This window comes from Streptomyces sp. NBC_01384, from assembly GCF_045040035.1.
Taxonomy (GTDB): domain Bacteria; phylum Actinomycetota; class Actinomycetes; order Streptomycetales; family Streptomycetaceae; genus Streptomyces.
The window spans coordinates 2231960-2347302 of the sequence record NZ_CP109559.1 but is presented as its reverse complement, the minus strand read 5'-3'; the positions used below and the strand labels follow the sequence as shown (position 1 = coordinate 2347302).

108 protein-coding genes, 1 tRNA gene and 4 pseudogenes (2 of these 113 running past the window's edge) are annotated in these 115343 nt (G+C 69.9%); 72 read left to right on the top strand and 41 right to left on the bottom strand.

Translation table 11 applies throughout. From position 1 onward, the window contains the following. Positions 1–930: the end of an excinuclease ABC subunit UvrA gene (gene uvrA / locus OG747_RS10560; protein WP_405879035.1), read on the top strand. Its footprint begins 2112 nt before the window's first position; only the last 930 of its 3042 coding nucleotides appear in the window; its start codon lies off the left edge, out of view; the stop codon is at positions 928–930. Between the two features lie 85 nt (positions 931–1015). Here the strand turns inward: uvrA and OG747_RS10555 are convergent, their stop codons facing one another. After that, positions 1016–1591, bottom strand: a complete 576-nt coding sequence (locus OG747_RS10555; protein WP_405879034.1) for a YceI family protein — start codon at positions 1589–1591, stop codon at positions 1016–1018. Between the two features lie 100 nt (positions 1592–1691). On the opposite strand from OG747_RS10555, the gene OG747_RS10550 reads away from it, so the two are divergent. Continuing rightward, on the top strand, positions 1692–2546 hold the full coding sequence (locus tag OG747_RS10550) for a helix-turn-helix domain-containing protein (RefSeq protein WP_405879032.1): 855 nt from the start codon (positions 1692–1694) through the stop codon (positions 2544–2546). Between the two features lie 56 nt (positions 2547–2602). On the opposite strand, the gene OG747_RS10545 is transcribed toward OG747_RS10550, so the two are convergent. Then, entirely contained in the window at positions 2603–3514 is a 912-nt protein-coding gene (locus OG747_RS10545) for a carbohydrate kinase (protein ID WP_405879031.1), read from the bottom strand. Then, a complete protein-coding gene (locus OG747_RS10540) occupies positions 3511–4578 on the bottom strand; it encodes a LacI family DNA-binding transcriptional regulator (protein WP_405879030.1) in 1068 nt (355 codons plus the stop codon). The genes OG747_RS10545 and OG747_RS10540 overlap by 4 nt, the downstream gene beginning before the upstream one ends. A 226-nt stretch (positions 4579–4804) precedes the next feature. On the opposite strand from OG747_RS10540, the gene OG747_RS10535 reads away from it, so the two are divergent. Beyond that, on the top strand, positions 4805–5209 hold the full coding sequence (locus OG747_RS10535; protein ID WP_405879029.1) for a Rieske (2Fe-2S) protein: 405 nt from the start codon (positions 4805–4807) through the stop codon (positions 5207–5209). 10 nt (positions 5210–5219) lie between these two features. Here OG747_RS10535 and OG747_RS10530 read toward each other — a convergent pair whose 3' ends face one another. Continuing rightward, complete coding sequence (locus OG747_RS10530; protein ID WP_405879028.1) at positions 5220–6167, bottom strand: hypothetical protein; 948 nt, start codon at positions 6165–6167, stop codon at positions 5220–5222. A gap of 345 nt (positions 6168–6512) precedes the next feature. Here OG747_RS10530 and uvrC point away from each other — a divergent pair, with 345 nt between their 5' ends. From uvrC to OG747_RS10465, 13 genes are all read left to right on the top strand, one after another. After that, positions 6513–8693 (top strand): excinuclease ABC subunit UvrC, encoded by a 2181-nt coding sequence (uvrC, locus tag OG747_RS10525; RefSeq protein ID WP_405879027.1) that lies wholly within the window; start codon positions 6513–6515, stop codon positions 8691–8693. Beyond that, positions 8690–9661: an RNase adapter RapZ gene (gene rapZ / locus OG747_RS10520; RefSeq protein WP_405879026.1), complete on the top strand. Its 972-nt coding sequence runs from the start codon at positions 8690–8692 to the stop codon at positions 9659–9661. Before uvrC ends, rapZ begins: the two co-directional genes overlap by 4 nt. Further along, positions 9658–10728 (top strand): uridine diphosphate-N-acetylglucosamine-binding protein YvcK, encoded by a 1071-nt coding sequence (gene yvcK, locus OG747_RS10515; protein ID WP_405879025.1) that lies wholly within the window; start codon positions 9658–9660, stop codon positions 10726–10728. Before rapZ ends, yvcK begins: the two co-directional genes overlap by 4 nt. Next, on the top strand, positions 10719–11708 hold the full coding sequence (whiA, locus tag OG747_RS10510; RefSeq protein WP_345655399.1) for a DNA-binding protein WhiA: 990 nt from the start codon (positions 10719–10721) through the stop codon (positions 11706–11708). The genes yvcK and whiA overlap by 10 nt, the downstream gene beginning before the upstream one ends. Before the next feature lie 163 nt (positions 11709–11871). Further along, the gene (locus tag OG747_RS10505) at positions 11872–14829 is read left to right on the top strand and encodes a M14 family zinc carboxypeptidase (RefSeq protein WP_405879024.1); all 2958 of its coding nucleotides are present in this window, start codon (positions 11872–11874) and stop codon (positions 14827–14829) included. 189 nt (positions 14830–15018) lie between these two features. Next, positions 15019–16029 (top strand): type I glyceraldehyde-3-phosphate dehydrogenase, encoded by a 1011-nt coding sequence (gap, locus tag OG747_RS10500; protein ID WP_405879023.1) that lies wholly within the window; start codon positions 15019–15021, stop codon positions 16027–16029. Positions 16030–16157: 128 nt separating this feature from the next. Continuing rightward, on the top strand, positions 16158–17369 hold the full coding sequence (locus tag OG747_RS10495) for a phosphoglycerate kinase (RefSeq protein ID WP_405879022.1): 1212 nt from the start codon (positions 16158–16160) through the stop codon (positions 17367–17369). A 6-nt stretch (positions 17370–17375) separates the two neighbouring features. Continuing rightward, on the top strand, positions 17376–18152 hold the full coding sequence (tpiA, locus tag OG747_RS10490) for a triose-phosphate isomerase (RefSeq protein WP_405879021.1): 777 nt from the start codon (positions 17376–17378) through the stop codon (positions 18150–18152). Positions 18153–18277: 125 nt separating this feature from the next. Continuing rightward, positions 18278–18514, top strand: coding sequence for a preprotein translocase subunit SecG (gene secG / locus OG747_RS10485; RefSeq protein ID WP_094052663.1), 237 nt, complete (start codon positions 18278–18280; stop codon positions 18512–18514). Positions 18515–18750: 236 nt separating this feature from the next. After that, positions 18751–19086 carry an RNA polymerase-binding protein RbpA gene (locus OG747_RS10480; RefSeq protein ID WP_078615979.1) on the top strand — a complete coding sequence of 112 codons (336 nt, stop codon included), beginning with the start codon at positions 18751–18753 and terminating at the stop codon, positions 19084–19086. A gap of 191 nt (positions 19087–19277) precedes the next feature. Further along, a complete protein-coding gene (locus OG747_RS10475) occupies positions 19278–20546 on the top strand; it encodes an MFS transporter (RefSeq protein WP_405879020.1) in 1269 nt (422 codons plus the stop codon). A 72-nt stretch (positions 20547–20618) separates the two neighbouring features. Further along, positions 20619–22271: a glucose-6-phosphate isomerase gene (gene pgi / locus OG747_RS10470; RefSeq protein WP_405879019.1), complete on the top strand. Its 1653-nt coding sequence runs from the start codon at positions 20619–20621 to the stop codon at positions 22269–22271. A 183-nt stretch (positions 22272–22454) separates the two neighbouring features. Continuing rightward, on the top strand, positions 22455–23228 hold the full coding sequence (locus OG747_RS10465) for a hypothetical protein (protein ID WP_405879018.1): 774 nt from the start codon (positions 22455–22457) through the stop codon (positions 23226–23228). A gap of 220 nt (positions 23229–23448) precedes the next feature. Here the strand turns inward: OG747_RS10465 and pgl are convergent, their stop codons facing one another. From pgl to tkt, 5 genes are read right to left on the bottom strand one after another with little or no spacing between them, the layout of a single operon-like run. Next, the gene (gene pgl / locus OG747_RS10460) at positions 23449–24231 is read right to left on the bottom strand and encodes a 6-phosphogluconolactonase (protein WP_405879017.1); all 783 of its coding nucleotides are present in this window, start codon (positions 24229–24231) and stop codon (positions 23449–23451) included. Next, a complete protein-coding gene (gene opcA, locus OG747_RS10455; RefSeq protein WP_405879016.1) occupies positions 24228–25295 on the bottom strand; it encodes a glucose-6-phosphate dehydrogenase assembly protein OpcA in 1068 nt (355 codons plus the stop codon). Before opcA ends, pgl begins: the two co-directional genes overlap by 4 nt. Then, positions 25292–26815: a glucose-6-phosphate dehydrogenase gene (gene zwf / locus OG747_RS10450; protein WP_405879015.1), complete on the bottom strand. Its 1524-nt coding sequence runs from the start codon at positions 26813–26815 to the stop codon at positions 25292–25294. Before zwf ends, opcA begins: the two co-directional genes overlap by 4 nt. Before the next feature lie 4 nt (positions 26816–26819). Beyond that, complete coding sequence (gene tal / locus OG747_RS10445) at positions 26820–27938, bottom strand: transaldolase (protein ID WP_405879014.1); 1119 nt, start codon at positions 27936–27938, stop codon at positions 26820–26822. Positions 27939–27972: 34 nt separating this feature from the next. Further along, positions 27973–30060 carry a transketolase gene (tkt, locus tag OG747_RS10440; protein WP_405879013.1) on the bottom strand — a complete coding sequence of 696 codons (2088 nt, stop codon included), beginning with the start codon at positions 30058–30060 and terminating at the stop codon, positions 27973–27975. A gap of 389 nt (positions 30061–30449) precedes the next feature. Here tkt and OG747_RS10435 point away from each other — a divergent pair, with 389 nt between their 5' ends. The 3 genes from OG747_RS10435 (at position 30450) to OG747_RS10425 (ending at position 33149) form a co-directional block, all read left to right on the top strand. Then, complete coding sequence (locus OG747_RS10435) at positions 30450–31403, top strand: heme o synthase (RefSeq protein WP_405885500.1); 954 nt, start codon at positions 30450–30452, stop codon at positions 31401–31403. A gap of 102 nt (positions 31404–31505) precedes the next feature. Then, positions 31506–31862: a hypothetical protein gene (locus tag OG747_RS10430; RefSeq protein ID WP_405879012.1), complete on the top strand. Its 357-nt coding sequence runs from the start codon at positions 31506–31508 to the stop codon at positions 31860–31862. A gap of 180 nt (positions 31863–32042) precedes the next feature. Beyond that, positions 32043–33149 carry an amidohydrolase family protein gene (locus OG747_RS10425; protein ID WP_405879011.1) on the top strand — a complete coding sequence of 369 codons (1107 nt, stop codon included), beginning with the start codon at positions 32043–32045 and terminating at the stop codon, positions 33147–33149. A gap of 108 nt (positions 33150–33257) precedes the next feature. Here OG747_RS10425 and OG747_RS10420 read toward each other — a convergent pair whose 3' ends face one another. From OG747_RS10420 to OG747_RS10405, 4 genes are all read right to left on the bottom strand, one after another. Then, complete coding sequence (locus OG747_RS10420) at positions 33258–34265, bottom strand: COX15/CtaA family protein (RefSeq protein WP_405879010.1); 1008 nt, start codon at positions 34263–34265, stop codon at positions 33258–33260. A gap of 90 nt (positions 34266–34355) precedes the next feature. Further along, positions 34356–35072: an ABC transporter permease gene (locus tag OG747_RS10415; protein ID WP_405885499.1), complete on the bottom strand. Its 717-nt coding sequence runs from the start codon at positions 35070–35072 to the stop codon at positions 34356–34358. A 50-nt stretch (positions 35073–35122) separates the two neighbouring features. Further along, positions 35123–36046 carry an ABC transporter ATP-binding protein gene (locus OG747_RS10410; RefSeq protein ID WP_405879009.1) on the bottom strand — a complete coding sequence of 308 codons (924 nt, stop codon included), beginning with the start codon at positions 36044–36046 and terminating at the stop codon, positions 35123–35125. Positions 36047–36057: 11 nt separating this feature from the next. Then, a complete protein-coding gene (locus OG747_RS10405) occupies positions 36058–36909 on the bottom strand; it encodes an aminoglycoside N(3)-acetyltransferase (protein WP_405879007.1) in 852 nt (283 codons plus the stop codon). A 206-nt stretch (positions 36910–37115) separates the two neighbouring features. Here OG747_RS10405 and OG747_RS10400 point away from each other — a divergent pair, with 206 nt between their 5' ends. From OG747_RS10400 to OG747_RS10365, 8 genes are all read left to right on the top strand, one after another. After that, positions 37116–37868 (top strand): helix-turn-helix transcriptional regulator, encoded by a 753-nt coding sequence (locus OG747_RS10400; RefSeq protein ID WP_405879006.1) that lies wholly within the window; start codon positions 37116–37118, stop codon positions 37866–37868. Next, positions 37865–39289, top strand: coding sequence for a Fe-S cluster assembly protein SufB (gene sufB, locus OG747_RS10395; RefSeq protein WP_405879005.1), 1425 nt, complete (start codon positions 37865–37867; stop codon positions 39287–39289). Before OG747_RS10400 ends, sufB begins: the two co-directional genes overlap by 4 nt. A 90-nt stretch (positions 39290–39379) precedes the next feature. Next, complete coding sequence (gene sufD / locus OG747_RS10390) at positions 39380–40561, top strand: Fe-S cluster assembly protein SufD (RefSeq protein WP_405879004.1); 1182 nt, start codon at positions 39380–39382, stop codon at positions 40559–40561. After that, on the top strand, positions 40561–40899 hold the full coding sequence (locus tag OG747_RS10385) for a bifunctional 3-phenylpropionate/cinnamic acid dioxygenase ferredoxin subunit (protein WP_405879003.1): 339 nt from the start codon (positions 40561–40563) through the stop codon (positions 40897–40899). The genes sufD and OG747_RS10385 overlap by 1 nt, the downstream gene beginning before the upstream one ends. Positions 40900–40906: 7 nt before the next feature. Beyond that, entirely contained in the window at positions 40907–41671 is a 765-nt protein-coding gene (gene sufC, locus OG747_RS10380) for a Fe-S cluster assembly ATPase SufC (RefSeq protein ID WP_405879002.1), read from the top strand. After that, the gene (locus OG747_RS10375) at positions 41668–42924 is read left to right on the top strand and encodes a cysteine desulfurase (protein WP_405879001.1); all 1257 of its coding nucleotides are present in this window, start codon (positions 41668–41670) and stop codon (positions 42922–42924) included. Before sufC ends, OG747_RS10375 begins: the two co-directional genes overlap by 4 nt. A gap of 15 nt (positions 42925–42939) precedes the next feature. After that, positions 42940–43404 carry a Fe-S cluster assembly sulfur transfer protein SufU gene (sufU, locus tag OG747_RS10370; protein WP_405879000.1) on the top strand — a complete coding sequence of 155 codons (465 nt, stop codon included), beginning with the start codon at positions 42940–42942 and terminating at the stop codon, positions 43402–43404. Then, positions 43401–43754 carry a metal-sulfur cluster assembly factor gene (locus OG747_RS10365; protein WP_405878999.1) on the top strand — a complete coding sequence of 118 codons (354 nt, stop codon included), beginning with the start codon at positions 43401–43403 and terminating at the stop codon, positions 43752–43754. The genes sufU and OG747_RS10365 overlap by 4 nt, the downstream gene beginning before the upstream one ends. 87 nt (positions 43755–43841) lie before the next feature. Here OG747_RS10365 and OG747_RS10360 read toward each other — a convergent pair whose 3' ends face one another. Continuing rightward, entirely contained in the window at positions 43842–44816 is a 975-nt protein-coding gene (locus tag OG747_RS10360) for an AbfB domain-containing protein (protein ID WP_405878998.1), read from the bottom strand. A 418-nt stretch (positions 44817–45234) separates the two neighbouring features. On the opposite strand from OG747_RS10360, the pseudogene OG747_RS10355 reads away from it, so the two are divergent. From OG747_RS10355 to dapD, 4 genes and pseudogenes are all read left to right on the top strand, one after another. After that, positions 45235–45345: pseudogene (locus tag OG747_RS10355) on the top strand (VOC family protein); the annotation flags it as partial. Between the two features lie 68 nt (positions 45346–45413). Then, the gene (locus tag OG747_RS10350; RefSeq protein ID WP_405878997.1) at positions 45414–45734 is read left to right on the top strand and encodes a DMT family transporter; all 321 of its coding nucleotides are present in this window, start codon (positions 45414–45416) and stop codon (positions 45732–45734) included. Continuing rightward, positions 45734–46273 (top strand): TetR/AcrR family transcriptional regulator, encoded by a 540-nt coding sequence (locus tag OG747_RS10345; RefSeq protein WP_405878996.1) that lies wholly within the window; start codon positions 45734–45736, stop codon positions 46271–46273. The genes OG747_RS10350 and OG747_RS10345 overlap by 1 nt, the downstream gene beginning before the upstream one ends. A 354-nt stretch (positions 46274–46627) precedes the next feature. Beyond that, positions 46628–47617 (top strand): 2,3,4,5-tetrahydropyridine-2,6-dicarboxylate N-succinyltransferase, encoded by a 990-nt coding sequence (dapD, locus tag OG747_RS10340; protein ID WP_405878995.1) that lies wholly within the window; start codon positions 46628–46630, stop codon positions 47615–47617. A gap of 99 nt (positions 47618–47716) precedes the next feature. On the opposite strand, the gene OG747_RS10335 is transcribed toward dapD, so the two are convergent. Both OG747_RS10335 and dapA read right to left on the bottom strand, forming a co-directional pair. Beyond that, positions 47717–48223, bottom strand: a complete 507-nt coding sequence (locus tag OG747_RS10335; RefSeq protein ID WP_405878994.1) for a hypothetical protein — start codon at positions 48221–48223, stop codon at positions 47717–47719. Positions 48224–48461: 238 nt separating this feature from the next. Next, on the bottom strand, positions 48462–49388 hold the full coding sequence (dapA, locus tag OG747_RS10330) for a 4-hydroxy-tetrahydrodipicolinate synthase (RefSeq protein WP_405878993.1): 927 nt from the start codon (positions 49386–49388) through the stop codon (positions 48462–48464). A gap of 167 nt (positions 49389–49555) precedes the next feature. Here dapA and OG747_RS10325 point away from each other — a divergent pair, with 167 nt between their 5' ends. From OG747_RS10325 to OG747_RS10310, 4 genes are all read left to right on the top strand, one after another. Then, positions 49556–49690: a hypothetical protein gene (locus OG747_RS10325; RefSeq protein WP_405878992.1), complete on the top strand. Its 135-nt coding sequence runs from the start codon at positions 49556–49558 to the stop codon at positions 49688–49690. Continuing rightward, complete coding sequence (locus OG747_RS10320; protein WP_405878991.1) at positions 49687–50355, top strand: hypothetical protein; 669 nt, start codon at positions 49687–49689, stop codon at positions 50353–50355. The genes OG747_RS10325 and OG747_RS10320 overlap by 4 nt, the downstream gene beginning before the upstream one ends. Positions 50356–50469: 114 nt before the next feature. Continuing rightward, positions 50470–51150: an ArsR/SmtB family transcription factor gene (locus OG747_RS10315; protein WP_405878990.1), complete on the top strand. Its 681-nt coding sequence runs from the start codon at positions 50470–50472 to the stop codon at positions 51148–51150. 20 nt (positions 51151–51170) lie between these two features. Then, positions 51171–51905, top strand: coding sequence for an SRPBCC domain-containing protein (locus tag OG747_RS10310; protein WP_405878989.1), 735 nt, complete (start codon positions 51171–51173; stop codon positions 51903–51905). A gap of 164 nt (positions 51906–52069) precedes the next feature. On the opposite strand, the gene OG747_RS10305 is transcribed toward OG747_RS10310, so the two are convergent. Beyond that, entirely contained in the window at positions 52070–53896 is a 1827-nt protein-coding gene (locus OG747_RS10305) for an endonuclease/exonuclease/phosphatase family protein (RefSeq protein ID WP_405878988.1), read from the bottom strand. A 580-nt stretch (positions 53897–54476) separates the two neighbouring features. Here OG747_RS10305 and OG747_RS10300 point away from each other — a divergent pair. From OG747_RS10300 to OG747_RS10285, 4 genes are all read left to right on the top strand, one after another. After that, entirely contained in the window at positions 54477–55904 is a 1428-nt protein-coding gene (locus OG747_RS10300) for a hypothetical protein (RefSeq protein ID WP_405878987.1), read from the top strand. A gap of 208 nt (positions 55905–56112) precedes the next feature. Further along, positions 56113–57570 carry an alkaline phosphatase PhoX gene (locus OG747_RS10295; RefSeq protein ID WP_405878986.1) on the top strand — a complete coding sequence of 486 codons (1458 nt, stop codon included), beginning with the start codon at positions 56113–56115 and terminating at the stop codon, positions 57568–57570. A 45-nt stretch (positions 57571–57615) separates the two neighbouring features. Beyond that, positions 57616–57685 (top strand) — tRNA-Met (locus tag OG747_RS10290). A gap of 380 nt (positions 57686–58065) precedes the next feature. Then, positions 58066–59649: a TROVE domain-containing protein gene (locus OG747_RS10285; RefSeq protein ID WP_405878985.1), complete on the top strand. Its 1584-nt coding sequence runs from the start codon at positions 58066–58068 to the stop codon at positions 59647–59649. A gap of 225 nt (positions 59650–59874) precedes the next feature. Here the strand turns inward: OG747_RS10285 and OG747_RS10280 are convergent, their stop codons facing one another. Continuing rightward, complete coding sequence (locus OG747_RS10280; RefSeq protein WP_405878984.1) at positions 59875–61341, bottom strand: MFS transporter; 1467 nt, start codon at positions 61339–61341, stop codon at positions 59875–59877. Between the two features lie 136 nt (positions 61342–61477). Here OG747_RS10280 and OG747_RS10275 point away from each other — a divergent pair, with 136 nt between their 5' ends. Then, positions 61478–62044: a TetR/AcrR family transcriptional regulator gene (locus OG747_RS10275; protein WP_405878983.1), complete on the top strand. Its 567-nt coding sequence runs from the start codon at positions 61478–61480 to the stop codon at positions 62042–62044. Positions 62045–62238: 194 nt separating this feature from the next. Here the strand turns inward: OG747_RS10275 and OG747_RS10270 are convergent, their stop codons facing one another. The 7 genes from OG747_RS10270 to OG747_RS10240 all read right to left on the bottom strand — a co-directional run bounded on the left by OG747_RS10270 (position 62239) and on the right by OG747_RS10240 (position 69752). Further along, the gene (locus tag OG747_RS10270) at positions 62239–63411 is read right to left on the bottom strand and encodes a TerD family protein (RefSeq protein WP_405878982.1); all 1173 of its coding nucleotides are present in this window, start codon (positions 63409–63411) and stop codon (positions 62239–62241) included. Between the two features lie 239 nt (positions 63412–63650). Then, the gene (locus OG747_RS10265) at positions 63651–64640 is read right to left on the bottom strand and encodes a zinc-dependent alcohol dehydrogenase family protein (protein ID WP_405878981.1); all 990 of its coding nucleotides are present in this window, start codon (positions 64638–64640) and stop codon (positions 63651–63653) included. Further along, positions 64637–65488 carry a carbohydrate ABC transporter permease gene (locus OG747_RS10260; protein WP_405878980.1) on the bottom strand — a complete coding sequence of 284 codons (852 nt, stop codon included), beginning with the start codon at positions 65486–65488 and terminating at the stop codon, positions 64637–64639. The genes OG747_RS10265 and OG747_RS10260 overlap by 4 nt, the downstream gene beginning before the upstream one ends. Continuing rightward, positions 65488–66423 (bottom strand): carbohydrate ABC transporter permease, encoded by a 936-nt coding sequence (locus OG747_RS10255; protein WP_405878979.1) that lies wholly within the window; start codon positions 66421–66423, stop codon positions 65488–65490. Before OG747_RS10255 ends, OG747_RS10260 begins: the two co-directional genes overlap by 1 nt. Next, entirely contained in the window at positions 66420–67787 is a 1368-nt protein-coding gene (locus OG747_RS10250; RefSeq protein ID WP_405878978.1) for an ABC transporter substrate-binding protein, read from the bottom strand. Before OG747_RS10250 ends, OG747_RS10255 begins: the two co-directional genes overlap by 4 nt. Positions 67788–67875: 88 nt before the next feature. Next, a complete protein-coding gene (locus OG747_RS10245) occupies positions 67876–68637 on the bottom strand; it encodes a DeoR/GlpR family DNA-binding transcription regulator (protein WP_405878977.1) in 762 nt (253 codons plus the stop codon). A 290-nt stretch (positions 68638–68927) separates the two neighbouring features. Next, entirely contained in the window at positions 68928–69752 is an 825-nt protein-coding gene (locus tag OG747_RS10240; protein ID WP_405878976.1) for an NAD-dependent epimerase/dehydratase family protein, read from the bottom strand. Between the two features lie 252 nt (positions 69753–70004). On the opposite strand from OG747_RS10240, the gene OG747_RS10235 reads away from it, so the two are divergent. Together OG747_RS10235 and OG747_RS10230 are read left to right on the top strand one after the other, a co-directional pair. Further along, positions 70005–70982 (top strand): 5-dehydro-4-deoxyglucarate dehydratase, encoded by a 978-nt coding sequence (locus OG747_RS10235; RefSeq protein ID WP_405878975.1) that lies wholly within the window; start codon positions 70005–70007, stop codon positions 70980–70982. Then, a complete protein-coding gene (locus tag OG747_RS10230; protein ID WP_405878974.1) occupies positions 70979–72145 on the top strand; it encodes a hypothetical protein in 1167 nt (388 codons plus the stop codon). The genes OG747_RS10235 and OG747_RS10230 overlap by 4 nt, the downstream gene beginning before the upstream one ends. Here OG747_RS10230 and OG747_RS10225 read toward each other — a convergent pair. Further along, the gene (locus tag OG747_RS10225; RefSeq protein ID WP_405878973.1) at positions 72082–73305 is read right to left on the bottom strand and encodes an MFS transporter; all 1224 of its coding nucleotides are present in this window, start codon (positions 73303–73305) and stop codon (positions 72082–72084) included. The genes OG747_RS10230 and OG747_RS10225 overlap by 64 nt on opposite strands. Before the next feature lie 162 nt (positions 73306–73467). Here OG747_RS10225 and OG747_RS10220 point away from each other — a divergent pair, with 162 nt between their 5' ends. From OG747_RS10220 to OG747_RS10150, 15 genes are all read left to right on the top strand, one after another. Next, positions 73468–74055 carry a TIGR03086 family metal-binding protein gene (locus tag OG747_RS10220; protein WP_405878972.1) on the top strand — a complete coding sequence of 196 codons (588 nt, stop codon included), beginning with the start codon at positions 73468–73470 and terminating at the stop codon, positions 74053–74055. A gap of 119 nt (positions 74056–74174) precedes the next feature. Continuing rightward, entirely contained in the window at positions 74175–74927 is a 753-nt protein-coding gene (locus tag OG747_RS10215) for an MBL fold metallo-hydrolase (protein ID WP_405878971.1), read from the top strand. 166 nt (positions 74928–75093) lie between these two features. Beyond that, the gene (locus OG747_RS10210; RefSeq protein ID WP_405878970.1) at positions 75094–75768 is read left to right on the top strand and encodes a GntR family transcriptional regulator; all 675 of its coding nucleotides are present in this window, start codon (positions 75094–75096) and stop codon (positions 75766–75768) included. Beyond that, a complete protein-coding gene (locus tag OG747_RS10205) occupies positions 75765–76673 on the top strand; it encodes a dihydrodipicolinate synthase family protein (protein ID WP_405878969.1) in 909 nt (302 codons plus the stop codon). The genes OG747_RS10210 and OG747_RS10205 overlap by 4 nt, the downstream gene beginning before the upstream one ends. Continuing rightward, entirely contained in the window at positions 76670–78430 is a 1761-nt protein-coding gene (araD, locus tag OG747_RS10200) for an L-arabinonate dehydratase (RefSeq protein WP_405878968.1), read from the top strand. The genes OG747_RS10205 and araD overlap by 4 nt, the downstream gene beginning before the upstream one ends. 119 nt (positions 78431–78549) lie before the next feature. Continuing rightward, complete coding sequence (locus OG747_RS10195) at positions 78550–79485, top strand: carbohydrate ABC transporter permease (protein ID WP_405878967.1); 936 nt, start codon at positions 78550–78552, stop codon at positions 79483–79485. Beyond that, a complete protein-coding gene (locus OG747_RS10190; protein ID WP_405878966.1) occupies positions 79482–80384 on the top strand; it encodes an ABC transporter permease subunit in 903 nt (300 codons plus the stop codon). The genes OG747_RS10195 and OG747_RS10190 overlap by 4 nt, the downstream gene beginning before the upstream one ends. A 41-nt stretch (positions 80385–80425) precedes the next feature. Then, complete coding sequence (locus OG747_RS10185) at positions 80426–81631, top strand: Gfo/Idh/MocA family protein (protein WP_405878965.1); 1206 nt, start codon at positions 80426–80428, stop codon at positions 81629–81631. Beyond that, positions 81628–82575, top strand: coding sequence for a DUF6807 family protein (locus OG747_RS10180; protein WP_405878964.1), 948 nt, complete (start codon positions 81628–81630; stop codon positions 82573–82575). Before OG747_RS10185 ends, OG747_RS10180 begins: the two co-directional genes overlap by 4 nt. Before the next feature lie 160 nt (positions 82576–82735). Next, on the top strand, positions 82736–84070 hold the full coding sequence (locus OG747_RS10175; RefSeq protein ID WP_405878963.1) for an ABC transporter substrate-binding protein: 1335 nt from the start codon (positions 82736–82738) through the stop codon (positions 84068–84070). 211 nt (positions 84071–84281) lie between these two features. Further along, the gene (locus OG747_RS10170; RefSeq protein WP_405878962.1) at positions 84282–85085 is read left to right on the top strand and encodes a rhamnogalacturonan acetylesterase; all 804 of its coding nucleotides are present in this window, start codon (positions 84282–84284) and stop codon (positions 85083–85085) included. Between the two features lie 65 nt (positions 85086–85150). After that, positions 85151–86482 (top strand): polysaccharide lyase family 1 protein, encoded by a 1332-nt coding sequence (locus OG747_RS10165; protein ID WP_405878961.1) that lies wholly within the window; start codon positions 85151–85153, stop codon positions 86480–86482. Between the two features lie 2 nt (positions 86483–86484). Beyond that, positions 86485–87597, top strand: coding sequence for a pectinesterase family protein (locus OG747_RS10160; RefSeq protein ID WP_405878960.1), 1113 nt, complete (start codon positions 86485–86487; stop codon positions 87595–87597). 1 nt (position 87598) lies between these two features. Next, complete coding sequence (locus OG747_RS10155) at positions 87599–88615, top strand: pectinesterase family protein (RefSeq protein ID WP_405878959.1); 1017 nt, start codon at positions 87599–87601, stop codon at positions 88613–88615. Between the two features lie 83 nt (positions 88616–88698). After that, positions 88699–89811, top strand: coding sequence for a right-handed parallel beta-helix repeat-containing protein (locus OG747_RS10150; protein WP_405878958.1), 1113 nt, complete (start codon positions 88699–88701; stop codon positions 89809–89811). 135 nt (positions 89812–89946) lie between these two features. Here the strand turns inward: OG747_RS10150 and OG747_RS10145 are convergent, their stop codons facing one another. Further along, a complete protein-coding gene (locus tag OG747_RS10145; protein WP_405878957.1) occupies positions 89947–90165 on the bottom strand; it encodes a DUF397 domain-containing protein in 219 nt (72 codons plus the stop codon). A 77-nt stretch (positions 90166–90242) separates the two neighbouring features. On the opposite strand from OG747_RS10145, the gene OG747_RS10140 reads away from it, so the two are divergent. Next, positions 90243–90587 (top strand): ATP-binding protein, encoded by a 345-nt coding sequence (locus tag OG747_RS10140; RefSeq protein WP_405878956.1) that lies wholly within the window; start codon positions 90243–90245, stop codon positions 90585–90587. Between the two features lie 262 nt (positions 90588–90849). On the opposite strand, the gene OG747_RS10135 is transcribed toward OG747_RS10140, so the two are convergent. From OG747_RS10135 to OG747_RS10125, 3 genes are all read right to left on the bottom strand, one after another. Further along, a complete protein-coding gene (locus OG747_RS10135) occupies positions 90850–91161 on the bottom strand; it encodes a hypothetical protein (RefSeq protein WP_405878955.1) in 312 nt (103 codons plus the stop codon). A 72-nt stretch (positions 91162–91233) separates the two neighbouring features. After that, a complete protein-coding gene (locus tag OG747_RS10130) occupies positions 91234–91515 on the bottom strand; it encodes a colicin immunity domain-containing protein (RefSeq protein WP_405878954.1) in 282 nt (93 codons plus the stop codon). Between the two features lie 146 nt (positions 91516–91661). Further along, positions 91662–91901 carry a hypothetical protein gene (locus tag OG747_RS10125; RefSeq protein ID WP_405878953.1) on the bottom strand — a complete coding sequence of 80 codons (240 nt, stop codon included), beginning with the start codon at positions 91899–91901 and terminating at the stop codon, positions 91662–91664. A 454-nt stretch (positions 91902–92355) separates the two neighbouring features. On the opposite strand from OG747_RS10125, the gene OG747_RS10120 reads away from it, so the two are divergent. Continuing rightward, complete coding sequence (locus tag OG747_RS10120; protein ID WP_405878952.1) at positions 92356–93150, top strand: HAD family acid phosphatase; 795 nt, start codon at positions 92356–92358, stop codon at positions 93148–93150. Here OG747_RS10120 and OG747_RS10115 read toward each other — a convergent pair. Continuing rightward, positions 93147–95372: a family 43 glycosylhydrolase gene (locus OG747_RS10115; protein WP_405878951.1), complete on the bottom strand. Its 2226-nt coding sequence runs from the start codon at positions 95370–95372 to the stop codon at positions 93147–93149. The genes OG747_RS10120 and OG747_RS10115 overlap by 4 nt on opposite strands. A gap of 237 nt (positions 95373–95609) precedes the next feature. Between OG747_RS10115 and OG747_RS10110 the strand changes: the two genes are divergently transcribed. Next, on the top strand, positions 95610–96767 hold the full coding sequence (locus OG747_RS10110; RefSeq protein WP_405878950.1) for a right-handed parallel beta-helix repeat-containing protein: 1158 nt from the start codon (positions 95610–95612) through the stop codon (positions 96765–96767). An 88-nt stretch (positions 96768–96855) separates the two neighbouring features. On the opposite strand, the pseudogene OG747_RS10105 reads toward OG747_RS10110, so the two are convergent. The 3 genes and pseudogenes from OG747_RS10105 to OG747_RS10095 form a co-directional block, all read right to left on the bottom strand. After that, positions 96856–97065, bottom strand: a pseudogene (locus tag OG747_RS10105) (polysaccharide lyase family protein); the annotation flags it as partial. Between the two features lie 98 nt (positions 97066–97163). After that, positions 97164–98015, bottom strand: a complete 852-nt coding sequence (locus OG747_RS10100) for a hypothetical protein (protein ID WP_405878949.1) — start codon at positions 98013–98015, stop codon at positions 97164–97166. After that, positions 98012–98578 (bottom strand): SigE family RNA polymerase sigma factor, encoded by a 567-nt coding sequence (locus OG747_RS10095; RefSeq protein ID WP_405878948.1) that lies wholly within the window; start codon positions 98576–98578, stop codon positions 98012–98014. The genes OG747_RS10100 and OG747_RS10095 overlap by 4 nt, the downstream gene beginning before the upstream one ends. 261 nt (positions 98579–98839) lie before the next feature. On the opposite strand from OG747_RS10095, the gene OG747_RS10090 reads away from it, so the two are divergent. Beyond that, on the top strand, positions 98840–100291 hold the full coding sequence (locus OG747_RS10090; RefSeq protein WP_405878947.1) for an NCS2 family permease: 1452 nt from the start codon (positions 98840–98842) through the stop codon (positions 100289–100291). An 80-nt stretch (positions 100292–100371) separates the two neighbouring features. Here the strand turns inward: OG747_RS10090 and OG747_RS10085 are convergent, their stop codons facing one another. From OG747_RS10085 to OG747_RS10075, 3 genes are all read right to left on the bottom strand, one after another. Then, positions 100372–101823, bottom strand: a complete 1452-nt coding sequence (locus tag OG747_RS10085; protein WP_405878946.1) for a peptidoglycan D,D-transpeptidase FtsI family protein — start codon at positions 101821–101823, stop codon at positions 100372–100374. Positions 101824–101921: 98 nt separating this feature from the next. Further along, complete coding sequence (locus OG747_RS10080; protein ID WP_405878945.1) at positions 101922–102413, bottom strand: GNAT family N-acetyltransferase; 492 nt, start codon at positions 102411–102413, stop codon at positions 101922–101924. A gap of 1 nt (position 102414) precedes the next feature. Further along, positions 102415–103188, bottom strand: a complete 774-nt coding sequence (locus OG747_RS10075; protein ID WP_405878944.1) for an IclR family transcriptional regulator — start codon at positions 103186–103188, stop codon at positions 102415–102417. Between the two features lie 131 nt (positions 103189–103319). Here OG747_RS10075 and OG747_RS10070 point away from each other — a divergent pair, with 131 nt between their 5' ends. From OG747_RS10070 to OG747_RS10040, 7 genes and pseudogenes are all read left to right on the top strand, one after another. Further along, positions 103320–104849 carry an aldehyde dehydrogenase (NADP(+)) gene (locus OG747_RS10070; protein WP_405878943.1) on the top strand — a complete coding sequence of 510 codons (1530 nt, stop codon included), beginning with the start codon at positions 103320–103322 and terminating at the stop codon, positions 104847–104849. A 146-nt stretch (positions 104850–104995) separates the two neighbouring features. Beyond that, complete coding sequence (locus tag OG747_RS10065) at positions 104996–105604, top strand: DUF1349 domain-containing protein (protein WP_405878942.1); 609 nt, start codon at positions 104996–104998, stop codon at positions 105602–105604. Positions 105605–105669: 65 nt separating this feature from the next. After that, a complete protein-coding gene (locus OG747_RS10060; protein WP_405885498.1) occupies positions 105670–106173 on the top strand; it encodes a GNAT family N-acetyltransferase in 504 nt (167 codons plus the stop codon). A gap of 60 nt (positions 106174–106233) precedes the next feature. Further along, positions 106234–106953 carry a DsbA family oxidoreductase gene (locus tag OG747_RS10055; RefSeq protein WP_405878940.1) on the top strand — a complete coding sequence of 240 codons (720 nt, stop codon included), beginning with the start codon at positions 106234–106236 and terminating at the stop codon, positions 106951–106953. Positions 106954–107068: 115 nt separating this feature from the next. Continuing rightward, positions 107069–108118, top strand: a complete 1050-nt coding sequence (locus tag OG747_RS10050; protein ID WP_405878939.1) for an aminotransferase class V-fold PLP-dependent enzyme — start codon at positions 107069–107071, stop codon at positions 108116–108118. A gap of 45 nt (positions 108119–108163) precedes the next feature. Next, a pseudogene (locus OG747_RS10045) lies at positions 108164–108319 on the top strand (RNA polymerase subunit sigma); the annotation flags it as partial. Between the two features lie 32 nt (positions 108320–108351). Further along, a complete protein-coding gene (locus OG747_RS10040; RefSeq protein ID WP_405886087.1) occupies positions 108352–108747 on the top strand; it encodes a hypothetical protein in 396 nt (131 codons plus the stop codon). A gap of 78 nt (positions 108748–108825) precedes the next feature. Here the strand turns inward: OG747_RS10040 and OG747_RS10035 are convergent, their stop codons facing one another. Then, positions 108826–109341, bottom strand: a complete 516-nt coding sequence (locus OG747_RS10035; RefSeq protein WP_405878938.1) for a DinB family protein — start codon at positions 109339–109341, stop codon at positions 108826–108828. 123 nt (positions 109342–109464) lie between these two features. Further along, positions 109465–109590 (bottom strand): annotated as a pseudogene (locus tag OG747_RS10030) (alanine--glyoxylate aminotransferase family protein); the annotation flags it as partial. Positions 109591–109957: 367 nt separating this feature from the next. On the opposite strand from OG747_RS10030, the gene OG747_RS10025 reads away from it, so the two are divergent. The 4 genes from OG747_RS10025 to OG747_RS10010 are packed head-to-tail and all read left to right on the top strand — an operon-like array spanning position 109958 to position 113545. Then, positions 109958–110809, top strand: a complete 852-nt coding sequence (locus tag OG747_RS10025; protein ID WP_405878937.1) for a transporter substrate-binding domain-containing protein — start codon at positions 109958–109960, stop codon at positions 110807–110809. Beyond that, complete coding sequence (locus OG747_RS10020) at positions 110806–111639, top strand: amino acid ABC transporter permease (RefSeq protein ID WP_405878936.1); 834 nt, start codon at positions 110806–110808, stop codon at positions 111637–111639. Before OG747_RS10025 ends, OG747_RS10020 begins: the two co-directional genes overlap by 4 nt. Next, entirely contained in the window at positions 111636–112418 is a 783-nt protein-coding gene (locus OG747_RS10015; RefSeq protein ID WP_405878935.1) for an amino acid ABC transporter ATP-binding protein, read from the top strand. The genes OG747_RS10020 and OG747_RS10015 overlap by 4 nt, the downstream gene beginning before the upstream one ends. Before the next feature lie 35 nt (positions 112419–112453). After that, positions 112454–113545: an amidohydrolase family protein gene (locus OG747_RS10010; RefSeq protein ID WP_405878934.1), complete on the top strand. Its 1092-nt coding sequence runs from the start codon at positions 112454–112456 to the stop codon at positions 113543–113545. 164 nt (positions 113546–113709) lie between these two features. Here the strand turns inward: OG747_RS10010 and cobC are convergent, their stop codons facing one another. Both cobC and OG747_RS10000 read right to left on the bottom strand, forming a co-directional pair. Then, positions 113710–114789 (bottom strand): Rv2231c family pyridoxal phosphate-dependent protein CobC, encoded by a 1080-nt coding sequence (gene cobC / locus OG747_RS10005; RefSeq protein WP_405885497.1) that lies wholly within the window; start codon positions 114787–114789, stop codon positions 113710–113712. After that, positions 114779–115343 carry the 3' portion of a sirohydrochlorin chelatase gene (locus tag OG747_RS10000; RefSeq protein WP_405878933.1) on the bottom strand. The gene runs 365 nt beyond the window's last position, so the window shows 565 of its 930 coding nt (coding positions 366–930); its start codon lies beyond the right edge, outside the window; its stop codon occupies positions 114779–114781. The genes cobC and OG747_RS10000 overlap by 11 nt, the downstream gene beginning before the upstream one ends.

Below are 115343 nucleotides of genomic sequence, written 5' to 3'. Positions count from 1 at the left end.
CCGGCGACGTACACCGGAGTCTTCGACCACGTGCGCAAGCTGTTCGCGGAGACGACCGAGGCGAAGGTGCGGGGCTATCTGCCCGGCCGCTTCTCCTTCAACGTCAAGGGCGGCCGCTGCGAGAACTGCTCCGGCGACGGCACCATCAAGATCGAGATGAACTTCCTGCCGGACGTGTACGTCCCCTGCGAGGTCTGCCACGGGGCGCGCTACAATCGGGAGACCCTGGAGGTCCACTACAAGGGCAAGTCCATCTCCGAGGTCCTCGACATGCCGATCGAGGAGGCCCTCGGCTTCTTCGAGGCCGTCCCCGCGATCGCCCGCCACCTGCGGACGCTCAACGACGTCGGTCTCGGCTACGTCCGGCTCGGCCAGTCCGCGCCGACGCTGTCCGGCGGTGAGGCCCAGCGCGTCAAGCTCGCGAGCGAGCTGCAGAAGCGCTCCACGGGCCGCACGGTGTATGTGCTGGACGAGCCGACCACGGGTCTGCACTTCGAGGACATCAGCAAGCTCATTACGGTGCTCTCCGGCCTGGTCGACAAGGGCAACACGGTCATCGTCATCGAGCACAACCTCGACGTCATCAAGACCGCCGACTGGGTCGTCGACATGGGCCCGGAGGGCGGCAACGGCGGTGGTCTCGTCGTCGCCGAGGGCACGCCCGAGCAGGTCGCCGGGGTTCCGGCCAGCCACACGGGCAAGTTCCTGCGCGAGGTCCTGGGCGCGGACCGGGTCAGCGACGCCGCCTCCGTGCCGGCCCCCCGCAGGACGGCGGACAAGAAGGCGGTTGCGGCCAAGTCGACGGCCAAGAAGACGACCACGAAGGCCGTCAACAACACGGCCACGAAGAAGGCCGCCGCGGCCACCAAGACGACGGCCACGAAGAAGGCGGCTCCCGCGAAGAAGACCACGCGGGCCCGCAAGGCCTGAGCCAACCAGCCGGTCAAGGCCTGACAAGTCGCAAGAAATACGGCGCCCCACGGGAACTCCCCGTGGGGCGCCGCACGTTGCACAGTCAGCCGCCCTGCTTCTGCCCCTGTGGCTCGACGAACTGCATGTCCAACTGCACCTTGACAACATCACCGAGGAGCCCGGTCCCGAAGTCCAGACCGAAGTCGCTGCGCCGGATCTCGCCCGTCGCCTCGAACCCTGCGTGCCGGCGACCGTCGACGGGGGAGTCCACCACCCCGCCGAACTCGACGGCGAAGGTGACCGGACGGGTCACGTCCCCGATGGCCAAGTCACCTTCCATCGACCAGTCCTCGCCGTCGCCGGACACCCGCGTCGCGCGGAAGGTCATCGTCGGACGCTTCTCCACATCGAGCAGTTCGGGCGAGCGCGTGTGCGCGTCGCGGTCGGGGTTCCCGGTGTCGACAGAGGCAAGAGCGATCTCGGCGCTCACCCTGACATCGTCGGCCGTCTCACCGACGTACAGTCCGGCCTTCACCTCACTGAAGCGGCCGCGTACCTTGGCGATCCCGAGGTGGCGAATGGTGAAGTTGACGGCCGAGTGGAGGGGATCGAGCTCCCAGTCACCGGGAGCGAGCGGCAGGGAAGCGGCATACGTGGTCGGGGAGTTGTCGTAAGTCATGGCTCCACCCTGCGCGGCCGTACGGCTCGGAGGGAGGCCGGGCCGAGAATGGTAGTGAGAGGGCCACGATCCGACGGCGCCCGCGTTGTACGTTCGATGCGTGAGCGACAACGAGTTCGGCACCTTCCTGCGCTCCCGCCGTGAAGCGATCACACCTGCCGAGGTGGGACTGCCCACCGGCCCGCGCCGTCGCACTCCGGGGCTGCGCCGATCCGAGCTTGCCACGCTCGCGGGTATCAGTGTCGAGTACCTCACCCGGCTTGAGCAGGGCCGCGACCGCAACCCGTCACCACAGGTCCTGGGCGTGCTCGCCGACGCGCTGCACCTGCCCGTGACGGAGCGGATCCTGCTGCGCCGGCTCGTCAAGGCAGCGGGTGCCGACGCAGTGTTCTGCCCCTCCGCGGTGGAGCCCACCCGCACCGTGCGCCCGACCCTGCAGGCGATGCTGGACCGGCTGGAGCCCACCCCCGCCGTGCTGATGAACTGGATCGGCGACATCCTCGCCTGCACCACCGGCTATCGACGGTTCGCAGGACCGCTGGGTGTGCTCGACGGCAAGCAGCCCAACATGTGCCGCTATGTGTTCACCGACGAGCGGGCGCGAGCCGCCTACACCGACTGGGAGAGGGCGGCCGACGAACAGGTCGCCCACCTGAGGAACGAGGCCTTGCCCCACGACCCGTACGTCACCGCCCTGGCAGACGAGTTGACGGTCACCGCGGGTGCCCGCTTCACGGACCGGCTCGCGGCGGTGCCCGCCATCCCCCGACGCACCGGGATCGAGCACATCGCCCACCCCGTGGCCGGCCCGCTGCGCCTGGCGTACGAGATGCTCACCCTGCCGGACGACGGCTACCGCATGGTCGTACATGTTCCCGCCGACGACGTGACGGCGAGTGCGCTGGACCGGCTCAACGGGCGGCAGCCCGGGGCGCTGCGGGCCGTCAGAGGGTGATCCAACTGATCCCGGGGCCAAGCCGGTCCAACGAGGTCCAACGAGGTCCAACGGCCTCAGGGGGCGCCGAGTTCATCGGCGTACGGGGGTTCCGCGCCCGCTCGTGAGCAGGTGATGGCCGCCGCGCGGGCCGCGAACCGCAGCAGCTCGCTCCAGCCGTCGGCACCCAGCTCGGCCAGCGCCGCCGGGGACAGCGCGTCCCGCACGGCCAGGCCGTGCAGCAGGGCCGCGTTCACCGTGTCACCGGCGCCGATGGTGTCCACGACCTCGACCCGCTCCCCGGGGACGGAGTGGACGGAGCCGTCCTGGGTGAACACCGTCAGACCGTCGCCGCCCTGGGTGATCACGACGGCCGCGGGACCGGACGCCAGCCACTCGCGTGGCGTGCCGCCCAGCCACAGCGCGTCCTCCTCCGAGAGCTTGAGGAGGGACACCGACGGCAGCCAGCTCTTGAAGCGGGCCCGATAGGCGTCCGCGTCAGGGATGAGACCGGCCCGGATGTTCGGGTCGAGCGCGGTGAACACGCCACGTGCGGCGGCGGTCCGCATCAGCTCCTCGTAGGCGCTCGCGCCCGGCTCCAGGACGAGCGAGCAGGTGCCGAAGGACATCGCCCTTGTCGCGTCCGGGAGTCGGTCAGGCGTGGCGAACAGACGATCCGCCGTGCCCTCGACGTAGAAGGAGTACGCGGCCGAGCCGTTCGCGTCGAGGGAGGCGACCGCGAGGGTCGTCGGCTCCGTACCGCGCTGCACGGAGGACACATCGACGCCCGCGTCGCGCAGCCCGCCCAGGAGCGCCTCGCCGAAGGCGTCGTACGAGACCCGGGAGTAGAAGGCGGTGGGGGAGCCGAGGCGGCCCAGCGCCACGGCCGTGTTGTAGGGGCCGCCGCCGCGGGCGGGCCGCAGGTTCACGAGCGCGCCCGCGCCCTGCGGTACCAGGTCGATCAGGGCCTCACCGGCGACGACGATCACGACAGGGATCCTTTCGCGGGGCTCTCGGGACGCCGAGTGCTCTTGGGGGGCTCGGCACAGCCGCACGACGTGCGGTGGACGAAGGCGCAGGGGAGCCGCAGGGTGCGGGCGGGGTGGTCCGGCGCGGCAAGCCGTTCCAGGAGCAGCCGGACGGCCTGCGCCCCGATTTCCCTGCTGGGCTGCGAGATCGCGGTCAGCCGGGGCGCGAACAGGTCCGCCCAGGCGAAGTCGTCGAAGCAGCACAGCGCGAGGTCGTCCGGGACCGACAGACCGCGCTCACGCAGAGCGCGCAGGGTACCGATGGTCATCGCGTTGTTTCCGGTGACCAGCGCGGTCGGGGGTGCCGCGAGGGAGAGCAGCGCGTCGGTGGCGCGCTCGGCGGCAGCCGCCTCGGAGTCGCCGTGTGCCACGAGCCGCTCGTCGTAGGGGAGCCCGGCACCCGCGAGGCCGCGACGGTAGCCGGAGATACGTTCTGTCGTGGTGCTGAGCCCGGGCAGGCCCGCGACGAGTCCGATGCGCTTGTGGCCCCGTTCGGCGAGATGCGTGACCAGCTGGGCCATGGGTTCGGCGTTCTCGGTGCAGACCTGGTCGAAGCGGAAGGGGTGGTCGGCCGGGGCCTCGACCAGGCGGTCCAGGAACACGGTCGGCACGCCGTGCTGCCCCAGGTAGCGCAGGAGCGTGTCGGGAACCGCCGAGGGAGCGACGATCAGGCCGTCGACGCGGCGCTCGTGCAGCAGTTGGACGACCTTGCGCTCGTGCCGTGGGTCGTCGTGGGGATCGGCGAGGAGCAGTCCGTAGCCGTGCTCCAGAGCGCCGGCCTCGACGCCCTGGAGGATTTCCGTGAAGTACGGGTTGCTGATCGCCGACACCGCGAGCCCGATGGACCGGGTGCGCGCGGTCACCAGCGAACGGGCCAGGGTGTTGGGCGTGTAGCCGAGCGCGTCGATGGCGTCCAGCACGGCCTGGCGGGTATGGGGCAGCACGGGACGCGTGTCGTTGAGCACGTGGGAGACGGTCGCCACGGACACCCCCGCGTGCGTTGCCACGTCGACCATCGTTGCCATCGCGTCGCCCCTCCCGGTCGTCCCTCCCGGCCGTCCCTTTCAGGCCGTGGTCGGCTGTCCTCGGGCGGGAAAGTATCGCATTCGACGGTGGACGTAAACGCTTGCGCAAACGTTTACGTCCTGTCACCGTCACCTGCTCCGCGGCCGCTCGGCACCCGCTCAAGACGGAATGATCCGTACCGGTATCGTCGACATGCGCCACTCAGCCCCGACCCGTGGAGACACCATGCCTGCCCGCCGTACCGTCCTGCGAGGAGCGGCGCTCACGCCGGTCGCCGGGATCGTCCTCACCGCGTGCTCCGGCGGCAGCGGCGGCGGGACTCCGGCGAGGCCGACCGCGCCCGTCGAGCTGGGTGCGGAGAGCGAGGTCGCCAAGGGGGCCGCCAAGCTGTACCGGGACGAGAACGTCGTGGTCAGCCGGGCCGAGGACGGTTCCCTCAAGGCGTTCAGCACGATCTGCACGCACGCCGGGTGCGCCATCAACAAGCTTCAGGGCACGACGCTGATCTGCCCGTGCCACGGCAGCGAATTCGACGCGGCGACGGGCAAGGTGCTGCAGGCGCCGGCCACCGTGCCGCTGAAGGAGCTGTCCGTGGAGGCGAAGGGCGGGAAGATCGTCGCGGGTCCGTGACCGGACGGGGTCACTCCCAGTCCCAGCCGATCCCCACGATCCCCGACCGCACCCGCGGCTCGACGAGATGCACCGAGTGATGGCGCCCGCTCAGCCTCAGCTCCTGGCGGCCGCTGCGCGGGGCCGCCGCAGAGTGCTGGGTGAACCGGTGGCAGCGCACGGGCAGCGCCTCCTGGGCGAACCGCACCTGGAGGGCGTACTGCCCGCCCGCGAAGCCGAACCCGCGCACGTACTCGCTGGACGCTCCGGCCGTGCCGTCCTCGAAGCCGTAGCGGAAGAGGAACGTATCGCCTGCACGCAGCCGCGTGTCGAAGAGCAGTTCGGCCACCAGCACCCCGGTGTCGTGGTGCCAACGCACCCGTCCCGTGCGGCAGTTCTCCAGGGCGTGGACCGCCGCACGCGCCGGGGCGCATCCCGGGTCGCCGTGGTGGATGGCCACGAAGCGGTCCACACCGTTCTTGTGAGCGCGCACGATGTGGTGGGACTCGCGCGCCAGCAGCTCACGGTGTGCCCCGATCCGGACCCGCTCGTGGTGACAGAGTGTGTGCAGTCCGCCGTCGAGCGGTGCGTCCAGCTCGGCCAGGAGCTGTTCCAGGACACCGGAGGCTTCCACGAGGGAGCGGTAGGAGCGGCCCCCGGGGCGCTGCGGGTCGGAGCGTTCGTCGGCCTTGGCGAGGAGCCGGATCAGTGACTCGTCCGGGAGCTGGAGTATCTCCTCGAGGGCGCGTACGGCCCGCAGTGACTCGGGGCGCTGCGGGCGCCGCGCGCCCTGCTGCCAGTAACTCAGGCTCGTCACCCCGACCTTGACCCCGTACCGCGACAGATGGTGCTGGACGCGCTGCAGCGGCAGGCCGCGTGCGGCGATCGCGGCGCGCAGCGCGACATGGAAGGGACCGCCCGCCAGGGCCGCCTCCAGTTCCGCCGTGGCGACGTCAGCGTGCTGTGTGCCGTGCCGCATGGAGGGGCCTTTCTGTGAATGTTCACAACGGCTGGTCAGACCGTCGGTTGTGGGTCCCCGGGGCGCCCGGTCGGCGCGCGGGGCTTGTTCACACGCGCCTGTCGCCGTCCACGACCCCGAGTTCCCCCGCATTGAAGCGTGTTGACCAAGTCCCGACAACACCTGATGCGGAACCTGCTCAACCTGTCGTACCGCCTCCCCGCCCTCGCCTCGGCCGTCCCGAACCGCGTCACCGAGCGTCACCGCTCCTGAGATGAACAGCCGGCGCCGGGCCGGGGACGAAGAGGAGGGCCGGGCGGGCCGGGAGGCCGTCGCGGTGTCAGCCCTCGCCAGTAGGGTGGTGACATGGCCGACCCCTCCAGCTACCGCCCCAAGCCGGGACAGATCCCGGACTCTCCCGGGGTGTACAAATTCCGCGACGAGCACCGCCGGGTGATCTACGTCGGAAAGGCGAAAAGCCTGCGCCAGCGCCTGGCGAGCTACTTCCAGGATCTGGCGAACCTGCACCCCCGCACCCGCACCATGGTCACCACGGCCGCGTCCGTGGAATGGACGGTGGTGTCCACGGAGGTCGAGGCGCTGCAGCTGGAGTACTCCTGGATCAAGGAGTACGACCCCCGGTTCAACGTCAAGTACCGCGACGACAAGAGCTATCCGTACCTAGCGGTGACGATGAACGAGGAGTTCCCGCGCGTGCAGGTGATGCGCGGCCAGAAGCGCAAGGGCGTGCGCTATTTCGGTCCGTACGGGCACGCATGGGCGATCCGCGACACCGTGGACCTGCTGCTGCGCGTCTTCCCGGTCCGCACCTGCTCGGCCGGCGTGTTCAAGAATGCCGCCCGCACCGGCCGCCCCTGCCTCCTCGGCTACATCGGCAAGTGCTCCGCTCCTTGCGTCGGGCGGGTCTCCGCGGAGGAACACCGTGAGCTGGCCGAGGAGTTCTGCGACTTCATGGCCGGCCGTACGGGGACGTACATCCGCCGTCTGGAGAAGCAGATGACGGACGCGGCCGAGGAGATGGAGTACGAGCGGGCGGCCCGTCTGCGCGACGACATCGAGGCCCTGAAGAAGGCCATGGAGAAGAACGCGGTCGTGCTCGCCGACGCGACCGACGCAGACCTGATGGCCGTCGCCGAGGACGAGCTGGAAGCCGCCGTGCAGATCTTCCACGTGCGCGGCGGCCGGGTGCGCGGCCAGCGCGGCTGGGTCACCGACAAGGTGGAGGCCGTCACCACCGGTGACCTCGTCGAGCACGCGCTCCAGCAGCTCTACGGGGAGGAGACGGGCGACTCCGTCCCCAAGGAGGTGCTCGTCCCGGCGCTGCCCGACCCCGTGGAGCCCGTCCAGGAGTGGCTGACCGAGCGCCGCGGGGCGAATGTCTCCCTCCGTATTCCGCAGCGCGGCGACAAGAAGGCACTCATGGAGACCGTGGAGCGCAACGCGCTCCAGGCGCTCGCCCTGCACAAGACCAAGCGCGCCTCCGACCTGACCACTCGCTCGCGCGCCCTGGAGGAGATCGCCGGGGCCCTCGACCTGGACAGCGCCCCGCTCCGGATCGAGTGCTACGACATCTCGCATCTCCAAGGGGATGACGTGGTCGCTTCCATGGTCGTCTTCGAGGATGGGCTGCAGCGCAAGAGCGAGTACCGGCGCTTCCAGATCAAGGGCTTCGAGGGCCAGGACGACGTCCGCTCCATGCACGAGGTGATCACCCGCCGCTTCAAGCGCTACCTCGCCGAGAAGGAGCGGACGGGCGAGTGGACGGACGGCGAGAGCGCCGTCGCCGATGGTGAGAAGGCCGATGGTGAGAAATCCGTCACCAACGGCGAGAAAGCCGTCACCAACGGCGAGAAAGCCGTCACCAATGATGAGAAAGCCGTCACCAATGGTGAGAGCGCCTTCGCCGAGAACGCCTTTACCGAGGACGACGGCCGCCCCAAGCGCTTCGCGTACCCCCCGCAGCTCGTCGTCGTCGACGGCGGCCAGCCGCAGGTCGCGGCCGCCAAGAAGGCCCTCGACGAGCTCGGCATCGACGACATCGCCGTCTGCGGCCTCGCCAAGCGCCTGGAGGAGGTCTGGCTCCCGGACGAGGACGACCCGGTGGTCCTGCCCCGCAGCAGCGAGGGGCTGTACCTGCTCCAGCGCGTCCGTGACGAGGCCCACCGGTTCGCCATCACCTACCAGCGCACCAAGCGGGCCAAGCGCTTCAAGGCGAGCCCGCTGGACGAGGTGCCGGGCCTCGGCGAGACCCGCAAGCAGGCGCTGATCAAGCATTTCGGCTCCGTGAAGAGGCTGCGATCCGCGACGATCGACCAGATCTGTGAGGTTCCCGGCATAGGCCGCAAGACGGCCGAGGCGATCGCCGTGGCCCTCGCCCAGGCGGTTCCGGCCGCGCCCGCCGTGAACACGGCGACTGGAGAGATCATGGAAGACGAGGAAGACGGGGCGCCCGATACGACGGCGGGCTCCCCGGAGGAGCCCGTGTCCGCGGGCGCCTCGTACGAGCGACGGGGGCAGGAGACATGAGCGAGAACGAACGACAAGAGCAACAAGAGCACCAAGAGAACGCACCGCAGACCGCCGACGGAACGCAGGGAAGTACGACGATGGAGACGGTCGCAGTACCCGACGCCGCCATCCCCGAGCTGGTGATCATCTCCGGGATGTCCGGAGCGGGCCGGTCCACGGCCGCCAAGTGTCTGGAGGACCTCGGCTGGTTCGTCGTCGACAACCTGCCGCCCGCGCTGATCCCCACCATGGTGGAGCTCGGCGCCCGCTCCCAGGGCAACGTGGCGCGGATCGCGGTCGTCGTCGACGTACGCGGCCGCCGCTTCTTCGACAACCTCCGCGAGTCCCTCGCCGACCTGGAGTCGAAGAACGTCACCCGGCGGATCGTCTTCCTGGAGTCCTCCGACGAGGCCCTGGTGCGCCGCTTCGAGTCCGTGCGCCGCCCGCACCCCCTCCAGGGCGACGGCCGCATCGTCGACGGCATCGACGCCGAGCGCGAGCTGCTGCGCGAGCTGCGCGGCGACGCCGACCTCGTCATCGACACCTCCAGCCTCAACGTGCACGAGCTGCGCGCCAAGATGGACGCCCAGTTCGCGGGCGAGGAGGAGCCCGAGCTGCGGGCCACCGTCATGTCCTTCGGCTTCAAGTACGGCCTGCCGGTCGACGCCGACCTGGTCGTGGACATGCGCTTCCTGCCCAACCCGCACTGGGTTCCGGAGCTGCGCCCCTACACCGGCCTCAACGAGGAGGTCGCGGCCTATGTCTTCAACCAGCCCGGCGCCAAGGAGTTCCTCGACCGTTATGCCGAGCTGCTCCAGCTCATCGCCGCCGGCTACCGGCGCGAGGGCAAGCGCTATGTGACCATCGCCGTCGGCTGCACCGGCGGCAAGCACCGCTCGGTCGCCACCTCCGAGAAGCTCGCCGCCCGTCTTGCCTCCCAGGGCGTGGAGACCGTGGTTGTCCACCGGGACATGGGGCGAGAGTGACCGGACGTGCCGCACTGCGGCTGAGCAGGCTGCGCCGGGTCGCCTCCGAGGGACGTGGCGACAGGCCCGCCGAGGCGCGCGGCGGGAAGCCGCGCCGCCGCGGTGCCCAGCCCAAGGTCGTCGCCCTCGGCGGCGGCATGGGACTGTCCGCCTCGCTCGCCGCGCTGCGCCGGATCACCGGCGACCTCACCGCCGTCGTCACCGTGGCCGACGACGGAGGCTCCAGCGGGCGGCTGCGCGACGAGCTGGGCGTGCTGCCGCCCGGCGACCTGCGCAAGGCCCTGGCCGCGCTGTGCGGCGACGACGACTGGGGTCAGACCTGGGCCCGCGTCATCCAGCACCGTTTCCAGTCCCACGGGGATCTGCACGAGCACGCGGTCGGCAATCTGCTGATCGTGGCCCTGTGGGAACAGCTCGGCGACCATGTCCAGGCTCTGGACCTGGTCGGCAAGCTCCTTGGCGCGCACGGCCGCGTGCTGCCCATGTCCGCCGTACCCCTGGAGCTCCAGGCCCTGGTCAAGGGGCACGACCCGGAGCGGCCCGAGGACGTGGACACCGTACGGGGGCAGGCGACCGTGGCGCTCACGCCCGGCGACGTGCAGTCCGTGCACGTCGTGCCGGCCGACCCGCCCGCCGTCCCCGAGGCCGTGGCGGCGGTCCTCGACGCGGACTGGGTGGTGCTCGGCCCCGGCTCCTGGTTCTCCTCGGTGATTCCGCATCTTCTGGTGCCCGAGCTCCTCGATGCCCTCACCCAGACGAAGGCGCGCCGGGTACTCTCCCTGAACCTCGCCCCGCAGCCCGGAGAAACCGAGGGCTTCTCCCCGCAGCGTCATTTGGAGGTTTTGGGACGACACGCCCCTAAACTCGCCCTGGACGTGGTGCTGGCCGACGAGGCCGCCGTGCCCGACCGCGACTCACTCACCGAAGCCGCCGAGCGGTTCGGTGCCGCGGTCGAGCTGGCGCCGGTGGCCCGGACCGACGGATCTCCGCGGCACGACCCGGAGCTGTTGGCTGCCGCGTACGACCGTATTTTTCGGATGCATGGAAGGATCGGCCCATGGCGATGACGGCAGCGGTGAAGGACGAGATCTCCCGGCTCCCCGTCACCCGGACCTGCTGCAGAAAGGCGGAGGTCTCCGCCATTCTGCGGTTCGCCGGCGGCCTTCACCTGGTGAGCGGCCGGATCGTGATCGAGGCGGAGCTGGACACCGCGATGGCGGCGCGCCGCCTGAAGCGGGACATCCTGGAGATCTTCGGCCACAGCTCCGAACTGATCGTGATGGCGCCCGGCGGTCTGCGCCGCGGCTCCCGCTATGTCGTACGCGTCGTCGCGGGCGGCGACCAGCTGGCCCGCCAGACGGGGCTCGTGGACGGCCGTGGGCGCCCGATCCGGGGCCTGCCGCCGCAGGTGGTCTCGGGGGCCACCTGCGACGCCGAGGCGGCCTGGCGCGGGGCCTTTCTGGCGCACGGCTCGCTCACCGAGCCGGGCCGCTCCTCCTCCCTGGAGGTGACCTGCCCGGGCCCGGAGGCCGCGCTCGCACTCGTCGGCGCTGCCCGCCGCCTGTCGATCGCCGCGAAGGCACGCGAGGTGCGCGGCGTGGACCGGGTGGTCGTACGGGACGGGGACGCGATCGGCGCGCTGCTGACCCGCCTGGGCGCCCATGAGTCGGTGCTGGCCTGGGAGGAGCGGCGGATGCGCCGCGAGGTCCGCGCCACGGCGAACCGGCTCGCCAACTTCGACGACGCCAACCTGCGCCGCTCGGCCCGTGCCGCCGTCGCCGCCGGGGCCCGCGTACAGCGCGCCCTGGAGATCCTCGCCGACGAGGTGCCGGAACACCTCGCGGCAGCCGGACGGCTGCGCATGGAGCACAAGCAGGCCTCTCTGGAGGAATTGGGCGCGCTCGCCGATCCGCCGCTGACCAAGGACGCCGTCGCCGGCCGTATCCGCCGGCTACTGGCGATGGCCGACAAGCGGGCCCAGGATCTGGGCATCCCCGGGACGGAGTCGAACCTCACCGAGGAGATGGCGGACAACCTCGTGGGCTGACCAGTCCGATGGATCACCAGAAGCTCAACGCGCCGGTGCCGATGCCCACTTGGGACATCGGCACCGGCGTTGGCGTTCCTGTGAGGCACCCTTGACTTGACCATGAAGTGTCATGAGCCTGGCATCTGTTCGCTGCTGTGGCGGACTAACGCAAGGGGGGCTCATGAGACGAAGAGCGAGAGCGATTCTCGCTGCGGGCGCGCTCCTGCTGGGCGGTGCGGGCATGGCGCCCATCGCCCAGGCGCAGAGCGGCGGTTCGCCCAAGCCCGATGCGAACGCCGTGAAGGTGTTCCACGCGGAGGTCACGAAGCAGCAGATACCCCTGCTCCTCGCGGCCGGGCAGGACGGCGACGAACTCGGCGACACGACCTGGAAGAACGGCAAGAGCACGGTCGAGGTCTACGTCACCGACCAGCAGGCCCAGAAGCTGGAGAAGCAGGGCGTCGAGCTCACCGAGCACACCCTCTCCGCGAAGGCCGAGGACCGGGTCGCGGACGCGGCCCAGGGCGTGTTCCGCCCGTACAGCGGCAAGGGCAATCTCCAGGAGGAGATCGTCAAGACGGGCGCGGCCCACCCAGACCTCACCAAGGTCGTCTCCATCGGCAAGACCGTCAACGGCCAGGACATCCTCGCGCTCAAACTGACCAAGGGCGCGAAGAAGACCAAGGACGGCTCCAAGCCCTCTGTCCTGTACTTGTCCAACCAGCACGCACGCGAGTGGATCACGCCCGAGATGACGCGGCGTCTGATGCACTACTACTTGGACAACTACTCCACCGACAAGCGCATCAAGAAGATCGTCGACTCGACCGAGCTGTGGTTCGTCCTGTCGGCCAATCCCGACGGCTACGACTACACGTTCAAGGACTCGGACGCCCGCCAGTGGCGCAAGAACCTGCGGGACGTGAACGGCGACGGGGTCATCTCCACCGGTGACGGCGTCGACCTCAACCGCAACTTCGCCTACAAATGGGGCTACGACGACGAGGGTTCGTCCCCCAACCCCACCAGTGAGACCTACCGCGGCGCGAGCCCCAGCTCCGAGCCCGAGACCAAGGCGCTCGACGCCTTCGAGAAGCGGATCGGCTTCACATACGGCATCAACTACCACTCCGCCGCCGAACTGCTCCTCTACGGAGTGGGCTGGCAGGTGGCGACACCGACCCCGGACGACGTGCTCTACAAGGCGCTCGCCGGCACCCCCGAGAACTCGGCGATCCCGGGCTATCACCCGCAGGTCTCCTCGGAGCTCTACACGACCAACGGCGAGGCGGACGGCCACGCGGGCAACGTCAACGGCATGGCGATGTTCACCCCCGAGATGTCGACCTGCCAGACCGCGTCGGCCATCGACCCGAACGACGCCTGGAACGCGGCCGACTGCGCCTCGGTCTTCACCTTCCCGGACGACGAGAAGCTGATCGAGCAGGAGTTCGAGAAGAACATCCCGTTCGCGCTCTCCGTCGCCGAGACCGCCGCCCACCCCGACCGGCCGTCGTCCTCGGTCGGCCTCGATGCGCCCGACTTCACCCCGGCCCCCTTCACGACGTCGTACTCCCGCGGCGCCGACCAGGAGGTCTCCGTCGTCGTCCGCAAGTCCGTACGCGACAAGGAACTCAAGTACCGCGTCAACGGCGGCCGTACGCTGGACATGGCGCTCAAGGCATGGAAGGGCGGCGAGACCTACGGCGGCAAGGACAACCTCTACTTCGACGAGTACCGCGCCAAGGTGAAGGACGGCGACCCGGGTGACAAGGTCGAGGTCTGGTTCACCGGCGAGACGAAGAGCGGGAAGCCCACCTCCAGCACGCACTTCACGTACACCGTGGCCCAGCGACCCAGCGCCGACACGCTGGTCGTCGCCGAGGAGGGCGCGACCGCCACGCAGTCCCAGGCGTACGTCGACGCCCTGAAGGCGGGCGGCAAGAAGCCCCTCGTCTGGGACGTGGCGACCCTGGGCGCGCCGGACGCGCTCGGCGTGCTCGACCACTTCAAGACGGTCGTCCACTACACGGGCGCCGTACGGCCCGGCAACGCCACCCAGCTCCAACTGCGCGCCTTCCTCAACGAGGGAGGCAAGCTGATCGAGGCGGGCGAGCTGGCCGGCGGCAGCGTCGACCTCGGCGGCGGCACCTTCTCGAACGACTTCAGCCAGTACTACCTGGGTGCCTACTCCCGTACGTCCACTCCGGGGGCGACCGGCTTCACCGGCTCCGGGAAGCTCACCGGCTTCACGGGGGCGCTCGGCGACGCGCCCGGGAATCCGCTGAACGCCGCGGGTACCTACAGCGTCACCTCGGACTCGCTGGCCGCCGCGCAGTACCCGCAGTTCTCGTCGAGCACGGGAGCGGGCCAGTTCGCCGGGACCGTCAACCCCTACGGGCCCTACGCGGGCTCGTACATGGCCGCCGCGGTGCACACCGACGACGCCTATAAGCGCCTCACCCGCACCATCGACCTCACCGGTGTCAGTGCGGCCGACAAGCCGACACTGCGCACCCAGCTCCTGTGGGACACCGAGCCCGGCTACGACCACGCCGTCCTCGAAGCACACACCACCGGGGCCGACGACTGGACCACGCTTCCCGAGGCGGGCGGGGCCACCAGCACCACGGTTCCCTCCGAGTGCGAGGCCGGATTCCTGGTCAGGGAGCACCCCTTCCTCAAGCGGTACCTGACCGTGAGCTCCGCCGGCTGCGCCAACACCGGTACCAGCGGTGCGTGGAACAGCTTCACCGGCGCCTCCAGCGGCTGGCAGCAGGTCAACTTCGACCTCAGCGCGTACGCCGGCAAGTCGGTCGAGGTGTCGCTGAGCTACATCACCGACCCGGGCACCGGCGGCCACGGAGTCCTCACGGACAACGCCTCCCTCGTCGTCGGCGGGGCGGCCACCGAGACCGAGGGATTCGAGACTTCCCTCGGGCCCTGGAGCGCCTCCGGGCCGCCCCCGGGCAGCCCCGCCGTCCTCAAGGACTGGGCGCGCTACGGAGAGCTGTTCAAGACGTATGGAGGGGTCACCACGGACGACACCGTGCTGCTGGGCTTCGGCCTGGAGCACGTCACCGCGGCGGCCGACCGTGCGGCCCTGATGAAGAAGGCGCTCACGGCGCTGAAGGACTAACGCTATGTGACGGTCTCGTCAACATCGAAGGCGTTCCGTACCCCTACTGGTGGGTACGGAACGCCCTGCCGTGTATGGGGCATCTCGATGTCACCGCAGGCGCCTCAGGGAGGTAGGGTCGTAGGCGGTCGGGGACATCCCATACAACTCGCCGGCACTGAGCCGGCGTACCAACGAGGAGATCGGTTCGTGACGATCCGCGTAGGCATCAACGGCTTTGGCCGCATCGGTCGTAACTACTTCCGCGCGCTGCTGGAGCAGGGTGCTGACATCGAGATCGTGGCTGTCAACGACCTGGGTGACACCGCGACCACCGCTCACCTGCTGAAGTACGACACCATCCTGGGCCGCCTCAAGGCCGAGGTGTCGCACACCGCCGACACGATCACCGTCGACGGCCACACCATCAAGGTGCTCTCCGAGCGCAACCCCGCCGACATCCCGTGGGGCGAGCTGGGCGTCGACATCGTCATCGAGTCGACCGGCATCTTCACCAAGAAGGCCGACGCCGAGAAGCACATCGCAGGTGGCGCCAAGAAGGTCCTGATCTCGGCTCCGGCCAAGGACGAGGACATCACCATCGTGATGGGCGTCAACCAGGACAAGTACGAGCCGGCGAACCACCACGTCATCTCCAACGCCTCCTGCACCACCAACTGTGTGGCGCCGATGGCCAAGGTGCTCGACGAGAACTTCGGCATCGTCAAGGGCCTGATGACGACGGTCCACGCGTACACCAACGACCAGCGCATCCTGGACTTCCCGCACTCGGACCTGCGCCGCGCCCGCGCCGCCGCCGAGAACATCATCCCGACCACGACCGGTGCCGCCAAGGCCACCGCGCTGGTCCTCCCGCAGCTCAAGGGCAAGCTGGACGGCATCGCCATGCGCGTCCCGGTCCCGACCGGTTCGGCCACCGACCTGGTCGTGACGCTGCAGCGCGAGGTCACCAAGGACGAGGTCAACGCCGCGTTCAAGAAGGCCTCCGAGGACGGCGACCTCAAGGGCTACCTGTCCTACACCGAGGACCAGATCGTCTCCTCGGACATCGTCAGCGACCCGGCCTCCTGCACCTTCGACTCCTCCCTGACCATGGTCCAGGAGGGCAACTCGGTGAAGATCCTCGGCTGGTACGACAACGAGTGGGGCTACTCCAACCGCCTCGTCGACCTCACGGTCTTCGTCGGCGGCCAGCTCTAAGTCCCGGAGCAGGCACCTCGATGTGAGCACAGGGCTCGGGCAGCGCAAGGCCGCGCTGTCCGAGCCCTGTGCTACGTACTGACGGATCAGCCCTTCCGGATCTGAAGAGCCCTCCTAGGAGTCCCCTTATGAAGACGATCGACGAACTTCTCGCCGAAGGCGTGGACGGCAAGCGGGTCTTCGTCCGCGCCGACCTGAACGTGCCGCTGGCCGACGGCCTCATCACCGACGACGGCCGCATCCGCGCCGTCCTGCCCACCATCAAGGCCCTCGCCGAAGCGGGCGCCAAGGTGGTCGTCGCCTCGCACCTGGGCCGCCCCAAGGGCGCTCCGGACCCCGCCTTCTCCCTGCTGCAGCCCGCCGAGCGCCTCGGTGAACTGCTCGGCGCCCCCGTCGCGTTCGCCCAGGACACCGTGGGCCCCGCCGCCCACGACGCCGTGAACGGCCTGCAGCCCGGCCAGGTCGCGGTCATCGAGAACCTGCGCTTCAACGCCGGTGAGACGTCCAAGGACGACACCGAGCGCGGCGAGTTCGCCGACCGGCTCGCCGCCCTGGCCGACGTCTACGTAGGCGACGGTTTCGGCGCCGTGCACCGCAAGCACGCCTCCGTGTACGACCTCCCGGCGCGCCTTCCGCACTACGCGGGCTATCTGATCGCCACCGAGGTCGGCGTCCTGAAGAAGCTCACCGAGGACGTCAAGCGTCCCTACGTGGTCGCGCTCGGCGGCGCCAAGGTCTCCGACAAGCTCGCCGTCATCGACCAGCTGCTCGGCAAGGCCGACCGTCTGCTCATCGGCGGCGGCATGGCGTACACCTTCCTCAAGGCCAAGGGCTACGAGGTCGGCATCTCCCTCCTCCAGGAGGACCAGGTACCGGCCGTCAAGGAGTACATCGAGCGCGCGGAGAAGAGCGGCGTCGAGCTGGTCCTCCCCGTCGACGTCCTCGTCGCCCCGGAGTTCCCGGACCTGAAGACCAAGGCCCCGGCCAACCCCACCACCGTCGCCGCGGACGCCATCCCGGCCGACCAGGAGGGCCTGGACATCGGTCCGGAGACCCGCAAGCTGTACGCCTCGAAGCTCGCCGACGCGGCCACCGTCTTCTGGAACGGCCCCATGGGCGTTTTCGAGCACCCCGACTACGCCGAGGGCACCAAGGCGGTCGCCCAGGCCCTTCTCGACTCCCCGGCCTTCACGGTCGTCGGCGGTGGCGACTCCGCCGCGGCCGTCCGCATCCTGGGCTTCGACGAGACGGCATTCGGCCACATCTCGACCGGTGGCGGCGCCTCCCTCGAATACCTCGAGGGCAAGACGCTCCCCGGCCTCGCCGCACTGGAGGACTGACCCCGCATGACCACTCGTACGCCGCTGATGGCGGGCAACTGGAAGATGAACCTCAACCACCTCGAGGCCATCGCGCACGTCCAGAAGCTCGCCTTCGCCCTGGCCGACAAGGACTACGAGGCCTGTGAGGTGGCCGTCCTGCCGCCCTTCACCGACCTGCGCTCAGTGCAGACCCTGGTCGACGGCGACAAGCTCAAGATCAAGTACGGCGCGCAGGACGTCTCGGCGCAGGACTCCGGCGCCTACACCGGCGAGATCTCCGGCCCGATGCTGTCCAAGCTGAAGTGCACGTACGTGGCGATCGGCCACTCCGAGCGTCGGCAGTACCACAACGAGACCGACGACATCGTCAACGCCAAGGTCAAGGCCGCCTTCAAGCACGGCCTGACCCCGATCCTGTGTGTCGGCGAGGAGCTCGACGTCCGCGAGGCGGGCAACCACGTCACGCACACGCTCTCCCAGGTCGACGGGGGCCTCAAGGACATCCCCGCCGAGCAGGCCGAGTCGATCGTGATCGCGTACGAGCCGGTCTGGGCCATCGGAACCGGCAAGGTCTGCGGCTCCGACGACGCCCAGGAAGTCTGCGCGGCGATCCGCGGGCGCCTGGCCGAGCTGTACTCCCAGGAGCTGGCCGACAAGGTCCGCATCCAGTACGGCGGCTCCGTGAAGTCCGGCAACGTCGCCGAGATCATGGCGAAGCCCGACATCGACGGCGCCCTGGTCGGCGGCGCCTCCCTGGACGCCGACGAGTTCGTCAAGATCGTCCGCTTCCGCGACCAGTGAGTAGGCGGTAGCGGCGATCCGTCGTACCCTTGCGGGGGTCGTGGCCTTCAAAGTGGGCGTGAGGTGCTCACCCAGTAGGCTTCGGCCCCCGTCGTCCATTCAGTTCCGAGGAAGTTGGTCCAGCCGTGGTTTTGGGGTTCTCGATCGCCCTGATCGTCTTCAGCCTGCTGCTGATGCTGCTGGTGCTGATGCACAAGGGGAAGGGCGGCGGCCTCTCCGACATGTTCGGTGGCGGCATGCAGTCGTCCGTCGGTGGCTCCTCGGTCGCCGAGCGCAACCTCGACCGCATCACCGTGGTGATCGGTCTGCTCTGGTTCGCGTGCATCGTCGTGCTCGGCATCCTGATGAAGGTCAACAACTGATCACCGACCGACATCGGTACGGCAGCACAACTGCACATTCCGCAAGCACATTCCGCACGTAAGGCCCCATGTCCGGTACGCGCCCGCAGGCGCGGCCTATCATGGGGCTTGCGTCTAGGGGCGGGGGTGTAACTCCAATCACTGGACGCGCGTTGGGCCTTACGTAGACTGAGGCGCTCGCAGCGAAGCGTCACGCCGACTCGCTTCGCGGCACCATCACGCAGGGAGTTACGACCGTGGCAAGTGGCAACGCGATCCGAGGAAGCCGGGTCGGGGCGGGGCCGATGGGCGAGGCCGAGCGCGGCGAGTCCGCGCCGCGGCTGCGCATCTCCTTCTGGTGCTCCAACGGGCACGAGACGGTGCCCAGCTTCGCCAGCGACGCGCAGGTTCCCGAGACCTGGGACTGCCCGCGCTGCGGCTTTCCCGCCGGACAGGACCGGGACAACCCGCCGGACCCGCCGCGCACCGAGCCGTACAAGACGCACCTCGCGTACGTACGGGAGCGGCGCAGCGACGCGGACGGCGAGGCGATCCTCGCCGAGGCGCTCGCCAAACTGCGGGGCGAAATCTAGGAGTTGACAACCGGCCGGGCACCGAGGGTGCCTGGCCGGACGTGTTTCGCAGGCCGGGGTGCGCAGTGGCGCGCCGCCGGGACGCACGGCCGCGCCGGCCGGGCTCCGGGGGCGTCCGCGGCGCCGCCGCCAGGTCGATTGTCAGTGGTGCCCTCTACGGTTCTCGAAGTGGCGGAATCAGAGGGGGCGTTGTGACGACGGTCGAGGCGGCGGGGGTGCGCGCACCCGCGTGGCGCGGGGGATTCGGGCGGCTGTGGGGCGCGGCGGTGGTGTCGCGGTTCGGGGACGCGCTGCGCACCGCCGCGCTGCCGCTGCTCGCCGTGCGGCTCACCCACGATCCGCTCGTCATCGCGTCCGTCACGGCCTGCGGCTACCTGCCCTGGCTCCTCTTCGGGCTGCTCGGCGGCGCGGTCGCGGACCGGGTGGACCAGCGGCGGGCGATGTGGGCCGTGGACACCGTGCGAGGCGCGCTGGTGGCCTGCTTCGCCCTCGCCGTCGGGCTCGGACACGCCTCGATCGGCCTGCTGATCGCGCTCACCTTCGCCCTGACCACCCTCCAGACACTGTTCGACAACGCGTCCACGGCCCTCTTGCCGTCCCTGGTGGACAAAGAGGCCCTGGGCAGTGCCAACGCCCGGCTGATGACCGGACAGCAGCTCGCCGGCGGCTTCCTGGCGGGCCCTTTCGTGCCGCTGCTGCTCGCCGCGGGGGCCGCCATGCCGTTCGCGGCCGACGCGGCCACCTATCTGCTGGCCGCCGCGCTCGTGGCCTCCCTGCGGATCCGGGTGCCCGAGCGGGACCCCCGGCCGGCCGGGAGGACCCTGCGGGCCGAGGTCGCCGAGGGCCTGCGCGCCCTGTGGAGCGACGGGGTCCTGCGCGCGATCTGCACGGCCACGCTGCTGTGCAACGTCGGCATGGGCGCCCTGATCGCCACCCTGGTACTGCACGTGACCGGCTGGCTGCACGCGGGGAGCGCGGGTTTCGCGGCCGCGATGACGGCGTATTCGGCGGGGAGCCTGGCCGGAGGAGTGCTGGCCCAGCGGATCGCGCGCCGATTCGGGCGGGTACGCGCCCTGCTGCTGGGCGGAAGCGTCCAGACCGCGTCGCTGGTACTCATGGGCACTGTCCGTCATCTGGTCGCCCTCCTCGTCGGCATGGCGCTGCTCGGGGCCCTGGGGATGGTGTGGAACGTCAACCAGGTCACGCTGATGCAGCAGCGCAGCCCCCAGGACATGGTCGGCCGTATCAGCTCCGCCTTCCGCACCGCCTCGATCTCCGGGGCCCCGCTCGGTGCCCTGCTGGGCGGCGCCGTGGCGAGCGCGTACGGGCTGAACGGGCCCGCGCTGTTCGCCGCCGTGCTCTTCGCCCTCGCCGTCACCTCGCTGATACCCGCGCATCTGCCGGACGTATCTGTTGTTGAGCCGGACGACGGCGCTACGACAGCTCACGTCAGGCCCTGATCAATTAGGTTGGGACCGGCAGTGGGGCGAGGTAGACAGCAGCACACGCAGGAAAGAAGGCGGAAGCCAGAGATGAACGCAGACAGCCGTGCCAGGCTCAACCGGACGCCCGAGTGGACCGCTCTGGCCAAGCACCGTGAGGAGCTCGAGGGGACCCATCTGCGGGACCTGTTCGCAACCGACCCCGGGCGCGGATCCGGGTACACCCTCCAGGTCGGCGATCTGCACGTCGACTACTCCAAGCACCTGGTCACCGACGCGACGCTGCGGCTGCTGCGCGAGCTGGCCGCGTCGACGGACGTCTTCGGCCTGCGGGACGCCATGTTCCGTGGCGAGAAGATCAACGTCACCGAGGACCGGGCCGTGCTGCACACCGCGCTGCGCGCCCCGCGCGACGCGGTGATCGAGGTCGACGGCGAGAACGTCGTCCCCGGCGTGCACGCCGTCCTCGACAGGATGGCGGACTTCTCCGAGCGCGTCCGTTCGGGCGAGTGGACCGGCCACACCGGCAAGCGCATCAAGAACGTCGTGAACATCGGCATCGGCGGCTCCGACCTCGGCCCGGCGATGGCGTACGAGGTGCTGCGCTCCTTCACGGACCGCGACCTCACGGTCCGCTTCGTGTCGAACGTGGACGGCGCCGATCTGCACGAGGCCGTCCGCGACCTCGACCCGGCCGAGACGCTGTTCATCATCGCCTCGAAGACGTTCACCACCATCGAGACGATCACCAACGCGACCTCGGCGCGCGACTGGCTGCAGACCGAGCTGAAGGCCGGTCAGGAAGCCGTCGCCAAACACTTCGTGGCGCTGTCGACCAATGCCGGGAAGGTGTCGGACTTCGGCATCGACACGGCCAACATGTTCGGGTTCTGGGACTGGGTCGGCGGACGCTACTCCTTCGACTCGGCGATCGGCCTGTCCCTGATGATCGCGATCGGCCCGGACCGGTTCCGGGAGCTGCTCGACGGGTTCAGGATCGTCGACGAGCACTTCCGCACCGCTCCCGCCGAGGCCAATGTGCCGCTGCTGCTCGGCCTGCTGGGCATCTGGTACGGCAACTTCTTCGACGCCCAGTCGCACGCCGTACTGCCGTACTCGCACTACCTGTCCAAGTTCACCGCGTACCTGCAGCAGCTGGACATGGAGTCCAACGGCAAGTCCGTGGACCGCGACGGCGACCCGGTGGAGTGGCAGACCGGTCCGGTGGTGTGGGGCACGCCCGGCACCAACGGGCAGCACGCCTACTACCAGCTCATCCACCAGGGCACGAAGCTGATCCCGGCGGACTTCATCGGCTTCGCCGAGCCGGTCGCCGATCTGCTGCCGGGGCTGGTCGCCCAGCACGACCTGCTGATGGCGAACTTCTTCGCGCAGACCCAGGCCCTGGCCTTCGGCAAGACGCCGGACGAGGTGCGCGCCGAAGGGGTGCCCGAGGAGCTGGTGCCGCACAAGACGTTCAAGGGCAACCACCCGACGACGACGATCCTCGCGCGCGAGCTGACTCCGTCGGTGCTCGGCCAGCTCATCGCCCTGTACGAGCACAAGGTGTTCGTCCAGGGCGCCGTATGGAACATCGACTCCTTCGACCAGTGGGGAGTCGAGCTCGGCAAGGTGCTCGCCAAGCGTGTCGAGCCCGCGCTGACCGAGGGCGCGGAGGTGCCGGGCCTTGACGAGTCGACGAAGGCGCTGGTCGCCAAGTACCGGGAGCTGCGCGGCCGCTAGCCGCCGGTAGCCTGGGTAGAGGGCCCGTGAGTGCGGGAAGCGGGCGGCGGGAGTCCGCCCGCTTCCCGTGGACTCCCGGGCGATCATGAAGGTGATGGCTCGGGGGAGCGGAAGGTGCCTGGTTCGCGGGGGAGTTGGACGGGTGGGGCGCTGACGGCGAGGTCGTTTCTGAGGCCGAAGCGCGTGGCGGATGCGGTGTTCCATCCGGCGTGGATCCCGGAGGCGGTCGATCCGGGGGTGGAGCGGCTCAAACGAGTGCGGGTCCTTGCCGGGGCGGTCGCGGCGCTGGGTGTCTACACCTTCGTGGAGGGCGGCTTCGCCTTCACGGAGATGCTGCAGAACATGCTGACGGCGTCCGCCGTGCTGCTGTTCATCACGCCCCTGACCGTCGGGGTCATGCTCTACGTCTGGCGGCGTACCGGGACGGTGCGCCGGCTGCGCGTTCCGCTCGGCAACTCGCTCAAGCTGCTGCTGGCCTTCGTCGGGTCCGTCGTGTTGACGGTGCTGATGTGGTGGCTTGCCGTCGGGGGCGGAGGGCTCGCCCTGGTGCTGGGGCTGGTGGCGATCTGGCTGACCGGGTTCGTCGCCTCGGGTGCGGTGAAGGTGTCCGGCAACTTCTTCGGTACGGCTGCCGTGCACCGGTGTCTGCCGCCGTTGCTCGCCACGGTGACGACGTGGCTGATGGCCCTTCCGGACCTCGCCACGGGCGACCTCCACGGGCTCAGCCTCACCATGGGGATCGTGTTCATCCTGGGGGCGCCGGTGACGGTCACAGGGATCGCCGTGCTGGAGATGTACCGGCTTCGGCGCCGGCACGGGATACGGCTGGGCGCGCATCCGGTGACGCTGCCTCCACCGCGGCCGGCGTATGCGCCGGGCGCCGGGTATGCGCCGCCGCAGGGCAACCCCTATGCGTCGCCGTGGCCGGGGAATCCGTACCAGCAGCGGCACCACTAGGTTCCTCGCCCCCATCGTCCCTGGGGGTGCGCTCCAGACTCCGGGCGTCGTTCATTTGCCGCGGGTGGGTGGGGCTGGTCGCGCGGTTCCCCGCGCCCCTGGACGGGGCTTCGCCCCGGATTCCCGCCCGCCCGGAGTTGGGTGGCAGCCCCCAGGAGGGGGGAATGGGTAGGGGCGGCGGTGGCGAGAGCGCCTCCGCCGCCCCTACCCATTCCCTATCTCACGGCGAAGCCGGTGGGTACAAGGAGCGCGGGAGTTGGGAGGCCGCCGCCGCGTCCAGGAGCCACAGGGTGCGGGAGCGGCCGTGGGCGCCGGCTGCCGGGGCCTGTACCTCGCCCGCGCCCGACAGGGCGATCGCCGCGGCCTGTGCCTTGTCCTCGCCGGCCGCCAACAACCAGACTTCGCGGGCGGAGCGGATCGCGGGGAGGGTGAGGGTGATCCGGGTCGGTGGCGGCTTCGGCGCGCCGTGCACGCCCACCACCGTCCGCTCCGTCTCCCGCACCGCGGGCAGCTCCGGAAAGAGCGAGGCCACATGGGTGTCCGGGCCGACACCGAGCATCAGCACGTCGAACGTGGGCACGGAACCGTGGTTCTCGGGCCCCGCGGCCTTGGCGAGCTCCGCGGCGTACGCATCCGCCGCCGCGTCCACGTCGGCGCCGTACGGGCCGTCGGACGCGGGCATCGGATGCAGCCGCGCGGGGTCCACCGGCACCGAGTCCAGCAGTGCCGCACGGGCCTGCGTGTCGTTGCGGCCCGGGTCGCCCTCGGGCAGGAACCGCTCGTCGCCCCACCACAGGTCGATACGGCCCCAGTCGATGGCGTCCCGGGCGGGCGCGGCCGCGAGCGCCGCGAGGAGCCCGTTGCCGTTGCGCCCGCCGGTGAGGACCACCGAGGCGTAGCCGCGCGAGGCCTGCGCGTCCACGACCTTGGTGATCAGCCGGGCCGCGGCGGCCTGGGCCATCAGCTCCTTGTCGCGGTGCACGACGAGCTGCGGCGTACTCACTTGGCCGCCGCCTTCTTCGCAGGGGCCTTTGCGGGGGCCTTCTTCGCGGGCGCCTTGGCGGCGGTCGTCTTGGTGGCAGTGGCCGTGGCCGCCGCCTTGACCGCGCCCGGCTCCTCCTCGGAAGCCCCGGCCGCCACCGACCCGTTCAGCCGGTCCACTCCGTACCGCAGGGCCGACGCGTAGGTGTCGTCCGGGTCGAGCCGGCGCAACTCCTCCGCGATCAGCTCGGAGGTGTCGCGGCGCTTGAGTGCCACCGCGCGGTCGGGCTGGCCCTCGATGGAGAGGGTGGCCAAAGACCCGTCCGCCCGGTCCAGGGCGATCGGGCCGCAGCTCGTGTCCATCCGGACGGCGGTGAGGCCGGGGCCGGAGGACTTGGAGCGCTTGACGGGGACGTCCAGCCGGTCCGCGAGCCACATGGCGAGCAGTTCCACGCTCGGGTTGAACTCCTCGCCCTCCACCTCGACCGCGTTCACGTCGCAGGTGACCTGGTCCAGGGCGGCGGCCAGCATCGAGCGCCAGGGCGTGATGCGGGTCCAGGAGAGGTCGGTGTCCCCGGGGGTGTAGGCGTCGGCGCGGGCGCTGAGCTCGCGTACCGGCGTCTCGGCCGCATAGGTGTCGGTGACCCGGCGCTGGGCCAGGGCGCCCAGCGGGTCCTTGGCCGGGTCGGTCGGCGCGTTCACCGGCCACCAGACGACGACGGGCGCGTCCGGCAGCAGCAGCGGCAGGGCAACGGAGTCGGCGTGGCTGGCGACCTCGCCGTACAGCCGCAGGACGACCGTCTCGCCGGTGCCCGCGTCCGCGCCGACCCGCACCTCGGCGTCGAGGCGCGACTTCGTGCGGTCGCGGGGCGAGCGGGAGACGCGCTTGATGACCACGAGGGTGCGCGAGGGGTGCTCGCGGGAGGCCTCGTTGGCGGCCTTCAGGGCGTCGTAGGCGTTCTCCTCGTCGGTGACGATGACGAGGGTGAGGACCATGCCGACGGCGGGGGTGCCGATGGCGCGGCGGCCCCGCACCAGCGCTTTGTTGATCTTGCTGGCCGTGGTGTCCGTGAGGTCTATCTTCATGGGCGACGCCAGCTCCGTCCGTCTCGTTCGAGCATTTCGTCCGCCTCGACGGGGCCCCAGGTGCCCGAGGGGTACTGCGCGGGCTTGCCGTGCTTGTCCCAGTGCTGCTCGATCGGGTCGAGGATCTTCCAGGACAGCTCGACCTCCTCGGTGCGCGGGAAGAGGTTCGAGTCGCCCAGCAGGACGTCCAGGATCAGACGCTCGTACGCCTCCGGGCTCGACTCCGTGAACGACTCGCCGTACGCGAAGTCCATGGAGACGTCCCGGATCTCCATCGAGGTGCCGGGGACCTTGGAGCCGAAGCGGACCGTGATGCCCTCGTCGGGCTGGACGCGGATGACGATCGCGTTCTGGCCCAGTTCCTCCGTCGCCGTGTGGTCGAAGGGGGAGTGCGGGGCGCGCTGGAAGACGACCGCGATCTCGGTGACGCGACGGCCCAGGCGCTTGCCGGTGCGGAGGTAGAAGGGGACGCCCGCCCAGCGGCGGTTGTCCACCTCTACCTTGATCGCGGCGTAGGTGTCGGTCTTCGACTTGGGGTCGATGCCGTCTTCCTGGAGGTAGCCGACGGCCTTCTCGCCGCCCTGCCAGCCGGCCGCGTACTGCCCGCGCACGGTGTCGCGGCCCAGGTCCTTGGGGATCCGGACCGCTCCGAGGACCTTGGTCTTCTCGGCGGCGAGGGCGTCCGCGTCGAAGGAGGAGGGCTCCTCCATGGCCGTGAGCGCCATCAGCTGCAGGAGGTGGTTCTGGATGACGTCCCGGGCGGCGCCGATGCCGTCGTAGTAGCCGGCCCGGCCGCCGATGCCGATGTCCTCGGCCATGGTGATCTGCACATGGTCGACGAAGGACCGGTTCCAGATCGGCTCGAACATCTGGTTGGCGAAGCGGAGCGCCAGGATGTTCTGGACGGTCTCCTTGCCGAGGTAGTGGTCGATGCGGAAGACCTGGTCCGAGGAGAAGACCTCGTGCACGATCGCGTTGAGTTCCTCGGCCGACTTCAGGTCGTGGCCGAAGGGCTTCTCGATGACCGCGCGCCGCCAGGAGCCGTCCGTCTGGTCGGCCAGGCGGTGCTTCTTCAGCTGCTGGATGACCACCGGGAAGGCGGACGGCGGCACGGAGAGGTAGAAGGCGAAGTTGCCGCCCGTGCCCTGTGCCTTGTCCAGCTCGTCGATCGTGGCGCGCAGCCGCTCGAACGCGTCGTCGTCGTCGAAGGTGCCCTGGACGAAGCGCATCCCCTGGATGAGCTGCTGCCAGACCTCCTCGCGGAACTCCGTACGGGCGTGTTCCTTGACGGCGTCGTGGACTTCCTGGGCGAAGTCCTCGTTCTGCCACTCGCGGCGGGCGAAGCCGACGAGCGAGAAGCCCGGCGGCAGCAGCCCGCGGTTGGCGAGGTCGTACACGGCGGGCATCAGCTTTTTACGTGACAAATCGCCCGTGACGCCGAAGATGACCAGGCCCGACGGCCCCGCGATACGCGGGAGCCGTCGGTCTGCGGGGTCACGCAGCGGGTTGCTGCTTGACAAGGTTTCAGCCCTCCGACGGGGCGAGGCGCTGGAGCTCTGCCTCTGTGGACTTGAGCAGGTCGTTCCAGGACGCCGCGAACTTCTCGACGCCTTCGTCCTCAAGGAGCTGGACCACGTCGTCGTACGAGATCCCGAGCTTCTCGACCGCGTCCAGCTCGGCGCGGGACTGCTCGTACGTACCGGCGATGGTGTTGCCGGTGATCTCGCCGTGGTCCTCGGTGGCCTGCAGGGTGGCTTCCGGCATGGTGTTCACCGTGTTCGGCGCCACCAGGTCGTCGACGTACAGGGTGTCCTTGTACGCCGGGTCCTTCACGCCGGTCGAGGCCCACAGCGGGCGCTGCTTGTTGGCCTGCGCCTTGTCGAGGGCGGCCCAGCGGTCGGAGGAGAAGACCTCCTCGTACGCCTGGTAGGCGAGCCGGGCGTTGGCGAGAGCCGCCTTGCCGCGGGCGGCCTTGGCCTCGGGGGTGCCCAGGGCGTCGAGCCTCTTGTCGATCTCGGTGTCCACGCGGGAGACGAAGAAGGACGCCACCGAGTGGATCTTGGAGAGGTCCAGGCCCGCGGCCTTGGCCTTCTCCAGGCCCGCCAGATAGGCGTCCATGACCTCGCGGTAGCGCTCCAGCGAGAAGATCAGCGTGACGTTGACGCTGATGCCCCTGCCGATGACCTCGGTGATCGCGGGCAGGCCCGCCTTGGTCGCCGGGATCTTGATGAGCGTGTTCGGGCGGTCCACCAGCCAGGCCAGCTGCTTGGCCTCGGCGATGGTCGCGGTGGTGTTGTGGGCCAGCCGCGGGTCGACCTCGATGGAGACCCGGCCGTCCTGGCCCTGCGTCGCGTCGAAGACCGGGCGCAGGATGTCGGCGGCGTCACGGACGTCCGCCGTCGTGATCATGCGGATGGCCTCGTCGACGGTGACCTTGCGGGCGGCGAGGTCGGTGAGCTGCTGCTCGTAGCCGTCGCCGCTGCTGATCGCCTTCTGGAAGATCGACGGGTTGGTGGTGACGCCCACGACGTGCTGCTGGTCGATCAGTTCGGCGAGATTGCCGGACGTGATCCGCTTGCGCGACAGGTCGTCCAGCCAGATCGCGACGCCTTCCTCGGAGAGGCGCTTGAGTGCGTCTGTCATGGAAATTGCATCTCCTACGTGTCGTATATCAGCGTCAGCGCTGGGCTGCGGCGATCGATTCCCGAGCGGCATTGGCGACGTTCTCGGCAGTGAAACCGAACTCGCGGAAGAGGACCTTGCCGTCGGCCGAAGCACCGAAGTGCTCCAGCGAAACAATGCGTCCCGCGTCCCCGACGAACCGGTGCCAGGTCAGACCGATACCCGCTTCGACCGAGACCCGCGCCTTCACCGACGGCGGCAGGACGCTGTCCCGGTACCCCTGGTCCTGCTCCTCGAACCACTCCACGCACGGCATGGACACGACCCGCGTCGGGATGCCCGCGGCCTGGAGCTGCTCGCGCGCCTCGACGGCCACGTGCACCTCGGAGCCGGTGCCGATGAGGATGACCTCGGGCGTGCCGCCCTCGGCCTCGAACAGGACGTAACCGCCCTTGGCCGCATCCTCGTTGCGCTCGTACGTCGGCACGCCCTGACGGGTCAGCGCGAGACCGTGTGGAGCGCCCTTGCCGAAGACCTTCGTGTAGCGCCTGAGGACCTCGCGCCAGGCGATCGCGGTCTCGTTGGCGTCCGCGGGACGGACGACGTTGAGGCCGGGGATGGCGCGCAGCGAGGCCAGGTGCTCGACCGGCTGGTGGGTCGGGCCGTCCTCGCCGAGGCCGATGGAGTCGTGCGTCCACACGTAGGTGACCGGCAGGTGCATCAGCGCGGACAGGCGCACGGCGTTGCGCATGTAGTCGGAGAACACCAGGAAGGTGCCGCCGTAGACACGGGTGTTGCCGTGCAGGGTGATGCCGTTCATCTCCGCGGCCATGGAGTGCTCGCGGATACCGAAGTGGATCGTGCGCCCGTACGGGTTCGCGCCCGGCAGCGGATTGTCGGCCGGCAGGAACGAGGAGTTCGGGTCGATCGTGGTGTTGTTCGAGCCCGCGAGGTCGGCGGAGCCGCCCCACAGCTCGGGGATCACCGCACCGAGGGACTGGAGCACCTTGCCGGACGCGGCACGGGTGGCCACCCCCTTGCCCGCCTCGAACACCGGGAGCTTCTCCTCCCAGCCGGCCGGCAGCTCGCCCGCGGCGATCCGGTCGAACTCGGCGGCGCGCTCGGGCTGAGCGGTACGCCACTCCTGGAAGCCCTTCTCCCACGCGGCCTTCGCCTCACGGCCCCGGTCGAGGACCTGGCGGGTGTGCGCGAGGACCTCCTCGGCGACCTCGAAGGACTTCTCCGGGTCGAAGCCCAGGACGCGCTTGGTGGCCGCGACCTCGTCCTCGCCCAGCGCCGAGCCGTGCGCGGCCTCGGTGTTCTGCGCGTGCGGGGCGGGCCAGGCGATGATCGAGCGCATCGCGATGAACGACGGCTTGTCCGTCACCTTCTTCGCGGCCTGGATCGCGTTGTAGATGGCGTGCGGGTCGAGGTCGCCGTCCGGCTTCGGGGCGACGCGCTGCACATGCCAGCCGTACGCCTCGTAGCGCTTGACGGTGTCCTCGGAGACCGCGGTCTCGGTGTCGCCCTCGATCGAGATGTGGTTGTCGTCCCACAGCAGGACGAGGTTGCCGAGCTTCTGGTGACCGGCCAGCGAGGACGCCTCGTGGGAGATGCCCTCCTGGAGGCAGCCGTCACCGGCGATCGCGTAGATGAAGTGGTCGAAGGGAGACTCGCCCTGCGCCGTGTCCGGGTCGAACAGACCGCGCTCGTAGCGGGCGGCCATCGCCATGCCCACCGCGTTGGCGACACCCTGCCCGAGCGGGCCCGTCGTGGTCTCCACACCGGGGGTGTGCCCGTACTCGGGGTGGCCCGGAGTACGGGAGCCCCATGTCCGGAAGGACTCCAGGTCGTTCAGCTCCAGGCCGAACCCGGCCAGGTAGAGCTGTGTGTAGAGGGTCAGGGACGAGTGGCCCGCGGACAGCACGAAGCGGTCACGTCCGGTCCAGTCGGGGTCCGCCGGGTCGTGCCGCATCACCTTCTGGAAAAGGGTGTACGCGGCAGGCGCCAGACTCATCGCCGTACCGGGATGGCCGTTTCCGACCTTCTGTACGGCATCGGCGGCCAGGACGCGGGCGGTGTCCACGGCCCGCTGGTCCCACTCGGTCCACTCGAGGTCTGTGGTGGTCGGCTTGGTGCTCACCCTGGGTCAGGGCTCCTCTCCACATGTTCCACATGTCGGAATACCAGGAATACCGGTGCACAGGGCGCCCACCGGCCGTTGTCGAGCCTACCCCCGTAAGTACGCGCGTTTTTTCGAGTCATTCCAGACTGCCGGGACTCTCTGAGATCCGCCTCCCGACTGGTCCGTTCCGTGTTCGGCAACTGAATACGGAGCCGCTCGAAAGAGTGCTCAATCGAGCTTCACCACGCCCGTTGTGCGCGCCTTGCCGCGCCCCTCGTGCGACCGCCCTCAACACGACCCCACCCCCGCGAAGGCCGAGGTATAGGCAACGTCTACAGTGGCGTGGTACGCGCGAGCCTTTACGGGGAGTTCACACCCGGGGGCTTGCTGGGATGTCTCTGTCAGGGGTGTGCGTGACGGCCGTCGAATCCCGTCCAGCGGGGGTGCTCGGGACGAGCAGCCGCCCGAGCCACCGGCCGTTCGGGGCCCGTGTCAAGGCGTTCGTGGCGCTGACCAAGCCACGAATCATCGAACTGCTGCTGATCACCACCGTTCCGGTGATGTTCCTTGCCGAGCAGGGTGTGCCCGACCTGAAGCTGGTCCTGCTCACCTGCCTCGGCGGTTATCTCTCGGCGGGCGGCGCCAATGCCCTGAACATGTACATCGACCGCGACATCGACGCCCTGATGGAGCGCACTTCGCAGCGACCGCTGGTCACCGGCATGGTCAGCCCGCGCGAGTGCCTGGCCTTCGGGATCACGCTGGCGGTCGTCTCGACGCTGCTGTTCGGGCTGACCGTCAACTGGCTGTCCGCCTGGCTGTCACTCGGAGCGCTCCTCTTCTATGTCGTCGTCTACACGATGATCCTCAAGCGGCGCACCTCCCAGAACATCGTCTGGGGCGGCATCGCGGGTTGCCTCCCGGTGCTCATCGGCTGGTCGTCCGTCACGAACTCCATGTCGTGGGCGCCGGTCATCCTCTTCCTCGTGATGTTCTTCTGGACGCCGCCGCACTACTGGCCGCTGTCCATGAAGGTGAAGGACGACTACGCGCGCGTGGGCGTGCCGATGCTGCCGGTCGTCGCCTCCAACAAGGTGGTCGCCCGCCAGATCGTCATCTACAGCTGGGTGATGGTCGCGGTCTCGCTGCTGCTCACCCCGCTCGGCTACACGGGCTGGTTCTACACCCTGGTCGCGCTCGGCGCGGGCGGGTTCTGGCTGTGGGAGGCGCACGGTCTGCAGAACCGCGCCAAGGCCGAGGTGAGCGGCGGGAAGCTCAAGGAGATGCGGCTGTTCCACTGGTCGATCACCTATGTGTCGCTCCTGTTCGTGGCCGTCGCGGTGGACCCCTTCCTGCGCTAGTACGGCTGGTACGACTCCCGGACGCGGACGGGCGGGGTGCGTGGTCAAAGCCACGCACCCCGCCCGTCGCCGTTTGATCTACCCGTCGGTAGCATCCTGACCATGGCAGACACGCAGCAGGTTGACGAGACCACCGGCGCCCCCCAGGACGTCAAGGCCGAGCGCAAGGCGGCGAAGCTCGCCAAGCAGATCGACGCCTTCGCCAAGGAGCACGGCGGGGCCGAGGGACACGTCGAGTACATCGGGCAGCGCGGCGCCCGGATCGTCCTCGTCGGCGCGGACGGCGGCTGGGGCGACCTGGTGGCGCCCACCTACGCGATCGCCGAAGAAGCCGTGAAGAAGTCCGGCATCACTGTTCACGAAGCGTTCGACGGCGAGTTCGCGGCCAAGGTCAGGACGGGCCCGTACGAGTGGAAGCGCATGGCGGGAATCCAGCTGGGCGCCCCGAGCAACGGCTGACCCCTCGAAGGCACCGCGCCCCGTCGGGGGCGCGGGGCTGCGTCATTGTGTGCGGCTCCGCCGCGTGGGCGCGCCCGGTCACAGCCCGCCCGCAGTCGCAAAACAACCCTGAGCAACACCTGACGCCCGCTTCACCCGTTAGGACGTGCAGAAGGCACGGTCCAGTCGCGGGGAGTCCGGATGATCGAAACGCCGTCCCTGGTGGACCAGTACTGCCACGGCGTACTGAGGACGGAGCTGGGCCTCGGCACCTTCGAGGCCCACCTCGCCAGAACCGAGGGCCCTCCGGCCCCCGGCACCACCTTCTTCGACACCCAGACGGGCTTCGCGGTACGCCGCTGGTGCCCGCCCCTGCTCGGCCTGGAGCCGCACTGTCCGCCCGCCCGCTATCTGGCCCGCAGACGCGAACTCGGGGTCCTGGAGTCGGGCCGCAGACTGCTGCGCGGCAGTGGTATCACCACGTATCTCGTCGATACGGGGTTACCGGGTGATCTGACGGGACCGAGCGAGATGGCCTCGGCCGGCGACGCCCACGCCCACGAGATTGTCCGTCTGGAGCTACTGGCCGAACAGGTCGCGGACACCTCCGGCACCGTCGAGTCCTTTCTCGCCAATCTCGCCGAGTCCGTCCACGGAGCCGCAGCGAACGCCGTCGCCTTCACCTCCGTCGCGGGCGGACGACACGGCCTGGCGCTCGCGCCCGAACCGCCCGGACCCGGCGAGGTACGGGGCGCGGCGGGCCGCTGGCTGGCGGGCCGCCGGGTGGGCGGGACGCTCAGCGACCCCGTCCTGCTGCGCCATCTGCTGTGGATCGCGGTCGCCTCGGGCCTGCCCCTCCAGCTCCACGCCGGCCTGGGCGAACCCGGCCTGCGCCTCGACCGCACGGACCCCGTCCTGCTCACCGACTTCGCCCGCGCCACGGCAGGGCTCGGCACCGACCTCGTACTTCTGCACGGCTACCCGTACCACCGCCACGCGGCGCACCTCGCCGGGATCTTCCCGCACGTCTACGCCGATCTGGGCGCCGCGCTGGTGCGCACGGGAGCCCGGGCGGTCGCCGTCCTCTCCGAGATCCTGGAACTGGCCCCCTTCGGCAAGCTCCTCTTCTCCAGCGGGGCGCACGGCCTGCCCGAACTCCACGTGGTCGGCGCACGCCTGTTCCGCGAGGCGCTCGCCCGGGTGCTCGGCGCCTGGGTCGCCGAGGGCGCCTGGTCGCTGGCGGACGCGCAACGGGTGGCGGGACTGATCGCGGCGGGGAACGCACGGCGGGTGTACGGGGTGGAGTGAGCCCTTGTCCGCAGGGTGCCGGGTGACTTCAGACGGACGTACTCGTAGCGACCCGGACTCGTGTGACCCGGGCTCGTGTGACCCGGACTCGTGCGACCCGGAAGTGACTCACGCGCGCGTGAGCGCCGATTCCGCGGCCGGCCCCGGCAGATCCGCCGCGATCTCCGGCCGTTCGCGCAGCGACAGCAGGACCCGCAGGACGCCGATCCACACCAGGCAGGAGCCGAACATATGGAGGCCGACCAGAGCCTCGGGGAGGCCCGTGAAGTACTGGACATAGCCGATGACGCCCTGGCCGAGGAGGATCAGGAACAGGTCGCGGGTACGGTCCAGCGGGCCCTTGGGGGCGTCTACGGCCTTGAGGACGAACCACAGGGCGAACGTCAGCGTGACCACGATCCAGGCCAGTACGGCGTGCAGCTTGGCGACGGTCTCCCAGTTCACGGCCATGCGTTCGACGTCGCGGGAGTCGCCCGCGTGCGGACCCGCGCCGGTGACCACCGTGCCCACCGCGATCAGCACCACGGCCGCGACGACCAGACACCACACGAGCTGCTGCACCGCCTTGCCGACCAGCGGACGCGGCTCGGCGGAGCCCTCCCGGGTGCGCTGCCACATCACCGTCGCGACGGTGATGAGCGCCGTGGAGAGCAGGAAGTGCGCCGCGACCGTGTAGGGGTTGAGGCCGACGAGGACGACGATGCCGCCGAGGATCGCGTTGCTCATGACGATCCAGAACTGCGCCCAGCCGAGCCGGGTGAGGTCGCGCCGCCACGGCTTCTCGGAGCGCGCGGCGATGATCGCCCAGCCGACCGCCGCGCAGAGTACGTAGGTCAGCATGCGGTTGGTGAACTCGATGACTCCGTGGAAGCCCATCGCGCTGGTCGTGGTGAGTGAGTCGTCGGTGCACGTGGGCCAGGTCGGGCAGCCGAGGCCCGAGCCGGTCAGTCGTACGGCGCCGCCGGTGACCACGATGACCACCGACATGACGAGCGCGGCGAGGGCCGCGCGTTGCACCGTCCGGGAGGTCGGGGTCCAGCGTTCGGCGATGAGGGCGAGCGGGTTGCGCGCGAAGGCTACGGCGTCGGCTCGGGTCACGTTTGGCACGCGCCCCATCGTAGGCGGCCGCTTGTGCACGCCTTCACGAGGCCCCCGCACCTACCCAAATCGCCATCTCAGTGCACCCCATCAGGGCTGCTCCCGGGGCTACTCCCAGCGGAAGAACCTGCCCGCGGCTCCCAGGCCCACGACCGCCCACACGGCCAGGATCCCCAGGTCGCCCCACGGCATGCCCGCCCCGTGCTGGAGCACGTCCCGCAGGCCGTCCGAAAGCGCCGAGATGGGCAGCAGGCCCAGCACGTCCTGGGCGCCGGAGGGGAACTTGTCCATCGGGACGATCACGCCGCCGCCCACGAGGAGCAGCAGGAAGACCAGGTTCGCGGCGGCCAGCGTCGCCTCCGCCTTCAGAGTGCCGGCCATCAGCAGGCCAAGGCCCGAGAAGGCCGCCGTCCCGAGGATCAGCAGGAGCAGGACGGCGAACGGGTTGCCATGCGGTGACCAGCCCAGCGCGAAGGCGATCACCGTCAGCAGAATGACCTGGAGAACCTCCGTGACCAGCACGGACGCCGTCTTCGCGGTCATCAGGCCCCAGCGGGGCAGCGGCGAGGCGGCGAGCCGCTTCAGGACCCCGTAGCGCCGCTCGAAGCCCGTGGCGATGGCCTGCCCGGTGAACGCCGTCGACATCACGGCGAGCGCGAGGATGCCGGGGGCCAGGAAGTCGACCGACTTGCCCTTGCCGGTGTCGATGATGTCGACCGAGCTGAACATCACCAGCAGGAGCGTCGGGATGATCACCGTCAGGAGGAGCTGCTCGCCGTTGCGGAGCAGCATCTTCGTCTCGAGCGCGGCCTGCGCGCGGATCATCCGGGGCAGCGGGGCCGCCCCCGGCTTCGGGGTGTAGGTACCGGCGGTGGTCACGAACGCAGCTCCTTGCCGGTCAGTTCCAGGAAGACATCTTCGAGGGTGTGGCGTTCGACCGAGATCTTCTCCGGCATCACCCCGTGCTGCGCGCACCAGGACGTGACCGTCGCCAGCAGCTGCGGGTCGATCTTGCCGCCCACCCGGTACGAGCCCGGCGTCAGCTCGGCCGCCGTGCAGTCGGCCGGGAGGGCCTTCAGCAGGGAGTTGACGTCGAGGCCCGGGCGGCCGGTGAAGCGCAGGGTGTTCTCGGCGCCGCCGCGGCACAGCTCCTCGGGGGAGCCCTGCGCGATGACCTTGCCCGCGTCGATGATCGCGACGTCGTCGGCGAGCTGCTCGGCCTCGTCCATGTAGTGCGTGGTGAGGATGACCGAGACGCCGTCGGCGCGCAGATCGCGGACCAGGTCCCAGGTCGCGCGGCGGGCCTGCGGGTCGAGGCCCGCGGTCGGTTCGTCGAGGAAGACCAGCTCGGGTCGGCCGACCACGGCCATCGCCAGCGCGAGGCGCTGCTGCTGGCCGCCCGACAGGCGCCGGTACGTCGTCCGGCCGCAGCTGTCGAGACCGAGCCGCTCGATGAGCGCGTCCACGTCCAGCGGATGGGCGTGGAGCCTGGCCACATGGCGGAGCATCTCGTCGGCGCGGGCGCCCGAGTAGACCCCGCCGGACTGGAGCATCACGCCGATGCGGGAGTGCAGCTCCCCGGACTGTCGCACCGGGTCGAGGCCCAGGACGCGCACCGTGCCGGAGTCCGGCTTGCGGTACCCCTCGCAGGTCTCGACCGTGGTGGTCTTGCCCGCGCCATTGGGTCCCAGTACGGCGGTGATGCCCGCCTCGGCCGCCAGGTCGAGGCCGTCCACCGCGGTCTTTGTGCCGTACCGCTTCACCAGGGCCTGGACCTGGACCACGGGCTCGCTTCGCATGAGGCGCAAGTCTAAGGACGTGTCCGGGGCTCCCGAGCGCCGGGGGCCGCATCCAGGTACGGCTCACGGAGGCGATGCAGCGCGAGCCAGCGCTCCGCGTACGCCACCGCGTCGGCCACCGGGAACAGGCGTACGTCGGCGGCGCCCACCCGGCCCCGTACGACAGGCCGGTCCCGTTCGAAGTCGGAGCCCAGTTCGTCGAAGCGGTCGGAGTCGACCGATGTCTCGGTGACGACCTCCCATCGGGACGTCCCCTGCGCCGTACGCACCGGACGGCCCACCTCGACGAGCGGAGACGGTATGCGGTACTCGGCCAGGTGGAAGCTGGTGCATGTGTCGTAGCCCGCGCCGAGCAGGAGGACGCGGGCGCCGAGGGACTCCAGACGGGCCAGCGGGCTCTGCTCGCCGAGCCGGCAGTCGGGCGCGTGCGCCTCGACGACCTCCGCCGCGCGCGGTCCGAGGGCAGCGAAGGAGGTCTGCGGGTGGGCGCTGCGCAGGGCGCCGGGCCAGGTACGGACGGTCTCCGGGATCACGCCGACCCCACGGGAGGGCGTCACGAGGGGGTCGTACGCGGGCATCGTCGCCCGGATGGCCGACCACCACTCCTCGGGCACGGGCGGGTCGCTCCACAGCGCCGGATCGGAGAGGTCGCCGGACTGTGTCGGGACCACCAGCGTGCCGTCGGGACCCAGTGCGTCGAGCAGTCCCTGGACGACGGCGACCGGGCCGCCGTTGACCCAGCCGAGGGAACTGAGGGAGGAGTGCACGAGAAGCGTTTCGCCGGGCCGGACGCCGAGCGAGTGAAGCTCCGCGACGAGGGTGTCCCGGGTGACGAGTGGGCCGGTGGGAGGCGGTGTCGACATGGTTCGCGAGTCTCCCCGAGAGCCCGGCCCGAAGCCAGCGAATAGATCGGACGGGGCTGGCGAACCGATCGGGCGGGGGACCGCGAACCGATCGATCAAAGATCGTTTTCGCAGGTCATCTTAGGTATACCTAAGTGATGCACGGCACCGTCCGCTCCTCGGGACGCGGCTTGTCAGGCTCTGAGGAATTACGCAACAATGGCGTTGTGAAAAACGTTGGCGAGGCTCGGGAGACCCCTGCGGGGGCCCCTCAGGAGGAACTCGCGACCGGTGAGCGTTCGACGCGCAACCGGGTCGCGCGGTCCATCCTGGACCACGGTCCGTCGACCGTGGCCGATCTCGCGGGCCGGCTGGGACTGACCCAGGCCGCCGTACGCCGTCATCTCGACGCACTCGTCGCGGACGTCGTCGTGGAAGCACGTGAGCAGCGCATCTATGGTGCCCGCACCCGTGGCCGTCCCGCCAAGGTGTTCGCCCTGACCGACTGCGGCCGGGACGCCTTCGACCAGTCCTACGACAAGCTCGCCGCGGACGCGCTGCGCTGGATCGCGGCACGCGAGGGCGGGGACGAGGCCGTCGCCGCCTTCGCCCGCGCCCGGATGGCCGCCCAGGCCGACGCCTACCGCAAGGCCGTCGAGGCCGCCGCGCCCGAAGAGCGCACCGAAGCGTTGGCCAAGGCCTTGAGCACGGACGGGTACGCTGCTACGGCGCGTAGCGCACCGGTCGGCGAGCAGCTCTGCCAGCACCACTGCCCGGTCGCCCATGTCGCCGAGCAGTTCCCGCAGCTGTGCGAGGCGGAGACCGAGACCTTCTCCCAGCTGCTCGGCACCCATGTCCAGCGGCTGGCCACCATCGCCCACGGCGACGGCGTATGCACCACGTTCATCCCCAAGATTTCCCACATCGATCTTCACAGTCACAACGCATCTGCAAGCACCGCCGGGAGGAACCCCGCATGACGCTCCCCATTGAGGAGACTGCCCACCCCGAGCTCGAGGGTCTGGGTACGTACGAATACGGCTGGGCCGACTCCGACGAGGCCGGTGCCTCTGCCAAGCGCGGCATCAACGAGGACGTCGTCCGGGACATCTCCGCGAAGAAGAGCGAGCCGGAGTGGATGACCAAGCTCCGTCTCAAGGGCCTGCGCCTCTTCGAGAAGAAGCCCATGCCGAACTGGGGCTCGGACCTGTCCGGGATCGACTTCGACAACATCAAGTACTTCGTGCGCTCCACGGAGAAGCAGGCGGAGTCCTGGGAGGACCTGCCCGAGGACATCAAGAACACGTACGACAAGCTCGGCATCCCCGAGGCGGAGAAGCAGCGCCTCGTCGCCGGTGTCGCGGCCCAGTACGAGTCCGAGGTCGTCTACCACCAGATCCGCGAGGACCTGGAGGAACAGGGCGTCATCTTCCTCGACACCGACACCGCCCTGAAGGAGCACCCGGAGCTCTTCAAGGAGTACTTCGGCACGGTCATCCCGGTCGGTGACAACAAGTTCGCGTCGCTGAACACCGCCGTGTGGTCCGGTGGCTCCTTCATCTACGTGCCGAAGGGCGTGCACGTCGAGATCCCGCTCCAGGCCTACTTCCGTATCAACACGGAGAACATGGGCCAGTTCGAGCGGACGCTGATCATCGTCGACGAGGACGCCTACGTCCACTACGTCGAGGGTTGTACGGCACCGATCTACAAGAGCGACTCCCTGCACTCCGCGGTGGTCGAGATCATCGTGAAGAAGGGCGCCCGCTGCCGTTACACGACCATCCAGAACTGGTCGAACAACGTCTACAACCTGGTCACCAAGCGCGCCGTGGCGTACGAGGGCGCGACCATGGAGTGGATCGACGGCAACATCGGCTCCAAGGTCACCATGAAGTACCCGGCCGTCTACCTGATGGGCGAGCACGCCAAGGGCGAGACCCTCTCCATCGCCTTCGCGGGCGAGGGCCAGCACCAGGACGCCGGCTCCAAGATGGTCCACATGGCGCCGAACACCTCGTCCAACATCGTGTCGAAGTCCGTCGCCCGCGGTGGCGGCCGCACCTCGTACCGCGGTCTGGTCGAGATCGGCGAGGGCGCCCACGGATCGAAGTCGAACGTGCTGTGCGACGCGCTGCTCGTCGACACCATCTCCCGCTCCGACACATACCCGTACGTCGACGTCCGTGAGGACGACGTGTCCATGGGCCACGAGGCGACCGTCTCCAAGGTCTCCGACGACCAGCTCTTCTACCTGATGAGCCGGGGCATGACCGAGTTCGAGGCGATGGCGATGATCGTGCGCGGCTTCGTCGAGCCGATCGCCAAGGAGCTCCCCATGGAGTACGCGCTTGAACTCAACCGGCTGATCGAGCTGCAGATGGAAGGCGCGGTCGGTTAAGACCCGCCTCCCGGAAAGCAGCCCGCGGCCCGCCCCTCCCGGCGGGCCCGAGGATCTCAACTGACGTAGGAAGAGAGCAGACCGACAGCCATGGCTGAGGCTCAGAACATCCCGGTGGGGTCTACGACCGCCGGCCAGATCGCGGTGGCCGCCGAGTCGACCGTCGCCACGCGCATGAGCGCGCCCCCGTCCTTCGACGTGGCCGACTTCCCGGTCCCGCACGGCCGGGAAGAGGAGTGGCGGTTCACCCCGCTGGAGCGCCTGCGCGGGCTGCACGACGGCACCGCGGTCGCCACCGGCGACGGCGTGAAGGTCGAGGTGGAGGTGCCCGAGGGCGTCACCGTCGAGACCGTCGGCCGTGACGACGCCCGGCTCGGCAAGGCCGGCACCCCGGTGGACCGTGTCGCCGCCCAGGCGTACTCCGCGTTCGAGAAGGCCGGCGTCGTCACCGTCCCCAAGGAGACGGTGCTCACCGAGCCGATCCGGATCGCGGTGCACGGCGAGGGCGGGGTCGCCTACGGCCACCAGGTCGTGGAGCTCGGAGCCTTCGCCGAGGCCGTCGTCGTCATCGACCACACCGGTGACGCGGTGCTCGCCGCCAACGTCGACTACATCCTGGGCGACGGCGCCAAGCTCACCGTCGTCTCCGTCCAGGACTGGGACGACAAGGCCGTGCACGTGGGCCAGCACAACGCGCTGATCGGCCGGGACGCCACCTTCAAGTCGTTCGTGGTCACCTTCGGCGGCGACCTCGTCCGCATCCACCCGCGCGTCCAGTACGCGGGCACCGGTGGCGAGGCCGAGCTCTTCGGTCTGTACTTCACGGACGCGGGCCAGCACCAGGAGCACCGCCTCCTGGTCGACCACAACACCCCGCACTGCAAGTCGAACGTCGCCTACAAGGGCGCGCTCCAGGGCGACGGCGCGCACGCGGTGTGGATCGGTGACGTCCTCATCGAGGCCAAGGCCGAGGGCACCGACACGTACGAGATGAACCGCAACCTGGTCCTGACGGACGGCGCGCGGGTCGACTCGGTCCCGAACCTGGAGATCGAGACCGGCGAGATCGTCGGCGCCGGGCACGCCTCCGCCACCGGCCGCTTCGACGACGAGCAGCTCTTCTACCTGATGGCCCGCGGCATCCCGGCCGGGGAGGCCCGCCGCCTGGTGGTCCGCGGCTTCTTCGCCGAGCTGGTCCAGCAGATCGGTGTCGACGACATCGAAGAGCGGCTTCTCGTGAAGATCGACGAGGAGCTGGAGGCGTCGGTCTGATGACCACCACCTTCGACCGTGCCCGTTTCATTCGAGCCTGTGGGCTGAGCGAGCTGGAGGAGGACACCCCGAAGCGGGTGGAACTCGACGGCACGCCCGTCTCGGTCGTGAAGACCGAGGGGGAGGTCTTCGCGATCAACGACATCTGCTCGCACGCGAACGTCTCGCTCTCCGAGGGCGAGGTGGAGGACTGCCAGATCGAGTGCTGGCTGCACGGCTCCAGCTTCGACCTCCGCACCGGCAAGCCGTCCGGCCTTCCCGCGACGCGCCCCGTCCCCGTATACCCCGTAAAGATCGAAGGGGACGACGTGCTCGTCTCTCTCACCCAGGAGTCCTGAGGAACCCATGGCAACGCTTGAAATCCACGACCTGCACGTCACCGTCGAGGCCGACAACGCCACGAAGGAGATCCTCAAGGGCGTCGACCTGACCGTGAAGCAGGGCGAGACGCACGCCATCATGGGCCCCAACGGCTCTGGCAAGTCGACCCTCGCCTACTCGCTCGCGGGCCACCCCAAGTACACGATCACCGGCGGCACCGTCACCCTCGACGGCGAGGACGTCCTGGCGATGTCCGTCGACGAGCGCGCCCGCGCGGGCCTGTTCCTGGCGATGCAGTACCCGGTCGAGGTCCCCGGCGTCTCGGTCTCCAACTTCCTGCGTACGTCCGCCACGGCCATCCGCGGCGAGGCCCCCAAGCTGCGCACCTGGGTGAAGGAGGTCAAGGAGGCCATGGAGCGCCTCAACATGGACCCGGCCTTCGCCGAGCGCAATGTGAACGAGGGCTTCTCCGGCGGTGAGAAGAAGCGCCACGAGATCCTTCAGCTGGAGCTCCTCAAGCCGAAGGTCGCGATCCTCGACGAGACCGACTCCGGCCTGGACGTCGACGCCCTGCGCATCGTCTCCGAGGGCGTCAACCGTGTCCGCGAGACCGGCGAGGTGGGCACCCTCCTCATCACGCACTACACGCGCATCCTGCGCTACATCAAGCCCGACTTCGTCCACGTCTTCTCCGCCGGTCGGATCGTCGAGTCCGGCGGCGCCGAGCTCGCCGACAAGCTGGAGGACGAGGGCTACGAGGCTTACACGAAGGGTGGCGTATCCGCGTGACGCAGCTGCCGGGCCTCCTCGACACCGAGGCGATCCGCAAGGACTTCCCCATCCTGGACCGTCAGGTCCACGACGGCAGGAAGCTCGTGTACCTGGACAACGCGGCGACCTCGCAGAAGCCGCGTCAGGTGCTGGACGCCCTCAGTGAGTACTACGAGCGCTACAACGCCAACGTCCATCGCGGTGTGCATGTGCTCGCCGAGGAGGCCACGGCGCTGTACGAGGGCGCGCGCGACAAGGTCGCCGCGTTCATCAACGCACCGAGCCGCGACGAGGTGATCTTCACCAAGAACGCCTCCGAGTCGCTCAACCTCGTGGCCAACATGCTCGGCTGGGCCGACGAGCCCTACCGGGTCGACCACGAGACCGAGATCGTCATCACCGAGATGGAGCACCACTCCAACATCGTCCCGTGGCAGCTGCTGTCGCAGCGCACGGGCGCGAAGCTGAAGTGGTTCGGCCTGACGGACGACGGCCGCCTCGATCTGTCGAACATCGACGAGATCATCACCGAGAAGACGAAGATCGTCTCCTTCGTGCTGGTGTCGAACATCCTGGGCACCGTGAACCCGGTCGAGGCCATAGTCCGCCGCGCCCAGGAGGTCGGCGCGCTGGTCTGCATCGACGCCTCGCAGGCCGCGCCGCACATGCCGATGGACGTCCAGGCTCTCCAGGCCGACTTCGTGGCCTTCACCGGCCACAAGATGTGCGGCCCGACGGGCATCGGCGTCCTCTGGGGCCGCCAGGAGCTCCTGGAGGACCTGCCCCCGTTCCTCGGCGGCGGCGAGATGATCGAGACCGTGTCGATGCACTCGTCGACGTACGCCCCGGCGCCCCACAAGTTCGAGGCGGGCACCCCGCCGATCGCGCAGGCGGTGGGCCTGGGTGCGGCGATCGACTATCTGTCCGCGATCGGCATGGACAAGATCCTCGCCCATGAGCACGCGCTCACCGAGTACGCGGTGAAGCGGCTCACGGAGGTCCCCGACCTCAGGATCATCGGCCCGACCACGGCCGAGGACCGCGGCGCCGCGATCTCGTTCACGCTGGGTGACATCCACCCGCACGACGTGGGCCAGGTGCTGGACGAGCAGGGCATCGCGGTCCGGGTCGGCCACCACTGCGCCCGCCCGGTCTGCCTGCGGTACGGAATTCCTGCGACCACGCGAGCGTCGTTCTATCTGTACTCCACGCCGACCGAGATCGACGCACTGGTCGACGGCCTGGAGCACGTCCGGAACTTCTTCGGCTGAGGGGCTGGCTGAGACGTGAAGCTTGATTCGATGTACCAGGAAGTCATCCTGGACCACTACAAGCACCCGCACGGGCGGGGCTTGCGGGATGGCGATGCCGAGGTGCACCACGTCAACCCGACCTGCGGCGACGAGATCACGCTGCGCGTGAAGTACGACGGCGAGCGGATCGCGGACATCTCGTACGAGGGCCAGGGCTGCTCCATCAGCCAGGCGTCGGCGTCCGTGCTCAACGAGCTTCTCGTCGGCAAGGACGTGTCCGAGGGGCAGAAGATCCAGGAGACCTTCCTGGAGCTGATGCAGTCCAAGGGCAAGGTCGAGCCCGACGACGCGATGGAGGAGGTGCTGGAGGACGCGGTGGCGTTCGCCGGTGTCTCCAAGTACCCGGCCCGGGTCAAGTGCGCCCTCCTGAGCTGGATGGCGTGGAAGGACGCGACGGCCCAGGCTCTGGGCGAGAGCGCCGAGAGGAAGACGGCATGAGCGAGAACACCGTGACATCGGAAGAGGGCCTGACGACGAAGCCGGCCTCGGAGGAGGAACTCCGCGAGGCGCTGTACGACGTCGTCGACCCCGAGCTGGGCATCGACGTCGTCAACCTCGGCCTGATCTACGGCATTCACATCGACGACGCGAACATCGCGACGATCGACATGACCCTGACGTCCGCGGCCTGCCCGCTCACCGACGTCATCGAGGACCAGGCCAAGTCCGCCACGGACGGCCTCGTCAACGAGCTGCGCATCAACTGGGTCTGGATGCCGCCGTGGGGCCCGGACAAGATCACGGACGACGGACGCGAGCAGCTTCGGGCGCTCGGCTTCAACGTCTGAGCACCGCGCGCATGAGTGTGGCCCCCCGGCAGTACGCCGGGGGGCCACACTGTTTCCTGGACTCAGCTCCACCCGTGTTTCCTGGGCTCAGCTCCAGCCGTTCACCACGCGGAACGCCGAGTCCGAGCGGAAGAACTGAGTGTTGTCGTACGAGTCCAGGCGGAGCTGGAAGTTGCGGTGGCGCAGATAGCGGCCCGGGTAGTTGATCGACTCCAGCATGACGGCGCCGGTGTACGCCGACGTCCGGGGACAGAACGTGGCGTCCTTGCTGAAGAGGTCGGAGCCGTCGTTGCGGTCGGCGCGCAGATAGAAGTTGCGGTGGCGGAGATAGGCGCCGTCGGCCGTGATGAAGGAGTAGCAGTTGGCGTTGCCGAGCCCCTCGACCACCTTGAAGCTGGCGTCCCGCTTGGTCGAGTCCGAGCTGCCCGAGTCCACCGGATCGAGGCTGACGAGGCCGTTGCTCAGATGCCAGTAGCGGTCCGGGTAGTTGACGGCCTGGAGCGACTTGAACGAGGAGACGGGCTTGGACGCGGGCGGCTTGCTGGACGAGGCGGTCGTCGACGGCCCGGTGGTGCTGGGGACGGGCTTGGCGTCGGAACCCTGTTCCGAGGGCCCCGGCGAGGCCGAGTCCGAGGCGGCGGAGTCGGAGGCGGAGGGTCGTGGGGAGGACAGGGCGGTCTTGCCGGCCGGGGCCCCGGAGCTGCCGTCGGCCGAGGCGGAGAAGCCGGGTATGAACGGGACGTCGGTGTCGGAGGTGGTGTGGTTCGCCCGGTTCTTCGACGCGGCGTCAGTATTGCTGTCCAGTACGGCGATCGCGGTCGCGGTGGCGATGAGCACCGCCACGGCGAGCCCGCCGGCCATCCACAGCCGTCGGGTTCCGGGCAGCCGTCCCTCGTCCGGGACTTCTCCGGATTCCCAGGGCGCCGGCGGCTCGACGAAGGGGGGCAGCTCCGCCGGATAGGGGGTGCCTTGGGGGGTGGGGCGCCAGGCGGGTTCCTCCGAAGTGGGCGCGGGCTGGTCGGGCCAGGGCTCGGATTCGGGCTCTGGCGTTGTTTCTGGCATGGGCGTTCCTCCAGCGTCGCCCAAGGCGCACGCGGATTCGTCTACTGGTCTCAGTACAAGAGGGGGGCGCAGGCACCCGGAACGGTGGTAGCCGTGGGGACCAGGTGCGCGACTGTTGAAACAGTAGTGGACATGGTGAGTTCTGAGCAGCCGTTTCCCCCACTGATCCAGCGGCCCCACGGGGATTGATGGGGGTTCATGGGAATTCAGGGGCGTGGTGGCATCACCTGATTCTTGCGATTCCGAACCGGCTTTCACACCGGGCGGAATCGCATCCCGAACCGGTGAGGCGGAGCGTCTCCGCGCCCCGATGAGCCCGGACTTCGATCACACAGAGACGCCCCCGGGATGAGCGAGCCGTACCGTGTCGCCGGGGTGGCCGTACCCGCCCGCAAGACCTGACATCGGCGCACCCACGGCGCGTCGGGTCGACGTCGGACAGGGCGAGGGGGTGGGCTGGGTCGTCCTCGCGGATCCCGAGGGCAACGAATTCTGTGTGCTGCGACCGAAGAAGTCGCTCGTGGAGTGAGCGCACGGGTGGGCACGTACAGGGCGCTTTGTGTACGGGCGTACGCATCGATACGTACACTCGTACACATGGGATACGCACTGCTCGCCGGAGCCATCGTCTCCGAGGTGGCCGCCACGACCGCCATGAAGTACAGCGAGGGCTTCAGCAGGCCCTGGCCGTCGCTGGTGACCGTCCTCGGCTACCTCGTCGCCTTCGCGCTGCTCGCACAGTGCCTGAAGACCGTCCAGGTCGGCACCGCCTACGCGATCTGGGCCGGCGCCGGGACCGCCGTCATCGCCGCGATCGGCATGCTGTTCCTCGGCGAGGCGCTCAGCTTCACCAGGGTCGCCGGGATATTGCTGATCATCGGCGGGGTCGTGGTGCTGAACCTCGGCGGAGCCCACTGATGGCGGCGCGCCGTTACGACCCCGAGCGGCGGCAGCGGATCATCGACGCGGCGATCCGGGTGGTGGGCGCCAAGGGGCTCGCCGGGCTGAGCCACCGCACCGTCGCGGCCGAGGCCGACGTGCCGCTCGGCTCCACCACGTACCACTTCAAGACCCTCGACGACCTCATGGTCGCCGCGCTGCGCCAGGCGAACGAGGGCTTCGCCAAGGTGATCGCCGCGCGCGGCGCGCTGGAGGACCCCCGGGGCGACCTGGCCGGCGAGCTCGCCGGGCTGATGGGCGAGTGGCTCGCGGGCGACCGTACGGGGGTGGAGCTGGAGTACGAGCTCTACCTCGCGGCGCTGCGCCGCCCCGCCCTGCGCCCCGTCGCCGCCGAATGGGTCCAGGGCCTCGCCGAACCCCTCGCCCGCCGCACCGACCCCGTCACCGCGCGGGCACTGGTCGCACTGGTGGACGGGATCTGTCTGCAGGTGCTGCTGACGGGGGCGACGTACGACGAGGGGTACGCGCGGGAGGTGTTGGGGCGGGTCATCGGCTGAGGGGGCGGGAGGGTTCGGCGCGGGCGGTATCGGTACGCGCCGGGCCCAGGGGGTGTGTTCGGTGCGGGGCGTACGTCCTCGGCCGGGCAGGCGGGATCTGCGGGGCCGGTCCCCCCGCGGTGCTCACGGTGAAGGGCGGCCGTACGGCCTCGGAGCCCCCTGCGGACCGCCACCGCCACGCCCCGAACCCCCGACCTCACCGGTGGCGGACCCGCGAGGTCCGGTGCGCTTTCCGGTGGGAGGCCGGGCTCCTGCCAGGCGGCCGCGCAGGGGGGCGTACGGTGCGCGCCCGGCACGTGAGATGCCGGGCGCACCGGTTCGCTCGTGCGCCCCGTGCCGCGTTAGGTTTCACCCATGACCGACACGACTGCTACTCGCACCACCGGCGCCGTCGCCGCCGGCCTCGCCACCCTCACCGCCGACGGCACCGTCCTCGACACCTGGTTCCCCGCGCCCGGACTGTCCGCCGAACCCGGCCCCGCCGGCACCGAGCGGCTGTCCGCCGAGCGTGCCGTCGAGCTGCTCGGCGAAGGCGCCGCCAAGGCCATCGGGCCCGACGCCCGCCGGGGCGTCGAAGTGGTCGCGGTCCGTACGGTCATCGCCTCGCTGGACGAGAAGCCGATCGACGCGCACGACACCTACCTGCGCCTGCACCTCCTCTCGCACCGTCTCGTGAAGCCGCACGGCCAGAGCCTGGACGGCATCTTCGGTCACCTTGCCAACGTCGCCTGGACCTCGCTCGGCCCGGTCGCCGTCGACGACGTCGAGAAGGCGCGGCTCAACGCCCGCGCCGAGGGACTGCACCTCCAGGTGACGTCCATCGACAAGTTCCCGCGCATGACGGACTACGTCGCCCCCAAGGGCGTCCGGATCGCCGACGCCGACCGCGTCCGGCTCGGCGCGCACCTCGCCGAGGGCACCACCGTCATGCACGAGGGCTTCGTGAACTTCAACGCGGGCACCCTCGGCACGTCGATGGTCGAAGGCCGCATCTCGGCCGGCGTCGTGGTCGGCGACGGCTCCGACATCGGCGGCGGCGCCTCCACCATGGGCACCCTGTCCGGCGGCGGCAACGTCCGCATCACCATCGGCGAGCGCTGCCTGATCGGCGCCGAGGCGGGCGTCGGCATCGCCCTCGGCGACGAGTGCGTGGTCGAGGCGGGGCTGTACATCACCGCGGGCAGCCGGGTGACCATGCCCGACGGGCAGATCGTCAAGGCCCGCGAGCTGTCCGGGGCATCGAACATCCTCTTCCGGCGCAACTCGGTCACCGGCACCGTCGAGGCGCGACCGAACAACGCGGTGTGGGGTGGCCTGAACGAGGTTCTGCACAGCCACAACTGATCGGTTCGTCTTCGGCCGCGGGTGTTCGTGGCCGGTCGCGCCCACGCGGCGGAGCCGTACATGTCACAGCCTCGCGCCCCTTCAGGGCGCGGGGCTGCGCTATGTGGGCAGCGTCGCCGCAAACTCCGCCAGCGCCGCGAAGTCCGGCTCACGCAGGCCCAGTCGGGGGTTGACGTGGTGGAGGAGCGCGGGCGCGGGGTGGTGGTGCGCGGCGACGTACGTGTCGTCGGCGGGGCTCTGCTCGTCGTCGATCCAGGCGAAGGGGCGGCCGGCCGCGTACGTCACGATCCGGGCCGTCTTCCAGTGCACCCCGTCCGGGCGCGTGGCGAACAGGGCGCCCGTGAAATCGACGTACGGGAGTTCGGGAAGGCCGATGACCGGGGCGATCCAGCGGTTCGCGGCGTCCATCCAGGTCGTGGCCCAGCACAGGTCGTAGCCGAGGCCGAGGAGCGCGCGGCCGTGGTCGGGGTGGAGCCAGACGCGCAGGGGCCTGCCGGGGGACAGCGCCACCCGGATCGTCGTGTAGCCCTCGGGCCGGCGCTCCGGCTGGGCCGCGTACGGGTTCAGCGGGCCGTCGACGTCGAGGAACAGCAGGGGTCGGCTCACGGGGCCACGGTAAGCGACGCCGGGCCGGGGACGCCGGGGAATTGATCGCGGCCCCGGGGCACAGCGGCGGGCAGGCGTACCCGTCACAAGGGGTACAGGGGTCGCAAGGGGAACAGGGGCGGGCCGTCAGGGCCGTCGGAGCAGACCCTCGGGGAAGACGAAGTGGTCCTTCGCCGCGGTCGCCCCCGGCCCGCGGAGCGCCGCCGTCCTCGAGCGGGACCTCTTCGCCGGGCGCTGATCAGGCGGCCACCAGCCGTTCGTACGCCGTCAGCAGTCCGTCGGTCACCTCCTGGCCGGCGGGCCGCAGCGGCGGGCGGACCGGGCCCGCGGGCAGGCCGAGCCGGCCGAGCAGGGCCTTCGCCGTGACCGTGCCGGGCAGCCCCGACGCCATCATCGACTCGATGAGGGGGAGGGCTCGTTGCTGGAGACGGGCTGCCTCGGCCGTGTTCCCCGCCTCGAACGCGTCGAGGATCGCGAGGAAGGGGCCCGGGGCCACGTTCGCCACCGTGCTGATGAACCCCGTACCGCCGACCGCGCGCAGCGCGAGCACCTGTTCGTCGCAGCCCGCGTAGTACGCCAACTCCGTGCGGGCCAGCACCTTCTGGGTGCCCAGGAGGTCGTACGCGCAGTCCTTGACGGCCACGATCCGGGGGTGCTCGGCGAGCCGGATCAGCGTGTCGGGCTCGATGCGGGTGCCGGTGCGGCCCGGGATGTCGTACAGCGCGAGCGGCAGCCCGGTGGCGTCCGCGATGTCCCGGAAGTGGGCCGCGACGGCGTCCTGCGGAGGCCTGCTGTAGTACGGCGTGACGACCAACAGGCCGTCCGCGCCCGCCTTTTCGGCCGCCAGGGCCAGTTCGACGGTGTGCCGCGTGTCGGCGGTGCCGACGCCCGCGACGATCGCGGCCCGGTCGCCGACCGCCTCGCGCACGGCGCGTACCAGCGCGGCCTTCTCGGCGTCCGTCGTGGTCGGGGACTCGCCCGTGGTGCCGGACAGGACCAGGCCGTCGCAGCCCGCGCGGACCAGCCCGTCGGCGAGCCGCCCCGCCCCGTCGAGGTCGAGCGCGCCCGCCTCGGTGAAGGGCGTGACCATCGCGCAGAGCGCGCGGCCGAAGGGAGGGCGGGGGTGGGGGCGGGGGCGTGAGGCGGCGGTGGCTGAGGTCGTCATGCGAGTAGTCTCGACACCCCCACTGTGAAGCTCCACTTAATTCTTCTGTGAGGTAAAGGGAAGTGATGCTACGGAGTAGTGGCTTTCCTGAGGCCCTGATGCCAACCCGGCCCCTCATGGGTCACCATGGCGAGGACGGAAGTCGACGGCAGATCGCGGGAGGCGTCATGAGGCTGGGCAAGGCACTCGCCACCGGAGTCGCGGAAGAGCAGGCTCGCGCGGACGAAGAGAATCTCCAACTGCCCGAGGAAATCGAGGAGTTGGAGGCGTCCGTGCCCGAAGAGGTCCCGGTCGCCCGGTGAGACTGCGGCTCCCCGAGGAACGCCCGACGGAGCCGCCGACCGGATACAAGATCGCCCACCCGGTGCTGTCCCAGGACGGCACCCGGGCCGGGTTCACCGGCGTCTCCCTCGGCGGCGCGCAGCCGTACGGAGTGCTGGACGAGGCGCGCTGCGTCTACGGGCTGCGGCACCGGGCGCCGCACCGCCGCTGCGACTGCGGCTTCCACTGCGTACACGACCGCGGCGCGGCGGAGGCGATGCTGTGCACCGCCGAGCACCGGGCGGCCGTCCTCCTCGAGGTCTCCGTACTCGGCGCCTACATCCGCTTCGAGCAGGGATTCCGGTACGCCCGCCAGCGGGTGCGGACCGCGACCGTCGGTCCCTGCGTGTGCGGCGCGGTGGCCGCCGCGCTCGCGGACGCGGGCTGGGGGCGGCCCGGCTGGCGTGCCCTGACGGTGGCCTGCGCGGGCTGCGTACGCGGTCGTACGTCCGTGTCGCTCGCGGGGTTCGCACGGCTGGCCGGTGCGGGGCTGCGGGTCCGCGCCGGGAGCGGGTCCGTGGCCGTGGACCTGCCCGCCGGGCTCGGAGTGTCCGAACTCGTCGCCGAGGCGGCCCTGCTGCAGGCCCGGCTCGACTGGTTCCAGACCCAGCTGGCACGGCTCGACGAGGGCGGGAAGCAGGCCTAGGGCCGGCATAGGGCCGTTTGTCCCACTTCTCCCTACCCTCCCTGTCCTCCTCGTCCATCTTCCGACAACTCGATCCGTCTGGACAAAAAAAGTTTTCGGTGGGACCGTGGAGTCATGTTGGACGTGACCGTGATCGAGGACGCAGAGGCAGCCGCCGTCTCGCTGGACCCCATACGGGCCCGGCTGCTGGCCGAACTGGCCGCCGGGCCCGCGTCGGCCGCCATGCTGGCCGGGAAGGTCGGGCTGCCGCGGCAGAAGGTGAACTACCACCTGAAGGCGCTGGAGCGGCACGGCCTGGTCGAGCTCGCGGGCGAGCGCCGCAAGGGCAACGTCACCGAGCGGCTGATGCGCGCGACGGCGGCGTCGTACGTCATCTCGCCGCTCGCCCTCGCCGCCGTACAGCCCGACCCGGACCGCTTCCGGGACCAGCTCTCGGCCCGCTGGCTGCTCGCGCTCGGCGCCCGGCTGGTGAGGGACGTGGGTTCGCTGATCACCGGCGCGGCGAAGGCCCGCAAGCGGCTCGCCACCTACGCGCTCGACGGCGAGGTGACCTTCGCCTCCGCCGCCGACCGCGCCGCGTTCATCGAGGAGCTGACGCAGGGCGTCGGCGCGCTCATCCGCAAGTACCACGACGGGAACGCGGAAGGCGGGCGCGACCACCGGATCGTCATCGCCGTCCACCCGACGCTCAAGCCGGAAGCCGCCGTCAAGCCGGAAGCCGCCGTCAAGCCGGAAGCCGCCGTCATGCCCGACGCCGTTCCCACGTCGGCTCCGACCCCGCCCGCCCAGGACTGAACCCCAGGAGAACCACCACCATGTCCAAGGAATTCGAGATCGCCCGCGAGTTCGAGGTCGACGCCACCCCGGAGCAGATGTGGGACGCGATCACCAGCGGCACCGGCGGCTGGCTGTGGCCGATGGAGTTCGAGCCGCGCCAGGGCGGGACCGGGCCCTTCGGCTCCACGCTCACCAACTGGGACCCGCCGCACCGTCTGACCAGCCTGGTCGAGGACGTCGAGGGCATCTCCCAGCAGACCCTCAACCAGATCGACGAGACCATCGAGCCGCGCGACGACGGCCGGCGATCGTGGGTGCGGTACGTGCACAGCGGCATCTTCGTCGAGGACTGGGACAACCAGTACGACGGCGCGAGCAAGCACACGGACTTCTATCTGCACACCCTGCGCGAGTACGTCACGCACTTCGCGGGCCGCCCGGTCGCCTTCGCCACCTTCAACGGGCCCGGGGCGTCCACGGCGTCCGACGCCTTCGCCGCCGTCGGGCGGGCGCTCGGCCTCGCGGACGACACGGCCGAGGGCACGCGGGTTCGGGCCCAGGGGCCCGAGGGACAGGTCCTCGACGCCGTGGTCGACTTCCGCAACCCGTACTTCATCGGGCTACGCACCGACAACGCCCTCATCCGCTTCTTCGGGCGCAACCACTGGGGCGCGCCGGTCGGCATGAGCGTCCACGACTTCGCGTCCGACGCCGACGCCAAGCACAACGAGACCGCCTGGCAGGGCTGGCTGAACGAGGTCTTCGCGGCCTGAGGCCGAGCGACTGACACCGAGCGACTGACGCGGAGCAACTGACACCGAGAAACTGGCACTGAGCGACTGACACCGAGCAAGGGAAGAGCCCGGCCCCCCGGACGACGGGGCCGGGCTCTTCCCTTTTCTCAGGGCTGCGGCCCCAACCGCAGCCCCCTACAGGCCTACGGACGGAACCGCAGCACCTGCGGGTCGTGGTCGCTGATCTGGTCGGAGAACTCCGAGTTGATGTGCACGCTGTCGTACTCGAAGTCGCAGTCCCTGCGAATCGACGGGCTGACCAGGATCTGGTCGAGGACCTGCTGGTTGCCCTGGTAGTCGTACGTGTAACGCTCGTTCTTCGGCAGCGACTTGATCGCCGACCAGAGCTCGCCGTCACCCTCGAGGATCTTGGTGGTGTCCGAGAAGTCGAAGTCGTTCATGTCGCCGAGGGCGAGCACGTCGGCGTTCTTCTGCGTCTTGAGGATCTCGTTGACGAAGGCGTTCACCGCCGTCGCCTGCAGATGACGCTGGGTCTCCGAGCTGCGGGTCGGGGGCTGGTACTGCGCGGTCAGCCCCTGGTCGCCACCCTTGGAGTTGAGGTGGTTGGCGATCACGAACACCGTCTTGCCACGGAAGACGAACTCGCCGGCCAGCGGCTTGCGGCTGGACGTCCAGGCCGTGTTGGCCGGGTCGATCCGGCCGGGGGACGCGGTCAGCTGCGCCTTGCCGTGCACCTTGGTGACACCGACGGCGGTCGTCGAGTCGCCGCCCGCGCGGTCCGTGAACGAGACCCGCTCCGGGTTGAAGAGGAAGACCTGACGGATGTTGCCGCCGGGCTCGCCGCCGTCCTGGTCGTTGACCGGGTTGATGGAACGCCAGTCGTACTTCGGGCCGCCCGCCGCGACGATCGCGTCGATCAGCTTGTTCACCGTCTGGTCGGCGGCGACCGTGCCGTCGTCCGTCGCGCCGTTGTTGTCCTGGATCTCCTCCAGGGACACGATGTCGGGCGACTGCAGGTTGTTCACGATCGCGGCGGCGTGGGCGGCGAACGTGCCGTCGCCCGGGTCCAGGTTCTCGACGTTGTACGTCGCCACGGCCAGCTCGCCGCGCGACTGCTTGCGGGTCGTCTCGCGCTGCAGGCCGCCCTTCTCCAGGGTGCCCAGCTGACTCGCGACGAGCGTGTAGCCGCCGAACTGGTTGTAGTCGAGCGGGCCCGCGGTGGTGCCGGAGAGCTCGTCGCCGACGTTCGCGGCCGGGAAGGCGGCGGTCGAGCCGAGGGACTGGATCTGCAGGCGCCCGGTGTTCTGCGAGGTGTACGCGCCGTAGATCGTGCCGCCGCGGCGGGTGGCGTGCTCGTGCGGCTTCACCGTGACCCACAGCTCGCTGTACGGGTCGGTGGCGGTGACCACGCGGGCGTCGGCGACCTGGACGTTCATGCCCTCGAGGGACTCGTAGTAGTCCAGGGCGTACTTCGTCGGCTCCAGCGTGAGGGCGTTGATCGAGCCGCTCACTGCCGTGTCACCGGCGGGGGTGTACTCGGCCGGCACGGAACGGCTGTCGATGACCGTGGGCGCGGGGACCGCGTTGCCGGACGAGACCACCGTGATCGTCGGCTTGGTGATCTCCGTCAGCGACTGGTTGCCGGAGGAGGCGCCGCCCGGCACGTACTCCGAGACGGTGCCGGTGACGGTGACCGAGTCACCGACGGCGACCTTCGGGGTGGAGCTGGTGAAGACGAAGACGCCCTCACTGGTGGCCGGGTTGTCGTCCGGGTTCGGGTCCTGGATCCAGAAACCCTTGGACGAGCCGTACGTCCGCACTGCCGTGACGATGCCCGCCACGTCCGTGACCTTCTGGCCCGCGTAGGGGGACGTCCGGGTGGTGCCCTGGATGTCGTGGATGTGGACGGTGTCCGCGTGGGCGGGTGCGGTCAGCACCACGGCGGAGACGGTGGAACAGACCGCGGCTACGGTCAGCGCGCCGATGCGCGCGGTTCTCTTGCTCGGCAAGGGAATCCCTCCGGGGACTTACATGAGCGCCGGGACGAGGGTGGAGCGTGTGGGGGGTAGCGCGACCTGCGTGCGGGTCGGTGACGCGCGTAGAAGCCGGTGAGGCGGGTGCCCCGTGTGAGCTTCTACGCGCGTCAATCTCGTGTGTGGGAAGGGGAGTTGTCAAGGATTCAGGGGTGTACAGCTCCTGACAGGGACATGAACCGGGCGGCATGGGTGGAAATCCGTCTAGGCTGAGCCGTCCGCGCGGTTTTCCGGGGCGGCGTCCGGATCTTCGGGTCCGGGGTGGTCCTCGGGGCGCGACGGATGTGCGACGGATGTCCTGAGGGACGATGTCCTCACGGAGCCGGTGGGTGTGCCGGTCGGATTCGGTGGGTGCCCCTGCCGGAGCCGGAGGTGTCCAGCCGGAGCCGGGGATGTGCCGCCGGGCCCGGAGGCACACTGCCGGGCCCCGGTGGATGTCACGCTTGTCACGCTTGTCATGCTTGGTCGGTCCTGCCGGTCGGGTCGTGCGGTCCCGCTGTACGGGCCGTTCCGTCCCGCTCATCGGGTCCTGATTGTTCGGAGGAGAACCCAGCCGATGTCAGACAGCTCCCCCTTGCCGCCGGTGCGGCTGACGTCCGAAGCGGAGCTGGCGCGGGACGCGCTCGCCACCCCGCTGCTCTCCCGCGCCGCGCGGCTGGCCCGCTGGGCCGGCCCGGACACGCGGGTCGGCGCGGACGGTGAACTCGTCGAGGAACAGCTCCCGGCGGCGGCCGAGGCGCTCGGGCTGTCCGGCGACGACGCGGCGGCCTTCGCCAGTGAGGCCTGGCGGGTGGCCGTCTACACGGGCCTCGTCGAGATCGTGGACGAGGAGGAGGGCACGGTCGCCGCGGGCGCGGACCTCGCGCTGCTCACCTCCGGGGGGCCGCAGGACGTCCTGGGAGTGTGGCTCGCCGCCCTGGAGACGGTGCTCGCCGACGCGAGCGTGCCCGACCTCGACGATCTCGTCGACGCGGTGGACGGCGGCGGGGAGATCGACTTCTCCTGGCTGGACTGGGACCCCGAGGCCGAGGCCGAGTTCCTGGACGGGGTGCTCAGCAATCTGTACCTGCTGACCGTGAGCGAGAACGGGGCGGGTGACGGGCCTGTACCGCTGCCGGCGCTCGCCGCGTCGATGATCGTGCCCGACGGCATGGGGGAGCCCACCAACGACGTACTGGAGCAGGTGTCGGACGCCATGATGCGGCTCGACGACCAGTTCCGGCTGCTCGAACCCGTCGGCCTCGTCGACTTCCAGCCGGTCGACGAGACCTTGATGGCGGACACCGACGAGGAGCCCTCGGCCGCCGGCGACGACACCGACGTATCGCGGTACGGGATGGTACGGCTGACGCCGCTCGGCCTGTACGGGCTGCGGGCCCGGCTGCTGGAATCCGGCCTGTCCGCTCCCGCCGTGGGGGAGCTGGCGGACAAGGGCGCGGACGCGCTGCTGGACGGCACCTCCACCTTCCCGCCGACCGCCGCCCAGGCCGAGACCGAGCAGTGGCTCGCCCGCCGCGAACCCCTGGCCGCGGCACGGGAGTTGCTCGCCGCGGCGCGCGGCGGCGACGCCGGGGCGCCGTTGCGCCGGCTGCGCTGTCAGCAGGCGCTCTCACTCGTCGGCCTGGAGGCCGAGCCCGCGCTCCGCGAGGTTCTCGACGACGCCGAGCTGGGCGGACTCGCCCGGGTCTGGCTCTCCGAACACGGCGTCGCCGACGTGCCGCCGCCGTCCGAGGAGATGGTCTTCTGGCTCACCATCGACACGCTCGCCGCGCAGCTCGCCGCCGAGGGCAACTCCGCCGAGCTGCGAGGCCTCGTGGCGGGCCTGGCCCAGCAGCACGGCGGCTTCTTCGCCGCGGCCTGGCGGGTCGACCACCCGGCCACCCCGGACGTCCTGGAGGCGATGGGCCGGCTGCACCCCGACAAGAAGGTCGCCAAGGAGGCCCGCAAGGCCGCGTTCAAGGCGCGTTCGCAGCAAGGGGGCTGACACGGGCCGGGGCCGACCCGGGGGCTTCCCCCGTTCCCCGGCCCCGAGGGACTTTTGGTCCCTGTGGGGGAGTCCTTACGGGTTCATGGAAGCGAGGGCGGTGAAGCCGCCCGGCGTTCAACTCCCGTTCAGGCGCGGGCGGGACGGTGTGGCCGCAACGCCCTCGGCCACCCTCCAGGGTCATCCTCCACCGTCACGGGAGACACCCATGTCGCTCACCCGCAGGGACTTCGCCAGACGATCCGCGCTCACCGGTGCCGGTGTCGCCCTGGCCGGCAGTGTCGGTGCCCTCGCCACCGCTTCGAACGCCCTCGCGTCCACCGACACCGAGAGCGTGGGGGAGGACGGGAGCGACGGGTCGGCGGACCGGCACGGCGGAGTCGGTTACGGACCGCTGATCCGGGACCCGAAGGGCCTGCTCGCGCTGCCCGCCGGATTCTCCTACCGCGTCATCACCTACAGCGGCCGGACCAAGCTGGACTCGGGTGAGTTCACGCCGTCCAACCACGACGGCACATCCACCTTCGACGGCCCGCGCGGCGCCACCCTCCTCGTCAACAACCACGAGCTCAAGGGCCCGCGCGCCGGCTGGAAGTACCCCGTACCGCTCACCGAGGGCCTGGTCTACGACCCTGCGGCGTCCGGCGGCTGCACGGTCGTCGAGGTGCGCCACGACCAGGTCGCCGAATGGGTCGGCATCGCCGGCACCTCCACCAACTGCGCGGGCGGCAACACCCCTTGGGGCACCTGGCTCACCTGCGAGGAGACCGAGGACAAGGCCGGCGTCAACGGCATGACCAAGGACCACGGCTACGTCTTCGAGGTCGACCCCGCCGACCGCCGCCGCAACCGCGACCCCAAGCCGATCAAGGCCCTTGGCCGGTACGCCCACGAGGCCGTCGTCGTCGACCCCAAGCGCGGTCGCCTGTACCTCACCGAGGACGCCGCCGGCCCCAACGGTCTCCTGTACCGCTGGACGCCGCCGCAGGGCTTCGAGCACGGCCACGGACAGCTGGCCACCCTCGCCGACGGCGCGGGCGCGCTGCAGGCCTTCAAGTGCTTCGACTCCGGCGGCCGGTTCATCGACGACCTCTCCCGCGCCACCAAGATCGACACGGTCTACGGCGTGGACTGGGTGGACGTCCCCGACCGGGACGCCAGGACCACCTCCGTGCGCAAGCAGTTCACCGACGGCCAGGTCACCCGCGCCCGCAAGCTCGAGGGCATGTGGTGGGGAGACGGCGGCGTGTACATCGTCTCCTCGTACGCCCGCACGGAGAGCCCCGTCCACCACGACGGCGCCGTCTGGTTCTACGACCCCAAGCGCCGCACCCTGACGCTGAAGGTCCTGCTCGGCGTGAACCCCGACCCCTCCGCCGACGGCGCCTTCGACGGCCCCGACAACATCACCGTCTCCCCGTACGGCGGCCTCGTCATCGCCGAGGACGGCGAGGGCATCCAGCACCTCTTCGGCGCCACCGACAGCGGCCGTACGTACCCGATCGCCCGTAACGAACTCAACATCGGCACCGAGACCGAGCCGTCCTACAGCGAGTTCACCGGCGTCACCTTCTCGCCCGACGGCAGGACCCTCTTCGCCAACATCCAGGAGCCGGGCATCATGTTCGCCATCACCGGGCCCTGGAAGCGCCAGAAGCGCGGGTAGTTAAATCAATGGCTCGAACCGCGGCAGCCCTCCTAAAGTGGTGCACGTCCAGGTGCGAAGGCAGGACCTACTTCCACTCATAATGGGGCGGCCGCGGGTTCGAGTCCCGCCATCGGTACAACGGACCGGTGTAGCTCAGGGGTTAGAGCACCTACGTCGGTTCCGCCGGCCTTGAACTCTGGACACCACAACTTCATGCACCTCCCGGTGCGCGGGCTGCGGCTACTTCTCTCTCAAAGAATCCACGCCGCCGCCGACTTGATCTCGGGAGGCGCAGCTCATGGTGGGTGCCCGGTGCGCAGGCAACGGTTACTTCATTGGATCGGACGGTTGCGGGTTCAAGTCCCGTCATCGACTTCGGGTCGGTGTAGCTCAATTGGGTAGAGCATCTGGCTAAGTCCGTCGCCGACCTCTGAACTCGGGCACCCTCCATTTGCTGCGCCTCCCTCCGAAACACGACTTCACCGTCGTAGAAAGAATTCGGGGGAATTCACCATGGCGCGATTCAACACCAAGGCGGCCAAGGCGCAGCCCACTTCCCGTGTGACATCGACAGGGCGCGTGCTGCGCACGCACCAGGGCGGCCGCGGCCAGGAGCGCGACGCGCGCTCCGAACTTTTTCTTCTGTCGATCGCCAACTTCGTCTCGCAGAACACCTTCTACGAGTCCGGCGCGGACCGCGACGACCGGTTCGCCACGCTCGTGCGCGAGCTCGCCGTCGCCGACCCGTCGTGGACGGCCGCCCTGCTCGGCTGGCTGCGCGGCGAGGGCAATCTTCGTACGGCCTCGATCGTGGGCGCCGCCGAGTACGTGAAGGCGCGTCTCGACGCGGGCACCACCGACGGCCCGGCCAACCGCCAGGTCATCGACTCCGTACTGCGTCGCCCGGACGAGCCCGGCGAGCTGCTCGCCTACTGGACCTCCCAGTACGGCCGCAACGTGCCCAAGCCCGTCAAGCGGGGCATCGCCGACGCCGTACGGCGTCTGTACCACGCGAAGTCGCTGCTGAAGTACGACACCGCGTCCAAGGGCTACCGCTTCGGCGACATCCTCAACCTGGTGCACGCGGCGCCGGACCCCGACAAGCCGTGGCAGGGCGATCTGTTCCAGTATGCGTTGGATCGGCGTCACAACCCGGACACGGCCGTGGTCCCCAAGTCGCTGCCCGTGCTGGTCGCCCACCGTGACCTGATGGCGCTGCGGCCCGCCAAGCGGCGCAAGGTCGTGACCGGCGCGCACGGCGCGCGGCGCCTCGCGGACGCGGGGATGACGTGGGAGGCGCTGGCCGGCTGGCTGCAGGGCCCGATGGACAAGGCGGCCTGGGAGGCCGTGATCCCGTCCATGGGTGCGACGTCGCTCGTTCGCAACCTACGGAATTTCGACGAGACGGGGGTCAGCGACGAGGTGGCGGCTCAGGTCGCCGCCAAGATCAGTGACCCGGCGGAGGTGGCGCGCTCGCGGCAGTTCCCGTTCCGCTACCTCGCCGCGTACCAGCACGCGCCCTCGCTGCGCTGGTCGTACCCGTTGGAGCAGGCGCTCGGCCACTCGCTGGCGAACGTGCCCGCGCTGCCCGGACGCACGCTCGTGCTCGTCGACCGGTCCGGTTCGATGTTCTACTCGCGGCTGTCCGACCGCTCGGAGCTCAACCGGGCGGACGCGGCGGCGATCTTCGGCACGGCGCTCGCGCTGCGGGCGGCGGACGCGGATCTCGTCGAGTTCGGCACCAGCAGCAACAAGGTCAAGTTCCGCAAGGGTGAGTCGGTACTCAAGGTGCTGGAGCGCTTCGGTGACCTCGGGGGCACCAACACGAGCGAGGCGGTGCGCGCGCACTACAAGAAGCACGACCGGGTGCTCATCGTCACCGACGAGCAGGCCACGTACAGCCACTACGGGGACCCGACCGAGCAGGTCCCGGCGCACGTCCCGGTCTATACCTGGAATCTGGCCGGGTACCGGGCGGGCCACGGCCCGTCCGGGACGGCGAACAGGCACACGTTCGGGGGCCTTTCGGACGCGGCTTTCCGGATGGTTCCGATTCTGGAAGCGGCGCGGGATGCGGACTGGCCGTGGGGCGCCTGATATTCGGTGCGGCCCATGCTTCGGCGTGGGTCGCACGCTTGTGTGGGGGATTAGGGATCGACGTCAAGGAGCTGCGGGAGCTCACGGAGTCGGGTGGCGGGTGCGTGATCCGTGTTGACGTCTTGGACGAGGCCGCCCGATCGCGCTGCGAGGCCGACCGCGACTCCACCGTCTCTACGCCCACCTCGGTGGGCGGCCAGCTCCGAAGACCCACAGCGCGCTCTTCTAGGCAGCAGCCCTGGGCTTGGGCTTCGTGCCCGTGATCACGAACGCCGACACCAGCAGGGCGGTCAGTGCGATCAGTGAGCCGATGCCGAACGCGCGGGCCGCTCCTTCGGTGAGGACTTCGGACGGGGAGCCGTGCGCGTGCCGGGTCGTCGTGCCGAAGACCGTGACCAGGATGGAGAGGCCGAGCGTGCCACCGAGCCACTGGAGGGTCTGCAGCAGGCCGGAGGCGGCGCCCGCCTCCCGTGGCTCGATGCCCGCGAGGATCGTCGCGTTGAGCGGCATGAAACTCAGCCCGACGCCGAGGCCCATCAGTAGCAGCGGACCGAACAGGCCGGTCAGGTAGCCGTCGCCGGGCTTCAGCCGCCACAGCCAGGCGGCCGCGACGACGAGCAGGGCCATGCCGGTGAGCAACACCGGCTTGGCGCCGAGCCGTCCGAGCAGCCGCGGCACGAAACGCACGACCGTGAACATCGCCAGGGTCATGGGCAGGAAGGCGAACCCCGCGCGGAGCGGGCTGTAGCCCAGCACCTGTTGGCAGATCAGGGTGAGGAAGTAGAACGCACCGAACATGCCCGCGGGCAGCAGCAGCACGCCCGCGTAGCCGCCCGCGCGGTTGCGGCTCGCGAGGAGGCGCAGCGGCATGATCGGCTGGTCCGCGCGGGATTCGATCAGGGTGAAGCCCACCAGCAGGGCCGCCGCCGTGCCGAATCCGAGCCGCGCCTGGGTGTCGCTCCAGCCCTCCTCCGAGACCCGGATGAACGCGTACACCAGCGAGGTCGTCCCCGCCGTGCCGGAGAGTGCGCCCGCGGCGTCGAACCGGCCCGCGTGGCGCGGGGTTTCGGTGACGAAGCGGGGCAGGGCCACGGCGACCGCGACGCCGATCGGTACGTTGATCAGCAGGGCCCAGCGCCAGGACGCCCAGGAGGTGAGCATGCCGCCGAGGACCAGGCCGACGGAGGCACCGATACCCGCCATGGAGGCGTAGATGCCGAGGGCGTGGTGGCGGCGGGGGCCCTCCGGGAAGTTGGTGGTGATCAGGGCGAGCGTGCTGGGCGCGGTGAGGGCGGCGCCGACGCCCTGGAGCGCGCGGGCCGCGAGCAGCCAGGCGCCGTCGGTGGCGAGACCGCCGAGCAGGGAGGAGGCGGCGAAGAGCAGGACGCCGACGGTGAGCGTACGGCGGCGGCCCGCGATGTCGCCGACCCGGCCGCCGAGGAGGAGCAGACCGCCGAAGGTGAGCGTGTAGGCGTTGAGGACCCAGGAGAGGCCGGTCGGGCTGAAGTCCAGGTCCTTCTGGATGCCGGGTAACGCGACGTTGACGACGGTGGAGTCCACGCCGACCATCAAATAGGCGGTGACGATGACGAAGAGGACGGTGCCGAGCCGGGCGGGGTGCTCGTCGGTGGCCTCGGGCGGGCTGGTGGGGGACGGCGTGGACGGGGTGGACGGTGCGGACGGGGTGGACATGGGATGCTCCCTGTCTTGTGTCCCTGGTGAGTGGTGTGAGGGCAGCGCGGACTGCCCGCAGAGATAAGCGGGGACTGTCTCCGTTTAGTGCTCGTTAAGATACGGAGAGAGTCCCCGGTTGGCAAGGAGTATCTGAATGAGCCAGGTCAAGCCGATGCGGGCGGATGCGCGGCGGAACTATGAGCGGCTGCTGAAGGAAGCGGCGGTCTCGTTCGCCGAGCACGGGGAGGGCGCGTCCCTCGACGACATCGCCAAGCGGGCCGGGGTGGGCTCCGGGACGCTGTACCGGCACTTCCCCACCCGGCAGGCGCTGTTGGAGGCCGTCTACGTCGACAGCATCGAGGCGATCGCCGCCCGCGCGGACGAGATCGCGGCGGAGCTGCCGCCCGGCGAGGCGCTGGTGGAGTGGCTCAACGAGCTGAGCGAGGCGACGATCCAGGTCCGCGGGCTGAAGACGCTGCTCGGGTCGGCCGTCTCGGACGGGAGCTCCGCGGTGCTGACCGCCTGCGGGACCTCGGTGAGGGGGGCGGCCACGCGGCTGGTCGAGGCGGCTCAGCGGGAGGGCACGCTGCGGGCGGACGTGGAGCCGATCGAGGTGCTGCGGCTGGCGCACGGGGTGGCTACCGCGTCGGAGCTGGCCAATGGGCGGGGGAAGTACATTCGGCGGTACTTGTCGCTGCTGACGGAGGGGCTGCGGCCGTAGCGGTGCGCTGTCCGCCGGGAGAGTGGGTCGGGGCCGTGCCGGTGCCAGCCCGTCGCCGCAGGATCGGACGTTGCCCTATGGGGAGCCGTTTCCAGATCCGGACGTACGCGGGCTGTGGACGCACCGGCACGGCCCCTTGGGTGCGTGGGCGGCGGCGGGTGCGTGGGGCTTGCGCCCCGGTGGCGGTCGCGGGGTCAGAGGGCCTGGGCCGCCGGCTTGACCATGCCCCGGACCGTACGCGACTTCACGAAGTCGCCCAGGGCCGTCATCTCCCACTCGCCGGAGAACTGCTTGATCATCTTGGCCATCATCACGCCGGTCTGGGGTTCGGCGTTGGTGAGGTCGAAGCGGACCAGCTCCTCGCCGGTGGCGGCGTCGAGGAGGCGGCAGTAGGCCTTGGCGACCTCGGTGAACTTCTGGCCGGAGAAGGAGTTGACCGTGAAGACCAGACCGGTGACGTCCTGGGGAAGGCGGCCGAGGTCCACGACGATCACCTCGTCGTCTCCGCCGCCCTCGCCCGTGAGGTTGTCGCCGGAGTGCTTGATCGCGCCGTTCACGATGGAGAGCTTGCCGAAGTAGCAGCTGTCGATGTGGTTGCGCTGCGGGCCGTACGCGATGACCGAGGCGTCCAGGTCGATGTCCTTGCCGCGGAACGCCGGCTCCCAGCCGAGGCCCATCTTGACCTGGGAGAGCAGCGGGCGGCCGCCCTTGACCAGGGAGACGGTCTGGTTCTTCTGAAGGCTGACCCGGCCCTTGTCGAGGTTGATCTTCCCGGAGGCGGGCGGGGCGGGGGGAGCCGCCGGGGCGGGCGGGGCCGACGGTGCCACCGGGGGCCGCATCGCCGGGGTGGGCGGGGCGACGGGGGCCGGGGCCGGTTCCTCCACCGTGACGCCGAAGTCCGTGGCGATGCCCGCCAGGCCGTTCGCGTATCCCTGGCCTACCGCGCGGGCCTTCCATGCGCCGTTGCGCAGGTAGATCTCCACGATCACCAGCGCCGTCTCGGTGCCGAGCTGAGGCGGGGTGAAGGAGGCCAGTACGGCGTTGTCGTCCGCGTTGCGGATGGTGGCCGTGGGTTCGATGCCCTGGAAGGTCTGGCCGGCCGCGTCCGGGCTCGCGGTGACGACGATCTTCTCGATGCCCGGGGGGACCGCGGCCGTGTCGACCGTGATCGCGTCCGGGGACGTGCCGCCGCCCGAGCGGTACGTCACGCCGGGGCCGGTCGGCTGGTTGTAGAAGATGAAGTCGTCGTCGGAGCGCACCTTGCCGTCGGCGGTGAGCAGCAGGCCCGATACGTCGAGCCGCACCGGGGCGGCGACGTCCACCGTCACGCGGGTGACGGGGAGAGGGATGTTCGAGCCAGGGGTCATAGCTGTCATATTCGAGGTAACGAGCGAGGCCGCTTTACCGTTCCCTTACCGAGCCTGGCGATGTCGGCCAGTGCCGGCCGGATCGCTGTACACCGGTCCGGTGTTCGGCCGGGCGGGGCGGGGATCGGCGGGATGGTAGGCACCCGGTGGTGGGCGGGCCCATGGTCCTGGGCCGGCGCCTGGAAGCGCCGGCCCGGGAAATCCAGCCCCCGGCCTTGGAGGAACCTGATGCGAACTTCCTACGGCACCAAAATGATCTTGCGCCCCACTCCGGCGGCGAACTGCTCCAGCGCCTCCGGGTACCGCTCCAGCGGAATCCGGTCACTGATGAACACCTCGGGATCGAGTACACCGTTCGCGAACAGCTCCGCTGCCCGTTCGAAACTGTGCAGGACCGCCATCGAACCGGTGATCGTGATCTCCTGGTTGTAGATCCGGTACGGGTCGATCGTCACCCGTGTCGCGTAGTCGGCCACCCCGAACTGCAAGAACGTCCCCGCCTTCGCCACCCGTTCCAGCCCGTCCTGGATCGCGGCCGCGTTGCCCGTGGCGTCGATCACCAGGTCCCAGCCTTGCGGCCGGTCCAGTTCGTCGGGGGTCGCGGCGGACGCCGAAACCCCGAGTTGCCGTGCCGTGGTGAGGCGGGCCGGGTTGACGTCCACCACGTCCACGCTCGCCGCACCTGTGCGCTTGGCGAGCTCCAGCATCATCAGGCCCATCGTCCCGGAGCCGTAGATCAGGACATGGGCACCGAGCCGGGACTGAAGGACGTCGTAGCCGCGTACCGCGCAGGAGAGGGGTTCCACGAGCGCCGCGTCCTGGGTGCGGACGTGGTCCGGGAGCTTGACGCAGTTGGCCACGGGGGCCGTCGCGTACTGCGCCGCGCCCCCCGCCGTCGTCACCCCGATCGCCGCCCACCGCTCGCAGAGGTTGTTGTGGCCCGTACGGCAGTACCGGCACTCGTGGCAGTACAGGGACGGGTCCACCGCCACCCGGTCGCCGACCGCGACCTCCGTGACCTGGGTGCCCACTCCGACCACCTCGCCGGCGAACTCGTGTCCCGGCACGATCGGCAGCTTGGGCGCGAACTCGCCCTGGAGGATGTGCAGGTCCGTACCGCACAGGCCGCAGGCCGCGACCTCGACGACGACCTCGCGGGGCCCTGGCGTCGGGTCCGGGACCTCGGTGACGACGGCGCGGCCCACGGACTCGATGACGGCGGCCTTCATTTGACGGCTCCCAAGGACAGGCCCTGGACCAGTTTGTCCTGGGCGGCGAACCCCGCGGCGAGCACCGGCAGGGAGATGACGAGCGACGCGGCGCACACCTTGGCCAGGAACAGGCCCTGGCTGGTGATGAAGCCGGTCAGGAAGACGGGGGCCGTCTCGGCGACCACGCCCGTGAGCACGCGTGCGAACAGCAACTCGTTCCAGCTGAAGATGAAGCAGATCAGGGCCGTCGCCGCGATACCGGGGAGGGCTATGGGGGCTACGACGCGGGCCAGGATCGTCGGCAGCCTCGCGCCGTCGATCTGCGCCGCCTCGATCACCGCCACCGGTACCTCGGCGAGGAACGACTGCATCATCCACACCGCGATCGGCAGGTTCATGGAGGTGTAGAGGATGACCAGGAGCCAGATGTTGTCCAGCATTCCGGTGTTCTTGGCGAAGAGGTAGATCGGGAGGAGGCCCGCCACCACCGGCAGCATCTTGGTCGACAGGAAGAAGAACAGGACGTCCGTCCACTTCTTCACCGGGCGGATGGAGAGCGCGTACGCCGCGGGGAAGGCCAGGAGGAGGACGCAGAGGGTGGAGACCACCGAGGCCACGGTCGAGTTGATCAGCGCGGGCCAGGGGCTCGCGCCGCCGCCCGTGCCGAAGAAGTCGCGATAGCCGTCGAGGGTGAGGGCGGCGCCGAAGGAGGGCGGGTTGGTCGCCGCGTCCGACTCCGAGTGGAACGACGTCAGGGCCATCCAGGCGATGGGCAGGAAGAACAGCACACCGAGCAGCCAGGCCAGCAGGCCCAGGCCCGCTCCCCGGGCACGCCGGGGCCGTACGCGGATCGTGGTGGCGCTCATCAGTGGGACACCTCCTCGCGGAACAGGGACGAGACCACGCGCAGCGCGAAGGTCGCGATGATGATCGAACCTATGACGACCAGGACGCCCGCGGCGGAGGCGAGGCCGTTCTCGTGGGCCTGGTAGAAGCTCTGGTAGACGGTGTAGGGGAGGTTGGCCGTCCCCAGGCCGCCGGAGGTGAGGGTGAAGACAGCGTCGAAGTTCTGGACGATGTAGATCGAGCCCAGCAGGGCGCCCAGTTCGAGGTAGCGGCGCAGGTGGGGGACGGTGAGGTGGCGGAAGACCTGCCAGTCGCTCGCGCCGTCCACCCGGGCGGCCTCGATCTGCTGGTGGTCGCGGCTCTGCAGGCCGGCCAGGAGGATCAGCATCATGAAGGGCGTCCACTGCCAGACGAGGGAGGCCTCGACGGCCAGCAGCGGCGTGTTGGAGATCCAGTCCGGCTGGGGGCCGCCCACGTAGTGCAGCAACCCGTTCAACAGGCCGTATTCGGGGTTGTAGAGCACGTGCTTCCAGAGCAGGGCCGCGGCTACCGGGACCACCAGGAAGGGGGCGATGAGGAGGGTTCTGACGATGCCCCGGCCGCGGAACCTGCGGTCCAGGAGCAGGGCCAGGCCGAGGCCGAGGATCAGGCTGGCGACGACCACGGCCGCCGTCAGGAGGATGGTCGTCCACACCGAGTGGCGCAGGTCGGGGTCGGTCAGGACGTCCGAGTAGTTGGAGAAGCCGGTGAAGTGGCGGGCCTTGGGGTAGAGCGCGTTCCAGTCGAAGAAGGAGATCACCAGTGTGGCCACGAAGGGGAGCTGGGTCACGGCGATCATGAAGATCAGGGCGGGGAGCAGCGGTGCGCGGGTGGCCCAGGCGCGCAGCCGGGTGGACGGCTTTCCCAGGGTGCGTACGGGAGTCGCGGCCACGGGGGCCGTTGTCGTGGCGGTCATCGTCCCTCGTACTCCTTGGAGATCTTCTCGGCGAGTTTCTGGGACTTCTTCAGGGCCGAGTCGACGGACTGGCGTCCGGCGATGGCCGCGCTGATCTCCTGCGAGACCTTGGTGCCGAGATCGGTGAACTCGGGGATGCCCACGAACTGGATGCCGGGCGCGGGGCGCGGCTGCACCCCCGGGTCGCGCGGCCGGGCGCCCTCGATGGCTTCGCGGGTCATCTCCTGGAAGGCCCCGGCCTCCTTGCGGTAGGCGGCGTTCGTGTATGTCGAGGCGCGCTTTCCGGCCGGCACGTCGGACCAGCCGGCGGTGTCCCCGACCAGCTGCTCGTACTGCTTGCTGGAGGCCCAGGAGATGAACTTCCAGGCCTTGTCGGAGTTGTGGGAGGCCTTCTGCAGGCCCCAGGCCCAGGTGTAGAGCCAGCCGGAGGACTTGGTCTTCTCGACGGGCGCGGGTACGTAGCCGATCTTGCCCTTGACCGGGGAGTCGGCCGCCTCCAGTGAACCCGCCGCGGAGGTGGCGTCGTACCACATGGCCGTCTTGCCCTGGGTCATGTTGTTGAGGCACTCGGCGAAGCCGGACTGGGCGGCGCCGGACTCGCCGTGTTGCCGGACGAGGTCCACGTAGAACTTCGTTGCCTTTTCGAACTCGGGGGAGTCGAGGTGGGCCTTCCAGTTCTTGTCGAACCAGGTGCCGCCGAAGGTGTTCACGACGGTGGTGAGGGGTGCCATGAGTTCGCCCCAGCCCGGCAGTCCACGCAGACAGATGCCCTTCATGCCGGACTGGGCGCCGTCGGCCTCGGTGGCGAGCTGTCCGACCTGCTCCCAGGTGGGGTGGTCGGGCATCGTCAGGCCCTTCTGGGCGAACACGTCCTTGCGGTACATCAGGAAGGACGACTCGCCGTAGAACGGCTGCCCGTAGAGCTTGCCGTCGTCGGCCGTCAGGGACTGCCGCATGGGGGCGAGGATGTCCTGCTCGTCGTAGCCGCTGTCCTGGCGTACGTAGGAGTCCATCTCGTGCAGCCAGCCGTTGCGGGCGTAGATCGGTATCTCGTAGTTGGAGAGCGTGGCGACGTCGTACTGACCGGCCTGGTTGGCGAAGTCCTGGCTGATCTTGTCGCGGACGTCGTTCTCCGGCAGCACGGTGAAGTTCACCTTGATGCCGGTCTCCTTGGAGAAGTGCGCCTTGGTGAGCTTCTGCAGCTCCACCATCTGGGGGTTGTTGACCATCAGGACGTTGATGGAGTCGCCGCCTGACCCTGACCCGCCCGCTCCGACCCAACAGCCGGAGAGCAGCGGGGCGAGCAGCGTCCCTGCGGCGGCCGCGGCGAGTGCGCGCGGCCTCCGTCGGCTCTGGGTTCGCATGGATCGCTCCTGGACGTATAGGGAGATGAGGGGAGATAAAGGGCGTCTTCGGGTGTGGGTGTGCCCTTGTAGGGGGTGAGTTGGGTTTTCAGACTCGGATGACCTGGGGGCCCTGCAGGGAGTACCGGTGAGCTTCGGACGTCGGAAGCAGCGTGCTCGTGACGATCGTTTCCAGGGCGGTGATCTCCGCGAAGCGGCAGAAGCTGACCGCACCGAACTTGGTGTGCACGCCCGCGAAGACCGTGCGCCGGGAGGCCCTGATCGCCTGGGCTTTGACCTCGCTGACCGCCGGGTCGGGGGTGGTGAGCCCGTGTTCGCGGGAGATGCCGTTGGCGCCGATGTACGCCAGGTCGATGACGAAGCCGGCGAGCATCTTCGTCGTCCAGTGGTCCACGGTCGCGAGCGTGCCCGGGCGGACCCGGCCGCCGAGCAGCAGGACGCTCGTGTGGTCGGCCTCGGCGAGCGCGCCCGCGGTGGCCAGGGAGGCGGTGACCACGGTCAGTGGCCGGTCCTTGGGGAGCGCCTCGGCGATGAGCTGCGGGGTGAAGCCCTCGTCGATGAAGACCGTCTCGGCGTCCCCGAGCAGTTCGGCCGCGGCACTCGCGATCCTGCGCTTCTCGGGCACGTGGCTGGTGGCGCGGAACGCGAGCGTCGTCTCGAACCCGGCGCTCTCCACGGGATAGGCGCCGCCGTGCGTGCGGCGCACCAGCCCGTGATCCTCCAGGGCGCGCAGATCACGCCGTACGGTCTCCTTGGCGACGCCCAGTTCGGCGGCGAGCGCGGTGACGTCGACCGACCCCGTACGGCGGGCGGCCCGGACGATCTCCCGCTGACGTTCTTCCGCGGTCATGGCCGACACCTGCTCCCTGCGTCCTGTGCGTACTGCCCGTTCGGGCCCGGTGTGGGCCTTGGGGGAAGTTCTACAGCGGGTGCGCGGCACTGACCAGGCCTGTTGCGTGACCGATGATGCCCGGCTGTGACCGTTTGGCGGGGCGGGTGACCGCGCCGGACCTGGGGCGGAGCGGCGGGCGGGGTGGGATCGGGCAGGGTTCGTGCCCGAACACGGCGGCGGGCGGGCCCGTTCGGTGCCCGCCCGCTCTCCCGCGCCCCCGCCGCGGTCGCCTTTTGGCCGTCCGGTCGTCAGTACGGCCAGATCGGCGGGTGCGTGGTGAAGTGGCCGCCCAGGTGGGCGTGGTCCGGGTTGTCCGGGTCGAGCTCGCCCTGCTCGGCGATGAGCTTCTCGGCGTACGGCTCCGAGTCGTCCTGCGGCTCGTAGCCCAGCGCCCTGGCCGTCGAGAGGTCCCACCACAGGCGGGTGTTGGCGGATGAGCCGTAGACGACCGTGTGCCGTACGTCCTCGGCGGTCAGCGCCGCGTGGAAGAGACGGGCGCCGTCCTCGGGGCTCATCCAGACGGAGAGCATGCGCACGCTGGTGGGCTCCGCGAAGCAGGAGCCGATGCGGACCGAGACCGTCTCCAGGCCGTGCTTGTCCCAGTAGAACTGCGCCAGATCCTCGCCGAAGGACTTGGAGAGGCCGTAGAAGGTGTCCGGGCGGCGCGGGGTGTCGATGGGGATCAGGGCGCTGTCGTCGAAGGGGGCCTCGCCCTGGGGGCGCGGGGTGAAGCCCACAGCGTGGTTGGAGGAGGCGAAGACGATACGTCGTACGCCCTCTTCGCGTGCCGCCTCGTACAGGTTGTACGTCCCCTCGATGTTCGCCTTGAGGATCTTGTCGAAGGAGGCTTCCAGGGAGATGCCCGCGAGGTGGATGATCGCGTCGACGCCCCGTACGGCCTCGCGCAGGGCGGCCTTGTCGGCGAGGTCCGCGGTGATCGCGTCCGGCTCGCCCTCGACGGGCAGCAGGTCGAGGAGGCGCAGCTCGTAGCCGTAGTCCGGCAGCAGCCCCCGCATCAGGGTGCCGAGTCCACCGGCGGCGCCGGTGAGCAGAACGGTGCGGGGAGCGGGCATGCGGGTGTCTCCTCACGGCCACCTGAATGGCCGTATCCGTGTACGGTATTCACATCCATGGACACGCTAAGGAGCGCCGACCTCCTGCGTCAAGTGTCACGTGGAGGTGGCGAATCCGCTGCCGTGTTGCGGGTTTGCGCGCTTGACCGCCCCAAGTTCGCGCTTTAGCGTGGTCGCGTTCAGAAATATGGACATAGATCAGAAACATGCACCCGCTGTTGTGTGCGTGAGCACCTGCCTCAGGGAGAGTCCGTGACGTCAGCCCCCCTTGCCGCTCGGCTCAGCATCCCCAGTGGGCCGCTGTTCTTCCCTGTCACGGCGTACGGCCCCGACGGCGCCCTCGACCTCGACACCTACCGCACGCATGTGCGACGCGGTGTGGAGGCCGGTGCCGCCGCCGTCTTCGCCTGCTGCGGCACCGGCGAGTTCCACGCGCTCGCGCCCGAGGAGTTCCAGGAGTGCGTACGGGCGGCCGTGGAAGAGGCGGCGGGGAGGGTGCCGGTCGTCGCGGGCGCCGGGTACGGGACCGCGCTCGCCGTACGGTTCGCACGGCTGGCCGAGGAGGCCGGGGCCGACGGGCTGCTCGCGATGCCGCCGTACCTGGTGGTGGCCGGTCAGGAAGGACTGCTGCGGCACTACCGGGAACTCGCCGCCGCGACCTCACTGGACATCGTGGTGTACCAGCGCGACAACGCCGTGTTCACACCGGAGACCGTCGTCGAACTGGCCCGCACCGAGGGGATCATCGGCTTCAAGGACGGGGTGGGCGACCTCGACCTGATGCAGCGGATCGTGAGCGCGGTGCGCAGTGAGGTCCCCGGTGACTTCCTGTACTTCAACGGGCTGCCGACCGCCGAGCTGACGGGCCTCGCGTACCGGGGGATCGGCATCACGCTGTACTCGTCGGCGGTCTTCTGCTTCGCACCCGAGATCGCTCTGGCGTTTTATGCGGCGCTGAACGCCGGTGATGACGAGACGGCCAACCGCCTGCTGGACGGCTTCTACCGTCCCTTCGTCGACCTGCGGGCGCAGGGCCGCGGATACGCGGTCTCACTGGTCAAGGCGGGGGTGCGGCTGCGGGGACTGGATGTGGGGGAGGTACGGCCGCCGTTGCACGAGCCGACCGAGGATCATGTGAAGCAGCTCGCGCAGTTGATCGAGCGGGGGTATGCGCTGCTGGAGGCGCTTGAGGGAGAGCGCCGGGGCGAAGGGCGGGGGGAAGGGGAGTGAAGGCGTCCGCTTTCGTCTATCCGTGGGACGTCGTCGGGGACCCGGGGGCGGCCGGGTGGATCGCCGGGCTCGGGGTGCGGCAGGTGACGCTCGCGTCCGCGTACCACTCCACGCGCGCGTTGACCCCCCGTCACCCTCGGCGCCGCATCGTCACGGCCGCGCACGCTGCCGTCCTGTATCCGGTCGACGACTCCCGGTGGCAGGGGCGTGCGCTGCGGCCGTACCCGGCCGGGGAGTGGGCACCCGGGGACGCGTACGGGGAGGCCGCCGCCGCGCTCGCGGACGCCGGCCTCGACGTGCACACGTGGGTGGTCCTGGCGCACAACTCCCGGCTGGGGGCCGAGCACCCGTCCACCTCCGTCGTCAACGCTTACGGAGACCGGTACGCGTGGGCGCCGTGCATCGCCCAGGCCGACACGCGGGAGTACCTCGTCGGCCTCGCGGTGGAGGCGGCGGTACGGCCCGGGGCCGGCGGTACGGAGCTGGAGTCGCTCGGGTGGTACGGGCTCGCGCATCTGCACGCCCACGACAAGACCGGCGGGGTCGGCCTCGGGGACGCCGGGCAGTACCTGATGTCGCTCTGCTTCTGTCCCTCCTGCCGGGACGGGTACGGCGGACAGGGCCTGGACGCGGACGAGTTGGCGTCGGCCGTACGGACCGCGCTGGAGCCGCTGTGGCAGGGCGCGCCCGACGACGGGGGCTGGGCGGGCGTGGGGAAACTCCTCGGCGACCGGCAGGCCGCCGCCACGCGCGCGTGGCGCGACGAAACCGCCCGTACGCTCCAGGAGGAGGCCGTCGCCGCGGTCCGCGCGGCCGCGCCCGACGGCTTCCAGGTGCTCCTCCACGCGGACCCGGTGTCGTACCACTGCGGTGCCAACGCCGGCGTGGACCCGGCCCACATCCTGTCCGTGGCGGACGGCGTGGTCGTGCCCTGTACGGGCGGGGCGGGCCTGCTGACGCCGTTCGCCGAGGACGGCGGCGATGCCGCCGTCCTCGCCGCCAACCTCACCGTGGTCTCCGGGATGGGCGGCAGCCCCGGCACCCTGAGGGCGGACGCGGCCCGCGCACGGGAGCTCGGGGCGACGGAACTGCGGCTGTATCACGCCGGGTTGGCGTCGGACGAGGACCTGTCGGCGGTGCGGGAGGCGCTGTCCCGGCTCTGAGCCAGAGAGGCGGTCGTCGCGAGCAGCGCCAGGCCGAACAGGACCAGCAGCAGCCGGTGGTCGACCAGTTCGACCAGGGCCGCCCCCATGGCCAGCCCGATCACGTTCGGGGTGAAGACCAGGGTGTTGGCCGTGGCGGTCGCACGGCCCAGCAGCGGCCCCGGCACCTCGCGCTGCACGGCGGTGAACGCGGCGATCAGCACACACGGCAACCCCAGGCCGATCGCCGCGCTGGCCGCCAGGGCCACCGGGTCGGACGGGACCGCCCGCGCGGCCACCGCAACCGCCATGAGCGCGATCCCGCCCGCCGCGAACCGGCGCTCGCCGAGCCGGCGCAGCGCGGGCCCGGAGACCAGCCCCACGGCCACCGAGCCGGTGCCCTGGACCGCGTACAGCACACCCGCGTAGGCGGGGGAGTGCCCCAGGCCGTCCACGACCGCATAGGTCGTCGTGCCGCTCAGGGCGGCGAAGAACATCGTGGTCCCGCCCGCCAGGACCAGCGGGCGCAGCCGGGGATGCCCCCACAGGTGGCGGGCACCCTCGACGGTCTGCGCCCGCCAGGTACCGGCCGGCCGCTCGTCGCGGACGCGGATGAGCGCCCAGAGCACTGCGGCCAGCACGAATGTGACGGCGTCCAGACAGGCGACCGTCGGCCCGCCGTAGGCCGCGTAGAGGCCCGCGCCCGTCAGCGGGGCCACCAGCTTCATGCCCTCGGTGGCGGTCATCCGCAGTCCGTTGAGGTCGCCGAGGAGCTCCGGGCCGACGACGGCAGCGAGGAGGGCCGACTCGGCGGGGTCGTGGACGACGACGGTGGCGCCGTACACGAACAGGACGGTGAACAGAAGCCACAGGTCGTCCCGGGAGCCGACGCCGAAGAGGGTGAGGAGGAGACCGGCGAGGCCGAGGTTCGTCCAGATCAGCAGCGGCTTGCGCCGGACACGGTCGGCGATCGTGCCGAGCGCCGGGCCGGCCAGGGTCGGGGCCCACATCGCGAGCATGCACAGCGCGGCCAGCCCGTTCGAGCCGGTGAGGTCCTTGACCCACACACCGGACGCCAGCCACAGCGAGGACGTGCCGAAGGCGGACACCACCACGCTCGTCAGATACAGCCCCGCGTCGCGGTCCCGCAGGACGCGTGTCATGGTCCAGTTCGTCGTCATGCCTGGTCATCGTCGGTCTAAGGCATGCATGGGGACATCGGGCAGGTGCCCTAAGAAAGAGGGCGGTCACCGATGAGTTCCGGGAACCCGGACAGTCCACCTTCCGTACGGAGACGGACACCGCCTTCCGCATGGACACCGCAACCCCCGAAGGAGCAAGGGATGACCGACATGATCTTCGACCTGGGCCCCCAGACGCGAGAGCTGCTGCGGCTGGCCGAGGGTGTCAGCGACGAGCAGCTCCCGGCCGTGACGCCGTGTCCCGACTGCGCGGTGCGCAACATGCTGGGACATCTGCTGGGGCTGTCCGTCGCCTTCCGCGACGCCGGTCGCAAGGACCTGGGCGTCACCACCGACACCAGCCCGAACGACACCGTGCCGGACATCGGCCCCGGCTGGCGCGAGGAGCTGCCCAAGGCCCTGGACGAGCTCGCCGAGGCCTGGCGCGACCCCGCCGCCTGGACCGGCATGACCCGCGCGGGCGGCGTGGACCTGCCCGGCGGCATCGCGGGTGCGGTCGCCACCGACGAGCTGGTGATCCACGGCTGGGACCTGGCGCGGGCGACCGGCCAGGCCTACACCCCCGACCCTGCGGCCCTGCAGGCGTCGTACGGCTTCCTCCTCGCCCTGGCCGACGACCCCGGCCGCGGCAACGGCGGCTTCGGCCCCGTCGTTCCCGTCCCCGACGACGCGCCGCTCCTTGACCGGGCGGTGGGACTGAGCGGGCGGGATCCGGGCTGGAAGCTGTAAAAGGTCACCATCGGGGGCCCACGCCTCTTTCCGGGCGTACCGTTCTGGCTCCGACCCGATTCCCAAGAAGAAGTGGTGTCCGGAGAAAAGGGCGCGCCCGGAACCGTAACCTCCCCACCATGCCCCTCGCCCTCACCATCCTCGGCACCGCCTCCCCGCACCCGCGGCCCGGGCGCCCGTGCTCCGGGTACCTGCTGCGCGGCGGCGGCGCCGAGGTGTGGGTGGACGCCGGGCCCGGCACGTTCGCCGAGTTGCAGCGGCACACGGATCCGGCGCGGCTCACGGCGATCTGGATCTCGCATCTGCACGCCGACCACAGCGCGGATCTGCTCGCCGCCACCTACGCGTTCGCGTTCGGTGGGATGACCCCGGCCGCGCCGGTCCCGGTGTATGCGCCGCAGGGGTGTGCCCAGCGGCTCGCGGGCTTCTTCGGCAAGCCGGACGTGGACTTCCTGAGCGGCATCCTCGACTTCCGGCCCTTGTACGACGGCCACGCCGTCCAGCACTGGAACCTTCGGCTCACCGCCCGCGCCGTCGCCCACGGCACCGAGGCGTACGGACTGCGTGCCGAGTGCCAGGGGAGTGTCCTCGCGTACTCCGGGGACAGCGGGCCCTGCGCCGCGCTCGCCGAACTCGCCTCCCGGGCCGATGTGTTCCTGTGCGAGGCGGACATCGATGCGCATCGCGAAGGCGAACGGGTTCATCTGACGCCCGAGGACGCGGGTGGCATCGCCCGTGAGGCACGGGTGCGCGAGCTGCTCGTCACCCACGTCGGGCCCACGCTCACCCGTGAGGCGGCGACCGCGCGCGCCGCGGTGGCCTTCGGCCGTCCCACGGACACCGCCCGCGAAGGCGACACCAGGATCGTCTGATCCCGCCCGGCCTCTCCCCGGTGCTCCTGTCTCGGCAACCTCGACTTCCTTTGTCAGAAGCATTGACGAAACACAGGGCCGCTCCTACCTTCAACCCGTCGTACTTCGTACGTCATATATGAGACGCGATATGTGAGATCACATACGCGAGATCCGAGAGGCGCGCATGACCTCTGTGCCCACCCCGATCCCGTCCCGCACGCAGTTCGTGCTGGAGGGGATCAAGCACCGGATCCTCACCGGGCAGTTGACCCCGGGACAGGCTCTGGTCGAGACCGAGCTCGCCGCACAGTTCGGGGTGTCGAAGACGCCCGTGCGTGAGGCGCTCAAGACCCTGGCCGGTACCGGACTCGTCGTGATGAACCAGTACAAGGGCGTCACGGTGCGCATGGTGGACGCGGACATGGCGCGCGAGGTGTACGACGTGCGGCTGCTGCTGGAGCCGGAGGCGCTGCGGCGCACCGTACGGCGCGAGGCGTCGCTCGACGCCGCGCGCGACGCGCTGACCCGTGCCGACGACGCCTCCGACACCGCCGAACGCTCCCTGGCCAACCGGGAGTTCCACCGCGCCCTGTACGTGTCGTGCGGCAACCCGCTGCTCGGCCGGATGCTCGACGAAGTGCGTGACCAGGCCGCTCTCGTGTCCGCGGTCGCGTGGGCCGCCGACCCGTCCTGGGAGCGCGAGGCCGGCGAGCACCGGGAGATCCTGCGCCTCGCCCTCGACGGTGACGCCGACGGCGCGGCCCGCGCGCTGCACGCCCACATCGAGTCGTTCGTGCGACGGGCCTTCCCGCAGTCCTCGGAAGAGGCCCTGGCCCAGGAACAGGATGGACAGGAATGACAGCGACGTACGAGACCCAGCGGGCGGCGCTCGCCGAGGTCGTGGCGATCCCCGTGACCCCCTTCGCGGAGGACGGGACGATCGACCGCGACACCCACCGGGCCCTGCTGCGTCGGCTGCTCGACGGCGGCGTCCGCACCCTCACCCCCAACGGCAACACCGGTGAGTTCTACGCCCTGACCCCGGAAGAGCGGCAGCTCGTCGCCGAGTTGACGATCGACGAGGTGGGCGACCGCGCCGCCATCCTGGTCGGCGTCGGGCACGACGTGCCGACCGCCGTCGCCTCCGCCCGGCACGCCCGGGAGCTCGGGGCGCAGATGGTGATGGTCCATCAGCCCGTGCACCCGTACGTCTCGGAGGGTGGCTGGGTCGACTACCACCGGGCGATCGCCGAGGCCGTGCCGGAGCTGGGCGTCGTGCCCTACATCCGCAATCCGGTACTGCCCGGCGACCGGCTCGCCGACCTCGCCGACGTCTGCCCGAACGTCATCGGTGTGAAGTACGCCGTCCCGGACGCGGCCCGCTTCGCCGCCTTCGCCCGGGACGCGGGGCTCGACCGGTTCGTGTGGGTCGCGGGGCTCGCCGAACCGTACGCGCCCTCGTACTTCTCGGCCGGTGCCACGGGCTTCACCTCCGGGCTCGTGAACGTCGCCCCGGCCGTCTCGCTGAACATGATCGAAGCGCTTCGATCCGGCGACTACCCGGCCGCCATGAAGGTCTGGGAGCAGATCCGCCGCTTCGAGGAGCTGCGCGCGGCGAACACCTCCGCCAACAACGTCACCGTGGTCAAGGAGGCCCTCGCCTCGCTCGGTCTGTGCCGCCGCGAGGTGCGCCCGCCGAGCAAGGAGCTGCCCGAGTCCGAGCGGGCGGAAGTCGCCGCCATCGCCGCGGGGTGGTCCATATGAGCGACAAGGGCCGGGGGAGACGGGAGCCGAAGCGTCCGGAGGAGCTCAGGAGCCACCAGTGGTACGGCAGCGGCGTCTCGTCGGGTCTGCGCTCCTTCAGCCACCGGGCCCGCACCCGCCAGCTCGGCTACCTTCCCGAGGAGCACCTCGGCAAGCCGGTCATCGCCATCCTGAACACCTGGTCCGACATCAACCCCTGCCACGTCCACCTGCGCGACCGTGCGCAGGCCGTGAAGCGGGGAGTGTGGCAGGCGGGCGGTTTCCCCCTCGAATTTCCGGTCTCCACCCTCAGCGAGACCTTCCAGAAGCCGACCCCGATGCTCTACCGCAATCTGCTGGCGATGGAGACCGAGGAGCTGCTGCGCTCGTACCCCGTCGACGGCGCCGTGCTGATGGGCGGCTGCGACAAGTCCACCCCCGCCCTGCTCATGGGGGCCGCCTCCGTCGACCTGCCGGCCGTCTTCGTGCCCGCCGGGCCCATGCTGCCCGGGCACTGGCGTAACGAAGTGCTCGGCTCCGGCACCGACATGTGGAAGTACTGGGACGACAAGCGCGCCGGACTCATCGGCGACTGCGAGATGACCGAGCTGGAGAGCGGACTCGCGAGGTCTCCGGGGCACTGCATGACCATGGGTACGGCTTCGACGCTGACGGCCGCGGCCGAGGCGCTCGGGGTGACCGTGCCCGGCGCGTCCAGCATTCCCGCCGTCGACTCCGGGCACGACCGGATGGCGGCCGCGGCCGGCCTCAGGATCGTCGAGCTCGTCCGCCAGGACCGGAAGCTGTCCGACATCCTCACCGAGGACGCCTTCGCGGACGCCGTCACGACCGTCCTCGGGCTCGGTGGCTCCACCAACGCCGTGATCCATCTGATCGCCATGGCGGGCCGCGCGGGTGTCACGCTCACGCTCGACGACTTCGACCGGATCGCGCGGACCGTGCCGGTGCTCGCCAACGTCCGGCCCGGCGGCCAGAAGTACCTCATGGAGGACTTCCACTTCGCCGGCGGTCTGCCCGGGTTCCTGTCACGGATCACCGATCTGCTGCACCTGGACCGGCCGACGGTGTCGTACGACAGCATGCGCGAGCAGCTGGCCGGTGCCCAGGTGCACGACGACGACGTCATCCGCACCCGGCAGAACCCGGTCGCGGCCGAGGGCGGAGTCGCCGTACTGCGCGGCAACCTCTGCCCCGACGGCGCCGTCATCAAGCACATCGCCGCCGAGCCGCACCTGCTCGAGCACACCGGTCCCGCGGTCGTCTTCGACGACTACAAGAGCATGCAACGGACCATCAACGACCCGTCGCTCGGCATCACCGCGGACAGCGTGCTGGTGCTGCGGGGCTCCGGGCCCAAGGGCGGTCCCGGCATGCCGGAGTACGGGATGCTGCCCATCCCCGATCACCTGCTGAAGCAGGGCGTGCGGGACATGGTGCGGATCTCCGACGCCCGGATGAGCGGCACGAGTTACGGCGCCTGTGTGCTGCACGTGGCGCCCGAGTCGTACGTCGGCGGACCGCTCGCCCTGGTGCGCAGCGGGGACACGATCACCCTCGACGTCGAGGCGAGGTCGCTCCGACTCAACGTGGACGACGCGGAGTTGGAGCGGCGCAAGGCGGAGTGGACGGCGCCGCCCGAGCGGTACGAGCGCGGCTACGGGGCGCTCTACAGCGAGCAGATCACCCAGGCGGACACCGGCTGCGACTTCGCGTTCCTGGCCCGGCCGGGGAAGGTGCCGGACCCGTACGCGGGCTGAGGGCGCCCGCGAGGGCCGCTCTCCTTTGGCCGACATCTCGAACAGTAAACGGGAAGCGCTTCACCCATGTGTAGCCAGCAAGCGCTTCCTATGCCCACCCGCCAGAACGGAGAACAGTCATGGCCCAAGCCGCAGCCGTGGCGAAACAGCCCGCGCCACCCCGGCGGCGCCGTGGCTCGGCGACGCCACGCAAGCTCCCGTATCTGCTGATCGCCCCGGCGGGTCTGCTGATGCTGGGCTTCATCGCCTACCCGGTCATCAGCGTCTTCTACTACAGCCTGCAGAACTACAACCCCACCAAACCGTGGCGCAACGGCTTCGCGGGCTTCGACAACTTCACCCACGCCTTCACCGACGACCCCCAGTTCTGGGACACGCTGACCTTCAGCGCCAAGTGGGTCTTCGTCGAGGTGGGCCTGCAGCTGCTGTTCGGGCTCGCGCTCGCGCTGATCGTCAACCAGACCTTCGTGGGGCGGGCCGTCGGCCGTGCGCTGGTCTTCTCGCCGTGGGCCGTCTCCGGTGTGCTGACCTCCGCGATCTGGGTGCTGCTCTACAACTCCCAGACCGGCATCACCCGTTACCTGGCCGACGCTGGCATCGGCTCGTACGGCACCAGCTGGCTGTCGGACACCTCCACCGTCTTCCCGGCAGCCGTGGTCGCCGACCTGTGGCGCGGTGTCCCCTTCTTCGCGATCCTGATCCTCGCCGACCTCCAGTCCGTCTCCAAGGACCTGTACGAGGCCGCCGAGGTCGACGGCGCCAGCCGCTTCCGGCAGTTCCTGCACATCACACTGCCGCACCTGAAGGACGCCATCATCCTGTCCACGCTGCTGCGCGCGGTCTGGGAGTTCAACAACGTCGACCTGCTCTACACGTTGACGGGCGGTGGCCCCGCGGGCGAGACGACGACCCTCCCGCTCTACATCGCCAACACCAGCGTCGACGCCCACAACTTCGGCTACGCGTCCGCCCTCACCACGGTCGCGTTCGTGATTCTGCTGTTCTGCTCGGTCGTCTATCTGCGACTGAGCAAGTTCGGAGGCGGGGACAAGTGATCACCGAGGACGCCACGATCAGCGCCCCCGCGGCGCCCGCCCCGGTCGCCGACGAGCCCCGGCAGCGCCCGGGCAGAAAGCGCCGCGCCTGGGACGAGGTCCCGCGCCGGCACATCTACCTCCCGCTGACCATCTACCTCCTCTTCACCCTGATCCCCTTCTACTGGATCCTGCTCTTCGCGCTCCGCCCGGCCGGCTCGACCTCGCTCGTGCCCTGGCCCATGACCTTCGACCACTTCGACAAGGTGTGGACCGAGCGCAGCTTCGGGACCTACTTCCAGAACAGCGTGCTCATCGCCGTCGCCACCCTGGTGATGACGACCCTCGTCGCCCTCGCCGGTGGCTACGCCCTGGCCCGCTTCGACTTCAGGATCAAGCGCGGTTTCATGCTGGCGCTGCTGTGCTCCCAGTTCGTGCCGGGCGCGCTGCTCCTCGTTCCCCTCTTCCAGATCTTCGCCAAGCTCCAGATGATCAACTCGCTGGGCAGTGTCATCATCGCCGAGACCGTCTTCCAGCTGCCGCTGTCGATGATCCTCATCAGCGGGTTCATCAGGAACGTCCCGTACTCGCTCGAAGAGGCCGCCTGGGTCGACGGCTGCAACCGCTTCACCGCCTTCCGGATCGTCGTCCTGCCCCTGCTGCGGCCCGGGCTGATCGCCGTCGGCTCCTTCGCCTTCGTGCACGCCTGGAACCACTTCCTGTTCGCCCTGATGTTCCTCAGCGACCAGAGCAAGCAGACCATCCCCGTCGGCCTCAACACCCTGATGAGCTCCGACAGCGTCGACCTGGGCGCGCTCGCCGCGGGCGGCATCATCGCCGCGGTCCCCGTCGTCATCGTCTTCGCCTTCATCCAGAAGTGGCTGATCGCCGGCTTCAGCGCGGGGGCGGTGAAGGGATGAGAAGGGCACGCGGAGGTCATCAAGGCCGTGGGGAGGATCCGATGAGCACACCCACCAAGGAATTCCCCCTGCCGATCGTCCTCGCGGGCGCGCGCGGTCACGGCCGCTGGCACCTGGAGAACATCCGGCGGCTCCAGGACAAGGGGCTCGTACGGCTGGCGGGCATCTGCGAGCTGACCCCGCTCGGCGCAGAGGAACTGAAGGGGCTCACGGTCGAACAGTCCGCCGACTTCGGCGCCCTCCTCGACTCCACCGGCGCCGCGATCGCCGTGATCTGCACGCCCATCCCCACCCACACCGACCTGGCGCTGATCGCCGCCGACAGAGGCGTACACCTGCTGCTGGAGAAGCCGCCCGCGCCGTCGTACGCCGAGTTCCGCCGGATGGCCGACGGGGTCGCGGCGGCCGGGGTCGCGTGCCAGATCGGCTTCCAGTCGCTCGGCTCGCACGCCGTGCCCGCGATCCGGGAGATGATCGCGGAGGGTGTGCTCGGCCGGGTGGTCGGGATCGGCGGGGCGGGGGCCTGGGCGCGCGACGAGGCGTACTACCGGCGGGCGCCCTGGGCGGGCAGGCGTCGGCTGAACGGCGTGGACGTGATCGACGGGGCGCTCACGAACCCCCTCGCGCACGCCGTCGCCACCGCCCTCGCACTGAACGGTTCCTCCCGCGCCGAGGACGTCACCGGGATCGAGACCGAACTGCTGCGCGCCAACGACATCGAGTCCGACGACACGTCCTGCGTGCGCGTCACCACCGCCCGGGGCCGGGTCACCGTCGCCGTCACGCTGTGCGCCGAGCGGCCCGACGAGCCGTATGTCCTGGTGCACGGCAGCAGCGGCCGGATCACCTTCTGGTACAAGCAGGACCGCGTGCTGGTGCAGCGCTCCGGGCACGGCCCGGAGGAGATCGAGTACGGCCGTACGGACCTGCTGGAGAACCTGGTCGCGCATCTGACGGACGGCGCCGAACTGCTGGTCACGCCGGATTCGACGGGTGCCTTCATGCGGGTGGTGGAAGCGATTCGACAGGCGCCGGACCCGCTCGCGCTGCCCGCGGACGCCTGGGAGCTGATCGCCGAGGAGAACCGCCGGGTCGTGCCCGGCATCGACGGGTTCGTCGCGGCCGCCGCCGACACCCTCGCCCTCTACTCCGAGCTGGGCGCCTCCTGGACGCTCCCGAACAAGGTTCAGAGCAAGGTCCCGCACGAGTCCGCGCACGAGTTCCCGAATGAGGTGAGCACCCCATGAACCACGCGCAGAGCACCGACTCGCTGGTCCTGCGTGTCGCGGGCCGCCCGGTCGGCCGGTACGTCACCCGGCCCGAACTCGCGCCCCGGCTCTCGCCGCGCCCGTACCTCCACCCGGTCACCACCCTGGCCGGCACGGCTGTCACCGAGCTCAGCCCCGCCGACCACACCCACCACCTCGGCGTCGGTGTCGCCGTTCCCGACGTCGAGGGGCACAACTTCTGGGGCGGGCGCACCTACGTCCGCGACCAGGGACCCACGGAGCTGGACAACCACGGCGCGCAGCGGCACTCCGGTTTCCAGCTGCGCGACCCGGACGGCTTCGACGACGACTTCCCCGGCGGCCGGTTCGGACGGCAGTGGCAGTGGACCGCCAACCCGCAGGACGGCTGGGCCACCCAGCACTCCGGGGACGGGCTGCGGCTGAGCTGCGTACGGACGGTGGACGCGCACGACCTGCGCAAACTGCCGAACGTCCTCACCCAGCGGCTGCCCGGCATCCCCGTCACCGCCGAGGTGGAGCTGCGGCTCGACAGCGAGGAGCCGGGGGCGCGGGCGGGGCTCGCGGTGCTCGGGGACGCGTTCAGCTGGATCGGGCTGCAGCGGGAGGTGGACGGGTCGGTGCGGTTCGTGCACCGGTTCGCCGAGTCAGTGGCCATGGGGGCCCCTCCCACGCCTTTAGGGCAGTGGGGGAGGGAACGCGACGCGGCGCACGCACAAGAGGCGCCCGAGGGGCGGGTCCGGCTGTGGATCGAGATCGGCGCGGGGGCGCGCTGCCGCTTCTCGTACGACGTCGGGGGCGGCCGGCAGCCCTCCGGTCAGGTCTTCGCCGCCACCCCCTGGCGTTGGGTCGGCGCCCTGCTCGGGCTCTTCGCGCTCGCGCCCGTCGGCGGGGGACACGCCGGCGCGGCCCCGTTCACGCGGTTCCGCATCACCGCTTCCTGAAGCCGGCTCACCCGTAGGCCCCTGGGGAGCCGCAATGACGCACCTCCATGGCAAGCGCTTGCCAGGCCCGGTTCCGCAGACAGGCCCCGTACCGCAGACAGGCCACTACCGCTGACAAGACCCCACAACCCCGTTGGATCCAGAAGAAGAGAGCCGATCAATGAAGATCAACATCCGTAGAACCAGGCATGCCGCGACGGCCGTCGCCCTGGGCTCCGTGCTCGCGCTCACCACCACCGCGTGCGGCGACAGCGGCAGCGGTGCGGCGGGGGACAAGGGCAACGAGGGCTCGGGCAAGGGCGAGATCACCTTCTGGGACAACAACGGCGGTGTCCGCACCGACATCTGGAAGCAGATCATCGCGGACTTCGAGAAGAAGTACCCGGACATCAAGGTCAAGTACGTCGGTATCCCCGCGGCGAGCGCCCAGTCGAAGTACGACACCGCCATCCAGGGCGGCGGCCTGCCCGACGTCGGCGGCGTGGGTACCGCGATGCTCGCCGAGGTCGCGGTCCAGGGAGCGCTGGAGCCGCTGGACAGCCGGCTCAAGGGGAGCGCGCTGAACGGCAAGCTGAGCCAGAACCTGCTCGACGTCAGCCGGGCCGCGGGCGGCGGTGGCACGCTGTACCAGGTGCCGACCTCCGCCAACAACGGCACGCTGTGGTACCGGACGGATCTGTTCAAGGCGGCCGGCCTGGACGTGCCGACCACCTGGTCGAAGTTCTACGAGGCCGCCGACAAGCTCACCGACAAGGGCAAGAACAAGTTCGGCTTCACCATCCGGGGCGGTGAGGGGGCCATCGCGCCGGCCCTGGACGCGGTGTACGGCCAGACCGGCCTCACCTCGTTCTGGAACGGTGACAAGACCACCGTCAACGACCCGAAGAACGTGGCCGCCCTCGACAAGTACATCGCCCTGTACAAGAAGGACACCCCGTCCGCCGACGTCAACAACGACTTCACCAAGATGGTCGCCCAGTGGGACAGCGGCACCATCGGAATGCTGAGCCACAACCTCGGCTCCTATCAGGACCATGTGAAGGCGCTGGGCGACAAGTTCCGCGGCATCCCGAACCCGACGCAGGACGACGGCACGCGTGTGCAGGTGTCCAACCCGGTGGACGGACTGAGCCTGTTCAAGTCCGGCAAGAACAAGGCCGCCGCCTGGAAGTTCATCGAGTTCGCCGTCTCGGCCGAGGAGAACTCCAAGTTCAACGAGTCCGCGGGGCAGGTTCCGGCGAACACCGACGCCGCCAAGGATTCCTGGATCCAGCAGGCCGAGCCCACCAAGCTGGCCGCCGAGGCGCTCAACGGGGCCGGCACCAAGATCGTGCAGCTGCCGTACTACCTGCCCGACTGGAACACCATCTCCAAGGCCGACAACGAGCCGAACTTCCAGAAGATGCTGCTCGGGAAGACGAGTGCGAAGGAGTTCCTGGACACGCTTGCCGATCAGTTGAACAAGGCGCAGGCGGACTGGAAAGCCAATCACTAGGTCTCGTGGTCCTGCCGTGACGCGCGGTCGGTTCGGGGGCACGAGATTGTCTTGCGGGCCCGGCCCCGAACCCGGCCCCGAACCCGGCCCCGGGCCCGGTCGTGGCTGGTCGTGGCTGGTCGAGCCCACGCGGCGGAGCCGTAAATTGTTACAGCCCCGCGCCCCTGAAGACGGGGCGTGGGTCCCCCCTCTGCTTGAAAGGCGCACCTCTGTGTCCCTCACCCGCAGACAGGTCACCTCGGCCGCTCTTGCTGCCGTTCCCCTGGCCGTCGCCGCGACGGCGCCCGCGTTCGCCGCACCTTCCCCCGGAAGACATCGCACCCTCTATGTCGCCGGCGACTCCACCGCCGCCCAGAAGTACGCGGACGCCGCGCCCGAGACCGGGTGGGGTATGGCGCTTCCGTTCTTCTTGTGGGAGTACCTGGCCGTCGCCAACCACGCGGTGAACGGGCGCAGTTCGAAGAGTTTCATCGACGAGGGGCGGCTCGGCGTCATTCTCGACGCGATCCGGCCCGGCGATTTCCTCCTCATCCAGTTCGGTCACAACGACGAGAAGAGTGCCGACCCGACGCGCTACACCGAGCCCTGGACCACGTACCAGGACTACTTGCGTCAGTACGTCGACGGGGCGCGGGCCCGTGGCGCGCGGCCGGTGCTGGCGACTTCGGTGGAACGGAGAAAGTTCGACGCGGACGGCAACGCCGTGCCGACCCACGGCGACTACCCGACGGCGATGCGCGCCCTCGCCGAGGACGAGTGCGTGGCGCTGCTCGACATCCAGGCCCTGTCGCTGGCCCTGTGGCAGAAGCTCGGTGTCGAGGAGACCAAGAAGTACTTCAACTGGACCGCGACCGAGCAGGACAACACCCACTTCAACCCGCCGGGTGCGATCGCCGTGGCCCGTCTCGTTGCGGCCGAGCTGCTGCACCGCCAGGTGCTGGCGCCCGGGGATCTGCGCCGGCTCGACGAGGAGGTCCCGGAGTCCTGGATCACCTGGCCGGACGCGGCCGCGTAACACCACTTCCGTAGCACTTTCCGCAGCACCTTCAGTAGCACCTTCCGCAGAAGGAGAGCCGCACAGTGAACACATATGTATGGCATGGGCATGTCATAAAAAAGCTTGCCGTGCTGGTCGGCTGTACCGCCCTGGCCCTCGCCGTCACCGGCACCACCGCCCAGGCCCAGGCCCAGGCCCGGTCCGGCGACCTCGGCCGCCAGACCCTCGCCGCCGGTGACGGCTGGGCCTCGGACGGCACGGGGACCTCCGGCGGTGCGGCGGCCGACGCCGCGCACGTGTACACCGTCACCACCTGGGCCGAGTTCAAGGCCGCGCTGAAGGACGGGGGCACCGCCCCGAAGATCATCCAGGTGAAGGGCACGATCGACGCCAACGCCGAGGGCTGCGACTCGTTCGCCGTGGCCGGCTACGACTTCGACGCCTATCTGCAGAAGTACTCGCCGGAGAACTGGGGTTACACCAAGAACCTGGACGCCGAGCCCGACGACAGCCCCGAGGGCCTGCGCCGCGCCTCCGCCGCCAACCAGGACACCGTCATCAAGGCGAACATCCCCGCCAACACCACCATCGTCGGCCTTGGCGAGGACGCGGGCTTCAAGGGCGCCAGCCTCCAGATCAAGGCCGTGGACAACGTCATCGTCCGCAACCTCACCTTCGAGAGTCCCCTCGACTGCTTCCCGCAGTGGGACCCGACCGACACCTCCGTCGGCAACTGGAACTCCGAGTACGACAGCGCGGTGGTCTACGGCTCCACGCACATCTGGCTGGACCACAACACCTTCACGGACGGGGACCATCCCGACAGCACGCTGCCCACGTATTTCGGCCGGATCTTCGAGCAGCACGACGGCGAGCTGGACATCGTCAAGGGCGCGGACTACGTGACTGCCTCCTGGAACGTCTTCGCCGACCACGACAAGACGATCCTCATCGGCAACAGCGACAGCGCGTCCACCGCCGCGGTCGACCGGGGCCACCTCAAGGTCACCTTCCACCACAACCTGTTCTCGAACCTCGTCGAGCGCGCGCCGCGCGTCCGCTTCGGCCAGGTCGACTCGTACAACAACCACTTCGTCGCGGGCGACGGCTACTCCTACAGCTACGGCATCGGCATGGAGTCCCAGCTCGTCGCCGAGCACAACGCGTTCACGCTGCCCGCCGGGGTCAGCGCGGCGACCGTCCTGAAGAAGTGGAAGGAGGCGCCGCTCACTGCCGCCGACAACTACGTCAACGGGGCGCCGACCGACCTGATCGCCGTGCACAACGCGGAGATCCCCGCGGAGACGCTGCAGTCCGGGGCCGGATGGACGCCGACCCTGCGGACGAAGGTCGACTCGCCGCGGGCGGTGCCGGGGATCGTGGATCACCGCGCGGGTGCCGGCAAGGTCTGCTGATCATGCCCGAACTCCCGCTCAGCAGACGGGCGTTCGTCGTCGCGAGCACCGGAGCCGCGCTGGCTCCGGTGTTCGCGGCCCCCGCCCGCGCCGCCACGAGGGCGCCTTTCGGGCGCTACGGTTCGCCCGCCGCCCGCCTCACCGAGCAGACCCTGTACGCCCATCCCGGCGGGCTCGGCGACCACACCACCGTCCAGGCCGCCGCCGTCGCCGCCGCTACCGGTACCGGGTACACAGTGGTCATCGCGCCGGGGACGTACCGCGAGACGGTCGCCGTCGGCGTCGCCCGTACGGAGATGACCTGGATCGGCGCCTCCGGGGACCCGCGTGACGTGGTCATCGTGTACGACAACGCCAACGGCACCCCGAAGCCCGGCGGCGGCACCTACGGCACCACCGGGTCGGCCACCACGACCGTGCAGGCCGACGGGTTCACCGCCCGCTCGATCACCTTCGCCAACGACTTCCTGCGCGCCGACCACCCCGAGATCACCGGCACCCAGGCGGTCGCCATCAAGGTGCAGGGCGACCGCTCGGCCTTCCTGGACTGCCGGTTCCTCGGCCACCAGGACACGCTGTACGCCGACTCGACGGCGCTCGGCACGTTCGCCCGCCAGTACTACCGCGACTGTTACGTCGAGGGCGACGTGGACTTCGTCTTCGGCCGGGCGAGCGCCGTCTTCGAGCGCTGCCACTTCCGCACCCTGAACCGTACGGACCTCACGTCCGCCCCGTACGGCTTCGTCTTCGCCCCCTCCACCGCCCTCGCCAACCCGCGCGGCTACCTGGTCACGCGCGGCCGGGTCAGCAGCGAGGCCCCGGACGCGTACTACAAGCTCGCCCGCCCCTGGGTGCCCGGTTCGGACACCACCGCCCGGCCGATGCTGACCGTCCGCGACACCCGCCTCGCCGCCGGGATCGACGCGGTCGCGCCCTACACCAACATGTCGGACACCTACCCCTGGCAGAACCAACGCTTCGCCGAGTACCGGAACGCGGGTCCGGGTGCGGTGATCGGAGTCCCGGAGAACCGTCCCCAACTGAGCGCCGAAGAGGCCGAGTCGGCGACCCGCGAGGCGTACCTCGGGGACTGGACGCCGTGGGAGGGGTGCTGAGATGCGCCGACGCGCCTTCCTCGCCACGGCCGGTGCGCTCACGGCGTTCGGCGCGACTCCCGCCGTCGCGGGCGGGCGCCGGGTGCTGCACGTCCGCCCAGGTGACTCCGTCCAGGCCGCCGTCGACGCGGTGACCGGCACCGGCTGGACGATCGTCGTGCACCCGGGCACGTACCGCGAGGTCGTGAACATCCCCGCCGACAAGGCCGACCTGACACTGTGCGGTGCAAGCCGTGACCCACGCGACGCCGTCATCGTCGACGACCACGCCAACGGCACGCAGAAGCCGGACGGCTCCGGGACGTACGGCACCGCGGGCTCCGCCACCTTCACCTCGGCGGCGCCCGGGCTGACCGTGCACGGGCTGACGCTCGCCAACGACTGGCTGCGCGCGGACCACCCGGACATCACCGGGACGCAGGCGGTGGCGGTGTACGTCACCGGGGACCGCTCGTCCTTCACCCGCGTCCGCCTGCTGGCACACCAGGACACCCTGTTCGCCGACACGACGGCCCTGACCGCCTTCGACCGCCACTACTACCGCGACTGCTACATCGAGGGCGACGTCGACTTCGTCTTCGGACGGGCCACCGCCGTCTTCGAGCGCTGCCACTTCCACACCCTCGACCGGGACGTCACCTTCAAGCCCGAGGGGATGGTCTTCGCGCCCTCCACGGCCCGCGCCAATCCGTACGGCTTCCTGGCCGTCCGCAGCCGCGTCACCTCCGGCGCGGAGGACGGGGCGTACAAGATCGCGCGGCCGTGGGTGCCGTCGTACGAGACGACGGCCCGGCCGTCCCTGGTCGTACGGGAGACGCAACTCGGCCCCGGCATCGACGCGGTGGCGCCCTACGCCAACATGCGCGAGGCCTACCCCTGGCAGTCCATGCGCTTTCGCGAGTACCGCAACACCGGCCCCGGCGCGGAGATCACCGTGCCGGAGAACCGTCCCCAGCTCACGGACACGGAAGCCGCGTCGCACACGCGTGCGGCGTATCTCGGCGACTGGTGTCCGTGATTCCCCCGCACCGACCACCGCGGTAGCTCCATCGACCCGCGCGGTGGCTCCATCGACCCGCATCGACGAAAGGACCGCACTCCATGTCTCGTCGAACCGCTCTCGTTCTCGGCGCCACCCTGGCGCTCGGCGCCGGACTCGCCGTCCTGCCCACCCAGGCCCAGGCGGCGACCGTCGTCGTCAGCACCACGGCCGACCTCACCAGCGCCATCAAGAACGCCACCGCCGGCACCGTCATCCAGGTGCGCGGCGGCACGTACTACCCGACGGCCACCCTCCAGTCGACGGCCAACGGCACCTCGTCGAGCCCCGTCACCCTCCAGGCGTACGGCTCGGAGACCGTGAAGATCGACGGCTCCTCGCTGCCCGCCGGAGACTGGATCTTCAAGCTGACCGCCGACTACTGGAACGTCTCCAACCTCACCTTCCAGAACTCCCCGGACAGCGCGGTCGTCTGCCAGTCCTGCACCGGCACGAACTGGAACAACATCAAGACCATCGACGGCGGCGACTCCGGCTTCACGCTCACGGGTGATGGCACCGTCAACAACACGGTCAAGAACATCGACTCGTACGGCAACTACGACGCCGCCACGCACGGCCAGAACGCGGACGGCGTGGCCATCAAGTTCGGCTCCGGCACAGGCAACCTGGTGACTGGGGCCCGGCTGTACAACAACTCGGACGACGGCATCGACCTGTGGTCCTTCGCCTCGCCGGTCACCATCGAGCACACCTGGTCCTTCGGCAACGGCAAGAACCGCTGGGGCGACTCCGCCTTCGAGGGCAACGGCAACGGCTTCAAACTCGGCGGGAACGGCGTAACGGTCGCCCACGTCGTCAACAACTCCGCCGCCTGGGACGACGCGGGCAACGGCTTCACCGAGAACTCCAACACCGGTGCGATCGTCATCAACCGCACCACCGCGTACGCCAACGGCAAGTACGGCTACTACTTCGCCACCAGCTCCGCCAAGCTCGGCAAGAATCTGGCCGTCGGCAACGGCAGCGCGGCCGTCTCCAAGGGCTCCTCGGTCACGTCCTCCGGCAACAACTGGGACTCGGGCATCTCCACCCCGTCCTTCGTCTCCACGGACGCGTCGACGACGTACAACTCCCGCCAGTCGGGCGGCGCACTGCCCGCGACGACGTTCCTGACGACGGGTTCGACGACGATCGGGGCGACGATGAACTGACACCGCGCCTCATCCGAACGGCTTACGGGAGTCCCGACGCCGTTGGCGAACCCCGCCAAGCTTCTGAGAGTGGCCGGAGAGTCTCACGACACGCCATGAATCATCGGCGTGTCGCGGGACTCTCCGGCCAATTGCTCACGACTCCTCGTCCGTCTTGACCCCGGTGATGAAGGACGACCAGGTGGCGTCGGTGACCAGGAGGGCTGGGCCCCGCTTGTCCTTGGAGTCGCGGATGCCCACGTGGGCGGTCAGGTCCGCGATCTCGACGCAGGCGCCGCCCTGGCTGTCGCTGTGGGAGGACTTCTTCCAGAGGTGCTCGGCGGCCACGTCGGGTGCCGTCAGGCGTGTGTTCACAGTGAGTCGATCTCTCGCGCTAGTCGGTGCAGGAACCCGGCGGTCGCCGAGGGGCCGGGGGCTTCGGAGCGCTGCCGTTGGTCCGCCTCCACGCCAAGCGTCGGCTGGAGCTCTGGTGTTGGCGGGGTGACCATGAGGACGCGGTCCTCGTGGTCTCCGAGCTCGTCGCCAACGCGGTGAACCACGCCAGGATCGTGGGGCACGAGCTGCGGCTGCGGTTGGCAGTCACCGAGGACGGTGCGTTGTCGGTCGAGGTCTCGGACCCGGTCCCGGACTTCCCCGGCTTCGACCATGCCCTCGCGCCGGGCGGGATGGATGAACGCGGTCGCGGTCTGGCTGTCGTACGGGCTCTGGCCGCCGAGTTGACCTGGTTCCCACGGCGGCACATCGGCAAGACGGTGCGGGCCCGCGTGAAGCCGTAGCGACTGAGTGAGCAAGGCCGCAACGAGACGCTCGCCAACGAATGGCTGCGGGCGGACCGCCTGGTGATCACGGGGGTCGCTGGGCGCGTAGCGGCGTACGTCACCGGGAACCGTGGGTACGGTTTCCGGCGTACCAGGACACGCTGTTCGAGCCGTCGACAGCCCCCGCGAATCCGCACCGTTGGCGCCACCATGAACCAACCGGCAGCAGCTCTGTGCTGGAAGCAGCGGAGTCGGCTGCTTCCAGCATGCCGACGGAATCTCAGCCCAAGTGCCACAGGGCGTACGCCACAACGAACAGGAGCAGGCCGGCGAACGTCATCAGCGCGCCCAGGAACCGGAGATAGCCGGGGGTCGCGAAGATGGTGGGCGACCCGCCCAGGCGGCCCATCGCCGCCCAGCTCTCCTCGTTCTTGCGGCGAATCCGCTCGGAGCGCCGGGTGGTGATCCCGCGCACGTCGAACGCCCAGCTGACCCCGCACCAGAAGGCGGCCAGGCCGCCCAGCAGGAAGACGGCGAGGACGACCGGTGAGGGGCCGTCCGACCCTGCGGCGAGGTTGAATCCTTCAGTCAATTTCAGATCCTTTCGGGGCGATGGTGAGGGAACTGTCCTACTTCGCCGCCAGATCGCGGCCCGAGTCGGACATCAATGCTCACTGGCCTGCGCTTTTCTGTCCTGGGTAGTGCTGGTCAGGCTCTGGCACAGGGCGTGGGCCACCCGCTCCCGTAACTCTTCGTCCGTCAGGTCGTCCTCGTCCCGGAGCGTGGGATCGATGCTGTAGTCCTCCAATGCGTAGAAGACCTCGTCCAGCGCTGCCGTGAGCCCGTCGCCCAGACGCTCGCCCGCGTCCATCGAACGGCGTCGCTCCTCCAGCCACTGTCTGGCGAACGCGGGGCCGTCGACCGCGTCGGCCACCAGTTGCCGCATGAGTTCCAGCCGGCGGCCCGTGTGGCTGGTTGTGGGAACACTCTCGGGGGTTTTCCACGTTCTCGTGCGCGAGGGGGACTCTGTGGTCACGGCGGTGTCGGGTGTCTCCGCTCCGGACCGTACCCGGCGCGCATGCTCCGTTCCGTTCACCAGTTGACGAAAACGGCGGAGGAAGCGACCTGAGGACATGCCCGTTCCAATGCGACCTTGAAATCGTGGGCCAGTGCCACAAGAAGACCTTCCGCCTCTGTGTGTGAAACCTCTTCGGTGTCTGGTGCGGGGTTCCATGCGGTGGTCGACGTGCACATCAGGACGACCGTATCCCCTTGGGGGGCAAACGTGACGAGTCGCTCCACCCCCTGCCCGTAGAAGTCGGTTTGTGTCACCGAACTCCTTGCCCTGTTTGTCGTCGCCCCAGGGTTTTCCCAGGCCGTCCAGGGTGGTGACGAGGGTGGTGAGTGCCGTGCTGAGGTTCTTGGCCCCTTCGTGGAAGTCGGGTGCCGCACGCTTCAGGTCGGCTGTCCGTATGTGCAGGACCATGCCCTTGCCGTTGCCTTCACCCATGCGGCTTCCCCCGTCCGACGCGATCGTTCGCATGTGCGTCTCCCGACCCTGGAAGAACCGGTTCACGGGACGGTCAAGTGGACGCCACCCCCGGGCAATCCATCGGAGCCGCACGGTAGTTGCCGCACGAGAGGAGCGGCGGGGCCTGTTCCTGTGCGTGAGGTATCGATCGGATAAAGACTCGCGCGCCGGGTGCGTGATGCGCGTAGACAGTCCCTGACCTGGTGCGGAATGACCTGGTACCCAACCCACCCAGATCCCAGATCCGGAGATTCCATGCGGAAGTCCCTCAGAGCGGCAGCCATCGCTGCCGTTTGTGCCGTCGCCGGCGGCGCCCTCTACGGCACGGGCGTCGCCACGGCCGGCCAGTCGACGGTCAACTCGACCCACGAGCCCTACAACATCGGGCTCCTGGTCAAGGACATCGACACCTACTACGGCACCACGCTCGACAGCAACGGCGTGTACCAGGCGTCCAAGGACAGCCAGTACGCCAAGGACCTGGCGCGCCTGGAGTCGGACGCCAAGCACTACATCGACAGGGCGGCGCGCAAGGCGAAGTACCACGGCGAGAAGCCCGCGGTCGTCTTCGACGTCGACGACACGCTGCTGCTCTCCCTCGACTACGAGAAGAAGACCAACTACACGTACAACTCGGCCTCCTGGGCGACGTACGTGGCCCAGGCCGACCGTCCGGCCGTCTTCGGCACCCCCGAACTCGTCGCGTACGCCGAGTCCAAGGGTGTCGAGGTCTTCTACAACTCGGGCCTGAAGGAGTCGCAGCGCGTCTCCGCGGTCGCGAACCTGAAGAAGGTCGGCGCCGACATCAACCTCGACGCCGACCACATGTTCCTCAAGGACGCGGCCAACCCGCCGTCCTATCTGAGCGCCTGCGCCACGGCCGCCGCCTGGAACTGCACCACCGTGCAGTACAAGTCCGGCACCCGCAAGCACATCGAGTCGCTCGGGTACGACATCGTCGCCGACTTCGGCGACCAGTACTCCGACCTCGAAGGGGGCTACGCCGACAAGACGTTCAAGCTCCCGAACCCGACGTACTTCGTGGGCTAGTCACCCGTCCCGGTCCGTACGGGGCGGATCGACTCCAGGGTCGGCACCACCGGCTGAATCGTTCCGTCCGCTGCGAACCGCAGGCGGTCGATCGTGGTCTCCCGGTGTGTGCCGTCCCCGCCCGCCGTTCCAGGACCGTTCAGGGCGAACCGGTGGTAGACGATGTACCAGTCGTCGGTGCCGGGGACGTTCACCACGGAGTGGTGGCCGGTGCCCTTGATGCCGTACTCCGGGCGCTTGGACAGGATCGTGCCCCGCTTGGTCCACGGACCGAGCGGGGACGGTCCGGTCGCGTACGCGACGTGGTAGTTCTCGCTGCGCGTGTCGTCCTCGGACCACATGAAGTAGTACGTGCCCCGCCGCTTGATGACGAAGGACCCCTCGCGGAAGTCGGTCTGCGTGATGTCCTTCACCTTGGAGGCGTCGAACGACACCATGTCGTCGTTGAGCGGGACCACGTACCCGTGCCCATTGCCCCAGTACAGGTACGACTGGCCGTCGTCGTCCGTGAACACCGCCGGGTCGATCATCTGCCCCGTGAACTGGCCCTTGGCGACCAGGGGTTTGCCCAGCACGTCCTTGAAGGGACCGGCGGGGGAGTCGGCCACCGCCACGCCGATCTGCTGCTCGGCGCAGAAGTAGAAGTAGTACTTGCCGTCGCGCTCGGCGATCGCGGGTGCCCAGGCGTTCTTGTCCGCCCAGGACACATCGGGGCCCAGGTCCAGGATCACACCGTGGTCCTTCCAGTGGACCAGGTCCTTCGACGAGTACGCCTTGAAGCTCGTCCCGCTCCAGCCCGCGTAGCCGTCCGTCGTCGGATAGATCCAGTACTGGCCGTCCAGGTAATGGACGTCCGGGTCGGCGTTGAGGCCGGGGAGGACGGGGCTGCGGGTCGGCGCCGCCTCCACCGTCCACGTCCTGCTCGTCCCGTCCGCCGCCGTCACGGTGTACGTCTGCGGGGTGCGGAAGTCCCGGTGCGTGCCCGAGGCCGGGCTGACCTTCGCGCCCGCGCCGACCGCGAGGGCGGGGGCCAGGTGCCTGAGGTCCGCGTCCGGGTTCATCGGCAGGACGACCTTCGAGGCCGACTCGGTGACGATCGCGTACGCCTTCTGTCCCTTCGCGGTAGCGTCCACGACCGACGTGCCGGTCGCCGGATACGCCGCGAGCAGCCGGTCGTACTCCGCCTGGGTCACCGGCATCACCGTGCCGTGCCGGGGGCTGGCCGGCAGCTGGTAGTTCGTCGACATGGTCCACTTGCCCGAGTCGAGGTCGGTCGTCTCGAAGGGGACGTAACCGCGGCTGCCGTACTCGTCGATGAACAGGTACCACTTGTTCTCGGTGTTGGACTTGAAGACCGTCGGGCCCTCGCCGCGGTCGATCGAGCCGCTGCCGATGCAGTCCGAGACGAAGTCGTACTTGGTGCTGGTCAGGGAGGTCGACTTCTCGCCGGTGATGAACTTCGAACAGAGGCTGGAGGAGCTGGGATCGCGCTCGTCCTTGGTGTAGCGGTAGTAACTGCCCTTGTTCTTGATGACCGTCGAGTCGATCACCGAGTAGCCCGGGTCGTCCCAGACCTTCGGCTCGCTGAAGGTGCGGAAGTCCTTCGTGGTGGCGTACAGCATCTTGTTGTACGTTGATCCGGTGTGGTCCGGGTCGTCGTCGGCGTACAGCTTGGACGCCCAGAAGACGACGTACTCACCCAGCGAGTCGTCCCAATAGGCCTCCGGCGCCCAGGTGTTGCCCGCGGAGTCGGGGGCGACCTTCACCAGGCGCTGGTCGGTCCAGTGGACCAGGTCGGTGGACTCCCAGATCATGATGGACTTGCTGCCGTGCCGCTGCACGTAGTCCCAGCTGCCACTGGAGTTCTTGTACATCTTCAGGTCGGTGGCGATGAGGAAGAACTTGTCGCCCTTGGGGGAGCGGATCACGAACGGGTCGCGCAGCCCCTTCTCGCCGATGGTCGAGGTCAGGACGGGACTGCCCGCGTTCAACTCCCGCCAGTGCAGTGGGTCGTTGCCGCGGCTGAGGGCGTAGCGGATCTGCTCGCCGTCGGCGGTGCCCTCGCCGGTGAAGTAGGCGAAGAGATAGCCGGCGTACTTCGTTCTGTTCACGTGCGGTGCTCCCGACGATGACGGTGACGCGGGGCTCGGTGGGGCGGCCAGCAGGCCCAGGAGGAGGGCGAGGAGGGGGATCAGGAGCGCGCGGGCGGTGCGGCGTCGCATGACACATCCTGTCGGAGTCTGGTGGATTCTGTGGGGGAAACGCTCTCGGAGTGTTGCCAGTGGGAGACAGTGCGTCAATTGATGAAGGCGGCCCAACGGCCAGCGAAAGTTTCGAGCTTTTTCGTGAGGCCTCGGCAACCTTTCCGGCCACCGCGGCGACCAGGAAGCAGAAGCGGGCCGGGGCGGCCCCTCCGGCCCGCTTCGCAGCAGCCCCATTCCCTAGGAAAGGAACGCCCCGTGCTTCTGAGCACCGGACGCCACCGCAGGACTCGTACGCTCTCGATCGCCGCCGCGGTGGCCGTCGCCGCGGGGGCGGGTGGCGTCTACCTCGGCCTCTCGAACAACGGATCGGCGCAGGCCGCCTCCACCACGGTCACCGTCTCCACCACCACCCAGCTCCAGACGGCCGTCGCCAATGCCGCCGCCGGTACGACCATCCAGGTGCGCGGCGGCACGTACTACCCGACGGCCACCCTGAAGTCGACGGCGAACGGCACCAGTTCCACGCGGATCACCCTCACCGCGTACGGCAGCGAGAAGGTGAAGATCGACGGCTCCAAGCTGGCCGCCGGTTCCTGGCTGGCGGGGATCTACGGCGACTACTGGACCGTCCAGAACATCACCTGGCAGAACTCGCCCGCCCAGGGCTTCGTCGCCACCTCCTCCGTCGGCGGCGTCTTCAAGAACCTCGTCACCGCGAACAACGGCGACTCCGGCTTCACCCTGCGCGGCGACGGCACGACCGACAACCTCGTGCAGAACCTCGACAGTTACGGCAACTACGACGCCGCGAACCATGGCCAGAACGCCGACGGCATCGCCATCAAGTTCGGCTCCGGCACCGGCAACAAAGTCACCGGCGCGCGGCTCTACAACAACGCGGACGACGGCCTCGACCTCTGGCAGTTCTCCTCGCCGATCACCATCGAGCACTCCTGGTCGTACGGCAACGGCAAGAACCGCTGGAACGACTCCGCCTTCGAGGGCAACGGCAACGGCTTCAAGCTCGGCGGCGGCGGGGCCGCGGTCGCGCACGTCGTGAACAACAACGCGGCCTGGGACAACGCGGGCAACGGCTTCACCGAGAACTCCAACACCGGAGCCATCGTCCTCAACCGCAACACCGCGTACGCCAACACCGACGCCGGGTTCTTCTTCGCCACCGGCAAGGCGCGGCTTGCCAGGAACCTCGCGGTGAGCAACAAGGGCGGTCTGGACAAGCTCGGCTCGTCCGCCGTCTCCGCGGCCAACAACTGGGACAGCGGTGTCTCGACCCCGTCCTTCAAGTCCACGGACGCGACGACGGCGTACGGTGCCCGCTCGTCGAGCGGTTCGCTGCCGGCGACCACGTTCCTGACGACGGGCTCGACGACCATCGGCTCGACCATGAACTGACGTACGCGCGTACCGACGTGCGAAGGAAAATGAACGCCCCCGCCGGTCGTCACCGGCGGGGGCGTTCCTCTGACTGGCCGAGGGGGGCTCAGGCCAGCAGATCCACACAGTCGAACGACGTGCCCGGGCTGAGGTAGGCCGAGCCGGTCGAACCACTGACGATGTTGAGCTTCAGAACGTTGTACTGACTCACGTCCGACTTCCACGCACTGTTAGGGACGTTGAAAGTGAACATCTGGTTGTCTCCGCGGTACGAACCCGTGGTGAGGGATCGCGTCGACGGACGCGCCGTTCGACTCGTGCAGTCATGAAGCGGATTTCCTTGCGGCGAGGGGACGTGCTCGTCTCCTGGTCGCCGCAGGTGAGGAAAGGGTTGCCGCGTCGGCGGAAATTTTTTTACGAGTCGCCGTTGGCGCTGCTCGCGGCGGCGAAGTCGCCCGCCACGCCCAGCGTCTTGTCCGCGGTCTTCGCGTTCGCCGTGTAACTGTCGTCCTTGGCGTCCCGGCCGCCGCGGGTGTGGTTGTACTGGCCCGCGAAGACCCACTCACCGGCCGCGAGGGTGTGACCCTCCTTGAGCACCCAGGTGTAGACCAGGAAGCCGTCCTTCTCGGCGACCGTCGTCGTGAAGTCGCTCTCGGGCGCCGAGCGCCAGGAGCCCGTGTCGCCGACCCCGCCGGTCTGCTTGACCTTCAGCTCGACGGTGAGCGAGGTGAGTGTGGCGGCGTTCTTGAGGGTCACATTGCTCTGCGCCCAGAAGTCGTTGCTGTGCGGGTCCACCGAGCCGTCGGACCACAGCGAGCCGTCCTGGTTCCCCGAGGCGGGTGCCTTGGGCGCGGCGGGCGAGGAGTTCGTGGCCGAGGGAGAGACGCTCGCCTTCCCGGACGGCTTCGAGGCGCCCGAGGTGTGCGAGGGGTGCGGCGCGACGGGCGCACGGCTGGTCGCGTCCGGCGAGACGACCGGGGTCGGCGAGACCGCGACCGTCTGCTGCGGCGGCTTGTTCTCCTGCACCGCCGCGGCCACCCAGTAGCCGCCGACCGCGAGGACGCCCGCGACCGCTGCCGTGGCGCCCGCGACCCGTGCCCAGCCGAGCATCGGCGGACGCGCCGCGCGCCGGGGACGACGCTCGGAGGCGCCGGACATCCCGCGCTCGACCCGGGCCAGGATGCGCGCGCGGTCGGGCTCATGCGCCTCGGCCGCCTCGTGCAGCCTGTCGCGCAGCTCGTCGTGCACGTCCTGCGCCTTCCTCATCGGTCCCTTCCTCCGGCTCCACCCGTGGGCAGCACACTGGCGTGCACCCGCATCGGGGCCTCGTCGGTGCCGAGGAGCCGCTTCAGTTCGGCCATGCCCTTCGACGTCTGGGACTTAACCGTACCCACGGAAACACCGAGGGCGAGCGCCGTGTCCTTCTCCGAAAGGTCGAAAGCGTGCCGAAGCACGACACATGCGCGCTTACGGAACGGCAGCCGGCGCAGTGCCTCCTGGACGTCGATCTTCCCCGCTATGTCGGGGTTCTCGGTCCTGTCCTCGCGCTGCGACCAGAACAGCGTGATCCGTCTGCGCTCGCGCACCGCGCTGCGGATCCGGGTGCGGGCCAGGTTCGCGACCACACCGCGGGCGTACGCCACGGGGTGGTCGGCCGCGCGCACCCGGTCCCAGCGGTGCCACAGCGCGAGCAGCGCGTCGGCCGCCAGATCGTCGGCGGCGTCCGCCTCGCCGGTCAACAGATGGGCGAAGCGGGCGAGTTCGGCATGGTGCCGCTCGAAGAAGGCGTGGAACTCCACGGAGGCTGTGTCGTCGACGACAGTGCCCACGGGCTACCTCTCCTTGCTGCGGCTTTTGAGCAACCGGTGCGGGTGCGTGCGTATACGGCCCCCGTGCGCCATCCGTGAAGGAATGGTGCCCCTGTGGGGCGAGATGCGTGAGCGTACCAGCGATGTGTACAGGGGTTCGAACGGCGTATGGCAGGCCGAACTCGATTCCGTAACACGGTGAAAACCTGAAAGCGGTTCAACGCGGGAACAATCCAGCCAGCATCCGCACACCCAGCACGCAGGTCACAAGGAGTATCAGTCATGTCCGAAACACAGAAGGTGGCCGACCGGCCAAGTGCCGCGCCACCAGCGGCGAACAGTGTCGACCGGTTCTTCAAGATCTCCGAACGGGGCTCCACCTTCGGCCGGGAGATACGCGGCGGCTTCGCCACGTTCTTCACCATGGCCTACATCCTTGTCCTGAACCCGATCATCCTCGGCAGCGCCAAGGACAAGTTCGGCCACCAGCTCGACAGTGGCCAACTCGTCACGGCCACCGCCCTGGTGGCCGCGGTGATGACCGTCATCATGGGCGTGGGCGGCAATCTGCCCCTCGCGATCGCGGCGGGGCTCGGTCTGAACGCCGTCGTCGCCTTCCAGATCGCCCCGCTGATGAGCTGGCCCGACGCGATGGGCCTGGTGGTCATCGAAGGCGTGCTCATCTGCGTACTGGTCCTCACCGGACTGCGCGAAGCCGTCATGAACGCCATCCCGCAACCGCTGAAGCACGCCATCGGCGTGGGCATCGGACTCTTCATCGCCTTCATCGGCTTCGTGGACGCCGGCTTCGTCAGCCGCATCCCGGACGTCGCGAACACCACCGTGCCGGTGCAGTTGGGCGGGACCGGCTCGCTGACCGGCTGGCCCGTCCTGGTCTTCTGTCTCGGCGTGCTGCTCACCATCGGACTGATGGCGCGCAAGGTCAAGGGCGCCATCCTGATCAGCATCGTGGCGATGACCGTGCTCGCCGTGATCATCAACTCGGCCGCCGACATCAAGAGTTGGGGTCTGACCACGCCGAAGATCCCCTCCGACGTGGTGGCCACCCCGGACTTCGGTCTCGTCGGTCACTTCAGTCTGTTCGGCGGCTTCGGCGAGACCGGCGCCCTGACGGTCGTCCTGCTGATCTTCACCCTGATCCTGTCGGACTTCTTCGACGCCATGGGCACGATCGTCGGCATCAGTGCGGAGGCCGGACTGCTCGACGAGGAGGGCAAGGTGCCCGGCATCGGGCGGGTGCTGTTCATCGACGGTGCCGCGGCGGTCGCGGGCGGTGCGGCCTCCGCCTCGTCCAACACCGCGTACATCGAGTCCGCGGCCGGCGTCGGCGAGGGCTCGCGCACCGGCTTCTCGAACCTGATCACCGGTGGCATGTTCGCCCTCGCCCTGTTCCTGACCCCGCTGCTCACCATCGTCCCGCTCCAGGCGGCGGCCCCCGCCCTGGTCGCGGTCGGCTTCCTGATGATGACGCAGGTCAAGCACATCGAATGGGACGACTACGAGATCGCGATCCCCGCGTTCCTGACCATCGCGGCGATGCCGTTCACCTACTCGATCACCAACGGCATCGGTGCCGGCTTCGTCGCCTACGTCGTCATCAAGGCGGTGCTCGGCAAGATACGCGAGGTCCACTGGCTGCTGTGGGTGGTGTCGGCGCTGTTCGTGGTGTACTTCGCGATCGATCCCGTGAGGCAGCTGTTCGGCGTCAAGTGACCGCACGCGGGAAGGGCCGCCCCCAGGGGTGCGGGGCGGCCCTTCGTCGTACGCGGTGCCTCAGTGCCGTACGCGGTGCCTCAGTTCTTCAGCGCCGCCTGCATCATGGCCTTGGCCACCGGGGCCGCCAGGCCGTTGCCGCTGACCTCGGACCTCGCCGCGTCGGACTGTTCGACCATGACCGCCACGGCGACCTCCTTGCCGTTCGAGTCGGACTTCGCGTACGACGTGAACCAGGCGTACGGGGTCTTGCTGTTGTTCTCGCCGTGCTGGGCCGTACCGGTCTTGCCGCCGACGGTCGCGCCGGAGATCTTCGCGTTCGTGCCCGTGCCGTGCTCGACGACCGTCTGCATCGCGGACTGGAGCTGCTCGGCGGTCGTCGAGCTGACGATCTGCTCGGTCCGCGTGCTGTCGTCGTAGTTCTTCACCACATTGCCGTCGGCGTCGCTGGTCTGCGACACCATGTGCGGCGAGACCAGCTTGCCGCCGTCTGCGATGGCCGCCGACACCATGGCCATCTGCAGCGGGGTCGCCGTGACGTCGAACTGGCCGATGCCGGTCAGCGCCGTGGACGACTTGTCCATGTTCGACGGGTAGACGCTCGGGTACGCCCGCACCGGCACGTCCTGCGAGCTGTCGTTGAAGCCGAACTTCTCCGCCATCGCCCTGACCTTGTCCTGCCCGAGGTCGACGGCCATCTTCGCGAAGACGTTGTTGCAGGAGTACTGCAACGCGACCCGGATCGAGGCGTCCTTGCAGGGCGCGGTCGAGCTCTCGTTCTTCAGGACCTTGGTCGAGTTCGGCAGCGTGTACGGGTTCGGGCTGTCCGTGCCGGTGTCCACGTCCTTGTACAGCCCGTCCTCCAGCGCCGCCGCCGCGACCACCAGCTTGAACGTCGACCCCGGCGGCAGCGGCTGGCGCAGCGCCCGGTTCGTCATCGGCTTGTCCGCGTCCTTCGTCAGCTTCGTCCAGGCGGCGGAGTCGCCGGTGGTGAGCCGCGAGGGGTCGTACGACGGGGTGGAGACGACCGCGAGGATCCTGCCGTTCGTCGGGTCGATCGCGACGGCCGCGCCCTTGTTGCCGCCCAGCGCGTGGTACGCCGCCTTCTGCACATCCGGGTCGATGGTCGTGACCACGTCACCCGGGTCGGCGCGCTTGTCGGTGAGCGTGTCGAGAGGGTTCTTCAGCCGGGTGTCCGTACCGTCGAGCAGGTTCCGGTAGATGCCCTCCAGCTGGGTCGCCCCGAACACCTGCGAGCTGTAACCCGTGACGGCCGCGTACAGACTGCCGTCGGTGTACGTCCGCTTGTACTTGAGGTCGCTGCCCTTCGTCTGTGCGGAACCGGTGATCGCCCGGCCCCCCACGATGATGTTCCCGAGCGGGTTCGCGTACTGCTCGATCGCGTTCCGTCGGTTGGCCTTGTCGTCCGCGAGCGCCTTGCCGTCGTAGAACTGCACCCAGGTCGCCCTGATCAGCAGGGAGAGCACGAGCAGCAGAGTGAAGACGGCGGCACGCCTGATCGTCTTGTTCATCCCGCTCAGAAGGACGCGCGGGAGGGAGTGAATCGTTCCTTCCGCCCGGATTTCTCATAGGCCCTTCACGAAGGATGGGCCCTTCATGGATGGGCCCTTCATGAAAGGGTCAGGACGACCTCGTCGATCTCCTCGCCCCGGGCGCCGGCGTACCCCCTGGCAGCCGAGGTCACGCGGAAACCGCACTTCTCCAGGACCCGGCGGGACCCCGCGTTGTCCGCTGCGGCCCGGGCGTACAGCGGGCGCTCGCCGACCTCCGTCAGCAGGGCCCGCAACGCGGCGGTCGCGATGCCCCGGCCCCAGTACGCGCGGTCGATCCAGTAGGTGACCTCGCGCTCACCCGGCTCCCCGTACACCGCCGCGTTCCCGACCACGTCCCCGTCCGCCAGGACCGTGCGGAGCACGGCGGACGAGGAGCGGACGCGTGCCCAGTGCGCGTCGAAGCGGGCCCGGTCGGCGGGGTCCTCGGCCGTGAACGCGGCCATGTGGTTCGCCTCCGGGTCGTTCATCTGACGGAAGAAGACCGGCAGGTCGCTGTCGTGGACCGGGCGCAGGACCACATCGGGCGGGGAGTCGGGGAGGCCGGACACGTCAGAGCCGCCGCGTCGCCAGCGTCAGCCGGTCGCGGGCGTCGAAGAGGGCGTCCTTGACCATCTGCTCGTGCGCGGGGGTGAGCCGGGCCACCGGTACCGAGCAGCTGATCGCGTCCCGGGCGGGGGTGCGGTAGGGGATCGCGACACCGAAGCAGCGCAGTCCCAGCGTGTTCTCCTCGCGGTCCACGGCGAAGCCCTGCTCCCGGACCTGGTGCAGCTCCTCGATGAGCTTCTCCCGGTCGGTGATCGTGTGCTCGGTGAGGGCGGGGAGCGTCTCCGGCAGCATCTTGCGGACCTGCTCGTCGGTGTGGGTGGCGAGCAGCGCCTTGCCGAGCGAGGTCGAGTGCGCGGGCAGCCGGCGGCCCACCCGGGTGAAGGGGCGAAGGTAGTGCTGGGACTGGCGGGTGGCCAGATAGACGACGTTCGTGCCGTCCAGGCGCGCCAGGTGGATGGTCTCCGTGGTGTCGTCGGAGAGGCGGTCGAGGGTGGGGCGGGCCGCGGCGACCACCTCGTCGCCGTCGATGTACGAGGTGCCGACCAGCAGGGCCCGTACGCCGATGCCGTACCGTGTGCCCGTCGCGTCCGTCTCGACCCAGCCGAGTTCCACGAGGGTGCGCAGCAGCATGTAGAGGCTGGATTTCGGATAGCCGACAGCCTCCTGGACCGCCGCGAGGGAGTGCATACCGGGCCGGCCGGCGAAGTACTCGAGCAATTCCACGGTCCGTACCGCGGACTTGACCTGCGCTCCGCTGCCTGTCTCGCCTGCCGACATCGCCCTTGACCCCCTCGATCGACGGGAAATAGTCTCCGCATCATATTCACCATCAGAGACAGCGTTCAGTATATCGAACGCCCCCGGTGGGTGAGACAAGAACTACGGCATTACATCTGGAGGGACCCGCGGTGGCAGCAGCACCAGTCTGGAGTGTCGACCCCCGTACCGGGAAGCAGCGCGAGCAGGTTGCGGTGGAAGCCACGGCCCAGGAGGTCGACGAGACCGTCCGCGCCGCGCACGCCGCCCGAGGAGCCCTCGTCGACCGCACCGTCCGCGCGGCCTTCCTGCGGACCGCCGCGGAGCAGCTCGAAGCGGCCAAGGACCAGCTCGTGGAGGCCGCCGACGCGGAGACCGCGCTCGGCCCGGTCCGGCTCACCGGCGAACTCGCCCGCACCTGCTACCAGCTGCGGGCCTTCGCCGGCATCGTCGACGAGGGCGCGTTCCTCGACGTCGTCATCAACCACCCCGACGACACGGCGACCCCGCCGATCCCGGACCTGCGCCGCTACAAGGTGCCGCTGGGTGTCGTCGCCGTCTACTCGGCCTCGAACTTCCCCTTCGCCTTCTCGGTCGCCGGCGGCGACACCGCGAGCGCGCTGGCGGCCGGCTGCCCGGTCGTGGTCAAGGCCCACCCCGACCACCCCGGACTCTCCGAGCTGGTCGCGGCCGTACTGCGCCGGGCCGCCGCCCGGCACGACATCCCGGCCGGTGTCATCGGCCTGGTCCACGGCTTCGAGGCGGGCGTCGAGCTGGTCAAGCACCCGCTGGTCGCGGCGGCCGGGTTCACCGGTTCCATCCGCGGCGGCCGTGCCCTCTTCGACGCGGCGGCGGCGCGCCCCGTGCCGATCCCCTTCCACGGTGAACTCGGCTCCCTCAACCCCGTCGTGATCACCGAGGCCGCGGCGGCCGAGCGCGCCGAGGCGATCGGTGCCGGGCTCGCGGGCTCGATGACGCTGGGTGTCGGCCAGTTCTGCGTGAAGCCGGGCCTGGTCCTGGCCCCCGCGGGCGCGGCGGGCGACCGCCTGGTGAAGTCCCTGACCGACGCCGTCAGCGACACCGACGCGGGCGTGCTCCTGGACCACCGCATGCGCGACCACTTCATCGCCGGGGTCGCCGAGCGCGCCGAACTCCCCGACGTGGAGGCGCCAGTGACCCCCGGCGCGGGTGGCGAGCACACGGTGAGCCCGGGCTTCCTGACCGTGCCCGCGCACAAGCTCGCCACCGAGGGCGAGCACGACCTGCTCCTGGAGGAGTGCTTCGGCCCGCTCACGGTCGTCGCCCGCTACGAGGACGAGTCCGAGGCCAGCGCGGTCCTCTCCCGCCTGCCCGGCAACCTCACCGCGACCGTGCAGCTTTCGACGGAGGAGGCGGCGGGTGAAGGCCGCGGCGCCGAGATCCTCGCCGAGCTGACCCCGCTCGCGGGACGCGTCCTGGTCAACGGCTGGCCCACCGGTGTCGCCGTCGCCCCGGCCCAGCACCACGGCGGTCCGTACCCGGCGACGACGTCCACCTCGACGTCGGTCGGCGGTACGGCGATCGAGCGCTGGCTGCGGCCGGTGGCGTACCAGAACGCCCCGGAGGCGCTCCTCCCGCCGGAGCTCCGTGACGACAACCCGCTGGGGCTGCCGCGACGGTACGACGGTCACTTGGAGCGGTAGGGCTCCGCCGGTAGCGCCGTTGGAGTTGCGGTTGTTCGTCGGCTGCGGGCCCGCTGTGGCTGGTCGCGCCCACGCGGCGGAGCCGCATATGGCACAGCCCCGCGCCCCTTTTCGGGGCGCGGGACCGGACCTGAGAGACTCGGTGAATGGACGTCGAACTCCCCGAACTTCCCTTCCCCCTGCGCACCTACGGCCCTGACGGGAACTGGTCGCACGAGGACGGGATCCTCACCGGCTGGGCCGGGCCTCGCCAGGACCGTTTCGTACCGCCCACCGACGAGGCCCTGGACCCCGCCTCCGACGCGCCCCGTCTCCTCGGGGCGCCGGAGGGCGACTTCCAGCTGATCGCCCGCGTCACGGTCGGCTTCGGCGCGGCGTTCGACGCGGGTGTCCTCTATCTCCACGTGGGGGAGCGGGCCTGGGCGAAGCTCTGCCTGGAGTACTCCCCGGACGTGCCCACCGTCTGCACGGTGGTCACCCGGGGGCACTCCGACGACGCCAACTCCTTCACGGTGGACGGCAGTTCCGTCTGGCTGCGGGTCAGCCGCACGGGGCGCGCCTTCGCCTTCCACGCCTCCCGCGACGGCGAGCGCTGGACCTTCATCCGGCTGTTCACCCTGGGCGACGAGAAGGAGGCCTCCGCCGCGCTGGTCGGCTTCATGACGCAGTCGCCGATGGGGGAGGGGTGCGTGGTGACCTACGACGGCATCGAGTTCCGCCCGAACTGGCCCCAGGACTTGAGAGACGGCAGCTGACCGTGGGTGGGGGCCGGCCGCGCAGTGGGAACCGCGGCCGCCTCCGCCACGTCCTCCGCTGCGTGATCAGAACACCCCGCACCACCGGCTCCCTGGTGATCAGGACCGCCTTGCCCAGTGAGGCCGCCGCCATCACCGAACTGCATGTCCGCGCTCGTTCCACGTACTGTCCGGACGGTCTGCCGTTCGCCGACGTCGACTGGGTCGCCGCCTGGCGGGGCAGTATCGAGCGCCCCGAAGCCCACGTCCTGTGCGCGGTACGCGACGGGGACCTGGTGGGTATCGCCTCCTTCCGTACGGCCGATGACGCGCCCTCCGACACCGTGCACCTCTTCCAGTTCCATGTCGATCCGGACCGCTGGCGGACCGGCATCGGCACCGCGTTGCACGCGGCCTGCGTCGAGCAGTGGCGGGCCGACGGCAAACGGACGGCGAGCCTCGGCGTGCACGTCGACAACGAACGCGCCCGTGCCTTCTACGCCCGCCAGGGCTGGCTCCCGGCCCCGGAGATCCCGCCGGTGGAGGGCGACCACCACCTCCTCCTGCGCTACACCGTCACCGGGGAATGAACCCAGCCGCTTGAACGTTCATGAATCGACGTATCCGCACGACCTGGAGAGAGCCGAGACATGCGCGTCGAGATCTGGAGCGACATCGCCTGCCCCTGGTGCTACGTGGGCAAGGCCCGCTTCGAGAAGGCGCTCGACGCCTTCCCGCACCGTGACGAGGTCGAGGTCGTGCACCGTTCCTTCGAGCTCGACCCGGGCCGCGCCAAGGGCGACATCCAGCCCGTCATCAAGATGCTGACCAAGAAGTACGGCATGAGCGAGGCGCAGGCGCAGGCCGGCGAGGAGAACCTGGGCGCGCAGGCCGCCGCCGAGGGCCTGGAGTACCGCACCCGGGACCGCGACCACGGCAACACCTTCGACATGCACCGCCTCCTCCACTTCGCCAAGGAGCAGGGCCGCCAGGACGAGCTGATCGGCCTGCTCTACAAGGCGAACTTCGCCGAGGAGCGGACCGTCTTCGACGACGACGAGCGGCTCGTCGAGCTGGCCGTCGCCGCCGGGCTCGACGCGGACGCGTCCCGCAAGGTGCTGGCCGACCCGAAGGCATACGCCGACGAGGTGCGCGCCGACGAGCGCGAGGCCGCCGAGCTGGGCGCGAACGGCGTGCCGTTCTTCGTCCTCGACCGCAAGTACGGCGTCTCCGGTGCCCAGCCCGCCGACGTCTTCGCGCAGGCACTGACCCAGGCGTGGGGCGAGCGCCCGCCGCTGAAGCTGATCCAGGACGCTTCCGCCGACGCGGAGGCCTGCGGTCCGGACGGATGCGCCGTACCGCAGCAGTAAAGGCCGTACCGCGGCGGTAAAAGCGCAGGTCGGGGCGGACGTATAAGCGTTCCTTAGTGGAACCACGCAAAATTTCGTAATGGACGAGGGGTTCGCGGGGCCCCAAAGTGGTCCCATGGAGACCTTCGAGAGCCTCGTCCGAGCCGAGTTCGCGCCGAAGAACACCTATCTGAACACCGCGAGCTGCGGACTGCTGCCGGCGCGCACGGTCGAGGCCATGCGTGTCGCCGTCGAGTCCGCCGCCGCCGGGCAGCCGTCCGACATGTTCGCCGACGTCGAGGCCGCCCGCGCCTCCTTCGCCCGCCTGGCCGGGGTCCCGGAACGCCGGGTGGCGGCCGGGGCCTCGGTCGCCGTCTACAGCGGCCTGATCGCCGCCTCGCTGCCGCCCGGCGCCGAAGTGCTGACCGCCGAGGCCGACTTCAGCTCCGTGGTGAACCCCTTCCACGTCCGCGGCGACCTCAAGGTGCGCGCCGTCCCGCTGGAGCGGCTGGCCGAGTCCGTGCGCCCCGGCACAGCGCTCGTCGCGGTCAGCGCCGCGCAGTCCGCGGACGGGCGGGTCGCCGATCTGGAGGGCATCCGGCAAGCCGCGCGTGAGCACGGGGCGCGTACGTACGTCGACGTGTCCCAGGCCGCCGGATGGCTGCCCCTGGACGCGGGCGCGTACGACTACGTCTCCTCCATCGCCTTCAAGTGGCTCGTCTGTCCGCGGGGAGTGGCCTTCCTGGTCGTCCCGGAGGACCTGGGCGGGCTCACTCCGGTGTTCGCCGGCTGGGTCGCGGGGCAGGCGCCCTGGGACAGCTGCTACGGCCCCGTCGAGGAACTCGCCCACTCCGCGCGGCGGTTCGACGAGAGCCCCAGCCTCTTCTCGTACGCGGGTGCCCGGCACGCACTGGAGCTCGTCGAGGAGCTGGGCGTGGCGAACGTCCGCGCCCATGACCTCGCCCTCGCCGACCGTTTCCGCGCCGGGCTCCAGGGGCTGGGCCGCGAGCCGGTGCCCGCCCCCGGCTCGCCCATCGTGTCCGTGCCCGGACTCGGCCACCGGCAGCGGGAGCTGAGCGAGGCCGGAGTGGAAGTCTCCGACCGCGCGGGCAACCTGCGAGCGGCCTTCCACCTGTACAACACCCCCGCCGATGTCGACCGGCTGCTGGACGTCCTGTCCGGCTGACCACTGGCGCGGGACCGGGCAGGGCGCTGGGGAAGGCACCAAGGGGTGGTGGCGCAGGTGGAGCCGACGCTCACGGACGCCGCATGGCATCGGCGGCTGGTGTACGGGGACGAGACCGCGCCGGCCGAGGTGTACGCCGCGTACGGCGCCCTCGTGCGCCGCCGGGTCGCCGTCCGTGTCACGCGCAGCCCGGCCGCCGCCGAGGACGTGGCACAGGAGGTCTTCGCACACCTGTGGAGCAGGCCGTACGCCTTCGACGCCTGCGCACCTGGCTGTCCATGCTCGCCCACCGGCGGGCCGTGGACGGCGCCGCCGGCGGCACCGACGGCGTACTCGCCCTCGCCCTGCGCGCTCGCCCGCCGGTGCCGCGCGTGGCCGCGCACGCCGCTCCCTGCCCCACCGCGCCCCCGGTGCTCTTCTCGGTGACCGGGGGAGGAGAGCGGGACGCCCAGTGGGTGCTGGGCTCCGAGGACGAGCCGGTACGGGCCGAGCTCGTCCTCGACGCCGTCGACTTCTGCCTGCTGGTGGGCGGACGGTACGCACCCGACGAGGTGCCGCGGGGTGCGGCGGGCGACGCCGGCGCCGTACGCGAGGTACTGGAGCGGGCGGCGTCACTGGCGTTGCTTTGAGCGTCTCTGATCAGCTGAGCGATCTCATGTGGGACGTGGTGTCCGGCGGCGGGGACGGGAATCTGTAATTCCCGCGCGTCAGGCTCCGGTGAGCCCGTCGATACGCTCGCGCACGATGTCCGCGTGGCCGTTGTGCCGTGCGTACTCCTCGATCATGTGCACATAGACCCAGCGAAGACTGACCTCGAGCCCGCCCATCGGGCCGTCGGGAATCCGTCCGATGTCGTCCAGCGACCGCCCGGCGCAGACGTCCTGCCCACGCGCGATCTCCCGGCGCCATACCGCGAGCGCCTCCTCCAGCCCACGCTCCGGGGTGAGTGCGTACCCGGACTCCTCCCCGTACACGGGAGGCAGTTCGGTAGCGTCGAACACCCGCTGGAACCAGTTGCGTTCGACCTCGGCGAGGTGCTGGACGAGTCCGAGCAGCGTCAGTTCCGACGGTGCGGCGGACGCGGTCCGTACCTGGGTGTCGTCGAGGTCCGCGCACTTCAACTCCAGCGTCGCGCGGTGGAAAGCGAGCCAGCTCTCCAGCATGGGGTGCTCGGGGCCGGTGAGGAGGGGGACGGGGCGTCCGTCGGGCAGCGTCGCGGTCATGGGGGCAGGGTGTCACGCCGCGATCGGCGAGGCAGCCGATTTCGCCCCCGCCGCCCCCGCCTTCCCCCAAGCTCTCGGCTTCGCTCGAGCAGGAGGGACCCCGTCGCCCCGGGACGGCGCGTGCAGCAGCGCCTCACCCTGCGTGATCACGACGTCCTGCTCGGTGGAGAGCAGCCGCGCCACGCGGTCCTCGATCGCCGCGAAGTGCGCGGCGCTCAGCGGGGCCGGGTCCAGGAAGGGGTGGGTCACGGCGAAGCTCTCTTCGCTCACGGGTTCCAATGCGCAGCCCCGAGGATATCCGGCGACTTCCTCGTGACGGGGCGTGGATGGTGGACGCACGGTGTGCGACAGCGTGGGGACAATGCGAGACGGTGCGTATCGCCTCGGCATTCCGTCCATGGTGACGTTGCACATAGCCCCGCTCGCCGCCGCGTTCCCCGCTCGCGCCGCCGGAGGCCTATGGGTCAGGCGGCCGATGGCCCTTGAGGTCATGTGTCAGAACCCCCGGTTGAGCATGACTTCTGAGGCCGAACGGTCCAGTAACCATCGGATTGATTTGAGCAACCCAAACCTTTCCTTATAATCGGAATCTACAGTTCCCTCACAGGAGGTTCCCGTGAACTCGGTCCTCGGACGTCGCCGGACCCGTATTCTGGCCGCCACCACCGCGACGGCCGGGCTGCTGCTCGTGGCCGGCTGCTCCTCGGGCGGTGGAGGGGGCAAGGGCACCGCCAACGGGGTTCCCGTGGTCCAGGCGGGGCAGCTCACGACCTGTACGCATCTCCCGTACCCGCCCTTCCAGTCGGAGATCGACGGCAAGGTGCAGGGTTTCGACGTGTCGCTGATCGACCTGGTCGCCAAGGACCTCGGCGTGAAGCAGGAGTTCGTCGACACGCCCTTCGAGAACTTCAAGACGGGCGCGTTCCTCAACTCCGGCCGGTGCGACCTCGCCGCGGCCGGCATGACGATCACCGAGGAGCGCAAGAAGAACGTCGACTTCTCCGACCCGTACTTCGACGCCACCCAGGCCGTCCTGGTCGACAAGAAGAGCGGCGTCAACTCCCTCGCCGACGTGAAGGCCAAGGGCAAGAAGCTCGGCTCCCAGGCGCAGACGACGGGCGAGGACTACGCGAAGAAGCAGGGCTTCGACCCGGTCTCCTTCGAGTCCTCCGACGCGGTCATCAACGGCCTGCGCTCCGGCCAGGTCCAGGCCGTCATCATCGACTACCCGGTCGTCCAGGGCTGGCTGAAGGACAAGGCCAACGCCGACGCCTTCAAGGTGGTGGACAACCTCAACACCGGTGAGCAGTACGGCTTCACGGTGAAGAAGGGCAACGCCAAGCTCCGTGACGCCATCAACAAGGCGATCAAGGGCGCGAAGGCCGACGGCACCTACAAGAAGCTCTACGAGAAGTGGATCGGCCCATACCCCGCGTCCGCGGCCGTCGCCTCCCCGTCCGCCTCATGAGCGGTGCCGACGGAACGGTCCAGCCCCGCAGGTCGGGCCTGACCCGACGCCAGAAGCGCGCGCTGTCGCGCGGTGTGCAGTACGTCGTCTTCGTCGCCGCCGTGATCGCCTTCGCGGTCACGGCCGACTGGGGACGGCTGCAGAACCAGTTCGCCCAGCCGGACCTGGCCAAGCAGCTCTTCCCGGACATCATCACGCTGGCCCTGAAGAACACCGTGCTCTACACGCTGTCCGGCTTCGCCGTCGGACTCGTTCTCGGCATGGTCATCGCGCTGATGCGGCTCTCGTCCGTCGGCCCCTACCGCTGGCTCGCCGGCATCTACATCGAGATCTTCCGCGGTCTGCCCGCCCTGCTGATCTTCATCTTCGTGGGCGTCGCCGTACCACTCGCCTTCCCGGGGACCGAGATTCCCGGCGGTACGTACGGCAAGGTGGCCCTCGCGCTCGGCCTGGTCTCCGCCGCGTACATGGCCGAGACGATCCGCGCGGGCATCCAGGCGGTACCGAAGGGACAGATGGAAGCGGCCCGTTCGCTGGGCTTCTCGCACGCCCGGGCCATGGTTTCGATCATCATCCCGCAGGCTTTCCGCATCGTGATCCCGCCGCTCACCAACGAACTCGTCCTCCTCTTCAAGGACTCCTCGCTGGTGCTGTTCCTCGGCGTCACGCTGGAGGAGCGCGAACTCGCCAAGTTCGGCCGCGACCTGGCGAGCGAGACCGCCAACTCCACGCCGATCCTGGTCGCGGGCCTGTGCTACCTGCTGGTCACCGTGCCGCTCGGCTTCGTCGTACGCCGCCTGGAGGCCAAGGCCGGGGAGGCCACCAAGTGACCAGTACTCCTGAGATCCATGTCCGGGACCTGCACAAGTCCTTCGGCGACAACGAAGTCCTGCGCGGTATCGACCTGGAGGTCGGGCAGGGCGAAGTCGTCTGCGTCATCGGCCCGTCCGGCTCCGGCAAGTCCACGCTGCTGCGCTGTGTGAACCTGCTCGAAGAGCCCACCAAGGGCCAGGTCCTCGTCGGCGGTACGGAGGTCACGCACCCCGACGTCGACATCGACGCCGTACGCCGCCGGATCGGCATGGTCTTCCAGCAGTTCAACCTCTTCCCGCACCTGTCGGTGACCGAGAACCTCATCCTGCCGCAGCGCCGGGTGCTGAAGCGGGACAAGGCGGAGGCTGCCCGGATCGCCGCCCAGAACCTCCAGCGCGTGGGCCTGTCCGAGAAGGCCGACGCCTACCCCTCCTCCCTCTCCGGCGGCCAGCAGCAGCGGGTCGCGATCGCCCGCGCACTGGCGATGGGCCCCGAGGTGATGCTCTTCGACGAGCCGACCTCGGCGCTCGACCCGGAGCTCGTGGGCGACGTACTCGCCGTCATGCGGATGCTCGCCGACGAGGGCATGACGATGATGGTCGTCACCCACGAGATGACGTTCGCCCGCGAGGTCGCCGACCGGGTCGTCTTCATGGACGGCGGAGTGATCGTCGAGGACGGCACCCCCGCGCAGGTCATCGGCAATCCACGGCACGAGCGGACGCGCCACTTCTTGTCCCGGCTGCTCGACCCGGCGATGGCGGACGTGGAGGAAGACGCCGAAAAGGGCCCGTAGCACCTCCCCGTTCGGCACGAATTAAGGTGCGGTGCATGAGCGATCGCGCGGTGCTGCACGTGAAGGGGCGGGTGCTCGTCGGGCCCGACGACGTCCGGGACGAACTGTGGGTCGTCGGCGGGAGGATCTCGTACGAGCGTCCCGCCGACGCCCGTGACATCCGTACCGTCGAGGGCTGGGCCCTCCCCGGTCTCGTCGACGCGCACTGTCACGTCGGGCTCGACGCGCACGGGCCCGTCTCCGACGACGTCTCCGAGAAGCAGGCGCTCACCGACCGCGAGGCCGGGACCCTCCTCATCCGGGACGCGGGCTCGCCCTCCGACACCCGTTGGATCGACGACCGCGCCGATCTCCCGAAGATCATCCGTGCGGGCCGCCACATCGCCCGCCCCCGCCGCTACATCCGCAACTTCGCCCACGAGATCGAGCCGGATGACCTGGTCGCGTACGTCGCCCAGGAAGCCCGCCGCGGCGACGGCTGGGTGAAACTGGTCGGCGACTGGATCGACCGCGGCACGGGCGACCTCGGCGCCTGCTGGCCGCGTGCGACCGTGGAGGCGGCGATCGCCGAAGCACACCGCCTGGGCGCGCGGGTGACCGCGCACTGTTTCGCGGAGGACTCGCTCCAGGACCTGGTCGAGGCGGGCATCGACTGTGTGGAGCACGCGACGGGGCTCACGGAGGACACCATCCCGCTGTTCGCCGCCCGCGGGGTCGCGATCGTCCCCACGCTCGTCAACATCGCCACCTTCCCGCGGCTCGCCGCCGGGGGAGAGTCGAAGTTCCCGCGTTGGTCGGCGCACATGCGGAGGCTGCACGAACGTCGCTACGACACCGTGCGCGCCGCCTACGACGCCGGAATCCCGGTCTATGTCGGCACCGACGCGGGCGGTTCACTGGCCCACGGGCTGGTCGCGGGCGAGGTCGCCGAGCTGGTGACCGCGGGCATCCCGCCGGTCGAGGCGTTGTCCGCGACGACCTGGGGCGCCCGGCGGTGGCTCGGGCGGCCGGGACTCGACGAGGGGGCGCCGGCGGACCTCGTGGTGTACGAGGGGGATCCGCGCGCGGACGTACGGGTGCTGGCGGCTCCGCGCCGGGTGGTGCTGAACGGTCGGATCGTCGGCTAGCCGACTCATCGCCCGTTTGCACGTCCGCGCGTCGGCCCGTCGGCCGCCGGGGGTTCGGGGGCGGGGCCCCTGGTGGGGTGGAAGGGGCGGAGCCCCTGGGGATGGGACGGGTAGGGGCGGCGGGGGCGAGGAAGTGCCTTGCCGCACCCTGCCGCACTCTCACCTCATCGCCCAGCCACCGTCATCGCCCGGTCCAACGCCTGCAGAAAACCGTTGACGGTGGCCCGGTCCCGTACGGCCAACCGGAGCCAATCCTCCCCCAGCCCCGGAAACGTGTCCCCCCGCCGCACCGCGAAACCGAGCCCCCGCAGCTGACGCCGTACGGCCGCCGCCCGAGGCAGACGTATCAGGACGAACGGACCCTCGGCGGGTTCCATGACCCGCAACCCGTCAGGTTCGAACTCCCGCAGCCCCGCCACCAGGTGGGCCCGATCCGCGGCAACCCGACGAGCCGCATGCGCCGCCTCCGCCAGCGCCCGCGACGACACACAGACCTCGGCCGCGGCGAGCGCGGGAGTGGACACCGGCCACAACGGCTGCGCCCGCTCCAACTCGGCAACGGTGTCGGGGGCAGCGAGGACGTACCCGATCCGCAGCCCCGCCAGCCCCCACGTCTTCGTGAGACTGCGCAGCACGACCAGCCCGGGGACGTCCGTCCGCCCGGCCAGCGCCTCCCGCTCACCCGGCACCGCGTCCATGAACGCCTCGTCGACCACCAACGTCCGCCCGGGCCGGGCGAGCGCGGCGATCGTGGCGGCCGGGTGCAGCACGGACGTCGGGTTCGTCGGATTCCCGATCACCACGAGGTCCGCGTCCTCGGGAACGGCCGCCGGGTCCAGCCGGAAGCCGTCCTCCTCGCGCAGCAGCACCCGGTCGACCGTATGGCCCGCGTCCCGCAACGCCGCCTCCGGCTCGGTGAACTGCGGGTGGACGACGACCGGCTGACGGACCTTCAGGCCGCGTGCGAGCAGTACGAAGGCCTCTGCGGCGCCCGCGGTGAGGAGCACCCGCTCCACGGGGAGCTCGTGCCGCGCCGCCACCGCGGCCCGCGCGGCCCGCCCGTCCGGGTAGGCCGCGAGCCCGTCCAGCGACGCGGCGACGTGCTCGCGCAACCACGTCGGCGGCGTGTCCGCACGGACGTTCACGGCGAGATCGGTGAGCGCCGAACCGTCGTCCCGCACCTCGGCGTCCCCGTGATGCCGCAGATCGTGCGCGTCGCCCCCGCGCGCGCCCTCAGTGCGCATGTGCGGGGCCGCCGTGGTGGTGCCCGTGCTGGTGCCCGCCATGGTGGTCGTCATCCGGGTGGAAGTGCGGCTGCTGGGGGAGCCCCACCTTGTCCTCGAAGCCGGGCAGCGCGATGCGGTAGACGCAGGAGTCGCAGTTCATCCGCAGGTCACCCTTGACGGCCTCCCGATACCGCTCCATGACCAGGTCGAGCAGCTCCGGCTCGGGGCCGATGACCTCGGCGGACCGCACCTCGACGTCGGGGTGCGCGGCCGCCCAGCCCTCGGTCTGCTGCCGCACCCGGTCGGGGAGGATGCCCGTGAAGAGGAAATAGGGAAGCACCACGATCCTGCGCGCGCCCAGTTTCACGCAGCGGTCCAGGCCCGACGGCACGTCCGGCGCCGCCAGCGACACGAACGCCGTCTCGACGCCCGCGTACCCGCGCCCCTCCCACAGCAGCCGGGCCGCCTTGTGCACCTCGGCGTTGGCGTCCGGGTCGGTGGAGCCGCGCCCGACGAGCAGCACGGTGACATCGGCACGGTCCTCGGGCGTACGGGCCGCGGAGCCGAGTGCC

Coding starts and splice junctions, on each gene's coding strand:
- rapZ (WP_405879026.1), top strand. CDS start 8,690: ATGAGCGAGAACGAACGACAAGAGCAACAAGAGCACCAAGAGAACGCA.
- OG747_RS10180 (WP_405878964.1), top strand. CDS start 81,628: ATGAACCACGCGCAGAGCACCGACTCGCTGGTCCTGCGTGTCGCGGGC.
- OG747_RS10185 (WP_405878965.1), top strand. CDS start 80,426: ATGAGCACACCCACCAAGGAATTCCCCCTGCCGATCGTCCTCGCGGGC.
- OG747_RS10225 (WP_405878973.1), bottom strand. CDS start 73,305: ATGACGACGAACTGGACCATGACACGCGTCCTGCGGGACCGCGACGCG.
- OG747_RS10415 (WP_405885499.1), bottom strand. CDS start 35,072: ATGATCCGCGCGCAGGCCGCGCTCGAGACGAAGATGCTGCTCCGCAAC.
- OG747_RS10175 (WP_405878963.1), top strand. CDS start 82,736: ATGAAGATCAACATCCGTAGAACCAGGCATGCCGCGACGGCCGTCGCC.
- OG747_RS10090 (WP_405878947.1), top strand. CDS start 98,840: ATGTCCGAAACACAGAAGGTGGCCGACCGGCCAAGTGCCGCGCCACCA.
- OG747_RS10085 (WP_405878946.1), bottom strand. CDS start 101,823: ATGAACAAGACGATCAGGCGTGCCGCCGTCTTCACTCTGCTGCTCGTG.
- OG747_RS10160 (WP_405878960.1), top strand. CDS start 86,485: ATGCCCGAACTCCCGCTCAGCAGACGGGCGTTCGTCGTCGCGAGCACC.
- pgi (WP_405879019.1), top strand. CDS start 20,619: ATGAACGCAGACAGCCGTGCCAGGCTCAACCGGACGCCCGAGTGGACC.
- OG747_RS10430 (WP_405879012.1), top strand. CDS start 31,506: ATGGCAGACACGCAGCAGGTTGACGAGACCACCGGCGCCCCCCAGGAC.
- OG747_RS10360 (WP_405878998.1), bottom strand. CDS start 44,816: ATGCCAGAAACAACGCCAGAGCCCGAATCCGAGCCCTGGCCCGACCAG.
- sufB (WP_405879005.1), top strand. CDS start 37,865: ATGACGCTCCCCATTGAGGAGACTGCCCACCCCGAGCTCGAGGGTCTG.
- whiA (WP_345655399.1), top strand. CDS start 10,719: ATGGCGATGACGGCAGCGGTGAAGGACGAGATCTCCCGGCTCCCCGTC.
- OG747_RS10295 (WP_405878986.1), top strand. CDS start 56,113: ATGTCGCTCACCCGCAGGGACTTCGCCAGACGATCCGCGCTCACCGGT.
- OG747_RS10350 (WP_405878997.1), top strand. CDS start 45,414: ATGGGATACGCACTGCTCGCCGGAGCCATCGTCTCCGAGGTGGCCGCC.
- OG747_RS10270 (WP_405878982.1), bottom strand. CDS start 63,411: ATGACCCCTGGCTCGAACATCCCTCTCCCCGTCACCCGCGTGACGGTG.
- OG747_RS10325 (WP_405878992.1), top strand. CDS start 49,556: ATGAGGCTGGGCAAGGCACTCGCCACCGGAGTCGCGGAAGAGCAGGCT.
- araD (WP_405878968.1), top strand. CDS start 76,670: ATGAGCGACAAGGGCCGGGGGAGACGGGAGCCGAAGCGTCCGGAGGAG.
- OG747_RS10205 (WP_405878969.1), top strand. CDS start 75,765: ATGACAGCGACGTACGAGACCCAGCGGGCGGCGCTCGCCGAGGTCGTG.
- OG747_RS10100 (WP_405878949.1), bottom strand. CDS start 98,015: ATGAGGAAGGCGCAGGACGTGCACGACGAGCTGCGCGACAGGCTGCAC.
- sufC (WP_405879002.1), top strand. CDS start 40,907: ATGGCAACGCTTGAAATCCACGACCTGCACGTCACCGTCGAGGCCGAC.
- OG747_RS10425 (WP_405879011.1), top strand. CDS start 32,043: ATGATCGAAACGCCGTCCCTGGTGGACCAGTACTGCCACGGCGTACTG.
- OG747_RS10195 (WP_405878967.1), top strand. CDS start 78,550: ATGGCCCAAGCCGCAGCCGTGGCGAAACAGCCCGCGCCACCCCGGCGG.
- OG747_RS10155 (WP_405878959.1), top strand. CDS start 87,599: ATGCGCCGACGCGCCTTCCTCGCCACGGCCGGTGCGCTCACGGCGTTC.
- uvrC (WP_405879027.1), top strand. CDS start 6,513: ATGGCCGACCCCTCCAGCTACCGCCCCAAGCCGGGACAGATCCCGGAC.
- OG747_RS10115 (WP_405878951.1), bottom strand. CDS start 95,372: ATGCGACGCCGCACCGCCCGCGCGCTCCTGATCCCCCTCCTCGCCCTC.
- OG747_RS10020 (WP_405878936.1), top strand. CDS start 110,806: ATGAGCGGTGCCGACGGAACGGTCCAGCCCCGCAGGTCGGGCCTGACC.
- OG747_RS10035 (WP_405878938.1), bottom strand. CDS start 109,341: ATGACCGCGACGCTGCCCGACGGACGCCCCGTCCCCCTCCTCACCGGC.
- dapD (WP_405878995.1), top strand. CDS start 46,628: ATGACCGACACGACTGCTACTCGCACCACCGGCGCCGTCGCCGCCGGC.
- OG747_RS10215 (WP_405878971.1), top strand. CDS start 74,175: ATGCCCCTCGCCCTCACCATCCTCGGCACCGCCTCCCCGCACCCGCGG.
- OG747_RS10250 (WP_405878978.1), bottom strand. CDS start 67,787: ATGCGAACCCAGAGCCGACGGAGGCCGCGCGCACTCGCCGCGGCCGCC.
- OG747_RS10285 (WP_405878985.1), top strand. CDS start 58,066: ATGGCGCGATTCAACACCAAGGCGGCCAAGGCGCAGCCCACTTCCCGT.
- OG747_RS10405 (WP_405879007.1), bottom strand. CDS start 36,909: ATGTCGACACCGCCTCCCACCGGCCCACTCGTCACCCGGGACACCCTC.
- OG747_RS10240 (WP_405878976.1), bottom strand. CDS start 69,752: ATGCCCGCTCCCCGCACCGTTCTGCTCACCGGCGCCGCCGGTGGACTC.
- OG747_RS10260 (WP_405878980.1), bottom strand. CDS start 65,488: ATGAGCGCCACCACGATCCGCGTACGGCCCCGGCGTGCCCGGGGAGCG.
- OG747_RS10530 (WP_405879028.1), bottom strand. CDS start 6,167: ATGCGGCACGGCACACAGCACGCTGACGTCGCCACGGCGGAACTGGAG.
- OG747_RS10315 (WP_405878990.1), top strand. CDS start 50,470: ATGTTGGACGTGACCGTGATCGAGGACGCAGAGGCAGCCGCCGTCTCG.
- OG747_RS10555 (WP_405879034.1), bottom strand. CDS start 1,591: ATGACTTACGACAACTCCCCGACCACGTATGCCGCTTCCCTGCCGCTC.
- cobC (WP_405885497.1), bottom strand. CDS start 114,789: ATGCGCACTGAGGGCGCGCGCGGGGGCGACGCGCACGATCTGCGGCAT.
- OG747_RS10385 (WP_405879003.1), top strand. CDS start 40,561: ATGACCACCACCTTCGACCGTGCCCGTTTCATTCGAGCCTGTGGGCTG.
- OG747_RS10120 (WP_405878952.1), top strand. CDS start 92,356: ATGCGGAAGTCCCTCAGAGCGGCAGCCATCGCTGCCGTTTGTGCCGTC.
- OG747_RS10535 (WP_405879029.1), top strand. CDS start 4,805: ATGCCTGCCCGCCGTACCGTCCTGCGAGGAGCGGCGCTCACGCCGGTC.
- OG747_RS10275 (WP_405878983.1), top strand. CDS start 61,478: ATGAGCCAGGTCAAGCCGATGCGGGCGGATGCGCGGCGGAACTATGAG.
- opcA (WP_405879016.1), bottom strand. CDS start 25,295: ATGAAGATAGACCTCACGGACACCACGGCCAGCAAGATCAACAAAGCG.
- sufD (WP_405879004.1), top strand. CDS start 39,380: ATGGCTGAGGCTCAGAACATCCCGGTGGGGTCTACGACCGCCGGCCAG.
- OG747_RS10055 (WP_405878940.1), top strand. CDS start 106,234: ATGCGCGTCGAGATCTGGAGCGACATCGCCTGCCCCTGGTGCTACGTG.
- OG747_RS10280 (WP_405878984.1), bottom strand. CDS start 61,341: ATGTCCACCCCGTCCGCACCGTCCACCCCGTCCACGCCGTCCCCCACC.
- dapA (WP_405878993.1), bottom strand. CDS start 49,388: ATGACGACCTCAGCCACCGCCGCCTCACGCCCCCGCCCCCACCCCCGC.
- OG747_RS10540 (WP_405879030.1), bottom strand. CDS start 4,578: ATGGCAACGATGGTCGACGTGGCAACGCACGCGGGGGTGTCCGTGGCG.
- tal (WP_405879014.1), bottom strand. CDS start 27,938: ATGACAGACGCACTCAAGCGCCTCTCCGAGGAAGGCGTCGCGATCTGG.
- OG747_RS10420 (WP_405879010.1), bottom strand. CDS start 34,265: ATGGGGCGCGTGCCAAACGTGACCCGAGCCGACGCCGTAGCCTTCGCG.
- OG747_RS10010 (WP_405878934.1), top strand. CDS start 112,454: ATGAGCGATCGCGCGGTGCTGCACGTGAAGGGGCGGGTGCTCGTCGGG.
- OG747_RS10310 (WP_405878989.1), top strand. CDS start 51,171: ATGTCCAAGGAATTCGAGATCGCCCGCGAGTTCGAGGTCGACGCCACC.
- OG747_RS10300 (WP_405878987.1), top strand. CDS start 54,477: ATGTCAGACAGCTCCCCCTTGCCGCCGGTGCGGCTGACGTCCGAAGCG.
- OG747_RS10065 (WP_405878942.1), top strand. CDS start 104,996: ATGGACGTCGAACTCCCCGAACTTCCCTTCCCCCTGCGCACCTACGGC.
- OG747_RS10245 (WP_405878977.1), bottom strand. CDS start 68,637: ATGACCGCGGAAGAACGTCAGCGGGAGATCGTCCGGGCCGCCCGCCGT.
- OG747_RS10130 (WP_405878954.1), bottom strand. CDS start 91,515: ATGCGGCAACTGGTGGCCGACGCGGTCGACGGCCCCGCGTTCGCCAGA.
- OG747_RS10345 (WP_405878996.1), top strand. CDS start 45,734: ATGGCGGCGCGCCGTTACGACCCCGAGCGGCGGCAGCGGATCATCGAC.
- OG747_RS10075 (WP_405878944.1), bottom strand. CDS start 103,188: ATGTCGGCAGGCGAGACAGGCAGCGGAGCGCAGGTCAAGTCCGCGGTA.
- OG747_RS10220 (WP_405878972.1), top strand. CDS start 73,468: ATGACCGACATGATCTTCGACCTGGGCCCCCAGACGCGAGAGCTGCTG.
- OG747_RS10505 (WP_405879024.1), top strand. CDS start 11,872: ATGAGACGAAGAGCGAGAGCGATTCTCGCTGCGGGCGCGCTCCTGCTG.
- OG747_RS10410 (WP_405879009.1), bottom strand. CDS start 36,046: ATGCGAAGCGAGCCCGTGGTCCAGGTCCAGGCCCTGGTGAAGCGGTAC.
- tpiA (WP_405879021.1), top strand. CDS start 17,376: ATGACCACTCGTACGCCGCTGATGGCGGGCAACTGGAAGATGAACCTC.
- OG747_RS10210 (WP_405878970.1), top strand. CDS start 75,094: ATGACCTCTGTGCCCACCCCGATCCCGTCCCGCACGCAGTTCGTGCTG.
- OG747_RS10150 (WP_405878958.1), top strand. CDS start 88,699: ATGTCTCGTCGAACCGCTCTCGTTCTCGGCGCCACCCTGGCGCTCGGC.
- OG747_RS10365 (WP_405878999.1), top strand. CDS start 43,401: ATGAGCGAGAACACCGTGACATCGGAAGAGGGCCTGACGACGAAGCCG.
- OG747_RS10050 (WP_405878939.1), top strand. CDS start 107,069: ATGGAGACCTTCGAGAGCCTCGTCCGAGCCGAGTTCGCGCCGAAGAAC.
- OG747_RS10265 (WP_405878981.1), bottom strand. CDS start 64,640: ATGAAGGCCGCCGTCATCGAGTCCGTGGGCCGCGCCGTCGTCACCGAG.
- OG747_RS10255 (WP_405878979.1), bottom strand. CDS start 66,423: ATGACCGCCACGACAACGGCCCCCGTGGCCGCGACTCCCGTACGCACC.
- OG747_RS10495 (WP_405879022.1), top strand. CDS start 16,158: ATGAAGACGATCGACGAACTTCTCGCCGAAGGCGTGGACGGCAAGCGG.